The 115343-nt window shown below is 39.0% G+C and carries 113 protein-coding genes, 4 tRNA genes, 1 other RNA gene, 3 pseudogenes and 1 other annotated feature (1 of these 122 running past the window's edge); of the genes and pseudogenes, 23 read left to right on the forward strand and 98 right to left on the reverse strand.

Translation table 11 applies throughout. The features are described from left to right. Nucleotides 1–280: 280 nt before the first annotated feature. From HMPREF2780_RS08760 to HMPREF2780_RS08775, 4 genes are all read right to left on the reverse strand, one after another. A complete protein-coding gene (locus HMPREF2780_RS08760) occupies nt 281–571 on the reverse strand; it encodes a DUF5966 family protein (protein ID WP_199774062.1) in 291 nt (96 codons plus the stop codon). A gap of 13 nt (nt 572–584) precedes the next feature. After that, entirely contained in the window at nt 585–869 is a 285-nt protein-coding gene (locus tag HMPREF2780_RS08765) for a DUF5962 family protein (RefSeq protein WP_037606821.1), read from the reverse strand. Between the two features lie 74 nt (nt 870–943). Further along, on the reverse strand, nt 944–7162 hold the full coding sequence (locus HMPREF2780_RS08770) for a DEAD/DEAH box helicase family protein (RefSeq protein WP_233994393.1): 6219 nt from the start codon (nt 7160–7162) through the stop codon (nt 944–946). Nucleotides 7163–7209: 47 nt separating this feature from the next. Next, nucleotides 7210–7620: a thrombospondin type 3 repeat-containing protein gene (locus HMPREF2780_RS08775; RefSeq protein ID WP_000387510.1), complete on the reverse strand. Its 411-nt coding sequence runs from the start codon at nt 7618–7620 to the stop codon at nt 7210–7212. Nucleotides 7621–7762: 142 nt separating this feature from the next. Between HMPREF2780_RS08775 and HMPREF2780_RS11660 the strand changes: the two genes are divergently transcribed. Then, a complete protein-coding gene (locus tag HMPREF2780_RS11660; protein ID WP_199774063.1) occupies nt 7763–7951 on the forward strand; it encodes a hypothetical protein in 189 nt (62 codons plus the stop codon). A 30-nt stretch (nt 7952–7981) separates the two neighbouring features. Here HMPREF2780_RS11660 and HMPREF2780_RS08785 read toward each other — a convergent pair whose 3' ends face one another. The 38 genes and pseudogenes from HMPREF2780_RS08785 to HMPREF2780_RS08975 all read right to left on the reverse strand — a co-directional run bounded on the left by HMPREF2780_RS08785 (nt 7982) and on the right by HMPREF2780_RS08975 (nt 42616). Continuing rightward, nucleotides 7982–10795: a phage tail tip lysozyme gene (locus tag HMPREF2780_RS08785; protein WP_105026532.1), complete on the reverse strand. Its 2814-nt coding sequence runs from the start codon at nt 10793–10795 to the stop codon at nt 7982–7984. A gap of 11 nt (nt 10796–10806) precedes the next feature. Continuing rightward, complete coding sequence (locus HMPREF2780_RS08790) at nt 10807–13164, reverse strand: VirB4-like conjugal transfer ATPase, CD1110 family (RefSeq protein WP_105026533.1); 2358 nt, start codon at nt 13162–13164, stop codon at nt 10807–10809. Beyond that, a complete protein-coding gene (locus HMPREF2780_RS08795) occupies nt 13115–13474 on the reverse strand; it encodes a PrgI family protein (protein WP_105026534.1) in 360 nt (119 codons plus the stop codon). Before HMPREF2780_RS08795 ends, HMPREF2780_RS08790 begins: the two co-directional genes overlap by 50 nt. Nucleotides 13475–13527: 53 nt before the next feature. After that, the gene (locus HMPREF2780_RS08800; protein ID WP_001054259.1) at nt 13528–14382 is read right to left on the reverse strand and encodes a VirB6/TrbL-like conjugal transfer protein, CD1112 family; all 855 of its coding nucleotides are present in this window, start codon (nt 14380–14382) and stop codon (nt 13528–13530) included. 16 nt (nt 14383–14398) lie between these two features. Continuing rightward, entirely contained in the window at nt 14399–14641 is a 243-nt protein-coding gene (locus HMPREF2780_RS08805) for a hypothetical protein (RefSeq protein WP_000627865.1), read from the reverse strand. A gap of 20 nt (nt 14642–14661) precedes the next feature. Further along, entirely contained in the window at nt 14662–16539 is a 1878-nt protein-coding gene (locus HMPREF2780_RS08810; RefSeq protein ID WP_105026568.1) for a VirD4-like conjugal transfer protein, CD1115 family, read from the reverse strand. Further along, nucleotides 16539–17027: a hypothetical protein gene (locus HMPREF2780_RS08815; protein WP_105026535.1), complete on the reverse strand. Its 489-nt coding sequence runs from the start codon at nt 17025–17027 to the stop codon at nt 16539–16541. Before HMPREF2780_RS08815 ends, HMPREF2780_RS08810 begins: the two co-directional genes overlap by 1 nt. Then, on the reverse strand, nt 17017–17316 hold the full coding sequence (locus HMPREF2780_RS08820; protein ID WP_105026536.1) for a hypothetical protein: 300 nt from the start codon (nt 17314–17316) through the stop codon (nt 17017–17019). Before HMPREF2780_RS08820 ends, HMPREF2780_RS08815 begins: the two co-directional genes overlap by 11 nt. Nucleotides 17317–17598: 282 nt before the next feature. Then, complete coding sequence (locus HMPREF2780_RS08825; RefSeq protein WP_000492399.1) at nt 17599–18435, reverse strand: nucleotidyl transferase AbiEii/AbiGii toxin family protein; 837 nt, start codon at nt 18433–18435, stop codon at nt 17599–17601. Then, nucleotides 18435–19025 (reverse strand): type IV toxin-antitoxin system AbiEi family antitoxin domain-containing protein, encoded by a 591-nt coding sequence (locus tag HMPREF2780_RS08830; protein WP_105026537.1) that lies wholly within the window; start codon nt 19023–19025, stop codon nt 18435–18437. Before HMPREF2780_RS08830 ends, HMPREF2780_RS08825 begins: the two co-directional genes overlap by 1 nt. Nucleotides 19026–19154: 129 nt before the next feature. Next, complete coding sequence (locus tag HMPREF2780_RS08835) at nt 19155–19742, reverse strand: CPBP family intramembrane glutamic endopeptidase (protein ID WP_105026538.1); 588 nt, start codon at nt 19740–19742, stop codon at nt 19155–19157. Between the two features lie 2 nt (nt 19743–19744). Further along, nucleotides 19745–19978: a hypothetical protein gene (locus tag HMPREF2780_RS08840; protein ID WP_000840776.1), complete on the reverse strand. Its 234-nt coding sequence runs from the start codon at nt 19976–19978 to the stop codon at nt 19745–19747. A 12-nt stretch (nt 19979–19990) separates the two neighbouring features. Then, nucleotides 19991–20371 (reverse strand): thioredoxin domain-containing protein, encoded by a 381-nt coding sequence (locus HMPREF2780_RS08845; RefSeq protein ID WP_105026539.1) that lies wholly within the window; start codon nt 20369–20371, stop codon nt 19991–19993. Then, the gene (locus HMPREF2780_RS08850) at nt 20364–20813 is read right to left on the reverse strand and encodes a hypothetical protein (RefSeq protein ID WP_000645887.1); all 450 of its coding nucleotides are present in this window, start codon (nt 20811–20813) and stop codon (nt 20364–20366) included. The genes HMPREF2780_RS08845 and HMPREF2780_RS08850 overlap by 8 nt, the downstream gene beginning before the upstream one ends. Beyond that, entirely contained in the window at nt 20797–22155 is a 1359-nt protein-coding gene (gene dcm / locus HMPREF2780_RS08855; protein WP_105026540.1) for a DNA (cytosine-5-)-methyltransferase, read from the reverse strand. The genes HMPREF2780_RS08850 and dcm overlap by 17 nt, the downstream gene beginning before the upstream one ends. 98 nt (nt 22156–22253) lie before the next feature. Next, nucleotides 22254–23033 (reverse strand): replication initiator protein A, encoded by a 780-nt coding sequence (locus HMPREF2780_RS08860; RefSeq protein ID WP_105026541.1) that lies wholly within the window; start codon nt 23031–23033, stop codon nt 22254–22256. Continuing rightward, nucleotides 23030–23203, reverse strand: a complete 174-nt coding sequence (locus HMPREF2780_RS08865) for a hypothetical protein (protein WP_078934346.1) — start codon at nt 23201–23203, stop codon at nt 23030–23032. Before HMPREF2780_RS08865 ends, HMPREF2780_RS08860 begins: the two co-directional genes overlap by 4 nt. Before the next feature lie 201 nt (nt 23204–23404). Next, entirely contained in the window at nt 23405–23773 is a 369-nt protein-coding gene (gene rplL, locus HMPREF2780_RS08870) for a 50S ribosomal protein L7/L12 (protein WP_008808621.1), read from the reverse strand. A 73-nt stretch (nt 23774–23846) separates the two neighbouring features. Continuing rightward, nucleotides 23847–24347: a 50S ribosomal protein L10 gene (rplJ, locus tag HMPREF2780_RS08875; RefSeq protein ID WP_012000594.1), complete on the reverse strand. Its 501-nt coding sequence runs from the start codon at nt 24345–24347 to the stop codon at nt 23847–23849. Between the two features lie 38 nt (nt 24348–24385). Continuing rightward, nucleotides 24386–24521 (reverse strand) — a sequence feature (ribosomal protein L10 leader region). 77 nt (nt 24522–24598) lie between these two features. After that, entirely contained in the window at nt 24599–25933 is a 1335-nt protein-coding gene (trmFO, locus tag HMPREF2780_RS08885) for a methylenetetrahydrofolate--tRNA-(uracil(54)-C(5))-methyltransferase (FADH(2)-oxidizing) TrmFO (RefSeq protein ID WP_061598855.1), read from the reverse strand. A 152-nt stretch (nt 25934–26085) separates the two neighbouring features. Further along, nucleotides 26086–26577 carry a hypothetical protein gene (locus HMPREF2780_RS08890; protein WP_061598776.1) on the reverse strand — a complete coding sequence of 164 codons (492 nt, stop codon included), beginning with the start codon at nt 26575–26577 and terminating at the stop codon, nt 26086–26088. A 19-nt stretch (nt 26578–26596) separates the two neighbouring features. Next, nucleotides 26597–27304 carry a DUF3307 domain-containing protein gene (locus tag HMPREF2780_RS08895; protein ID WP_060971043.1) on the reverse strand — a complete coding sequence of 236 codons (708 nt, stop codon included), beginning with the start codon at nt 27302–27304 and terminating at the stop codon, nt 26597–26599. Beyond that, nucleotides 27288–27971 (reverse strand): SatD family protein, encoded by a 684-nt coding sequence (locus tag HMPREF2780_RS08900; RefSeq protein ID WP_060971042.1) that lies wholly within the window; start codon nt 27969–27971, stop codon nt 27288–27290. Before HMPREF2780_RS08900 ends, HMPREF2780_RS08895 begins: the two co-directional genes overlap by 17 nt. Nucleotides 27972–28081: 110 nt before the next feature. Then, on the reverse strand, nt 28082–30175 hold the full coding sequence (topA, locus tag HMPREF2780_RS08905) for a type I DNA topoisomerase (protein ID WP_105026542.1): 2094 nt from the start codon (nt 30173–30175) through the stop codon (nt 28082–28084). Nucleotides 30176–30258: 83 nt separating this feature from the next. Continuing rightward, nucleotides 30259–31101, reverse strand: coding sequence for a DNA-processing protein DprA (gene dprA / locus HMPREF2780_RS08910; protein ID WP_061595871.1), 843 nt, complete (start codon nt 31099–31101; stop codon nt 30259–30261). 127 nt (nt 31102–31228) lie between these two features. Continuing rightward, nucleotides 31229–31807 (reverse strand): sugar O-acetyltransferase, encoded by a 579-nt coding sequence (locus HMPREF2780_RS08915; RefSeq protein ID WP_008808613.1) that lies wholly within the window; start codon nt 31805–31807, stop codon nt 31229–31231. Next, a pseudogene (locus HMPREF2780_RS08920) lies at nt 31804–32622 on the reverse strand (PRD domain-containing protein). Before HMPREF2780_RS08920 ends, HMPREF2780_RS08915 begins: the two are co-directional and overlap by 4 nt. A 17-nt stretch (nt 32623–32639) precedes the next feature. Next, nucleotides 32640–33404, reverse strand: coding sequence for a ribonuclease HII (locus HMPREF2780_RS08925; protein ID WP_061598778.1), 765 nt, complete (start codon nt 33402–33404; stop codon nt 32640–32642). Beyond that, nucleotides 33391–34242 (reverse strand): ribosome biogenesis GTPase YlqF, encoded by an 852-nt coding sequence (gene ylqF, locus HMPREF2780_RS08930; protein WP_061595873.1) that lies wholly within the window; start codon nt 34240–34242, stop codon nt 33391–33393. Before ylqF ends, HMPREF2780_RS08925 begins: the two co-directional genes overlap by 14 nt. A 144-nt stretch (nt 34243–34386) precedes the next feature. Then, complete coding sequence (locus HMPREF2780_RS08935; protein ID WP_008808609.1) at nt 34387–34725, reverse strand: ATP cone domain-containing protein; 339 nt, start codon at nt 34723–34725, stop codon at nt 34387–34389. A gap of 240 nt (nt 34726–34965) precedes the next feature. Beyond that, nucleotides 34966–35901 (reverse strand): 4-hydroxy-tetrahydrodipicolinate synthase, encoded by a 936-nt coding sequence (gene dapA / locus HMPREF2780_RS08940; RefSeq protein ID WP_008808607.1) that lies wholly within the window; start codon nt 35899–35901, stop codon nt 34966–34968. A 211-nt stretch (nt 35902–36112) separates the two neighbouring features. Then, nucleotides 36113–37189, reverse strand: coding sequence for an aspartate-semialdehyde dehydrogenase (locus HMPREF2780_RS08945; protein WP_061595874.1), 1077 nt, complete (start codon nt 37187–37189; stop codon nt 36113–36115). A 657-nt stretch (nt 37190–37846) separates the two neighbouring features. Continuing rightward, nucleotides 37847–38371 carry a GNAT family N-acetyltransferase gene (locus HMPREF2780_RS08950; RefSeq protein WP_061595875.1) on the reverse strand — a complete coding sequence of 175 codons (525 nt, stop codon included), beginning with the start codon at nt 38369–38371 and terminating at the stop codon, nt 37847–37849. Further along, the gene (locus HMPREF2780_RS08955; protein ID WP_061595876.1) at nt 38368–39021 is read right to left on the reverse strand and encodes a DNA alkylation repair protein; all 654 of its coding nucleotides are present in this window, start codon (nt 39019–39021) and stop codon (nt 38368–38370) included. The genes HMPREF2780_RS08950 and HMPREF2780_RS08955 overlap by 4 nt, the downstream gene beginning before the upstream one ends. A 3-nt stretch (nt 39022–39024) precedes the next feature. Then, nucleotides 39025–39633: a DUF5052 family protein gene (locus tag HMPREF2780_RS08960; protein ID WP_008809155.1), complete on the reverse strand. Its 609-nt coding sequence runs from the start codon at nt 39631–39633 to the stop codon at nt 39025–39027. After that, complete coding sequence (locus HMPREF2780_RS08965; protein WP_061595877.1) at nt 39630–40166, reverse strand: GNAT family N-acetyltransferase; 537 nt, start codon at nt 40164–40166, stop codon at nt 39630–39632. The genes HMPREF2780_RS08960 and HMPREF2780_RS08965 overlap by 4 nt, the downstream gene beginning before the upstream one ends. A 72-nt stretch (nt 40167–40238) precedes the next feature. Next, nucleotides 40239–41909 carry a formate--tetrahydrofolate ligase gene (locus HMPREF2780_RS08970; RefSeq protein ID WP_061595878.1) on the reverse strand — a complete coding sequence of 557 codons (1671 nt, stop codon included), beginning with the start codon at nt 41907–41909 and terminating at the stop codon, nt 40239–40241. A gap of 182 nt (nt 41910–42091) precedes the next feature. Further along, nucleotides 42092–42616, reverse strand: coding sequence for a hypothetical protein (locus tag HMPREF2780_RS08975; protein ID WP_061595879.1), 525 nt, complete (start codon nt 42614–42616; stop codon nt 42092–42094). Nucleotides 42617–42767: 151 nt separating this feature from the next. Here HMPREF2780_RS08975 and HMPREF2780_RS08980 point away from each other — a divergent pair, with 151 nt between their 5' ends. The 5 genes from HMPREF2780_RS08980 to HMPREF2780_RS09000 all read left to right on the forward strand — a co-directional run bounded on the left by HMPREF2780_RS08980 (nt 42768) and on the right by HMPREF2780_RS09000 (nt 46969). Continuing rightward, nucleotides 42768–43460, forward strand: a complete 693-nt coding sequence (locus tag HMPREF2780_RS08980) for a phosphopantothenate--cysteine ligase (protein ID WP_061595880.1) — start codon at nt 42768–42770, stop codon at nt 43458–43460. Continuing rightward, a complete protein-coding gene (gene coaC, locus HMPREF2780_RS08985; protein WP_061595881.1) occupies nt 43457–44008 on the forward strand; it encodes a phosphopantothenoylcysteine decarboxylase in 552 nt (183 codons plus the stop codon). Before HMPREF2780_RS08980 ends, coaC begins: the two co-directional genes overlap by 4 nt. Then, entirely contained in the window at nt 43992–44555 is a 564-nt protein-coding gene (locus tag HMPREF2780_RS08990; protein WP_046165527.1) for an ECF transporter S component, read from the forward strand. Before coaC ends, HMPREF2780_RS08990 begins: the two co-directional genes overlap by 17 nt. 236 nt (nt 44556–44791) lie before the next feature. After that, complete coding sequence (locus HMPREF2780_RS08995) at nt 44792–46510, forward strand: phospho-sugar mutase (RefSeq protein WP_061595882.1); 1719 nt, start codon at nt 44792–44794, stop codon at nt 46508–46510. A 111-nt stretch (nt 46511–46621) separates the two neighbouring features. Next, nucleotides 46622–46969: a DUF6568 family protein gene (locus HMPREF2780_RS09000; protein ID WP_061595883.1), complete on the forward strand. Its 348-nt coding sequence runs from the start codon at nt 46622–46624 to the stop codon at nt 46967–46969. A 777-nt stretch (nt 46970–47746) separates the two neighbouring features. Here the strand turns inward: HMPREF2780_RS09000 and mutY are convergent. The 5 genes from mutY to HMPREF2780_RS09030 all read right to left on the reverse strand — a co-directional run bounded on the left by mutY (nt 47747) and on the right by HMPREF2780_RS09030 (nt 52310). Continuing rightward, complete coding sequence (mutY, locus tag HMPREF2780_RS09010) at nt 47747–48895, reverse strand: A/G-specific adenine glycosylase (protein WP_061595885.1); 1149 nt, start codon at nt 48893–48895, stop codon at nt 47747–47749. A 65-nt stretch (nt 48896–48960) separates the two neighbouring features. Then, on the reverse strand, nt 48961–49938 hold the full coding sequence (gene pta, locus HMPREF2780_RS09015) for a phosphate acetyltransferase (protein WP_008809166.1): 978 nt from the start codon (nt 49936–49938) through the stop codon (nt 48961–48963). Between the two features lie 21 nt (nt 49939–49959). Next, the gene (locus tag HMPREF2780_RS09020; protein WP_061595886.1) at nt 49960–50847 is read right to left on the reverse strand and encodes an RluA family pseudouridine synthase; all 888 of its coding nucleotides are present in this window, start codon (nt 50845–50847) and stop codon (nt 49960–49962) included. Next, on the reverse strand, nt 50837–51661 hold the full coding sequence (locus tag HMPREF2780_RS09025; protein ID WP_061595887.1) for an NAD kinase: 825 nt from the start codon (nt 51659–51661) through the stop codon (nt 50837–50839). The genes HMPREF2780_RS09020 and HMPREF2780_RS09025 overlap by 11 nt, the downstream gene beginning before the upstream one ends. Further along, nucleotides 51645–52310, reverse strand: coding sequence for a GTP pyrophosphokinase (locus tag HMPREF2780_RS09030; protein WP_061595888.1), 666 nt, complete (start codon nt 52308–52310; stop codon nt 51645–51647). Before HMPREF2780_RS09030 ends, HMPREF2780_RS09025 begins: the two co-directional genes overlap by 17 nt. A 98-nt stretch (nt 52311–52408) precedes the next feature. Here HMPREF2780_RS09030 and HMPREF2780_RS09035 point away from each other — a divergent pair, with 98 nt between their 5' ends. The 6 genes from HMPREF2780_RS09035 (at nt 52409) to HMPREF2780_RS09060 (ending at nt 56499) form a co-directional block, all read left to right on the forward strand. Further along, entirely contained in the window at nt 52409–52978 is a 570-nt protein-coding gene (locus tag HMPREF2780_RS09035) for a CYTH domain-containing protein (protein ID WP_096755211.1), read from the forward strand. Between the two features lie 71 nt (nt 52979–53049). Continuing rightward, entirely contained in the window at nt 53050–54006 is a 957-nt protein-coding gene (locus HMPREF2780_RS09040) for a ribose-phosphate diphosphokinase (RefSeq protein WP_096755428.1), read from the forward strand. 9 nt (nt 54007–54015) lie between these two features. Beyond that, the gene (locus HMPREF2780_RS09045) at nt 54016–55143 is read left to right on the forward strand and encodes a cysteine desulfurase family protein (RefSeq protein WP_105026543.1); all 1128 of its coding nucleotides are present in this window, start codon (nt 54016–54018) and stop codon (nt 55141–55143) included. Then, nucleotides 55133–55480 (forward strand): DUF1831 domain-containing protein, encoded by a 348-nt coding sequence (locus HMPREF2780_RS09050; RefSeq protein WP_048780101.1) that lies wholly within the window; start codon nt 55133–55135, stop codon nt 55478–55480. Before HMPREF2780_RS09045 ends, HMPREF2780_RS09050 begins: the two co-directional genes overlap by 11 nt. 34 nt (nt 55481–55514) lie before the next feature. After that, nucleotides 55515–55748: a DUF4649 family protein gene (locus tag HMPREF2780_RS09055; RefSeq protein ID WP_048780103.1), complete on the forward strand. Its 234-nt coding sequence runs from the start codon at nt 55515–55517 to the stop codon at nt 55746–55748. A gap of 85 nt (nt 55749–55833) precedes the next feature. Continuing rightward, nucleotides 55834–56499, forward strand: a complete 666-nt coding sequence (locus HMPREF2780_RS09060; protein ID WP_041789693.1) for a redox-sensing transcriptional repressor Rex — start codon at nt 55834–55836, stop codon at nt 56497–56499. Between the two features lie 19 nt (nt 56500–56518). On the opposite strand, the gene radC is transcribed toward HMPREF2780_RS09060, so the two are convergent. The 3 genes from radC to gyrA all read right to left on the reverse strand — a co-directional run bounded on the left by radC (nt 56519) and on the right by gyrA (nt 60495). Continuing rightward, nucleotides 56519–57199 (reverse strand): RadC family protein, encoded by a 681-nt coding sequence (radC, locus tag HMPREF2780_RS09065; protein WP_048780106.1) that lies wholly within the window; start codon nt 57197–57199, stop codon nt 56519–56521. A gap of 83 nt (nt 57200–57282) precedes the next feature. Then, nucleotides 57283–58038 carry a class A sortase gene (locus HMPREF2780_RS09070; RefSeq protein ID WP_045503211.1) on the reverse strand — a complete coding sequence of 252 codons (756 nt, stop codon included), beginning with the start codon at nt 58036–58038 and terminating at the stop codon, nt 57283–57285. A gap of 3 nt (nt 58039–58041) precedes the next feature. Beyond that, nucleotides 58042–60495, reverse strand: coding sequence for a DNA gyrase subunit A (gyrA, locus tag HMPREF2780_RS09075; protein WP_012000631.1), 2454 nt, complete (start codon nt 60493–60495; stop codon nt 58042–58044). 196 nt (nt 60496–60691) lie between these two features. Between gyrA and HMPREF2780_RS09080 the strand changes: the two genes are divergently transcribed. Next, nucleotides 60692–61678 (forward strand): L-lactate dehydrogenase, encoded by a 987-nt coding sequence (locus HMPREF2780_RS09080; protein ID WP_008809179.1) that lies wholly within the window; start codon nt 60692–60694, stop codon nt 61676–61678. Between the two features lie 45 nt (nt 61679–61723). Here HMPREF2780_RS09080 and HMPREF2780_RS09085 read toward each other — a convergent pair. The 12 genes and pseudogenes from HMPREF2780_RS09085 to parE all read right to left on the reverse strand — a co-directional run bounded on the left by HMPREF2780_RS09085 (nt 61724) and on the right by parE (nt 71481). Beyond that, nucleotides 61724–62141, reverse strand: a pseudogene (locus HMPREF2780_RS09085) (NUDIX hydrolase). Nucleotides 62142–62194: 53 nt separating this feature from the next. Further along, a tRNA-Arg gene (locus HMPREF2780_RS09090) sits at nt 62195–62266 on the reverse strand. A gap of 85 nt (nt 62267–62351) precedes the next feature. After that, on the reverse strand, nt 62352–63557 hold the full coding sequence (gene rpsA, locus HMPREF2780_RS09095) for a 30S ribosomal protein S1 (RefSeq protein ID WP_008809181.1): 1206 nt from the start codon (nt 63555–63557) through the stop codon (nt 62352–62354). Nucleotides 63558–63719: 162 nt separating this feature from the next. Further along, nucleotides 63720–63791: transfer RNA gene (locus HMPREF2780_RS09100), tRNA-Gln, on the reverse strand. Between the two features lie 49 nt (nt 63792–63840). After that, nucleotides 63841–63921: transfer RNA gene (locus tag HMPREF2780_RS09105), tRNA-Tyr, on the reverse strand. A gap of 53 nt (nt 63922–63974) precedes the next feature. Next, the gene (locus HMPREF2780_RS09110) at nt 63975–64205 is read right to left on the reverse strand and encodes a DUF2969 domain-containing protein (RefSeq protein ID WP_008809182.1); all 231 of its coding nucleotides are present in this window, start codon (nt 64203–64205) and stop codon (nt 63975–63977) included. Between the two features lie 98 nt (nt 64206–64303). Further along, nucleotides 64304–65326, reverse strand: a complete 1023-nt coding sequence (locus HMPREF2780_RS09115) for a branched-chain amino acid aminotransferase (RefSeq protein ID WP_048780111.1) — start codon at nt 65324–65326, stop codon at nt 64304–64306. Between the two features lie 152 nt (nt 65327–65478). After that, nucleotides 65479–67929, reverse strand: a complete 2451-nt coding sequence (gene parC / locus HMPREF2780_RS09120) for a DNA topoisomerase IV subunit A (RefSeq protein WP_105026544.1) — start codon at nt 67927–67929, stop codon at nt 65479–65481. 242 nt (nt 67930–68171) lie between these two features. Next, a complete protein-coding gene (locus HMPREF2780_RS09125; RefSeq protein ID WP_048780117.1) occupies nt 68172–68990 on the reverse strand; it encodes an aminoglycoside 6-adenylyltransferase in 819 nt (272 codons plus the stop codon). Between the two features lie 20 nt (nt 68991–69010). Then, nucleotides 69011–69097, reverse strand: a pseudogene (locus tag HMPREF2780_RS11885) (GNAT family N-acetyltransferase); the annotation flags it as partial. A 38-nt stretch (nt 69098–69135) separates the two neighbouring features. Beyond that, nucleotides 69136–69486 carry a hypothetical protein gene (locus HMPREF2780_RS09135; protein ID WP_048780120.1) on the reverse strand — a complete coding sequence of 117 codons (351 nt, stop codon included), beginning with the start codon at nt 69484–69486 and terminating at the stop codon, nt 69136–69138. A gap of 51 nt (nt 69487–69537) precedes the next feature. Continuing rightward, nucleotides 69538–71481: a DNA topoisomerase IV subunit B gene (gene parE, locus HMPREF2780_RS09140; protein ID WP_008809188.1), complete on the reverse strand. Its 1944-nt coding sequence runs from the start codon at nt 71479–71481 to the stop codon at nt 69538–69540. Nucleotides 71482–71643: 162 nt separating this feature from the next. On the opposite strand from parE, the gene plsY reads away from it, so the two are divergent. Further along, nucleotides 71644–72288, forward strand: coding sequence for a glycerol-3-phosphate 1-O-acyltransferase PlsY (gene plsY, locus HMPREF2780_RS09145; RefSeq protein ID WP_048780123.1), 645 nt, complete (start codon nt 71644–71646; stop codon nt 72286–72288). 17 nt (nt 72289–72305) lie between these two features. Here plsY and nt5e read toward each other — a convergent pair whose 3' ends face one another. From nt5e to HMPREF2780_RS09195, 10 genes are all read right to left on the reverse strand, one after another. Beyond that, nucleotides 72306–74486 carry a cell surface ecto-5'-nucleotidase Nt5e gene (gene nt5e, locus HMPREF2780_RS09150; protein WP_061595895.1) on the reverse strand — a complete coding sequence of 727 codons (2181 nt, stop codon included), beginning with the start codon at nt 74484–74486 and terminating at the stop codon, nt 72306–72308. A gap of 139 nt (nt 74487–74625) precedes the next feature. Beyond that, the gene (locus HMPREF2780_RS09155) at nt 74626–75894 is read right to left on the reverse strand and encodes a dihydroorotase (protein WP_061595896.1); all 1269 of its coding nucleotides are present in this window, start codon (nt 75892–75894) and stop codon (nt 74626–74628) included. A gap of 12 nt (nt 75895–75906) precedes the next feature. Continuing rightward, nucleotides 75907–76371: an NUDIX hydrolase gene (locus tag HMPREF2780_RS09160; protein WP_002904550.1), complete on the reverse strand. Its 465-nt coding sequence runs from the start codon at nt 76369–76371 to the stop codon at nt 75907–75909. An 8-nt stretch (nt 76372–76379) separates the two neighbouring features. Further along, a complete protein-coding gene (locus tag HMPREF2780_RS09165) occupies nt 76380–77033 on the reverse strand; it encodes a uracil-DNA glycosylase (RefSeq protein ID WP_061595897.1) in 654 nt (217 codons plus the stop codon). 34 nt (nt 77034–77067) lie between these two features. After that, the gene (locus tag HMPREF2780_RS09170) at nt 77068–77820 is read right to left on the reverse strand and encodes a DUF4336 domain-containing protein (RefSeq protein ID WP_061598805.1); all 753 of its coding nucleotides are present in this window, start codon (nt 77818–77820) and stop codon (nt 77068–77070) included. Nucleotides 77821–77822: 2 nt separating this feature from the next. Continuing rightward, complete coding sequence (locus tag HMPREF2780_RS09175) at nt 77823–79376, reverse strand: glycosyltransferase family protein (protein WP_061595956.1); 1554 nt, start codon at nt 79374–79376, stop codon at nt 77823–77825. A 134-nt stretch (nt 79377–79510) separates the two neighbouring features. Beyond that, nucleotides 79511–80140 (reverse strand): orotate phosphoribosyltransferase, encoded by a 630-nt coding sequence (gene pyrE / locus HMPREF2780_RS09180; RefSeq protein WP_061595899.1) that lies wholly within the window; start codon nt 80138–80140, stop codon nt 79511–79513. Between the two features lie 78 nt (nt 80141–80218). Beyond that, nucleotides 80219–80911: an orotidine-5'-phosphate decarboxylase gene (pyrF, locus tag HMPREF2780_RS09185; RefSeq protein ID WP_061595900.1), complete on the reverse strand. Its 693-nt coding sequence runs from the start codon at nt 80909–80911 to the stop codon at nt 80219–80221. A 249-nt stretch (nt 80912–81160) separates the two neighbouring features. Beyond that, nucleotides 81161–82099 (reverse strand): dihydroorotate dehydrogenase, encoded by a 939-nt coding sequence (locus tag HMPREF2780_RS09190; protein ID WP_061595901.1) that lies wholly within the window; start codon nt 82097–82099, stop codon nt 81161–81163. 12 nt (nt 82100–82111) lie between these two features. Next, the gene (locus tag HMPREF2780_RS09195; protein WP_061595902.1) at nt 82112–82918 is read right to left on the reverse strand and encodes a dihydroorotate dehydrogenase electron transfer subunit; all 807 of its coding nucleotides are present in this window, start codon (nt 82916–82918) and stop codon (nt 82112–82114) included. A 187-nt stretch (nt 82919–83105) separates the two neighbouring features. Here HMPREF2780_RS09195 and HMPREF2780_RS09200 point away from each other — a divergent pair, with 187 nt between their 5' ends. Next, nucleotides 83106–84014 (forward strand): LysR family transcriptional regulator, encoded by a 909-nt coding sequence (locus HMPREF2780_RS09200; RefSeq protein ID WP_061595903.1) that lies wholly within the window; start codon nt 83106–83108, stop codon nt 84012–84014. Between the two features lie 22 nt (nt 84015–84036). Next, nucleotides 84037–85017 carry a hypothetical protein gene (locus HMPREF2780_RS09205; RefSeq protein ID WP_061595904.1) on the forward strand — a complete coding sequence of 327 codons (981 nt, stop codon included), beginning with the start codon at nt 84037–84039 and terminating at the stop codon, nt 85015–85017. Between the two features lie 27 nt (nt 85018–85044). Here the strand turns inward: HMPREF2780_RS09205 and HMPREF2780_RS09210 are convergent, their stop codons facing one another. The 9 genes from HMPREF2780_RS09210 to rpiA all read right to left on the reverse strand — a co-directional run bounded on the left by HMPREF2780_RS09210 (nt 85045) and on the right by rpiA (nt 93443). After that, on the reverse strand, nt 85045–86010 hold the full coding sequence (locus tag HMPREF2780_RS09210) for a hypothetical protein (RefSeq protein WP_061595905.1): 966 nt from the start codon (nt 86008–86010) through the stop codon (nt 85045–85047). Between the two features lie 123 nt (nt 86011–86133). Then, nucleotides 86134–86865 carry an NAD-dependent protein deacylase gene (locus HMPREF2780_RS09215; protein ID WP_061595906.1) on the reverse strand — a complete coding sequence of 244 codons (732 nt, stop codon included), beginning with the start codon at nt 86863–86865 and terminating at the stop codon, nt 86134–86136. An 11-nt stretch (nt 86866–86876) separates the two neighbouring features. Continuing rightward, nucleotides 86877–87638: a hypothetical protein gene (locus HMPREF2780_RS09220; RefSeq protein ID WP_061595907.1), complete on the reverse strand. Its 762-nt coding sequence runs from the start codon at nt 87636–87638 to the stop codon at nt 86877–86879. Further along, nucleotides 87635–88348, reverse strand: a complete 714-nt coding sequence (gene deoD / locus HMPREF2780_RS09225; protein ID WP_061595908.1) for a purine-nucleoside phosphorylase — start codon at nt 88346–88348, stop codon at nt 87635–87637. The genes HMPREF2780_RS09220 and deoD overlap by 4 nt, the downstream gene beginning before the upstream one ends. Before the next feature lie 317 nt (nt 88349–88665). Beyond that, entirely contained in the window at nt 88666–89379 is a 714-nt protein-coding gene (locus tag HMPREF2780_RS09230; protein ID WP_060970364.1) for a type 1 glutamine amidotransferase, read from the reverse strand. Next, complete coding sequence (locus tag HMPREF2780_RS09235; RefSeq protein WP_223352113.1) at nt 89376–90611, reverse strand: chloride channel protein; 1236 nt, start codon at nt 90609–90611, stop codon at nt 89376–89378. The genes HMPREF2780_RS09230 and HMPREF2780_RS09235 overlap by 4 nt, the downstream gene beginning before the upstream one ends. Before the next feature lie 4 nt (nt 90612–90615). After that, nucleotides 90616–91425: a purine-nucleoside phosphorylase gene (locus tag HMPREF2780_RS09240; RefSeq protein ID WP_061593193.1), complete on the reverse strand. Its 810-nt coding sequence runs from the start codon at nt 91423–91425 to the stop codon at nt 90616–90618. Between the two features lie 116 nt (nt 91426–91541). Then, nucleotides 91542–92753: a phosphopentomutase gene (locus tag HMPREF2780_RS09245; protein ID WP_008809209.1), complete on the reverse strand. Its 1212-nt coding sequence runs from the start codon at nt 92751–92753 to the stop codon at nt 91542–91544. A 12-nt stretch (nt 92754–92765) separates the two neighbouring features. Next, nucleotides 92766–93443, reverse strand: coding sequence for a ribose-5-phosphate isomerase RpiA (rpiA, locus tag HMPREF2780_RS09250; protein WP_008809210.1), 678 nt, complete (start codon nt 93441–93443; stop codon nt 92766–92768). A gap of 232 nt (nt 93444–93675) precedes the next feature. Here rpiA and mnmE point away from each other — a divergent pair, with 232 nt between their 5' ends. Continuing rightward, the gene (gene mnmE / locus HMPREF2780_RS09255) at nt 93676–95049 is read left to right on the forward strand and encodes a tRNA uridine-5-carboxymethylaminomethyl(34) synthesis GTPase MnmE (protein WP_008809211.1); all 1374 of its coding nucleotides are present in this window, start codon (nt 93676–93678) and stop codon (nt 95047–95049) included. A 150-nt stretch (nt 95050–95199) separates the two neighbouring features. Here mnmE and HMPREF2780_RS09260 read toward each other — a convergent pair whose 3' ends face one another. The 8 genes from HMPREF2780_RS09260 to dnaG all read right to left on the reverse strand — a co-directional run bounded on the left by HMPREF2780_RS09260 (nt 95200) and on the right by dnaG (nt 101334). Further along, a complete protein-coding gene (locus HMPREF2780_RS09260) occupies nt 95200–95769 on the reverse strand; it encodes a TlpA family protein disulfide reductase (protein WP_008809212.1) in 570 nt (189 codons plus the stop codon). A 432-nt stretch (nt 95770–96201) separates the two neighbouring features. Beyond that, nucleotides 96202–96900: an LrgB family protein gene (locus HMPREF2780_RS09265; protein WP_008809213.1), complete on the reverse strand. Its 699-nt coding sequence runs from the start codon at nt 96898–96900 to the stop codon at nt 96202–96204. Further along, entirely contained in the window at nt 96893–97273 is a 381-nt protein-coding gene (locus HMPREF2780_RS09270) for a CidA/LrgA family protein (protein ID WP_008809214.1), read from the reverse strand. Before HMPREF2780_RS09270 ends, HMPREF2780_RS09265 begins: the two co-directional genes overlap by 8 nt. A 216-nt stretch (nt 97274–97489) precedes the next feature. Beyond that, a tRNA-Ser gene (locus HMPREF2780_RS09275) sits at nt 97490–97577 on the reverse strand. A gap of 8 nt (nt 97578–97585) precedes the next feature. Continuing rightward, nucleotides 97586–97933: a transfer-messenger RNA gene (gene ssrA / locus HMPREF2780_RS09280) on the reverse strand. Nucleotides 97934–98046: 113 nt separating this feature from the next. Next, nucleotides 98047–98385, reverse strand: a complete 339-nt coding sequence (locus HMPREF2780_RS09285; RefSeq protein ID WP_008809215.1) for a metal-sulfur cluster assembly factor — start codon at nt 98383–98385, stop codon at nt 98047–98049. Between the two features lie 52 nt (nt 98386–98437). Next, the gene (gene rpoD / locus HMPREF2780_RS09290; protein ID WP_008809216.1) at nt 98438–99550 is read right to left on the reverse strand and encodes an RNA polymerase sigma factor RpoD; all 1113 of its coding nucleotides are present in this window, start codon (nt 99548–99550) and stop codon (nt 98438–98440) included. A gap of 2 nt (nt 99551–99552) precedes the next feature. Beyond that, entirely contained in the window at nt 99553–101334 is a 1782-nt protein-coding gene (gene dnaG, locus HMPREF2780_RS09295) for a DNA primase (RefSeq protein ID WP_020992610.1), read from the reverse strand. Between the two features lie 205 nt (nt 101335–101539). Here dnaG and mscL point away from each other — a divergent pair, with 205 nt between their 5' ends. Continuing rightward, nucleotides 101540–101920 carry a large conductance mechanosensitive channel protein MscL gene (mscL, locus tag HMPREF2780_RS09300; RefSeq protein WP_008809218.1) on the forward strand — a complete coding sequence of 127 codons (381 nt, stop codon included), beginning with the start codon at nt 101540–101542 and terminating at the stop codon, nt 101918–101920. Nucleotides 101921–102028: 108 nt separating this feature from the next. On the opposite strand, the gene rpsU is transcribed toward mscL, so the two are convergent. The 6 genes from rpsU to HMPREF2780_RS09330 all read right to left on the reverse strand — a co-directional run bounded on the left by rpsU (nt 102029) and on the right by HMPREF2780_RS09330 (nt 106256). After that, entirely contained in the window at nt 102029–102205 is a 177-nt protein-coding gene (gene rpsU, locus HMPREF2780_RS09305; RefSeq protein WP_000048054.1) for a 30S ribosomal protein S21, read from the reverse strand. A gap of 126 nt (nt 102206–102331) precedes the next feature. Continuing rightward, a complete protein-coding gene (locus HMPREF2780_RS09310) occupies nt 102332–103015 on the reverse strand; it encodes a DUF4956 domain-containing protein (protein WP_008809220.1) in 684 nt (227 codons plus the stop codon). Nucleotides 103016–103025: 10 nt separating this feature from the next. Continuing rightward, the gene (locus tag HMPREF2780_RS09315) at nt 103026–103757 is read right to left on the reverse strand and encodes a polyphosphate polymerase domain-containing protein (RefSeq protein WP_008809221.1); all 732 of its coding nucleotides are present in this window, start codon (nt 103755–103757) and stop codon (nt 103026–103028) included. Between the two features lie 205 nt (nt 103758–103962). Continuing rightward, nucleotides 103963–105402: a M56 family metallopeptidase gene (locus tag HMPREF2780_RS09320; protein ID WP_008809222.1), complete on the reverse strand. Its 1440-nt coding sequence runs from the start codon at nt 105400–105402 to the stop codon at nt 103963–103965. 14 nt (nt 105403–105416) lie between these two features. Next, nucleotides 105417–105794 carry a BlaI/MecI/CopY family transcriptional regulator gene (locus HMPREF2780_RS09325; protein WP_008809223.1) on the reverse strand — a complete coding sequence of 126 codons (378 nt, stop codon included), beginning with the start codon at nt 105792–105794 and terminating at the stop codon, nt 105417–105419. Between the two features lie 108 nt (nt 105795–105902). Further along, on the reverse strand, nt 105903–106256 hold the full coding sequence (locus tag HMPREF2780_RS09330; protein WP_061598807.1) for a DUF1304 domain-containing protein: 354 nt from the start codon (nt 106254–106256) through the stop codon (nt 105903–105905). A 192-nt stretch (nt 106257–106448) separates the two neighbouring features. On the opposite strand from HMPREF2780_RS09330, the gene HMPREF2780_RS09335 reads away from it, so the two are divergent. The 3 genes from HMPREF2780_RS09335 (at nt 106449) to HMPREF2780_RS09345 (ending at nt 110754) form a co-directional block, all read left to right on the forward strand. Continuing rightward, entirely contained in the window at nt 106449–107765 is a 1317-nt protein-coding gene (locus HMPREF2780_RS09335) for an FAD-containing oxidoreductase (protein WP_061595909.1), read from the forward strand. 111 nt (nt 107766–107876) lie between these two features. Then, nucleotides 107877–108845 (forward strand): NAD(P)/FAD-dependent oxidoreductase, encoded by a 969-nt coding sequence (locus tag HMPREF2780_RS09340; RefSeq protein ID WP_061595910.1) that lies wholly within the window; start codon nt 107877–107879, stop codon nt 108843–108845. 382 nt (nt 108846–109227) lie between these two features. Next, nucleotides 109228–110754, forward strand: coding sequence for an ATP-binding cassette domain-containing protein (locus HMPREF2780_RS09345; protein WP_061595911.1), 1527 nt, complete (start codon nt 109228–109230; stop codon nt 110752–110754). Nucleotides 110755–111034: 280 nt separating this feature from the next. Here HMPREF2780_RS09345 and HMPREF2780_RS09350 read toward each other — a convergent pair whose 3' ends face one another. After that, on the reverse strand, nt 111035–111763 hold the full coding sequence (locus HMPREF2780_RS09350) for a TraX family protein (protein ID WP_061595912.1): 729 nt from the start codon (nt 111761–111763) through the stop codon (nt 111035–111037). A gap of 332 nt (nt 111764–112095) precedes the next feature. Beyond that, complete coding sequence (locus HMPREF2780_RS09355; protein ID WP_046165477.1) at nt 112096–112731, reverse strand: TetR/AcrR family transcriptional regulator; 636 nt, start codon at nt 112729–112731, stop codon at nt 112096–112098. Nucleotides 112732–112921: 190 nt separating this feature from the next. On the opposite strand from HMPREF2780_RS09355, the gene HMPREF2780_RS09360 reads away from it, so the two are divergent. Together HMPREF2780_RS09360 and HMPREF2780_RS09365 are read left to right on the forward strand one after the other, a co-directional pair. Next, on the forward strand, nt 112922–114325 hold the full coding sequence (locus HMPREF2780_RS09360) for an MFS transporter (RefSeq protein WP_061595913.1): 1404 nt from the start codon (nt 112922–112924) through the stop codon (nt 114323–114325). Next, on the forward strand, nt 114312–114899 hold the full coding sequence (locus HMPREF2780_RS09365; RefSeq protein WP_061595914.1) for a DUF4097 family beta strand repeat-containing protein: 588 nt from the start codon (nt 114312–114314) through the stop codon (nt 114897–114899). Before HMPREF2780_RS09360 ends, HMPREF2780_RS09365 begins: the two co-directional genes overlap by 14 nt. Before the next feature lie 119 nt (nt 114900–115018). On the opposite strand, the gene HMPREF2780_RS09370 is transcribed toward HMPREF2780_RS09365, so the two are convergent. Continuing rightward, nucleotides 115019–115343 carry the 3' end of an ABC transporter ATP-binding protein gene (locus HMPREF2780_RS09370; RefSeq protein ID WP_061595915.1) on the reverse strand. Its footprint extends 1412 nt past the window's final position, so the window shows 325 of its 1737 coding nt (coding positions 1413–1737); its start codon lies beyond the right edge, outside the window; it ends in the stop codon at nt 115019–115021.

A 115343-nucleotide genomic window follows, 5' to 3' on the forward strand; every position in this document is an offset into this window, starting at 1 on the left:
ATTTTTTCTGTCTAACTTTTGGGGTGCGGTTCACAGCTGGCGCCTCTTTTAACTATCGTTGCAAATGCCGGAAAAGATTTTTTAAAGCACGATGAAATTCTTGACTATTATTTACAGGCTCGTGATATCTGTAAAATATACGAGCACAAGCTCATGATGGCTAAGATTGATCATTTTTTAAAAGATAAGGATAGGTGACTTCAATCGTAATAAGTTATAATTACCAATTAGCTAGAAACGTAAAAGTGGAGAGGAACTAATATAGTTTTCTCCACTTTTGTTAATATCCCCTCTTCCATTTGTATCCCGCCAAACTTACTAATACAAGTAAAACTAAATTAAAGATGATAAAGAAAATCGTAAAACTAAATAATCCATTCTGTGCCAAATCTTCCGTGTAAAGTTCAGTCTCTGTAAAGAACAGATAAATTCCATATCCCTCCACGAAAATAAGAAAACTGACAAAACCAATAAGGAAAAGTCCACTGGCAATAAGAAAGAGTCTCCATAAAAGAATGAGAATTCCTCCTACTGATAAAAAAATTACTGGGACAAGGAGTAAATCATTCATGACTTTCTCCTTTCTAGTCAATCAATTGACAATAATGGGTGGCAAGAGAGGAATCAAATACCTCTAGCTTTTGAACTAAGTCCAAATACTCCTCTTTCTCATGTTCTTCAAAGTCCACACCTCGATGATTCTGAAGAGCGATTTCCAATTGACTAGTGAGCTCTCGTTTAGAAAAACTGTAATCCCCCGTCACTTCCTCAAAATGTTCCTTTAGTTCCTTGTAGGCATGGTATTCTTCAGGTGTTTGAAATCCCTGTACCAAAGCCTCTTCTAATTGATAATAGGTATCTTCCATCATAATTGTTACCTCTTTTCTTTCTATCTTTATTCTACCGCGCTTTCCTTTTCTTGTCCGCTATTTGTATCTATTTTTTACTCCAATTCAAAAGAAAGTTGTTCTTGCTTTTCTTTTCCTTTTTCATGGAATTGTCTTAAGGCCTGATCAATAATATCTAAATCCGTTTCCGTTTCAATCAATGGCGCGAGTACATCGTATTCGGCCTTTTTAGTTTGATAATCCTCTTCCTTTGGAAAGTTTTTCTCAATTTCTACCTTAGCAGTATTCCATTTATCCTTTAATTCATCCAATAAGTTCTGAGTTTTCACTTGGTCCTCTTTAATGTGATCAATCGTATGCTGAAGCCTTTGAATTGTCCCCAAAGGAGAGTACAAATCTAAACTGACAGAATATTGATTTTCTCCTACAATCTTAACAGAGAAGGTTTCAGGAAGAGGTTGATTTGTTGGAAGACTAAGCATTTTAATGTCAAATCCTCGATAACTTGCTAGGGTACGAAATTCTTTGCTGTCAGATTGATTATGACGGATAAGACGGTGTAGGGATTCACCTGCTTCAGCTCGTTGCTCAAAAGCTTGCTTACCTACTGTCATAGAAAATGATTGGTCTTTCGACATTTCAGACTGTTGAATGTCGCCTTCATACTTGCTTAATCGTTTCTCAAGAATGGGAATATTTTCTTCACAGTAAGAGATTGTATGACGATAGTGATCCTTGCTGCGTTGAAAGGCGCGTCTTTGATTTTCTAATAGAGTTAGATCATTCTCTAGTTCCATCTTATATTTGAGATATGGATTACCTGTTGCTAGTGCTTTAAAATCAGAAGCTGTCATGGTCTGTTCATCAATGTCTTCCGCAGCACGAATCGGCTCCTTAGAAGTCATAATCTGCTTAATATAACGAAGTTTGTTCTCCTGAGTTGCCCATAGATAATTATCAAATGAACCTTTGGTAATGTAGTGGTAAATATCCACTTCCTTGTTTTCATTTCCCTGTCGGATAATCCGTCCATTGCGTTGCTGAATGTCACTTGGTCTCCACGGTACATCCAGGTGATGAACTGCTTTCATCTTGCTCTGAACATTTAAACCTGTTCCTCCTTTTTCAGTTGAGGCAAGTAAGATCCGCACCTCTCCTGCATTGACCTTTCGAGACAAACTATTCTTCTTTTCATCACTATTGGCATCATGTACAAAGGCAATTTCCTTACTAGGGACTCCTCTATCAACTAATAAAGCCTTAATCTCAGAATAAACATCAAAGCCATTGTCCTTTTTCTTAGGTGTTCCAATATCTGAAAAAATCATCTGAGTAGCCTTATTTTCCATTCCTTCACGATAAATTCTTTCAACATTATCCACTACCTGAAGCAGTTTATGATTGTCTGCTAGACTATAACTAGAGTCTAATAAACGCATATCAATAGCTAGTTTCCGTGCCTCACCTGTTATCTTTAACATGTTATCCTGGCTTGGATCAACTGTTCCACATTTAACCGCATCTGACCTCATAACTAATTCTTCTAAATAGAGTTTCTGGTTTTCAGTTAACTCACTCTCAATAGGTATAATACGAGCTTCTGGAACAGGTAAATCCAACATATCTTGTGTTTGAATGTCGGCTGTTTCTTTATAGATTTTCATCAACTCAGGTAGATTGACAAACTTTTTAAATCGTTTCTTAGGTTGGTACTTATCCCCTGTAGGAGCTAATTCCATAGAGTTTTGAATTTCTCCAAAAGCACCTACCCAAGAGTCAAAATAATCAACTTGATAGCGTTTTAAGATATCCGGTTGAATGTAGTTCATCATAGTATACAACTCACTAATAGAATTGGAAACAGGTGTTCCTGTCGCAAAGACAATATTTTTAAAATCATGTTCTTCCTGAATCTGTCGAACCTTCATTTCCATATCCACGTTCTTCTTAGAGGTTGTATTGGTAATCCCTGCTACATTTCCAAGTCCAGTAATTGGACGAATATTTTTAAAGTGATGTGCTTCATCCACAAAGAGAAAATCAATTCCTAAGTTCTCAAAATCAATAAAACTATCACGATTGAAACGTTGGAGTTCTTCCAATTGTTTCTCTAGACCACTTATTGATTGTTCTGCTTCTTTAACGGTATACTTATTTTCAGAATGTGTTTTAATCTCTCGTAGTTCATTGAGTTTATCCTCGATATAATTCATCTGTCTTTCTTTACTGACAGGGATTTTTTCAAATTGAGAATCCCCAATGACAATGGCATCGTAATCTCCTGTAATAATACGTGACACAAATTGTTTTCTTCTCGCCTTCACAAAATCTTTCTTAGTGGTCACAAAGACTTTTTTAGTAGGGAAAAATTTCATGATTTCTTGGCCAAATTGAGCAGACAAACTAGAGGGCACCACATACAAGGGCTTATGAACCATCCCCAACTCTTTTAATTTAAACCCAGCACCAAGCATGGTCAAGGTCTTTCCTGAACCTACCTCATGAGCTAATAAAGCTCTTTTTTCTTCTACGATTCTTTGAATGGCATTCTCTTGATGAGGGCGAAGACTGATGTTTTGTGCCAAGCCATCAATGACTAGATGCCTACCATCATACTCTCGACTAACCGTTCGATTATAAAGACGATTGTAACTTTCTTCAATGACTTGTTGGACTTCTGGATACCGTGAGACAAATTCTTGAAAGAGCTCTTGTAAATGCTGCTCTTTTGCTCTTAGAACAGAGGTTTTTTCCAAATCTGTGATGGTCTTTTTCTTTTCCCCTTCCGTAACAGTCATAGTAATAGTCGGTTGGTTCGAATTAAGTAAATTCTCAAAAATCTTTCTTCCTGTATCATAACGTGAGCCACTGACTCCAAGACTACTATCTTTGGCACTTGGATAGCGATAAGCAAATGATGTCCTTAAATGAACCTGCCCATCGACAGGATTCACTTCAATGACTTGTTCAACATCAGGCGAAGACAATTCAAATTCACGGTTGGTAAAACATTCAAAGGCAAATTTACCATAAACGGATTGAGGAATCCAACGTGACCCTATTTTAAACTCAATATCTGCCAGATGAATCCTTGGAGGGCGAACAGATTCTAACAAATCTAAAGCATGAGACCAGTCACATTCTTGATTGTTTTCCTCTACTAATAGTTGAACTACTTCTATCTTGTTGAGAATATCTCCTGACAAAAACTGGTTCTTAGAAAGATATTTTCTTTCCCCTCTTAAATAGCTTTCTGGATCCATTAAGATCTGGTCACCCAACTCATCTAAAATAGCTGCTTGGCTATGTTCAGGGTAAATTGATACCATATAGTCTATATCAACCCCTCTACCATCTGATAAACTGGAGTTTAGGGCATCTAAAGCCGTTGAAACTCTTGTAATCACTCTCTCCGGCCTAACCAATGCTTTCTCAAAGGCTAAAGATTTTTTATATTTTACTTTCTGATCTTTAGAATCAATGTATTCATCTTCTAAACTTGCTAGTAAAGAATACTTATCGTCACTATCAAATAAGTTCCGATTGACTGAGACATTCAAGTATCCAAATTGGCTTACAAACCGATCATAGTCACGATTGAGTTTACTAAGTAATACCTGAAAATCTGTCCGACTATAATCTGGATGGCGTTGGATTTCAATTAAGGCTTGATATGTCTCTCTCAAATCAACCATACCCTTAATGCGACTAATATCCTTATCCGATAAGGGGTTTTCATAAAAGACCGTTTTTTTGAACAAGCCCTTATATTTCCCTCTTTTACTCGCTTCTTCTGACTTGTATACATCTAGTGCTTCCTCATCTGTCAAATGAAGTTGCACGAATCGATCTATTTTATGTTCAGACAAGGAACTGTCCCAAGCTTTAAAATCTCCCTTCTCATCTACATAATAACTAATCTCGTCTACTTTTGAACTTTTCCGAATGCCATGCGTATCTCGATAATAAATTTGATTTCCCTCATATCCAAAAGAATATAGAGCTAAGTTCTCACGTATATGACTTGGGATAGAATTATCCACTTCTTCTTGGATAAAAACAGGTGCTTTCAAAGAATTGTCAATTTGTTTAGGTGCTTCTACATTCTCTAATGCTTTCATTATTTCAGTAGCTAATGTTTCTGATTCCCCCTTAACATTGAGGGTTCCTCCATTAAAATTACGTACCTCATATTCACCCAAAACTTGTGTATTGTATTTCCCATCAAAATAAGGATTGATCCAGACACGCTTATCCTCCTCAAAGGGAATAGAGCCACTAAAGACAAGTTCCTCCTCATTAAGATTCTTTGCTTGATCCTTTTGAAAGAATAGGAGATCTGTGGTCACTCGAGTACCTGCAATCTTTTTAAAAGCCGTATCCGGCAAACGAACTCCCCCTAAAAAATGAGTGTTGGTTTTAATCTCTTGTAAGACATTATCTGTCCGCTTATCCATTGTCCCGATAGATGAGATAATCGAAACTTGTCCCCCGTCTCTTACTAAATCAAGTGAGTGTTTGACAAAGTAGTCATGAATCATATAAGGTTTATCATAGTTTTTATCGGCAATGCGAAAATTTCCAAAAGGAACATTCGTTAAGACTAAATCAAAACTATTATTTTGATAGGGAACTTCTTCAAATCCTCGCACTTCAATATGGGTATTGGGGTGGAGTTGTTCTGCGATTGCGCCTGTCACACTGTCTAATTCAACCCCATAGAGTTCTGACTTCTCTCGTATACTTCTAGGCATCGCCGCAAAGAAGTTCCCAGTCCCCATAGAAGGATCTAGTATCCTTCCTCCTTCAAAACCATCATCCAGTAATTTTTGCCAAATCTGGCGAATAATCATTGGGTCTGTATAATAGGCTGTAAGAGAACTTTGTTTCATGGTGGAGTATTCTGATTTACTTACTAAGCTCCTAAGAGTTAAACGTTCTGATTCGTACTTTGGATTGAGTTCATCGAAAAATTCATTGGCAAGACCGCCCCAGCCGACATACTTGGCGAGTAGCTCTTGTTCTTCTGGATTCGCTTGTCGTCCCTCTTTTTCTAATCTTTTAACAAGTTCAATTGCGGCGATATTCGTTTCAATCTTTTCTCGATTTGTCTTAGGATAAAAGTCCTCTAAGTCATCTGGAAAAACAAAATCTTGAACAGTAACATCCGTCTCTTCTATACCTGAAATTAAAGGTTTTGTTTCCTTGTCCTTTTCCTTTTCATTATCTTCTTCCAGGTAGGAAAACAAATCTATTTCCTGACTTTCACTTGATGGATCAATCTCAATCTCTGAATCTTCTTTTTCAAGTTCTACATGAGACAACACTTGTTCAATCTCTTCCAAACTGTTCAAGTATAAGATAGGATTCTCTTCAAATAACTGGTTGGAATCACTGAATAGTTCTAGGCGAACCAAGTCATTTAACTGAGCATTTTCAATCGAAACCAACTGAAATACTTGTCCTTTATAACTTACTTGTGAACCAATTGGATATTCCCTCAAAGCTTCTTCTACAATTTTATCGACATTAGAAAAAGAGTTCGTTTCTTCCGTTTCCTGTTCAATATCACTTGAAGGAGATAAAGATTCCTCTACTTGATTAGACTTTTCTCTTATAGCTTTCACTTCATCAAAATGAGTAATAATCTTCAGCTTTTGTGTCAGTGGGAGTTGTGTGTAGTTTTCTTCATGATGGACAAGATCCGTAACGGTATCTAAAGTAGCCATCAATTCTGAACCCAAATAGGCTAGAACATCTCCCTCTTTTTCTTCAAAATGAATCTCAAGAACCTCTTTTTTTAGTTCTTTGGAATCAACCATTAGAAGAAACTTCTCTATATCTCTACTAATGCGATCAGATAGATTATTCGCAACCCGATAGACATTGACTAAATTGACATCCTGATTCTGATAAAATACAAGCTCACTTAGTTGTTCTAGTTCTTCTTTTTCAGATTGAATGTGAAATCGAGTGGAAAGGTTATAGGTTGCGACTTCTAGAACCAAGTTTTTCTCCCAATTGCTTAATTGAGATAATTTACTTAGACCTGCTTGTCCAAAATTTCTTGTGTAACTTTCTAAATCTTGGTCATTATTTTCAGAACTGGCCTCTAGGAAAGAAACAATATCTTGATGAAAAGAATAGACATGAGGTATCTCTTTTATCTTTCCCTCTTCAGTCAAAAAACTCTCTACTAAGTCCTGCCATTTCTCATCAAAATGTTGTGCTTGATAACGAAGAAATAAGTCCATTTTCTCTCTATCTTTTGGAATTGTTCCACGAAACATAGCCAATAATTGCATTACTTCCATACTTGCTCCTTTCATCTATACGAAAATAGGAGAATCACATGATTCCCCTACAACTCTATCTCCATTTCAACCTCTTGAGGACTGGTTTCTAAATCACTAGACAAAAGAGAAACGGCATCTGTTCTCATGTAGTAAGTATATAAGTCTTCAAGGTCTTGTTCGTTTTCAATCCCTGTTTCAATACTAATCAGAGCCTGTATAAATTCCTTGTAGTGACTCTCCATCATATCTGAAATCTTTTGTTTCATTTCCATAAATACTGAAGACGGTTCAGTTATACTTGTTTGGTCTATGTCTTGTAAATCCTTTTCTAAGGGATTGGTTCCTTCTTCTACTTCCACTAAATCTGAACGTCCATCACCATCAGAATCTGCGCTAAGAGGATTGGTTCCTAGCGCCAATTCTTGAGCATCAGTCAGTCCATCTTGATCCGAATCACGTTGATAAATGGCTTCCATATACTTCCTTCTTTCCTAGTTAATCTTTTTTCACTCCAATCCTACCAAATATTCCTTGAAAGAAGTATCACAACAAAAAAAGAGAACGAGCCAAAACTGCGTTCTCCTTAAAATGATAGAATATTATTATCAAAGTAAAAAGATGACTTACAGAATCTGTAAGCCACCTAGTCAGTCGGTTTATTCTGGTGTCTGCCACCGCTTGGCCATTACGTCCAAGATTGCTATCGGATTTTGTTCTGGTGTCCGCCACCGCTTGGCCCTTATGTCCAAGATTACTATCAGATTGACCATGAGCCGACCACTCATCTACACTATTTATTCTACCTGAAAATGGTTAAAATTTCAAGTGTAAACTCTTCTATTTCGTAGTATAGGCAAAACTAATGGCACTATCTGCTTGAGAGATTTTTCTAAAGGTATAGTTAGGATTGCCACCATAGTTTGTTTCAGAAACTAGGAAAGAACCATCATCATATACTTTCTCTACAAAAGCCACATGACCGTAGATGGCTGGTGTGCCATGTGTACCTCCCACAAAAGAAACAATTGCACCTGCTCTTGGTGTAGAGCCAGTTTCCCCACCAAGACTTGAAGCTGTCGCAACCCAGTCCTGACCATTTCCCATGGTATTAATGATTGAAATCTTTTCTCCATTTCTACCTTTTAATTTTAAGCCTAACTGGTTCATACGAGCCGCAACACCCCATGTACATTGTCCATAAGCATAAGCCATACCATCTCCACCACCAGGAACAGAATGATCATACAAGTCTCCACGAACACCTTCAAGGGATTGCGGGTCACTTTTTGCCTGACCTCCATTTGTTTGGCTAAAACCTTTTTCAATTTGGTAATACCATTCCGTTGCTCTGGTTTGTCTTTCCAGTAGTTTGTCACCAGTATTTCCCTCCCAATAGGTGAGGAAGAGTTGGGCCAGATTGGCTGCACTGCCTGTATTTTTAAAGAAATCCTTTAACCAACTTTGATAGTAAGGACTATCCCCATGAAGCATAAAATCAAGTTGTAGGTCTAAATCATACCATTTCTTATTTTGGGTGCGTGCATAATTTAACAAAGCTGTATGCCGTGTTGACCCATCTGCGGTATCCGTCCATTGCCCTAAACCTAGACCTCTATGAAGAATATTAGGATAAGCACCTCCATAAATGGCTGGACCTCCAATCGCTAACCAGGTTTCATCATCCCATGAGGAATCGGTAGCGCCAACTGGAGGAGATAAATAATCTCCTTCAGCTCGTTTAGGATTGATAGAAGACTCTACAGACCAATTTCCTAAAATTGCCGCAATGGCTTGGGGACTTGCCCCTTGAGATTTCAAAAACTCATAAATATGTTTCGCTCGTTCAAACTCATCTCCGCCAAACTGACCAATGGCTGGCAAGATAGTGGTCTGAAGTTGAATGACTTTTGGAAAATAAAATTGCGGATTGACATACACCAATTTTTCTTTCTTGTTTTTATACTTTTGATAGGAAACTTTCAAACCTGTATCGTCTGGTGTTTCACCAATAATATCACCCGTTAGAACTCTTGTCCCCTCAATAGCACGGTCATTATGAATAGAATACAAGGTCAATCGACTCTCATTCTCTCCTTTTCCGTTAGTGAGAATAACATCATCTCCGTCTAGAGATACAACACCATCCATTGGTGCAACAATTGTTTGGTGCGCCTTCGCTTCTAGTAGAATATACTCCTGAAGAGTAGGTTTTCCGTCTAAATCATAGTATCCATAACGATAAGTCATGGTTAGACTATCTTCGTTGCTTTTCCCCTCAAATGGATTGTCCAATTCCTGCATGGAAGCATAGACACCCTCTTCTTTTAGTTCCTTTATTTCCTCTTGATCGTCTTTCGAGAGTTTATACTTAGGAGTTTCATAGAGGTCTTGCATGGATTTCAAATCATCCCCATCGTTTAAATCATGCCACAAAGTAGACAGATAATCCTTGTAAGTTTCTGAACTAAATAAGTGAACTGGTTTGTGTAACTCATAGTCATGGAATTTAAAGTTCATATACCCCATCACATCATCAACTTTTGTGTAATAAGTAATTCCTTTGTCATTTGTGCGAGTATGTTCTGCATCTTCCCAAGTTAGGTGGGTATAAGCTTTTGTTAATTCAAATTCATCTTGTTGAATTAAACTAGCAGATGAAAATCCTAAAAAGAAGCTCATCATAAGTAAAAGAAGAAAGACTATTCCTCCAACTATCCAGGTTACAGGATTTCCAGCCGCAAATGTAAAGAAGGAAAAGGCTGCTTTTAGTTTTTGATAGATATTTCGGACAGTTGTAAGACCTTGTTTCTTTAATTTTCGAAACCGATTTTTAAGGGAACTTGGGTTATCTTTCGCTAGTTTCCATCCTTTTCCATCCTTAAAATGATGGTATCGCTCTTTTGTGTTGGTCAGTCTTTTCTTGGTAAAACGACCTGATGCTTGTCCTGTTTTGACACTAGCTTTTCCAAGGTTATAAGAAAGGCGACTGTAGCGTTTTCCTTTTCTAATTGTCTCTTGAAGTGTGCGATAGCCTTCTAAATCTTCATTATCTGAAGCTAACTCTCCACCTTCACGTCCAAGGACATAAAGAAAAGTTTTGGCTTTCCTACTGACTTTTTTGGACTTATAGGCTTGTTTAGTAGATTTTAGATCCTCTTTTGCGGCCTTGACTTCTTTCTTAGCTTTTAATTCTTCTAAACTCTTGCCTTGAAAGAAAAAATTAGATTTATGTTTAGATTCCTGACCGTAGAAAAATTTTTGATTGGTTTTTCTTTCTTTACGACCCTCTTTTCTTTCTTCTTTTGCTTCTTCCTTTGCTTCCTTAAATTGCTTCTTGGCTATTTTCAATCGTTTCCTAGCATGAGGCAACAGTCTGTCTCTTAATTCTTTGCGATTTAAAAGAGAAGGAGGACTATTTTGAAGAATATGATTGTAGTCTTCATTTGCTTGTTTTACTCTAGGCTTTGATGCTTCTCTCATCTCCTCTAGCTTTTCCTTTATCTCTTTTTTCCATTCTTTTTCATCCAGTACAGCGGAATCTTTTTTCTGTTTCTTCACCTCCTTCTTTCCTTGTTTCAAGAATTTCTTCTCAACTTTTAGACTTCTTCTAAATGCCTTTCGGGCACGTATGATTTTTCTTTTATCCTTCATTTCACTTCCCCTTAATTAGAAGCCATTTTATCAGGATCCGTACTCATGATATCAAACAATTGAGTACCTTGAGGAATCTTATTTTTAAAGGGAACGACAACGGAACCAGCTTTTATTAGTCCAGCCCCTTTTTCTGGATTGACAAGGTATTTTTCAAGTTCTTTTGACAAACCTAAGAGTTGAACCAGTTCTTCTCGGTCATTTTTTGCTTGCTTGAGGAGAATCATAAATTCACTATTTGCAATAATCCGTCTACCATTTGGATCTAACAATAAGGTTTCGACGTTTTGAGTTATTCCAGTCGGACTGGCTCCATATTTTCTGACACGACTCCACAATTTAAAGAAGAAATCACTGGCATATTTATCTAATAAGAGAAGCTGCATTTCATCAAAATAAATCCAAGTCTTCTTCCCTAATATTTGGTTTCGAACAACACGATTCCATATCTGATCAAACACTACCATAAGAGCGATTTGTTTCAGCTCATCTCCTAACTTTTTAACATTATAGATTAAGAAGTTAGATCCTGTCTGAATATTGGTCTTATGAGAAAAAATATCAAGAGAACCTTCGACATACAGTTCCATATCAAGTGCCAAATTCTGCGCTTCTTCTTCTGGTTGTTGACTCAAGACAAAGACCCATTCTTCCAAAGAAGGCTCTTTAAATGACTGATAGGTGAGTCTCGTAACTCGGTCGATAATCGATTTTTCTCTTCCATCCATTTTCCTATCCAATAATTTGCCGATAAAGGATAAAAGAAATTCTGATTTTACCTTTACAGGATCCTCATCCATATTTTCTTCAGACAAGTCAAGGACATTGAGATAGGTTTGGGAATCAGGCGCAATATCAATCATTTCTCCACCAAAAGCCCGTCCAATGATACTGTACTCTGCTTCTGGATCCACAATGATAATTTCAGTATTTTCACCAGATTCCTTGATTTTGGTCGTGATAATTTCATGCTTGGTTGCCATCCCTTTCCCAGCTCCAGATGTCCCTAAAATCAGACCAGACGGTGTATTTAATAGGCTGCGATCAATGGTAATAATATTACTTGATATTTGATTGATACCATAATATTTCCCACTACGATCTTGTAAGTCTACTGAAGTCCAAGGTGAGTTCACTGCTATATTGGACGTTAATAAACTCCGTGATACTCCCTCTAAAAAATCACAACCAAATGGCAGCAAACTATTAAAGGCTGCTTCTTGCATATATGGAAGTTTATCAATCATTAGGTCATTTGAGCCGGCCACTTGTTGGATAGTGTCTAGGGCTTGTTTGAGTTCTTCTTCATCCTGACCAAAAACCCCAATCAAGAAGACCGTTTGAAATAGTTTATCTCCTGTCTCGGTCATGGTTTTTAAGAGTTCCTCAGCTTCATCGATATTGCTTTCTAATACATGACCTACTTTTTCCAAATAGATACCTGTACGAGCTAGTTTTTGTTGTTCCCCAATCTTTTGGGATTCCATTAAGGTTTTCTTTGTTCGTAGTTTCTTCATGGCATCTGCCTTGGTCGAACTTTGAGCATGAAGGCTTACAATCAATTCCAGATCTCCTTGCATGAGGTCTCGGATAAACTGATCCCCTAATTCCATACCGTAGTCTCTCACATAGACAATCTGTAATAAGCGGTCATTGATTTGTAGGTAATTCTTGTTTTTAAAATCCAAGAGATTAGGTGCTATGAAGTGACGAGTTGTCTGGCCAGATCTCGTTAAATCACGATATGAAAAAGGAAGATGGTGTTCTCCTCTAAGCATATCTGCCAACAAGTTCACCCGTTCTTCTCCAGTCAAGGATCCAAATCGAGCATCAATTTCTGAGAAACCACTCTTGAAATATTCGCCTATTTGAGACAAGGAACGATAAGCTTGTTTGGGATTAGAATCCTTTCTACCAAAACTAATCAGTTTCACAGCCGAAAAGTTATTTTCACCACTATCTAAATTTTGATTCATCATCCGATTCAATTCTTTACGATAGCTATCGTACCCATCTTCTTTTTCCTCATACAAAACACTGTGTCTGAATTTTTCTAAATTCAATCTTTTATTAAAAATGGTCAATTGGAAGTTGGTTTGGTCATCTAAAGAGTTAATCAAATCAGAATACTTCTCAATGATTGCTCCCTTATCTTCTAAACCAACAGTCTGGTAATTGACATCACCAAGTAAATAGCTTTGTGAAAAATAATCTTCTTTTACCTGCATCAGACCATTTTGATACAAGGCTTGATAGGAAAGAGTATTAGCCGTTGATGGTAACACTTCCTCTTTTTTATCTTTAACTTCTTCCTTTTTATTAGTCGTTGAAGTTTTTTGTTTCTTTAATGTATTTGATTTTCTTTTCATGTTCAAGTCCTTTCTTTCCTGAAATTGTGCGTAGGGGTATCGTTAGTTCAAAATGAAGACGGTATTTCAAATAATGTTCAAAATTTAAATCATTGGGTTTATAGACTCCAAAAAGCAAGAGGGGGATGGTAAAAGCAAACACAAAACCGTAAACAAACCAATCTCCAAATTGCCAGAAAAAGAGATTCAAGCCCAAAACAATAATTGTGACAATAAAGGCTGGTAAAACAAAGATGATTTGTCTTGTGGTGAAACCTAACCAAGCCCTGTGTTGGTATTTTGAGATGTCTTTAAAGACACGTGTATTCATGACTTTCCTTTCTAAAAAGGCTAAGAAGCAACCACTTCCTAGCCTTTATCTAATTACATACCTAAGATTGAGCGAGCAGTACGTTGAGAACCAACGAGGGCAATAATCAGTAAGATAGCTTGTACCAAACTACCAAACATAATCGCAAGTGATTGCAGGACTCCTGCACCATTTGAAACAGCTATTTTACCAGCAGATTCAAACAAAGGAACAAGAGAAACAATCAGAAAAATAAGAACCCCTTGTACCGCATAGACCATAATATTTTTTAAATAGCCTATACCAATAGACTTCCATTCATCACTTAAAAATGTTGGAATCGTAAGAGGGGCAAATGGGATCATAAGGTAGAGTTGAATAAATCGAATAGATACCAAAAGATTAACCATGGCTGCACTTACTATCCGAACTAGCCAAATGAGAAGGGCGAAAAAGCCCACAATCATCCGGCCAATAAATCCTGACCCTTTTAATCCAGAGAGTGTATCATACTTTGCCCCACCGTGAGCCACAATCGAGGCCACTTGTTCAATGGCATGACTCGCAATCCCGATGATGGCTTCTACAATGACGGTAGTGTTGGTAATTACAACTGCGACCATAATATAACTAATCAGCATTGGCGCTAAGGCTTCAAAGGTCATCGCTCCACCTGAGTTAGCAATTTTCTTTGCCATCTTCGAAAATTCTAGGATGAGAACAACCGATAAAATCGCAACTCCAAGGGGCTGCATGACACTTTTAGTAATACTAGACATATAAGTCCAAACAGTTGGATTGTAGCTTGATAGGGATTTAATCAGATCTACCGTAGATTGTAAATCCACATTAAATCCTTCAAATAAATTTTCAGCTGATATTTTTTCAGATGCAAGGTAAACAAAGGGTGAGACTAAACTAAGATTCATGTCATTGTTTATCCTCCTAAATTGAAATCTGGGTTACAAAGGCTCCAGCAGCCCCGACCATAACACCACCGACAATTTCAAGAATGGCATTCCGAACACCTGGTCCACCATCTTTAATGTTGGTTGCAAGGTTGACAATCCCTACAACAACGAGAAAGGCACCAACCGCAATCAATCCCTTCTGTAACAAAGACATAGCTTGTGCAAACATAGCACTTGCGTCTACTCCATAAACAAAACCTTTAAAATGCGTAATCATCTATTTCCTCTTTTCTATTTTTATTTTAAACTAGATTCAAAAGTTAGATCACGAATTCTAAGGCCGTCAAGATGATTTTCTTGTCTTTGATTCAAAGGATTGATCTGATAGTTCCACCACCGTTCATCGGTTTCTTGATTGGCTAGGTATTTCCAGTTTGGATGCTTAGTGGAATTGTACTTTTTGCTTTTAAAGACAGGCATATTGGCAATTCGAACCAGGCATTCATGTCGTTTCATATTTCCGACTTCATCAGGTGTCATTAAATCACGAGCAATCTTTTGATGAGAAAGGGATCCTGAACCTGTCTGGCCAAAGGAACGACTAGTATTTCGAACATCAATGGTTTGTTTACCGAGTAAGCCACTCATAAATTTAAAGGTATCTTCATCATTCCCACCTAAGTAGACTAAGCTATCACAGTTCCCAAGAATGGTTTTCCAAGCTTCTTTTTCTTTATAGAGTCCTTGAAGTTGGGCAATATTTTGAAGAATGGGAACGAGACTCATATTACGAGAACGAACTGTTGAGGTTTGTTCAGCAAAATCTGGAATTTCTCCGATATTTGCGAACTCATCTAAGTAAACTCTCACATGAAGAGGCAATTGACCCTTAAAATCAATATCTGCTTGTCTTGTTAGGGTTTGAAATACGGTTGAAAAAAAGAGGGCTGAAAGAAAGCGAAAGGTACTATCGTTATCTGGGATAACTAAGTAAACCATTGATTTTTCCTTGCCCCATGTCTTCATATCAAGGGTATCTCTTTTGGTCAAATCCATGACACTTTGAATATTGAAGAGGGCAAATTTAGCAGTGGTTACAGCTATAACAGAATCCAGAGTCTTATCCTTATAATTTTGAAAATCTGCCCAATTTCGCATGGTAAAATTTTCAGTCCCATACTTTTTAGCATAATTTTCAAATAGAATTTCTAAGACACTTTTTTCTTGGTTTTCACCCTTGGATAGGTGTTTAATGAGTTTTGAGATTTCAGCAAAACTTGGATAACGCCCTCGTTTTTTTCGCTCTTCCACTTCTTTTTTTTGACGTTTCAACAAGTTTTGGTATTCCTTTTGACTCAAACGACTCTCTTCAATGAGCTGTTCTCTTGTTTTAGGTGGGTTATAGAAATCGACCAAGTAGGAGGCTAAAGCTCGTACCAAAGTCATAGAAGCTTCATCCCAAAATGGATCACTACGGGAGCCAGAGCCTTTGGTGTTATTGAAATAAACCGTCAGCATGCGATTCAAATCGTTTTCTGTCTCTATATAGCGAAAAGGATTAAAGCCATCTGAGTTCTTCATATTGACTAAATCTAACACCTTTACTTGGTAGCCATGTTCTAAAAAGAGTTTGCCTGTTTTTTCGGCCAAGTGATCTTTAGGATCCACTACAATATTAGAACTATTCATCTGAATCAGATTGGGTTTCACAAAGCGAAAGGTCTTCCCACTTCCTGAACCTCCAATCACCGCAATATTCTTATTTCTATCATATTGGGGTGGTTTTTTATCTAATAATGTCAAACGAACATCTTGTGCTAAGATCGTATCATGAGAAAATTCTTTACCGTAAAAGAGCTTCTTTTCTTTTAGAGTTCCAAAACGGGCGCTCCCGTATTCTGCCCCTTCTCGGTATTGTTTTTTGCCAGTCTCTAAATAGAGATAAACCAGCAACATCATCACAAATCCTAGTAGAAAAAAAGCACTTGATTTTCCAGTAAAGGAAACATTCCATGGCGACTGAAGAACTTCATCTTGACCTTCCATCAGAAGATGAGTCCATTTATCTAAGCTATTTCCAGTATAGGAATCATACAAAAGCGTCAAACGATGAAAAAGATAGCCTAGTAAGATTCCTAACAGTGAGAATAGTAGGAATTTCTTTCCACTGTACATCATCTCACCATCTCTTTCTGTTTGACGGCCCCTTCTTGTCTAAAGGTAATTTGGGATTTAGCCTCATCAATTGCTTGGTCTAAAGACTTATCCATGGTAAAATCAGCTAATTTCTCTGGATCATTAACCATTTTTTCTAACAGATGGTCTAAATGATTGTCTAGAATCGAACGGTCTTTCGTGTAGAAATGCAGAGAATCCCCTTGCCAAGCGATGGCTAAAGGAATCTCTTCTTTTTCTAAAAAAGCTTTAAATTTCTCTATATCAATTGATTTGTCTAAAAAATCTTTTTTCAGATTAATTGTATCAATCGCATAGGGAGATTGTAGCAATTCTTCTAATTTCTGTACCCCTATTTTATAGGCGGAATCCTGTGCTAAAGCCTGACGTCTAGACCATTCTAGAATCTTTAAGAGACTTTTTACAGTAAATAAAAGACTACGCTCTGCATATTGAACCGCCATTCGTTCCTGTTGTTCAGAGGACATCTGATGCCTCCTCCTTAACAAATAGCAGCTTTCCTTCTTTAAAACGATAAGCTATCAATTTCTGACGTTGCTTAATCGACTTGACAACCTGCAGTAGATCTCTAGAATAAGGTTCTCGAAGAGTAACTTCTACTGCTTTCCCATCAACGATACCAACACGTTTAAATTCAATGTAGTCTTTTTTGAGATGTCCTAAGCCCATACCAAAAGGAAAGTGATGAATCAATTGGATGGTACAACCATCTTTATTTCCCATTTGTTTCAAATCATACAAGTTTACTACCTTCATGATTAACTCCTTTATCTAGTTTGTCGCATCGTTTAAGTCTGGTAACGATAAACTCCGTGTCTGTTAGAAAATTCTCACACACGTCTTGTGCCAGTTGCCCTTCACAGGGAAATACTCTCAGTCCCTACTTACACAGGCACGCTAATCAAGACGGAGTGGATTCAATTTTCAAAGAACAGGTAGCTTTATTATAGATAAGAGTAGTTGAAATTTTTATCACATTTTTGGGGTTGTTGGAATAAAAAAAGCAACTCACTGCTTTACGAATGAGTTGCTTTTGTACTAAAATATTTGTTGCATAATTTCCCTAATGACCTGAACAGAGTTATCAAATGAGATATCTTTAGCATACTTAAATTGGCGTTGATAACGAATCCATAGCTCTTTCTGATAATCAGAAATTTCAATTCCTCTCACTTGTTCTTCCCAATTATAAATAGTATCTTTACTTTTACGTTTTTCTGCCGTATTCTCAAGTGCATTTTTTAATACTTCTAGATTAATCTCTTCTTTTCTAAGTTTATACAAGGTGAAAAGATCATATCGATCACGTGGGCGTGTCGAAGCTAATCCCCTACTGATGATCGTTTCTAACTTTTCAGCAAGTACAGTCTCTAGATTATATGTCCATATCTTGATGCTTTCATTAGTAAAGATAGAAGTCATTGAATAAGTAATTTCTCTTGGTGTGATCTTATCACCAGTAGTAATATCAATAAAAACAACTTCCTTTAATGTATCAAAAGTTGCATTTAATTTTAATGAAAATCCTCCATATTCATCATCTTGGCGAATAGGTTCTAGCTTATCTACTGAAAATGAAAATCCATCAGTTTTAGAACAAAGAATCTCTTCAAAGATATGAATCAAATTTTCTCTGCTCATTTCGGTTCCCTTCAGAGTGACATCTAAATCCATTGTGGTTCGCTTATCTAGTCCAATCATTTGACCTATTAGATACCCTCCTTTTACAATGAAGGAATCTCTATAAGAACTAGTAGAAATCAGCTTTAATACTTGCTCAATTAAATAATGTTGTTGTACTTGTTGAGCTGGAATTCCCTTATCTTTTGAAATGTTTTTGATTTTTGCTTTAAAGCTATTCGCATTTGAAAACATTAAGATAGTACCTCCGTATAAGATTGTAACTTATCAGTTACTTTAAATAGCTGGGCATAATAAAATAATTTGTGTAATTGAATTTTATTTTGTTGAAAATATTTTTTAAACGCTGGTGCAATAATTTGAAGATCCACCTGATGAACTGGTCTTAGACATTCAACCAAAACTCGTTCAACTTCATAAACTTTAATAAATTGACCAGGAAGGCGCTCTATTTCAATAATTCCTTCACTATAGTGAGAGCGTAAAATAATAGGACATATATCTGCTTCCTTAATGTTTTTGGTATTCGTACCATAAGGAAAACTCATCGTCATATTAAAAGGGATAGTCAAAGATAAACCATGTAACCAAAGTGCTGTCTCCAAAGAAAAGATTCCCTTTGGAAATCGATACTGAAGGACAAACCACTCATCTAAATAAATATCAGGTAAGCGATATAACCCTTTTTCTTCAGCATCGATTTTTCCTTCTGCAACCATTTTTAATAAGGTTTTGTAGTGTAAATTTTCATCTATTACTTGTTTAAAAGTTAAAAAACCATACTGATTGAAAGAGTTCATCAGTTTCTCTCTTTTATCAACCATATCATTCTCCTTTCTTAGAAATAAAATGCTAACACCTACTATATATGTTAGCATTTTATTTCTTTAAAATCAATTCATTTAGTTTTTTTATTTCAAAATTAATCCATGCTTAAGACAGACCAGCTATTATTAAAGAAAAAATAAGACATAGACTGATAGGTTCCACACCAAATGTAGCCCCATACTGCCCCATAAGTCCGATTTGTATCGCACAAGCCCTAAAAACATCCCAAGTGAAACATACAAACACCAAGCTAAAATGGTTCCTGGATGATGAGCTAAGGCAAATAAAATACTTGTCAAAGCAACTCGAATATCTAATTTTCTAACCAGGTTCCATAAAATTTCTCGATACAGAAATTCTTCAACCATACTCGCATTGATTAATAACAATAAAAATGAAAACCAAGGGACTTGATGTTGAAGGCCAATTAAGTTTGCTTGATTCGTAGTTCCTTGAGCATGGATTAGGCTAAAACATAGATTTATAATCAGTAGGCTAACGAATCCAATACCAAGCCATTTCATCCTAGTTTTCATATTGACCTTGACAACTTGTTTTCGTTGACCATACATCCATAAAAAAGAAATGAGCGACGCACAATAGAGAATCTGTAGTATGGTTAACTCACTAATACAAAGCAATTTCAGTAAGTATAGGGATACCAATAAGACATTTACTTGTTGGAATATATAAACTGGAATTATTCTTTTCATAGTTACCTCCGAAATAAATCTTCATAATCTAAATCTAATACCTGCACAATCCTTTCTACCCATGGACTTTGAGGCATTCGTTGTTCCATCTTGTAGTGGCGTATCTTTTGATACAAACGATTCAATTCACTTGGATAGTGAAACTCTCCCGCAAACATTTTTCTGGTTAACTCAATCCAGCTGATATTCCTTTCAGCCAAAATAATGGACAAGTTCTCCCAAAATCGTTCTGCCATATTGATTCTCCTTTAGTTAGATAAATAATGTGTTTGTGCCATGTAAATCAATTGTTTCGTATCTCTTGGCAATAAAGCTCTAGCCTCCTCCAGATTCAAATTTGGATAAACTCGCTTATTTGAAACCGCAAGAGGAAGTCTGATGGTTAGTTCAGGATTTTTTAATATCATTTCGATGAAATCTGTTAATTTTAGGTTATCTCGATTCTTAAAACGTAATAAATTGGGAGATAAAAACTCGAAACAATCTGAAGAATAGCTCATCATCTCAATTAATTTATCCTTTGTCATTTCAGAAATAGAATGAGGAGTGACATCTATGCCATACTTTTGAAAGAAATCCAAAAGAAGTTGATTTCTATGACAATTTTTACTTAGATAGAGATCAATCATGGGAGACCTCCCAAAGATTCGGTTCCATTTGATATTCTGAGACGATTAAGGAATCTAATAAATTTGAGAAGTTAATCGGTTTCTTGTCTTCATCATAAGCTTTTACAGTTACTTGGGTTGTAAGTATTCCCTCTTTTCCCTCGGCTCGATAGCCTTGTCCATATAAAACAAAAACAAGATTTTGATGATCATCTACAAAGGCATCAACCCCATTCTTTATGTCTTGACTTTCAAGGAATTCCATCACGTTTTGAAGATAGGATTCGTAAAATAGTGGGTAGTTGTGTTTTTTATGGTAATCATCTAAAAATGTTACTTCAAACTCACATGGATAATTGGGTATCAAAAATAATTGTTCATCCAGCTGTTTGATTTCTGCATCATGTAATTCTGTTTCTAATTCATCACAATCTAGTATTGATTCTTTATTTAATGCTTTCATCTTTTTCCTCTATTTCTTTTAATTTCTTTGCGATTGCGGCAATCACAGGAACGGTTACACTATTACCAGCTTGTTTATAGAGCTGACTATTACTAGAGACTCTTCTAGCAGCTTCAAAAGCCCAATCAGGAAAGCCCTGCAAGCGAAAACACTCTTTAGGAGTGATTCGTCGTATCCTCAGACGGTAAAATTGTTCATCTATTAATATACCGGCTACATGATAAACTTGTTTATCTTCTCCTTCATAACTAGCAACTACTACTCCCATTTGTCCACTAGTTGTTAACGTATTAGCTATACCTTTTCCAACTCTACCACGACGATACTGAGAACTTGGTCTTTCCAAATTGATTGAATCTCCTATTTCTGCTTGAGCGTATCCTTTTTTCGTTGCTTCCCGGACTTTTAGAAATTGGATTGGTTCTGGAATCAGTATTTTGGGGATTTTATCTCCACCTTGCATCGTAGTCAGTGTTGGAGATAACCCCTCACTTCCATAGACACGACCGGTCTCCTTAAAGCTAGTCGGTAAATCTCCAACAACGACAATGCCCTGACGATCCTGAGTATTTAAAGTAAACATTGGCTCTTGGTTTTCCTTAAAGCGTCTACCATTTTGTCTCTTGTCTAATCTATCTGGTGTCATACAAGGAATCGCAATCTTAAATCCTTCTCCTTTCCCACGAACTAAGGTTGGCGCAAGACCTTCTGAATAATAAACTTTACCGCTCATTCCACTTTTTGATGGATTCAAATTTCCTAATGTTTTTAAAGTCTCAGAGTTAGTTGCTTGACCTTCTCGTCTGAAAGGAAATAAGAGTCTGATACCTTTCTTTCTAGAATGTCCGATAATAAACACCCTCTCTCTATTTTGGGGAACGCCAAAATCCTTACTGTTAAGCACCTGCCACTCAACATCAAACCCCAACTCATCAAGTGTGGTAAGGATTGTGGTGAACGTCCGTCCCTTATCGTGATTGAGTAGGCCTTTAACATTTTCAAGAAAAAGAAAACGTGGTTGGATTTGTTTGGCCGCCCGAGCAATTTCAAAGAACAAAGTTCCTCTAGTATCTTCAAATCCCAATCGTCTTCCTGCGATTGAAAATGCTTGACAAGGGAATCCCCCACAGATGATATCGACTTTCCCTCTAAGTTTTTTAAATTCGTCATCTGAAACATCTCGTATGTCATGAAATTCAATTTCTCCTTCCGTTTGAAAAATGGACTTATAAGATTCTCTAGCAAATTTATCAATCTCACAAAATCCAATACACTCGTGTCCGACACTTTCCATTCCTAGTCGAAAACCACCGATACCTGAAAATAAATCAATAAATTTCATTTCTTTATCACCCCTTTCTGATCGACTATCAATGTCCAAAGAGTCACACCACTTGAAATGAAAATGAGCATAACTAATATCCACTCGATTGGTGACATTTAACCACCTCCTTTTCTAACACGGTTATTCCAAACGGAATATAGGCCATTAAACACAAATTCAGCAAGTACTTCCGCACGTCTAACAAAGCGAACATTGTCAAGAGCATACTGATAGATTCTCTCAAAATCAGTCATAGCAATTTCACTGGCTGTTTCAGAAAACCCCTCTCGTCTAAATTGATCTTGCACCAATCCCCAAATATAATCTCGATCATATTTTGTGACGTTTTCTACTTTTCTTTTCAAGATAGGTTGAGTATTCCTATCCTCCTCATCCTCACTAAATAAAGAATCAGTCTCACTATAGTTAGTCTCACTAACTTCAGTCTCACTAGGGGCCGAATATGAGACGGGGGCCGTTTCATTTTCAACCTGCCCTAGTCTTTTTTTAACACTAGGCCTGTCAGAAATAGATACTGGGGTAGAAGATAATTCCCCTAAGTAAATCTTATTGGCTAGTCTTCCTTTCTCACTTGAAGACTGTTGAACTTCATCAATTAAGTCATATTCTTTAAGAGTCTTTTTGATGGACAGTAATTTGGACTTCGAACAACCTAACAGCCTCATCAGTTTAGAATTAGAAAATACTAAATAGACCGCGCCTTCTTCATCTATCCAACCACGATTGAGAGATAATTCTAAGCGATCTTTTAAAATAGAATAAGCCACCTTTACTTCTAGTTTCATATCCATATATTTCTCATCTTCAAAAAGAATCTTAGGTAATTTATAATACCGTTCTGAAGTTTGGTATTGATTTGCGGTAATTCGTTTCATAGCACTCCTCCAAGTTCTTTGAGTATTAAATCTCCACTTGATTCCAATCGAACCAAGCCACTTTTTTCTAATTCAGCCATAAGAGATATGGCTTCAACAATGTCAATTCCCATTTCACGTACTAAAAATGAAATGACAATATAGCGTGATGATTGTAATTCTTTTGTCATTTTCCCTCCAGAAAATAAAAAAAGGAGAACAATATTCAACTGTTCTCCAAAATAATTTTATTAAAAAGAAAAACCCTGCCAAATTAATTTTTGGTAGGGTTTTTGGCAGGAAACTAAATTAATTTATCAGTTTCTAAAATGTGTTCACGATTCTAAAAGGCTGATACTATAGTATTCCGAATTCTAATTGGTATATGCCTCTTATTTAAGAGTAACTGAAGCTCCTGCTTCTTCCAATTTAGCTTTGATTTCTTCAGCTTCTGCAGTTGCAACGCCTTCTTTGATAATACCAGGCGCACCATCAACAAGTTCTTTAGCTTCTTTAAGACCAAGACCAGTGATTTCACGTACAACTTTGATAACGCCAACTTTTTTGTCACCAGCAGCTGTCAATTCAACGTCAAATGAATCTTTAGCAGCACCAGCGTCAGCAGCACCAGCAGCAGCTACAGCTACAGGAGCAGCTGCAGTTACACCAAATTCTTCTTCGATAGCTTTTACAAGGTCGTTCAATTCAAGGATTGAAGCTTCTTTAATTTCAGCAATAATGTTTTCAATGTTCAATGCCATTGTTATTTCCTCCAAATAAGTTTTTTAATTTTAAATATTTTTTCGTAGCTAGGCTACGCTGCGTAGCTTAAAATTAAGCTGCGTCTTCTTTGTTGTCTGCGACTGCTTTGACAGCAAGTGCAACGTTGCGCACTGGCGCTTGAAGTACAGAAAGGAGCATAGAAAGAAGTCCTTCGCGGTTTGGAAGAGTTGCAAGTGCAAGAATCTCTTCTTTTGATGCGACAGCGCCTTCGATTGCACCACCTTTGATTTCAAGTGCATCAGCGTTTTTAGCAAAATCGTTCAAGATTTTCGCTGGTGCGATAACATCTTCGTTAGAAAATGCTACTGCAGATGGTCCAACAAAAACTGATGCAAGATCTTCAAGACCAGCTTTTTCAGCTGCACGACGTAAAATTGAGTTTTTGATAACTTTATACTCAACTTCGCTTCCACGAAGCTCACGACGAAGAACTGTATCTTGCTCAACTGTCAAACCACGAGCGTCAACAACGACGATTGATGCAGCAGCTTTCATTTTCTCAGCTACTACGTCAACTAGTTCCGCTTTTTTAGCAATAATTGCTTCACTCATTAGTGTGTTCACCTCCGTAATTATTTTGCTTGGGGAATTTTTCCAAAAGAAAAACGCGCCCAAACCTAGACACGAAAGTACAATACGCTTCTTTTTACATGATACGTTTTGTCCTCGGTAGGATCTTTATGAGTCTAGCTCCCCTACTGTCTTAGGCAGTTTTTTCAAACCATTGATAATCATATCATAGATAAAAAAAGATTGCAAGACTTTTGTGCAATCTTTTTAAAATATTTTTTCAATCAAACCTCTTATTTATCAAGATAAGGAGACAAGTCCTGCAGGGAGCGCTCAGCAATCTTCTCATAGCGCTCTTTCTTATCACGGATCCGAGGACCTTCAAGCTCTTTGATAATGCCAAAATTGACATTCATGGGTTGGAAATGCTTGCTGTCAGCATGGGTAACATAATGAGGCAGACTTCCAATAGCAGTCGTTTCTGGAAAAACAAGTGCTTCTTCTCCATTGAAGAGTCGAGCGGCATTGATACCAGCAACCAAACCAGAAGCTGCTGACTCAACATAGCCTTCGACACCCGTCATTTGTCCTGCAAAGAAAAGATTGGGCTGTTTCTTAGAGCGGAAAGTCTGTTCCAGCAGATTTGGAGAGTCCATATAGGAGTTACGGTGCATGACACCATAGCGGACAAATTCTGCATTTTCAAGGCCAGGAATCATTTGAAAGACTCGCTTTTGCTCGCCCCACTTTAGATGAGTTTGGAAGCCGACTATGTTGTAAAGGCTGCCTGCAGCATTATCCTGTCGAAGCTGCACCACAGCGTATGGTGTCTTAAAATCTCCGTCACGAGGTCCTTGGTAGTCATCTGGATATTCTAAACCAACTGGCTTCATCGGTCCATAAAGCATGGTTTTAATGCCCCGCTTAGCCATAACTTCAATTGGCATACATCCTTCAAAGTATTTTTCTTTTTCAAAGGAATTAAGCGGTGCTTCCTCAGCGTTAACCAAAGCATCATGGAAATCCATAAACTCTTGCTTGGTCATGGGAGCGTTGAGGTAGGCTGCTTCGCCCTTATCATAGCGGGATTTGAGATAGACCTTGGTCATATCGATGGTATTAACGTCGATGATCGGCGCTGCCGCGTCGTAGAAATAAAAACCATCGCCTCCATTGAGCGCGTGAATTTTTTCGGCCAAAGCATCGCTGGTCAAGGGTCCTGTCGCAATGACTGTGATGGCATCCTCCGGAATTTCAGTGATTTCTTCACGAATGACCTCGATCAGGGGATGATTGGTCACCAACTCCGTTACCATCTGAGAAAAACCTTCTCTATCAACCGCTAGAGCACCACCTGCTGGTACCCGAGTCGCCTCTGCTGACTTTAAAATGACCGAGTCCAACCGTCGCATTTCTTCTTTTAGTAGGCCAACTGCATTGGTCAGTGCATCTCCTCGCAGAGAGTTGGAGCAGACCAGTTCTGCAAAGTCGGTAGTTTTGTGTTGAGGCGTTGACTTAACACCCCGCATTTCATAGAGTTTGACTGGGATTCCACGCTTGGCAATCTGGTAAGCCGCTTCACTACCAGCCAGACCAGCACCGATAACATTGATATAAGATTGAGACACGACACTAATACCTCTTTGGGTGGAACCTAAGTCCATATCAAAACAATCCACTGAACTGTTTGCACCCACAAATCTTTCTAAATTAATACTTGGTCCATTATAACAAAAAGCCAGCAAAAAAGACAGACAGGAGAATTCCTGTCTGTTCATCATTATGTCATTCTTTCCAAATAAGCAATCTTAGCAAAATCCTTATGATTGTTATTATCATTTCGGTAAGAATCTTGGGAAGAAGCGCGGTAGATAGCTAAAAATTGCTCTGCAGTTGGAAGCAGAAACTTGACCCCTTCTACTTCTTTTCTAGTCAGCTTCTCTAGCGGCACACCTGAAAATGCCTCCAAGGTTTCCATGGCTCCAAATTCAATAGACAGATCTTCTTTTTGAAATTCATGCTCGTGTAGATCGACTAAACGATAGCCTAAGCTCTCCATCATGGGCTCAATCTTGTCCATATCATAAATCCGCTCTTCATCTGGCGCTTCCCAGCCGCGCTCATCACCATGAACATGGATATCAATATCCCGCGCCTGCCAGTCCTGACCAGTAACTTGCTCCAGCCCCAAAGAGCCCATTAGCAATGGAACAATTCCTATCTTGTTCAGTTGAGATGCAATCTTTAGAAATGCTGCAAATTTATTGTTCATACTATTTTCTTTCAAAACTTTACTTTATACCAATCCAGGCTGCAAGCAAGGCTGACAAAATACTGACCAAGGATCCAATCAAGTAATACTCTGCAAATGCTGGACTTTCTGATATTTTGTTATAGCGGGCAATGGATTTAGCTGTAAACACTAAACCAATCGAAGCAAACTGTCCATAAAGAAGACAAGCTCCGATAACCAAACGCTCTAAGAAACCAATCATGGCTCCTGCCCCATCTATCGTATCTAACTCCAGACTCGTTTCAGGTTGAAATTTACCAAATAAAATTCTAAAAGCAATATTGGTTGGCTTTCCTACCAATAAGACAAACAAAACGGCTTTTAAGAAAGTTAATGGAAGGAAACTTGGCAAAAACTCAGTATTCATATTAGAGAGTCCGTAGATAATAGCCAAATGAAGGAGTTGATCAAGCACGAAAATGATAGACTTTTTTAACTTGAGTATCCTTTGTAGGATTGGTTTGAAATAATCAATAAGAGCATGGCTTAAGAAAACAATGAAAGTCTTCCACCACAAACTTGGTATTATAATAGTTAAAACAAATAAAGGTAGCCCTACAAGTAAAATATGAAATGCAAGGACTCGAATGTTTTTGTCCTTTTTGTCAGCCATTTTTTGACTTTGAAAGTAATAATCTGATAACAAATGACAAATCAACAAAAGTACGAAAAGGTGATATGAATCCATACTAGAAAATCCGTTCATTCTGACCTCCTTCTGTAACATCAATGGCTTGGATAGCTGCAAGTGCAGCTGCTCTACTTCGAAGATAGACTCTGATGCTACTACTTTTTAGGCGTTTGGAAAGAGCACTGGGATTTAATGAAAGAGCCTGAGCCAGCTCTTGCTGACTAAAATCCTCACTATAGATGGATAGTTTGAGTAAGCCTCTTAAAAGTTCTTCCTGACTTTCTCGCCAGTCTGATTTGATTGCCTCTCCTGCAGCTAATAAAGCATTTATTTGAAAATCTTCTTCCTTTTTTCCACTAGAAAAATACAACTGAGTATTTCCATAATCATTCTTTTGATGAACTAAATTAATGGCTGCTCGCGCATTCCAATAGGCAGGACCATCAGCACCAATACTTTGTAAAGGGTCAATGTCAGTCACTATTTTCCCCAAACCAATCCCAAAGCGTAGCTGAGCAGGCTTCAACTCTTGACGTAGACAGTCAATAATTTGAAAAATTGGTGCATCTAAAGTAAACAGAGCCTGAAATTCATCTCCAAGAGTCAAAGTTAATCGCGAAGCTAAATAAGTTTCAAAGCGATTGTTCATATGAAAGAGAACTGCTTCCAACCTCTTTTGTAAGTCTGATCTCTCTTTAAATAGTTTTGAGTCAATGACGTCTGCAATTAAGGCTATATACACTTCACCACCTCCTTTTGTCTATTATAACAGACAAAACAAAAAATGTCCATTTTAACAGACATTTTTTGTTTTTGCCGTTAAAATGGACTAAATTGATTGCTAAAAAAGACTTATTTGACCTTTTCTTCTTCATAATCACCATTGCTACAAACTACCTGCTTACCGCCACCACGGACTTTCTTTTCAACCAGATAGTGGTCACATTTTGGACAGTTTCGACCGACCGGCTTATCCCAAGATGTAAAGTCACAGTCTGGATAACGATCACAGCCGTAGAAAATACGATTTCGCTTAGTTTTTCGTTCAATAACATGGCCTTTTTGGCACTGCGGGCAAGTCACGCCGATTTCCTTGACAATAGCTTGAGTATGACGACAATCTGGGAAATTGCTGCAGGCGTAGAACTTGCCAAATCTACCCAATTTGATGACCATCGGACTGCCACAAACCTCGCAGTCGAAACCAGCTGGCTCATCCTTGATTTGAATTTTTTCCATTTCAGACTCAGCTTTGGCTACTTCCTTTTCGAAAGGTCGGTAAAACTCATCAATAACCTTCTGCCATTGCTCTTTTCCGACTTCTACATCGTCCAGTTTTGCTTCCATCTCAGCGGTAAACTTCACATTTACAATACCTGGGAAAAATTCAACAATCAGCGAATTAACGATTTCACCAAGTTCTGTCGGCTCAAAACGCTTAGAAACTAGTTTAACATAATAACGTTTTTGAATGGTCTCAATGGTCGGTGCGTAAGTAGACGGCCGGCCAACTCCATTTTCTTCGAGAGTCTTGATAAGAGTGGCTTCAGAATAGCGAGCAGGCGGCTGAGTGAAGTGCTGCTCTGGATTGGTATTGACACGTTTGACAGTATCACCCTTTTCCATATCTGGAAGCATTTTATTTTTATCAGAGTCATTATAAATAGCTAGATAACCATCAAACTTGACCTGACTTCCATTGGCCGTAAATTGAACACCATTTTGCTCAATTTTAACATTCATAGTATCAAAGACTGCAGCTGTCATTTGGCTGGCAACAAAGCGGTTCCAGATCAGTGTATAGAGCTTAAGCTGATCTTTATCCAAGTATTTCGCAATGCTTTCTGGTGTATTAAAGACACTAGAAGGTCGGATAGCTTCGTGGGCATCTTGAGCTCCAGAGGCGTTTTTAATCTTGCTACCGTGTTTTGAATACTTAGCTCCAAAACGATCAGTAATGTAATTAGCAGCTTCATTTTGCGCAACTGGACTAATACGAGTTGAATCCGTACGCATATAAGTAATAAGACCTTGAACTCCAGAACCGATATTGATACCTTCATATAGTTGCTGAGCCACCATCATAGTCTTACGAGTCCGGAAATTGATCTTATTAGCAGCATCCTGTTGCATAGAAGAAGTCGTATACGGCAAGGGAGCATTACGCCGACGTTCTTTTCTTTCGACACTTTCAACCTTAAAGTCATCTCCCTTAAGATGTGAAAGAACTTCTTTCACTTCATCGTTATTGGTCAGTTTCATTTTTTTGCCATTTAAGCCATAAAAACTAGCTTGAAATTGTCGACTGCCCTTTTTAAAGGTAGAGTCAATAGTCCAATACTCTTCAGGCTTGAAAGCATTGATTTCATTTTCCCGATCAATAATTAACTTGAGAGCAACAGACTGAACCCGACCAGCTGACAGACCTTTCTTGACTTTTTTCCATAGAATAGGAGAAATAGAATAACCAACTAAACGGTCTAAAACACGACGAGCTTGTTGGGCATCGACCAAATCCATATTAATCTGACGAGGCTCTTTGAAAGCATTCTTGACTGCGTCTTTAGTAATTTCGTTAAAAACTACACGATTCTTTTCTTTTTCATCCAAGTTAAGAATGTGTGCCAAATGCCATGAAATAGCCTCTCCTTCTCGGTCCGGGTCACTTGCCAGAAAGACTTGTTTAGCTTTTTTTGCTTCTTTCCTTAAATCATTGATGAGCGGTCCCTTGCCTCGGATATTGATATATTGTGGTTCATAATTATTTTCAAAATCAATGGACATTGTTGACTTTTTCAAATCACGAATATGCCCAACACTGGCTAAAACTTTATAGTTCCTTCCCAGGTATTTTTCTATTGTTTTTGCCTTGGCAGGCGACTCCACGATAACCAGATTTTTCTTGGTTGTGGACTTTTTACTTGTTTTTGTTACCAATTTATACACCTTCTATCAGAATAAATCTCATAGAGTGTAAACTATTTTTCTAGGCTTGTCAACTGTTAAATTCTCCTATAGGAAAACTTGTTTTAAAAATCAAACTCAGACAGGACATCAGAGCCTGACATAATGCACTTAGCGCCTTCTTGAATCAAATGATGGCAGCCATCAGATTTTCCATCTAGAATTGATCCAGGGATAGCAAATACATCTCTTCCTTCTTCCATCGCTCGCTCACAAGTTATCAAGCTTCCAGATCTCATCTTAGCTTCAGCAACAATGACGCCCCTGCACAAACCTGCAATAATTCGATTTCGCTCAGGAAAATGAAACTTCAAAGGCTGTTCACCGGGACCGTATTCTGATAAAACCAGATGATTTTTGCCAATATAGGACTGAAGTTTTTTATTGGCTTTAGGATAAAAAACATCTAATCCAGTTCCAATAACAGCTATAGTCCTTCCGCCATTCTGTAAAGCTGCCATATGAGCAGCCGTATCAATCCCACGCGCTAACCCGCTCACAATGATTAATTCATTATTCAGTTCTTTAATAATTTTTTGAACGGACTGATTTCCAAGCTTACTACTATCACGACTTCCGACTACTGCTACTTTTGGCAATTCAAGCAGATCAATATTTCCCTGATAAAACAAAAGAGCAGGTGGGTTATATATCTCACTCAAATCCCATGGATAAATATCATCCAAGATAGAAAAAGAGGGAAATTCCTCAAAGGATTTTTTTAAGAAATCGTCGTCAATTTGCTTATAGCGTTCTATAAACAGGGCGGGATTACGGCACTCTGAAACCACCGCAATATCACGCAAAGAAAGCTCCTTTTCCTTGTTTTCAGCATATCTCAAGACATTAAGAACTTGTCCATTAGTCAGTCCAGCATGTTTCAATTTATAAATATCATAGTTTTTCATTTTTTCACCTCACTATTATATTCGTAAAATCTACAAAAAAAGACTGTAAAACAGTCTTTTTTTATATCCTGACTAATTTCTTTAAAAAAGCATCTCTTCTCATTGAAAGTAAATAGTCGAATATTAATCATACCAAGGCTTTATCTGTCATAGCATTAGGAATTTCTTTGATAATCCGAGCAGGATTTCCAGCTAAAACTACATTGTCTCCAAAAGACTTGGTCACAACTGATCCTGCTCCTACTACCACATTATCTCCCAGTGTCACACCAGGCAGAATAGTCACACCGCCTCCAGCCCAGAAATTATCACCAATGGTAATGGGAGCTCCATACTCAATACCAGAATTTCTTTCCACAGGATCCAATGGGTGTAATGGCGTTAGCAATTGACAATTGGGACCAAACATGGCATTATCTCCAATCCTAATCGGACAAACATCTAACATTGTCAAATTCCAGTTAGAGTAAAAGTTCTCTCCTATATGGATATTAACACCATAGTCACAAACAAAAATTGGATGAATTGAGAGATTCTCACCAGTAGAACCAAACCATTCTTTGACAATAGCTTTTCGTTTATGACCATCTTGTTCTTGATTAAAAGTATATTGATATTCCCTTGATTTAGCTGCTAATTGCCTTAATTCCTGATCTTGAGGGCGATAGGGTTCACCAGCAATCATTTTTTCGTATTCTGTTTTCATGGCAACTTCCTTTTCATACGAGATAAATGGATGATTAAATAGAGCTGTTCATCTTCTGATGTGATGTAATTGCGAGTTTTTTCAAGATGACCAACAATCTTTTGGGTTGTTTCAAAAGCATAAGGGTATTTTGACTTCATCATCATAAACATCTCATTATCTTCTAAATCTCTATATCCAGAACCTGTCAACACCCGCTCGCAAAAAAATTTCAAATGAGTCACAAAGCGTTGTACATATATATCTTCCTCATCTAGAGAAATTTCTAAACTGTACTTGACAATAGTCATGATTTCTTCCATCAACATGGTCAAATCTCTTGCAGCTGCACCGTTCTCTAATTCCGCATTCACAATTGTTAAGGCCATAAAACTAGCCTCATCATCTGGTAAGTCTTTACCAAAATATTGACTTAGAAGCTGATTTGCATATTTTCCAACTTCAAATTCCTCCGGAAAGAATCGCTTGATATCCCACATAAGAAAATTTTTCAAATAGATGTCATCCTTCTCTCGCAAGGCGACTCCATGCATGTGGTCAGCCATTGCTATAAAGGCATGATGATTTGACTTCTTAGAAATCTTTTTATGGGCAAATGCAATAACTTCGCCAGCTATTTCTATAATTTCAGGATCAATTTCGTTAATCAGTTGCTTCCTGTCTGCTGACAAAATAAAATTTTTTTCAATCAGATCAAGTGGAATCTCCTGACCTGCTTTTCTACCAAAAGCCAGCCCTCTTCACATGAGCACAATTTCTTCTTGGTTTTCTTCAGAAATAACGACATTATTGTTTAAAATTTTAATAATCTGCATTTCCAACCTCTTCGTAACTAGTCAAGCATAGACTTAACTGGTTCAAATGTCTTTCGGTGAATCGGACTCACTCCATAGCGTTCCAAGCCATCCAAGTGGCTCTTTGTTCCATAGCCAGCATTTTGCGCAAAATCATAACCAGGAAATTCTTTGTCGTAGTCCGCCATCAGTCTATCCCTAGTAACCTTAGCAACAATGCTAGCCGCTGCAATAGACAGAGAATTGGCATCTCCTTTAATAATAGACTCTTGTGGAATTTCGACATCCAGTCTCATTGCATCAATCAGCAAATAATCTGGCTTGAGAGGAAGTTTTGACAAAGCCTCTTTCATAGCAAGCTTGGTCGCTTCATAGATATTGACTTGGTCAATAATATCATTGTCAATCAGGCCAACACCTACTGCCAAGGCCTTATCCATAACTGCTTGATAGATTTCTTGATGCTTTTTCTTGGGAATCTTCTTACTGTCGTTGAGTCCCTTAATTTTACATTCTGGTGGTAAGATGACAGCTGCAGCGACAACTGGACCAGCTAGAGGACCGCGACCAACTTCATCAATTCCAGCAATAGCTTGGTAACCAGCTTGATAAAGTTCTTTTTCATACCGTAGCATCTGATCCAAACGCAAATCTTCATCTAACTCTGCTTGAATAACTTTTTTACGCTTTTCAACGGCCTTTTGAACTCCACTACGCTGATCCTTCGCCACCTCTTCTAAAAAAGAATCAGACAACTCAGTCACCAACTCCAAGCGCTGCTGAATCTCCTTAATCGTTGCCATCTAATTCTCCTACTGTATCCAGGCAGTAACGGCCCAGCTTACCATCACGAACATCTTTGACAAATAAGCTATAAAAACGATCGTAGTCATCACGGAAACCAAGTTTTTGTGTCATATCCATAATTATATCTGGTGCTTCTTGACTTAGATCTAACTGTTTATAGCGACCTACTAGCTCTTCAGGATAATGCTCCTTAAAATAATTAAGTCCAAAAATCGTCACTTCATCCATAGGTAACAGATTATCCTTGATTGCACCAGTCAGAGCTAACTTGAGAGCAACCGTCTCGTCTTCAAACTTAGGCCATAGGATACCTGGTGTATCCAAGATTTCTAAATCTTTATTTGACTTGAGCCATTGCTGACCTTTTGTTACACCGGGCGTATTCCCTACAACAGCAATTTTCTTTCCTGCCAAGCGATTCATCAGGGTTGATTTGCCTGCATTTGGGATACCGATTATCATGGTACGCAGGGTTTCGATTCGAATTCCTCTCTCCTTCTGACGAGCTAATTTGTCAGCCATCAGTTTCTTAGCAACGTCTGTCACCTTTTTAACCGCAGACTGTTCTTTAGAATTAAGAGCCAAAGTAAGAATTCCTTGACCTTCAAAATAAGTCTGCCACTCCTTGAGACGGACAGGATCAGCTAAATCCGCTTTATTTAAAATCAAAAGCTTGGGCTTTTCTCCTACAATTTTAGTTAGCATGGGATTTTGACTAGATAAAGGGAGACGGGCATCAACCAAGACAGTCACAAAATCAACAAACTTAATACTTTCTTGAACCTGTCTCCGGGCTTTGGACATATGCCCAGGAAACCATTGAATCGTTGCCATATTTTTTCCTTTCAGCGAATATCTTTCAGAATATTTTCATCTTTAACTATTTTAACATATTTCTAGAATTTAAGAGGGAGAATCCAAAACGGACAACTCAACATCTCCTAAAACAAAGAAAAAAGCCTCTATGGGCTTTAGCATTTATCTAACTTGTTCAAAGTGAAGGTGTACTGCAATATGATCTCCATAGCCACTGCGCTCTAGATCACGTTGCAAGCGATAAGAAATGTAATGTTCAGCAATAGTAATGTAGCCTGCTCCCAAGAGACGGCTTTCAACCATTGATTGAATCATACTAATAGTTGCTCTCTCTACTTTTGCTTCTTGCAAATCAAGAACAACCTTTTTTGTAACTTGTGCCAAATTTTGCCGTAAATCATCAGTCAAAACATAGACTGTCTGAGCAGCCTTTAAGACAGCTTGATAGATTTTATCCGGATCAAAATCTACAACTTCACCACTGCGCTTAATTACTTGCATAATAAACTCCTTTATTTATCTATTTCTAATATAATGTAAGTCACTAACATGACTTCTGCCAATCTAGTTCTTTACAGCCTGCTCAAAAAGAAAACTCAAAGCTAGACCATACCTTAACATTATATAATTTTTTCCAATATTTTTCAAAGGTAGCTTTCTTTTTTTAGACTTTAAAAAGCGAAAAAGAAAGGAAAGCACTTGGCAATCCTTTCTAGAAATAATTTGTTTTAATTTCATCAATCAATAATCCGGTCTCAGGACACCTTTAACAGTCTCTTTGGTTGCTTGGTAGTCTCCATCAACGACGACCTTAATAATTCGTTTGGCATCTTCTTCAGGTGCAGGCACAAGTGGTAAGCGAGTTGGGCCTGCCGCAAAGCCCAAGTAATTAAGAACAGCCTTGACTGGAGCTGGGCTCGGGTAAGAGAAAAGAGCATTGACTTTGGGAATGAATTTCCGTTGAATAGCTGCTGCTTTTTTGATGTCATTGTGCTCAATTGCGTCCAGCATTTCAAACATTTCATCACCGTTTGTGTGAGAAGCAACAGAGATAACTCCATCAGCCCCCAGATTCATAGCATGAAAGGCATCACCGTCCTCACCGGTATAAATCAGAAATTCCTCTGGACGATGCTCAATTAAATAAGCCATATTAGCAAGACTAGTACATTCTTTAACACCGATAATATTTGGATGTTCTGCTAGTCTCAACATGGTCTCGGGAGTCATCTCAACTACTACCCGTCCAGGTATATTGTAAATAATGATAGGCAAGTTTGAAGCATCTGCAATTGCTTTAAAGTGCTGGTACATGCCCTCCTGTGAAGGTTTATTGTAATAAGGAACAATGGCTAAACCGGCTGCAAAACCACCAAAGGCATCCACTTCTTTGACGAATTCGATAGAGTCGCGTGTTTCATTGGTACCGACACCGGCTATCAAAGGGACACGTCCTTTAACAACCTTTTGAACTGCCGCAAATAATTCCAACTCTTCATCGTGAGTCAGAGTGGGACTTTCTGCTGTTGTACCTGCTAATAGAATCCCATCTGTGTGGTGAGCCAAAAGATGCTCTATCAAGTCAGGAATAGCATCAAAATTAATTGATCCATCTTCATGGAAGGGTGTAATGAAAGCAGTAATTATTTTACAATTAAGCAAATCTTTATAAGCCATATGAAAACCTTTCTATATAAGGAAAGGAGGCCTAAAGAATTTCTTCTTAGCCTCTTTTTGTTATAGCAAAACTTGTTTGAGGTTTAATTGACTTAATGATACTAGTTATTTACCAGCTCACTCATCTAAAAACTGAACAAAAACCAGAAACATTAAAATTCAAACTAGCTTTATCCTATTTTGAAAACTATTAAGTCTTCTAATTAACCTTTTATTTTAGCACGTAAACAAGCTCTTCAGTCGGACGAACTAAGCCACGCTCATGCAAGGTCTCAGCAATCTGTACTGAGTTCCATGCAGCACCTTTAAGAAGATTATCAGATACAATCCACATGTGAACGCCATTTTCAATATCAAGGTCTTTTCGAATCCGACCAACAAAAGTTTCTTTTCTACCAACTGCGTTGACAGCTTGCGGATAAATTTGATGAGCAACATCATCTTCTAAGACTGTACCCGGAAAGGCTGCAATGGCAGCCTTTATTTCTTCGATAGAGGCAGTTTCTTTAGTTTCAATATAGACAGATTCAGAATGCGCTGATAAGACAGGAATACGGACACAAGTTGCAGAAACTTTAACAGATTCATCTTCTAAGATTTTCTTAGTCTCCTTGGTCATTTTCATTTCTTCATAAGTATAGTCATTGTCCGTGAAAACATCGATTTGTGGCAATGCATTAAACGCAATTGGATAATGCTTCTTGTCCCCACCAGAAGGCAAGATATTAGCAGTCAAATCCTTTGGATCAACACCATCATTTAATACCTGACGCAACTGATCCTGCGTTTCCAAAATTGCACCCATACCAGCACCAGATACAGCCTGATAGGTTGATACAATCACGCGCTCAATTCCCCATTTATCAGCGATTGCTTTCAACGGAAGCATCATTTGAATCGTAGAGCAGTTTGGACAAGAAATAATTCCGTTGTGATGGTCCAATGCATGGGCATTAACCTCTGGTACTACTAATGGAGTTTTGCTGTCTTGGCGGAAGTAAGAAGTATTATCAACAACTACTGCCCCAGACTTAACTGCATAAGGAGCATACTTTGCTGAAGTCGAGCCACCAGCAGAAAAAAGAGCAATGTCAACGCCATCAAAAGCAGTTTCAGTAGTTTCTTCAATTACAATGTCCTGCCCCTTAAACTGCAAAATCTTTCCAGCTGAACGTGCAGACGCTAAAAAGCGCACTTTATCAATAGGAAGACTTGATTCTTCCAACATTTTAATCATCTGAGCTCCAACGGCTCCAGTAGCACCCACTACAGCAACTGTATATCCCATACAATCTACCTCTGAATTTTCTAAAAATTTTGTATATTCTATAATTATACTATTTTTTAAAAAAATTGTAAATCCAATCTGAGACTATAAAGGGATAAAATTGATTTTTTTTGATCTTAAATATGTTATATATTTTACATAAAATGATTTATCTACATCAACATACACAACAACTCTTACCTTAAAAATAAATCTTTATATGGTTACTGCTTTTCCCTCACGAACAAAACTGCATCCATTGCTCTACGACTCAACCGCCTTCTTCGAAGTCATTTCATCAAGAGAAATAGCACTCTCAACGCCGACCGTATAAGCATCAATTTCTCTAAGTTCGGCTTCGACTAATCGTCTTGCCTCTCTAAGAGAGGGATCAAAGTTTACAGCTTTTGTTCTTACGAACCAAACTGCATCCATTGCTCTAAGGCTCAACTGCCTTCTTCGAAGACATTTCGTCAAGAGCAATAGAAAATCCCCAATCCGTAGACTGGGGATTCGAGGCATCTTTCGATGAGAACAGCTGGTTCACACAACTGCTCAAGGTTCGCTCCTGCGTTACAATTGAATGTAGACCTCCTCAGCGCAAAAGGCTCTTAAGAGCCAATCGACTCATCGCATGAAGTCTAGTTTACCCTATCTTTCACCACTTTGTCAAGGTATTTAATCTAAAATATAAACAAAGACTTGTCTATCCTTCCACTCTTGACCTTCTTTTTGGAATTTTTTTCGTACTCCTTCAAGATAGAAATCAGCTTGCTCTAGCAATTTTTGTGAAGGGATATTCTGGAGATCCACATGTGCTTCTAAACGATGAAAACCTAGTTTACGACAGACTTTCTTGAGTTCTTCTAGCATTGCTCTGGCGTAGCCCTGACGCCAAAATTGATTATGTATCGTATAACCTATTTCCGCCCATTGAAAATCGTCTCTAGCTAGCACAAATAAATTAACCATTCCTACATGTTTTCCGCTTTTTGCGTCATAAATTCCCCAAATATACTGCTGGTCTTTGTCTCGAAAATCGCGATGCTTAGCCACCAAATCCGCAAACCAACTTTCTGTACAAATTGTCATATCTAAAAGCCCGTCATCAAATGACGATTGGGAAGGCAGTCTATTGGAAAATCCTTCCAGCCAAACCGAGTAATCCTTCTCTTCCAGATATTTTAAATAAACATGTTTCATAAATACTTACTTCCCTCTCGAATACTAAGTGCAGCCATTTCTGCCTGATGCCGCTCGATAAAATCTCTGACCCAGTTTGGATTGGTTTTGGAATAATCTCTCAGCGCCCAGCCGATAGCCTTGTTAATAAAGAATTCTGTTTGGCCAAGGTTATTTATTAAAATCTTTTCCAACAGCTCTGTGTCCGTTTCTTCTTTTCGCAATAGCTGATGATCAATAGCCAAGCGACGCAACCAGATATCCTCATCACAACTCCAAGATAAAATAGTAGCTTTGGTTTCTGGAAATTGGGCAATAATGGATCCGACCAAACGGTCTAGAAAGTCAACTGTATCCCACCAAGATTTTGTTTGGGCAAGTATTTTTAAATCTGGCAAGTCAGATGGTGTCAATAATTTCTTGCGACTTTCCAGATAGTCTAGTGCAGCGTACTGCAATTCTCGATAGGGATTTTTCCATGCTTCATTTATAAAATTCCAGTCAATGACGGAGTCAGTCTGTTGTTTGAAAAAAGCCTTTGCGAGCTTCCGTCTGGCTGGAGTCTTGACTCCTAGAAACTCAAATTTATTTTTCATATAGGCTTTCATAGCCACCGCATCATCTGGGTTAGCTACAGCTTTTAACTCTTTTACCAATTCCTCTACATCCATAGCTTACTCCAACAATTCACGGTCATAAATAGTGTAGTCACAGCGATATATCACGAGACGTTTGCCGTCAATCAGCAGCTCAGATGTTTTAGGAGCATCAGATTTATCAAGAGAGACACGATCGCCAGCATAAGCAGCTAGCGGAGTGCCGTTTTGAGAGCGAATTAGAATGACTTTTTTCTTTCCAGTAAAGTCGTTTTTAAAGGCTGAAATCATACGATTTAAAACAGGGACAGAATGACTATTCTCCTCAACATCTGCAGTCTTTTGATATTGGGCAAAGACATCTTTCAAGCCTTTTTCTTCTGCAATCAAGGAAGAACCCACATGGTCAATCTCATACTTACCCAAAGTTATTTTTAGCACAGAAGAGTCTTCCTTGGAATTTCCTTCCGCATCAACTGAATCAAACTCCTCGTTACGCGAGATGGATAGGGACTTACCTGACATCTGGTCAATAAGCTGAGAATTTTCATCATAAGTGCGAACTGTCATCTCTAAACCAATCCATTCCTCTTTGGCATTTTTAATCCAGTTCTCAATCATCTGACAACCGGATAAGGTAATTAAACCAATGGATAACAACAAAATAATTAGATATTTCTTTTTCATACTTCCGACTCCCTTTCTTTTAAAAGCTTGATTGGTCTAACATCCTTTTCTAAAGACTTTTGTAGCCAAACAATATCGTGCCAACGGTTGAATTTATAGCCAATTTTAGGGAAATGCGCTACTTGCTGGTAGCCTCTTTTTCGGTGCAAAGCTAGACTAGCCTCGTTTGGCTGAGAAATACAGGCTAGAAAATGCACATATCCCATCTGATCTAACAGGTATTCTAGCGCATCATAAAGCTTAGTGCCAACTCCCTGTCCCCTAGAATCTAGACTGATATATACAGATAATTCCACTGCCCAATCATAGGCGGCACGCGCATAATAAGTCGAAGCATAAGCATAACCTAAGACCACACCATCTTCTTCTGCTACCAGATAGGGATATTTTTCCAATGTTTTCTCAATCCTAGTTGCAAAATCCTCAATGGTCGGAACTTCATATTCAAAAGTGATAGCTGTATTTTCTACATAAGGCGCATAGATGGCTAGCAAGGTTGCAGCGTCTGATGGCTTAGCTAATCTAATCTCCATAATGACTCCATGTTCTCCGTATTTTCATTATTATACCAAAAAAAGACTCGTAAAGAGCCTTTTAAACCAAGATCAAAATAGACCAATCGCTGTGCCGTCTGCCGCCACATCCATATTGAGTGCTGCAGGGCGTTTCGGCAATCCTGGCATGGTCATGACATCTCCTGTCAAAGCCACGATAAAGCCTGCTCCAAGTTTTGGTACCAACTCACGAATGGTAATTTCAAAGTTTTCTGGCGCCCCAAGAGCAGCAGGATTGTCAGAGAAGCTATACTGCGTTTTAGCCATACAGATTGGTAGCTTGTCCCAGCCGTTTTTGACAATTTCGCGAATCTGAGTTTGCGCTTTTTTCTCAAAGTTTACTTTTGAACCACGATAGATTTCTCTGACAATTTTCTCGATTTTTTCTTCAATAGATAAATCATTGTCATAGAGGCGAGTGTAATGAGCAGGCACTTCAGCAATGGTTTTGACTACAGTCTCAGCTAGAGAAACACCACCTTCGGCGCCATCAGCCCAGACACTAGCTAACTCAACTGGTACCTTGATTTCTGCACAAAGTTCCTTCAAGGCTGCAATTTCAGCTTCTGTATCAGAAACGAATTCGTTAATTGCAACAACTGCTGGAATACCGAACTTGCGGATGTTTTCAACGTGACGTTTGAGATTAGCAAAACCTGCACAAACTGCTTCTACGTTTTCTTCTGTCAGTGCTTCTTTAGCCACACCACCATTCATCTTGAGAGCGCGTAAAGTCGCAACAATTACGACCGCATCAGGAGAGGTTGGCAAGTTCGGAGTTTTAATATCCAAGAATTTCTCAGCACCAAGGTCCGCACCAAATCCTGCCTCCGTCACCGTATAATCGGCCAAGCACAGCGCAGTGCTAGTCGCCAAAACAGAGTTACAGCCGTGGGCGATATTAGCAAACGGTCCACCATGAACAAAGGCTGGTGTTCCGTAAATAGTCTGTACCAGATTTGGCTTAATCGCATCTTTCAAGACCAAAGCCAAGGCACCTTCGACTTCAAGATCACGGACATAGACTGGTGTACGGTCATAGCGATAGCCAATAACGATGTTTGCCAAGCGCTTTTTCAAGTCTTCAATATCCGTAGCTAGGCAAAGAATCGCCATAATTTCAGAAGCAACCGTGATATCAAAACCATCTTCGCGTGGAATACCATTCACCGGACTTCCTAGACCAACAGTCACATGACGAAGAGCTCTGTCATTCAGGTCCACAACACGTTTCCAGATAATACGACGTTGGTCAATTCCCAACTCATTCCCTTGGTGCAAGTGGTTATCGATCAAGGCTGACAGGGCATTGTTGGCAGTCGTAATGGCATGCATATCCCCAGTAAAGTGGAGGTTGATGTCTTCCATAGGCAAGACTTGCGCATAGCCACCACCAGCTGCTCCTCCTTTAATTCCCATTACTGGACCCAAAGACGGTTCGCGGATGGCAATCATAGTTTTCTTGCCAATCTTGTTCAAGGCATCCGCAAGACCAATGGTAATAGTTGATTTCCCTTCACCTGCTGGAGTCGGATTAATAGCCGTTACTAAAATCAGTTTACCAACTGGATTTTTTCTTACCTCAGAAATCTTATCAAAGCTAAGCTTAGCCTTGTACTTACCGAATAGTTCCAAGTCATCATAGTCGATGCCAATTTTTTTCACCACATCCACAATAGGCTGTAATTCAATACTTTGAGCAATTTCGATATCTGTTTTCATCAAATTCTCCTTCATCCATTTAGTATATAGATTATAACAAAAAAAGAGTAAAATCTACACAATTTAACTCTTTTTAAAAAATATTGTTCGTGTTTTGTTTTACGAAAATTAGAATTCATGAGATAAAATTATGAAATTCACATGAATCTCTATAGTAATCTAAAAATTAAGTTGTAATAGCTTTAATCAAAAAATCCGCTCAAAAGAATCTCAGGATGGTATTTATTTAAAACATCGTAGATATCATACTGATCTTCATCTAATTTATCAATTGAAATTTCGTAATCAGGACCAGCTTGGGTATAGGGGCAAATATAATGCTTTACACTTCTATGTCCTTCAGAACTATATTCGGAACGTTTCTTATAAGAAATTCTTTGAATATCTTTCCATGGAATGCTAATTAGTTCATCATCAATGCGAAAGACGAACTCATCTTTTGTCCCAGCTAGAATTGGTACCTTGCTTTCTTTTTCTTTAAATATATTTTTTATCAGATAGAGTATGATTCCACCAAAGATCGCTGCTAGGAATATAATCATTAAGGTAGAGTGCGACAAATCATGCTCTATGCCCTTATCAATATCCATATATATACTTATAAAAGCAACAATTCCAAATCCAAACATGACCAATATAAACATCAAATTTGTGAAATAAAAATTCGAACCAGCGTAATATTCAAACTGATATTTCTCTTTCTCCATACTCTCTCCTTTTTCAAAAAATTACAATCATTCCTATAGATTATTGATAAGAAACAAGTAACTTCAATCTGTTTTCAAAATTTTAATTCTCAGTAGCTTTCTGTAAATATAATTATTTTACTAAATTTACTTTTTCTTGTAAAATAAGGCTATGAATATATTGATTACTTCAGGTGGAACAAGTGAAAAAATCGATCGAGTCCGTTCTATTACCAATCATTCAACTGGACAGTTAGGAAAAATTATAGCTGAAACTTTCCTAAATAAGGGTGACCGAGTGACTTTAGTAACGACTTCCAAGGCTGTCCGTCCTCTACTACATCCCAATCTTACTACAGTAGAAATTGAAAATGTCGCAGAGCTTCATGAAAAGCTGGAGCAACTTGTACACACGCACGATGTACTAATTCATGCTATGGCAGTTTCTGACTACACTCCAGTTTATATGACAGGCTTTGATAAAGTTTTAGCTAGCTCTGACCTTACAGAATTACTGAATAAGACTAACTCAGAAAGCAAGATTTCTTCTCAGGATGATGTCCAGGTACTTTTCCTTAAAAAAACACCAAAAATCATTTCCTTAGTAAAACAATGGAATCCCGACATTCGCTTGATTGGATTCAAACTCTTGGTTGATGTTTCTAAGGAAAAGTTACTTGAGACTGCGCGAGCCAGTCTCCAAAAAAACAAAGCAGATATTATTGTTGCCAATGATTTAAATAAGATTACTGAGAAAGGGCATGAAGCTTATCTAGTTGAAAAAGATAGGGTGACGAAAGCACATTCCAAGGTTGAGATTGCTCAACTCCTCTACCAACATATCCACAGGGAGGAAAAAACATGACTCAAATTACCTTAGCAGTTAGCGGTAGCATATCGGCCTACAAGGCAGCTGATATCACTAGCCGTTTAAAGAAAGAAAACCTTGAAGTAGCCGTCCTCATGACTGAGGCTGCGACAGAATTTATCACACCTCTAACTCTGCAAGTTTTATCTCAAAGGTTGGTTGGTCTAGATATCATGCAAGAGCCTGATCCTAGCAAGGTCAACCACATTACCATTGCCAAGGAGACTGACCTCTTTCTACTAGCTCCTGCAACGGCAAATACGATTGCTAAATTAGCAAATGGTCTAGCAGATAATATGGTAACAGCTACTGCTCTGGCCTTACCGACTCATACTAAGAAAGTTTTGGCGCCAGCTATGAACACCAAGATGTATGAAAACCCGCTAACTCAGCACAATTTGGAGCGTCTGCAACGTTTTGGATGGAAGATTATCCAACCACGCGAAGCTGTTTTAGCCTGTGGTGATCAGGGGACAGGTGCTCTAGCTGAGATTGACACAATTATTGATACAGTAAAGGAACTTATTTATGAAAAAACAATCTAAGATTGCTCAAATTGCTATTTTCTTTGCCATTATGTTGGTACTGCATCTGCTTAGCTCAGTGATTTTCAACCTTCTGCCAGTACCAATTAAACCAACGATTATTCATATACCTATTATTATCGCTAGTATCCTTTACGGTCCTCAGGTTGGAATGGTCTTAGGTTTCCTTATGGGATGTATTAGTGTGATTACTAACACCATAGTGCTTATTCCTAGTAGCTATCTTTTTAGCCCTTTTGTACCAAACGGAAATCTACATTCGCTTATGATCGCTATGGTGCCCCGCATTTTAATCGGTCTCACTCCTTATCTTGTCTACAAAGTCCTACATAACAAACTTGGTTTAGCTATAGCTGGAGCAGTTGGTTCTGCTACTAATACCATCTTTGTCTTGGGCGGAATCTTCTTTCTATTTTCAAATGTCTATCAAGGAAGTATCCAAGCTATGCTTGCTGTTGTTTTATCCGCAAATTCAATTGCAGAGTTACTTATTTCGGTAGTCTTGACAACAACTATCGTCCCTGCACTTGAAAAAGCTAAGCAATAATCTTCTAATCAATAATCTTGTAAGGGCAGTTATCTATCTGTCCTTTTTTGAATTCCTCTATATGATTTATTTGAAATTCTTTAAAAAATTTTTTCAAAAATATTTCATCATTTTCTATATCTGACCTTTCAAAATAAGTGAAAATATGCTACAATGAAAGCGATTAGATATATTCAAGAGCGGGATGATTTATCATGATTTTCCTCTCTTCATTTTTTAAATAAAGGAGACATTCTATGACTTACCAAGAAAATTATCAAAAATGGGTCGATTTCGCTGATCTTCCAGACTACCTTCGTCAAGATTTAGAAAATATGGATGAAAAAACAAAGGAAGATGCCTTTTATACCAATCTTGAATTTGGTACTGCTGGTATGCGTGGATTGATTGGTGCTGGTACAAACCGCATCAATATCTATGTTGTCCGTCAAGCGACTGAAGGTTTGGCTCGTTTGATTGAGTCAAAAGGTGGAAATGAAAAAGAACGTGGTGTGGCAATTGCCTACGATAGTCGTCACTTCTCTCCAGAATTTGCCTTTGAATCTGCTGCTGTTCTTGCAAAACATGGTATCAAATCGTATGTATTTGAAAGCCTTCGTCCAACCCCAGAACTGTCATTTGCAGTTCGTCACCTCAACTGTTTCGCAGGTATCATGATTACTGCCAGCCACAACCCTGCTCCATTTAACGGTTACAAGGTATACGGCGAAGACGGTGGACAAATGCCTCCACACGATGCGGATGCTTTGACAACTTACATCCGTGCTATCGAAAATCCATTTGCTGTTGAAGTTGCAGATGTCGAAGCTGAAAAAGCTTCTGGCTTGATTGAAGTCATTGGCGAAGCTGTCGATGTGGAATACCTCAAAGAAGTCAAAGATGTCAATATCAACCCAGCTTTGATCGAAGAATTTGGTAAAGACATGAAGATTGTCTACACACCACTTCATGGTACGGGTGAAATGTTGGCTCGTCGTGCTCTTGCTCAAGCAGGATTTGACTCTGTTCAAGTTGTTGAAGCGCAGGCAACTCCAGACCCTGACTTCTCTACCGTTAAATCTCCAAATCCTGAAAGCCAAGCAGCCTTTGCCCTTGCTGAAGAACTTGGTCGTCAAGTCGGTGCAGATGTTCTGGTCGCAACTGACCCTGACGCTGATCGTGTTGGTGTGGAAGTGCTTCAAAAAGATGGTAGCTATCTTAACCTTTCAGGTAACCAAATCGGTGCTATCATGGCTAAGTACATCTTGGAAGCTCATAAGAGCGCTGGAACTCTGCCAGCAAACGCAGCACTCTGCAAATCGATCGTATCAACTGACTTGGTAACAAAGATTGCTGAAAGCTACGGCGCAACTATGTTCAACGTCTTGACTGGTTTCAAATTCATCGCTGAAAAAATCCAAGAATTCGAAGAAAAACACAATCACACTTACATGATGGGATTTGAAGAAAGCTTCGGTTACTTGATTAAGCCATTTGTACGTGATAAAGACGCCATCCAAGCCGTTCTAGTCGTTGCTGAACTTGCTGCCTACTACCGCTCACGTGGTTTGACACTTGCTGACGGTATCGAAGAAATCTACAAAGAGTACGGCTACTATGCTGAAAAGACCATCTCTGTTACCCTTTCAGGTGTAGACGGTGCTGAACAAATCAAAGCCATCATGGCTAAGTTCCGTAACAATGCTCCAAAAGAATGGAATGCAACAGCTATCACTGTTGTAGAAGACTTCAAAGCCCAAACTTCTACTGCTGCAGATGGCACTGTAACAACCTTGACAACACCTCCAAGTGATGTTTTGAAATACACACTTGCGGATGGTTCATGGATTGCTGTTCGCCCTTCTGGAACTGAACCAAAAATCAAGTTCTACATTGCCGTTGTGGGTGAAAACAACGAAGATTCACAAGCTAAGATTGCAAATATCGAAGCGGAAATCAATGCTTTTGTAAAATAAGCAATTATAAAAGATGAGACCAACCAATCTCATCTTTTTTTCGTATCAAATCTAAGCAATTTTAGAAACTTTATGGCATACTAGTTCTATCAAAAGAAATGAGGATGATTTATGGAACAATTTGCTCAAAATATTAAAGACTTGGAAATCACAACTGTTGACCGCGCTCGTCAAGCGATTGCTGACAAAGAAACTGCAACTTTCTTCGTTGGTCGCAAAACTTGCCCTTACTGCCGTAAGTTTGCTGGAACATTGGCTGGTGTTGTGGCTGAAACTAAAGCACATATCTACTTCATTAACAGTGAAGAAGCTAGCGAATTAGATAAACTACAAGCCTTCCGCTCTGAATATAGCATTCCGACGGTTCCTGGTTTTGTTCATGTTCAAGACGGCCAAGTATCTGTTCGTTGCGATTCTTCTATGACAGCAGATGATATTAAAGCTTTTGCTCATTTATAAAAATAATAGCTAGAGATTATTCTCTAGCTATTTTTCGTTTTCCGTAAAAGTTGCTCAGTTCTATTGTTATTTTTTTACAAACTATTCTAGTAGATCATTTTTCTTTTAAGAAAAATATTGGAAATTCATGCTCCTCTAGCCTATCATCAAGATTAAAGTGTTTTGTAAACCATTTTCTATATCTTTTAAAAAGTAATTCTAATATATAGATTAGCACAAATAACAAGATGAAGATGATACAAGAATAGATTTTATTTTCATTATTGAAGTCTGTTTTATTAAAATGTATTATAAAATAAAAATATATAAAGAGACAGATGGGCACCAAATTTAAATAAAGCAAATAACTGAGTAGGAACAGAAATTGGTGTTTCCTTGATCTTCTTCTGTAATGTCTTTTATATGTTTTCGTTATTTTATTGAATAAAGGAAACCTCCCTCTGCCAAATCTATAATATTTTGGTAAGGCATGATAGCCACACCAGTGAAGGATTTTAAAATTTAACTCACGAATCAAGAAAAATAAATTGTAACAAATAAAACAACAAATTAAGATAGAACTGATTTTTGCATGATTAGAATATAATTCACGAATAAAAGCAAAATATGCAAGATCCAAAAAATAATTGAAACAAGCTAATATAAAATAGAGAATACTAGCAAATATACTACGAGCTCCTATAAAATTTTTATCTGAATAATCTGGTCTATAATCCATATAAGTTACATAATCCTATTATTTCTTCATAAAACTATGCTCTAAATTGAAATGAGCGTTCATTTATTAAATGCTTCCCACATCTTCTGCTGGGGCTTGGCAAAGGGGTAATTGACAAAGTCTTCTGGATGAAGCCACAAGACCTCTCCATCAGCTACGTGCTGGCTATCTTTGACTCGACCATAAGCCAGCTGGATATGCCACTTGCGATGGCTGAAGACATGTTGCACCTTTGGAAAGGACTCCTGCTGCCAATTGACAATCAAATCATAATCCTGCTCAAAGCTTTCTTGAGGAGATAAATCCAGATTTAGCTGATTTTCTGCCACCTCAAAGAGGGACATCTGATTTTCAGTTTGAAATTCCTCAACTTCAATCAGGGGAAAATGCCAAAAACCAGATAACAAGCCAGCAGTCTCATTCTTTTCAAGTAAGAATTGTCCCTGCTCGTTTTCAATAATCAAGCCCTGAAGATAGACCGGAACTGGCTTCTTTTTAGGTGCTTTGATTGGATATTTATCCATGGTCCCGTGCAAATAAGCTGCACTGAACTCTTTTACAGGACTGTCTTCTGGATGAGGATTAACAGGAGCTTCGATATCTGACCCCAGATCCATCAGTGCTTGATTGAAATCACCGGGTCTGTCTGGATCAATAAGAATCTCCATCATAGCCTGAAAGACCTTACGATTGCTGGGTTGTCCAATATCTAAATCAACTTCAAACAATCGACTCAGCACCCGCATGACATTGCCGTCCACTGCAGGCTCAGCTAGACCAAAGGCAATACTAGCAATAGCACCAGCCGTATAAGGACCAATCCCTTTGAGACTAGCAATTCCTTCATATCTATCAGGAAATTTTCCAGCGAAATCTATCATTATCTGCTGGGCTGCTTTTTGCATATTTCTCACCCGCGAATAATAGCCCAAACCTTCCCATGCCTTGAGCAGTCTATCTTCTGGTGCCTGTGCTAAGTCAGCTACTGTCGGGAACCAGTCAAGAAAACGCTCATAGTAAGGAATCACCGTATCCACCCGAGTCTGTTGCAGCATAATCTCAGAAACCCAGATATGATAAGGATTATTGGACCTACGCCAAGGCAGGTCACGTTTGTTTTCATCATACCAAGTCAATAATTTCTCGCGAAAAGAGGCAATTTTATCTGCCTCCCACATCTCAATTCCGTATTCTTTCAAATCTAACATAAATCTAGTATAGCATAAGGATAAAAAAATTGGAGAGCTTACGCCCCCCAATTATCTCATATCGTTTAATAATGACCAACTGCCTGACTAGCTGTAATCAAGGTCAGCTTGTAAACATCATCCGCATTACATCCACGAGAAAGGTCATTAACTGGATGATTAAGCCCCTGTAGGATAGGGCCTACTGCAGAAAAGCCACCTAAACGTTCTGCCAGCTTGTAGCCGATATTACCAGCTTCAATGCTAGGGAAGACAAAGACAGTCGCTTGACCAGCCACAGGACTACCAGGTGCTTTCAGCTCTGCAGTTGCAGGCACAAAAGCTGCATCAAACTGCAATTCGCCATCGATAGCCAAATCTGGACGCATTTCCTGAGCCAGCTTAGTTGCCTCTACGACCTTATCAACCTTTTCTCCAAAACCAGAACCTTTGGTAGAATAGCTGAGCATGGCAACTTTCGGATCAATATCAAAAATTTGTGCTGTCAAAGCTGAGTTAATAGCAATCTCTGCTAAAACATTGGCGTCTGGATCAATATTGATGGCACAGTCACTAAAAATGTAGCGCTCATCATCACGAACCATTAGAAAGGCACCAGAAGTGCGCGAAACCCATGGCAAAGTCTTGATGATTTGAAGAGCAGGTCTAACAGTCGCTGCTGTAGAGTGAATAGCGCCTGAAACCATTCCTTGAACCTTACCAAGATAGACTAGCATAACACCGAAATAATTGACATCTTCCTTCAACAATTGACGCGCTTCGTCTGCAGTAATTTTTCCTTTACGACGCTCAACAAAAGCTTCCACCATTTCCTCAAAGCAAGAACAGTTTGTAGGATCAATGACCTGATACCCTTCTGTTATTCCTTCTATTTCTAAATAAATACGAATTTTTTCAGGATTACCCAAAAGAACTGGAGTAATACTAGTTTCTTTTACAAGGCGCTTAGTTGCTTGAAGAATACGAGGTTCTTCTCCTTCAGGCAAGACAATTTTCACTTCTTTATCCTGCAAGGCATCACGAATATCATCAAAAATTTTCATATTTTGTTAATCTCCTCTTAATTAATTTTTAAATGTCTGAATTACATGTTCAAAATCTGTTGGAAGAGGACTGGCACGTCCAATTTCCTCTCCACTGAATGGATTGTAAAATTTCAAAGTATGACAGTGAAGAGCTTGGCGACTGATACCTTCAGTTAAGCTTCCACCATATAAATCGTCTCCCAAAAGTGGAAAGCCGATATGTGAAAAATGAACTCGAATCTGATGCGTCCTTCCTGTATGAAGGTGAATATCCACTAGATAGATGTTGCCAAATTGCTCAATCACCTTGTAACTAGTATGAGCATATTTACCTCCTTTGGCAACTCTTCGTGTAATAATACTATCTTCATCACGCGCAATCGGAGCAATAATTTCCCCTTCTTTTTCTAAAAGACCATCTCCCTTAACCAGGGCTAAATAACGCTTCTCAATAGCTCTTTTTTGTAATTGTTTATCCAATCGTGCATGGGCATAGCCGTGTTTGGCAAATAGCATAAGACCACTAGTATCCTTGTCCAAACGTGTCACAATATGGACTTGATGATTCTCATAACCAGAATCTATATAATAAGCTTTGACATAATTAGCCATAGTATTAGAATGGTTCACGCTAGGAATGCTTGCGACGCCGGCTGGTTTATCAAGTATTAAAAAATGATCATCCTCAAAAACCACTTCTAGTTTTTTCGAAATCGCTTCTAAACTTTCAAAACCTTCTTCCTTGGGAATATCGATCGTAACTTTATCACCAATGTCTAACAAGTAAATTGCATTTTGCGGTTCGTCATTTACTAAAATACTTCCGCCTCTAAACTTAATTTTAGCAAGAAGCCCCTTTGAAACATCATGTTTTTTGAGAAAAGTTTTGACTTTGACATGCTCATCTGCAATAAACTCAAATCTCATCGTCTACTTCTCCAATAAAGGCATCCTTAACTCGGTTCCAAAAACTCGTATGGCTTGGACTGGCAACAAATTGTATTTTATGATTATCTATTTGAAATTCAACCTTGGTAATATGCTTGAAAGTATAAGTTCTATTATCCACCGAAATCGTATGCTGATCATTTCGAGTTGGAAAGATTTCGATCTTGTCTTTTTTAGGAACAATGATCGACGAACCTAAAGTACGATATACACGATTATTAAGGCTTGCCACTTCAGCAATTTGCAAAGCTTCTATTGTCGGATGAAGAACTGCTCCACCTAAGGACTTATTGTAAGCTGTACTGCCGGTCGGAGTAGAAACCGAAATCCCATCTCCACGGAAGCGTTCAAAAGCCACATGGTTAATCATGATATCAGCAACCATAGTCCGATCTGATCGCTTTATCGTAGCTTCATTCAAAGCTAGCTTACTCTTTACAGAACCATCCTCTAGGAAAATTCTAACATTTAAAATCGGATAGGAAACCTGAGCTCCGGTGTCCAATTTTAGATTTTCTATTAACTTGTCGATTTCGAAATCTCGGTAATCAGTATAAAATCCTAAGTGTCCAGTATGAACACCGACAAAACGAACTTTATCTAATTGGTTTTCATACTTGTGAAAAACAGACAGGAGCATACCATCTCCGCCTACAGAAATAACTATATCAGGATTTTTATCAGTTAAAATGAAACGATTCTGCCTTAGTTTCTTAATCAACAATTGGCAGACTTCTTTACTTTGAGGTTTATAATTGCTAAAAACAGCAATTTTTTTATCTGTATTCTTCATCTGTATCGTCACTATTTCCTACGCCATCATTTAACATCCGATAAGGTGGATCGAACAGAACCTGAGCCTCTTGAATATCGTGGCGAATTTCACCCATTGTTTTATCCAATTCATAGGCAATTCGAGCTGTTATTTCCAATCGTTCCTTAATTTCTTGAGGAAATTCTCCCTTATATTTATAATTAAGAGAATGCTCAATTGTTGCCCAAAAGTTCATGGCTAAGGTCCGAATTTGGATTTCAGCCAAGACAACCTTGTTACCGTTAATTGTATCAACAGGATATTCAACTATCACATGATAACTGCGGTAGCCACTTGGCTTTTTATAAGTGATATAATCTCGTTCTAGAACAATCTTCATATCTTTTCGCTGATGCAAAACTTTTAGAACCTCAGTGATATCATCCTCAAATTGAACCATAATCCGAAGGCCAGCAATATCGTTCATATCACGGGCTAAGTTTTCTAAACTTATTCCATGCATAACCATCTTTTCTTGGATGCTTTCAATAGACTTGACCCTACCGGTTACAAATTCTATCGGTGAGTGTCGTTGTTGCTTGCGGTATTGTTTTCGAATTCCTCGCAGTTTGACTTTTAACTCACCGACAGCTTGGACATAAGGGTCTAAAAATTGTTCCCACTCCATAAATGCACTCACCTTGTTATTTTTATTATTTTTATATAAAATAAATACGTCTATTATTATAACATAAATCGTTTTCAAGCGAAAGAAAAGGATCAACAATGAACCATTTAGAAATTGAATACAAATCCGGATTAAACAAGGAACAGTTTGAAAGTCTACTACCACTTTTTAAAGATATTACTCCAGTAAAACAAACAAATTATTATATAGATACCCCTGATTTTTTTATCAGAGACCACAAAATGGCTTTCCGCATACGTCGTTTTGATGATTCAGCTGAGCTGACTTTGAAGGTATCACAAGAGGTAGGAACAATGGAATACAACCAAGCTTTATCAGCAGATGAAGTTAATTCTATAATTGGGAGTATGACTCTACCAGAGGGAGAGATTCTTGAAAACTTGAAGAAAACGAAGATTCAGCTAAATCAATTAACCATCCTAGGCCACTTAACCACCATTCGTCGCGAAATGAAACATGAGTTTGGACTTCTAGCTCTGGATGAAAATTTTTATTTTGATGTTCACGATTATGAAATCGAACTTGAAGTTCAAGATGCTGAAGATGGAAAAGTTAATTTCTTTGACTTTCTACAAGAAAACAATCTCTCGTACACACCCCTAAAAAGCAAGATCGCTAGATTTACTAAAAACTTGCCAAATAGCTGAAAAATTCTTATATTTTTGATAAAATAGTAATCAGAAAATTAAAGGAGTTATCTTTAGGTATGTTTGGTTCAATCAATGACAAAAAGAACATGAAATTATTCTCGCTCAACTCAAATCATGCTATCGCTGAGAAGATTGCAAAAGCTGCTGGAATACCGCTTGGGAAACTTTCATCACGTCAGTTCTCTGATGGAGAAATCCAAGTCAACATCGAAGAAAGCGTACGTGGCTTTGATGTTTTCATCATTCAATCTACAAGTTTTCCGGTAAACAACCATTTGATGGAACTGCTCATCATGGTAGATGCTTGTAATCGTGCCAGTGCTAACTCAGTAAACGTTGTAATTCCATACTTTGGTTACGCTCGTCAAGACCGTACAGCAGCACCACGGGAACCAATCACAGCAAAACTAGTAGCAAATATGTTAGTAAAAGCAGGTGTGAATCGAGTACTGACTCTTGATCTACACGCTGTTCAAGTGCAGGGATTCTTCGACATTCCTGTTGACAATCTTTACACTGTTCCTCTTTTTGCAAAACACTATTGCGATAAAGGCTTAACAGGTGATGATGTTGTCGTTGTAAGTCCAAAGAACTCAGGTGTTAAGAGAGCTCGCAGTTTAGCAGAACATCTAGATGCTCCTATCGCTATTATTGACTATGCTCAAGACGATGCTCACCGCAATGAAGGGTATATTATTGGTGAGGTAGCTGGTAAGAAAGCGATCTTAATTGATGACATCTTGAATACTGGACGTACCTTTACTGAAGCTGCTAAAATTGTCGATCGAGAAGGAGCAACCGAAATCTATGCGGTTTCAAGCCACGGTCTCTTCGTTGATGGTGCCGCTGAAAAATTAGATGCTGTTCCGATCAAAGAAATTTTAGTAACCGATTCTGTAGACACCAAAGAAAAAACTCCAAAAAACATCCAGTACATTACAGCAAGTGAGTTGATTGCTGATGCTATTGTCCGCATCCAAGAGAGAAAACCTGTCAGTCCTCTCTTTGCATATAATAAAAAATAAGGACTGAAAATGATTTATTTTGACAATGCAGCCACAACCCCTCTTTCGTCTATAACTATCCAAAAGATGACTGATTTAATGGGACAGGTCTATGGAAATCCATCTAGCACCCATCAACATGGACGAGAGGCTAGCAAGATTCTTAGACAGGCCAGGCAGACTATTGCTCAGGTATTGCGAACTAATGCCAAAAATATTCTGTTCACTTCTGGTGCTACCGAAAGCAATAATACCCTACTAAAAGGCTATGCTCTCAAGCATCAAGATCTAGGAAAACACATTATTACGACAGCAATTGAGCATCATTCTGTTTTAGAACCCTTGCACCACTTAGCCAAGAAATACGGATTTGAGATTTCTTTTATCCAACCAGTCGACGGAAAGATACGAGTAAAAGATATAAAGGATGCACTTCGTCCTGACACCATTCTCGTCTCTACCATGTTTGCTAATAATGAGACCGGTTATCTACTACCTATTAAGGAAATTGGAGAAGTTTTAAAAGATCATCCAGCAAAATTTCATGTAGATGCGGTTCAAGCTATGGGGAAGATTCCTATCTATCCAGAAGAATTAGGAATTGATTTTTTAAGTGCTTCAGCTCATAAATTTCACGGGCCGAAGGGAACTGGCTTCTTATATGCTAAAGATTTCCACTTTGATAATCTACTTCACGGTGGAAGCCAGGAAGATAAAAAAAGAGCTGGTACAGAAAACATCATTTCCATTGCGGGAATGGCCACAGCACTGGAAAATAACATTGAACATATAGCCGAAAACTTCAGTCATATTCAAGAGCTTCGATATGAACTTTTGCAAGGACTTGGTACTACCGACTATTATCTAAATGAACAGGAGCCTCATTTACCTCATGTGGTTAACATGGGATTTCCCGGCCAGGCAAACGATATCCTGCTGATGAAGTTAGATATGGCAGGAATTTCTGTCTCCACAGGATCAGCATGTACTGCTGGAGCGATTGAGCCAAGCCACGTTTTGTCGGCTTTTTATGGTGAGACGTCCCCCCGATTAAAAGAATCCTTCAGAATCAGTTTTTCTGATCAAAATACTGTTCAAGAAGTACAAATTTTAACAAAAAAATTAAAAGAAATTTTAGGAGAAACACATGGCCTTTGAAAAGTCAGTAGCATTAAAAGATTGTTTATACAGTTATGAAATAAATCCAAATGTTAAAAAATTTACATTAAAAGATAATACCTTTGCCGAAACAAAAGTAGGAAACTTTGAGCTAACTCGCCTTTTAGAGGAAATTCCAAATAGTGGTCAAGGATTTTTATTAAAAATTATTTTCAATAAAGACTTGTCTGGTTTTAAAATTAATATCACAGATAAATCAGGTCTTCGTCTAGTTAATATTTTTAAATCAGAAGATCAAAAGATTCTCCAGCAGAAATTCTACTTTTTGATGGATAGCTTAGTTGAAAGAGAGATTTTTACAAAGACGGAACAATAATCCAACATTTATTCAAGAATTACAGAGAATATCCATGATTGAACTTAAATACTTAGATTCTTATAAGGTCGAACGAATCGTTCGTTATCTTGATTTTGATGAATTCATGTTAGCTTTTTCAGGCTGTGTCACTATCCCAGATGACTTAACGGTCCTCTCATTGACATATAAGGGGATAGAAGTTCCCTATGAAGGAAAAATAGGCAATCTTTATCGAACCATGTTACAGTTTGATTTATCGGCTTACGAAAGTAAAAAAGAAAACTAAGGATTTTAGTTTTCTTTTTTTATTTTTAGTTCCTTAGATTCTTTTAAAATAGTTGATTTTTTCACAAACTTTCTATAAAATAGAAATGAAAGGACGTGATTTTGTGAAAACCGAAAAAAATTCAACTATTCCGCGTGCAACTGCCAAGCGTTTATCCCTCTACTACCGTATTTTTAAACGCTTTAATGCAGAAAAAATAGAAAAAGCCAGTTCCAAACAAATTGCTGAAGCAATTGGTATTGACTCTGCTACTGTTCGAAGAGATTTTTCTTATTTTGGTGAACTTGGACGCAGAGGTTTTGGCTACGATGTTAAGAAATTAATGAATTTTTTTGCCGATTTGCTTAATGATAACTCAATCACCAATGTCATGCTTGTAGGAGTTGGTAATATGGGGCACGCTCTTCTCCACTACCGCTTCCATGAAAGAAATAAGATGAAAATTGTCATGGCTTTTGATGTTGATAGTCACAAAGAAGTTGGAACAAAAACCCCTGATGGTATTCCAATTTATGGCATTTCTCAAATCAAAGAAAAAATCAAGGATGCAGACATCAAGACAGCAATTTTAACTGTTCCAAGTGTAAAAGCCCAGGAAGTAGCCAATATTCTTGTCGATGCTGGAATAAAAGGGATTATGAGTTTTTCACCTGTGCATCTTCATCTACCAAAAGAAATTGTTGTTCAGTATGTCGATTTGACAAGCGAACTACAAACTCTTCTCTACTTTATGAAAAAAGAGCATGATTAAGCACTATAGCTAACCGTCCTTAAATGAGGTCTGTTTCCTCTCGATAACTATAATAGCTATCCCCTCCCACAATTAAATGATCCAATAAAATGAAGCCCATCATTTCGCAGGCTTCTTTTATTTTCTCTGTCACCTGATCATCATCCCTACTTGGCCTAGTCGCGCCTGAAGGATGATTATGGACCAAGATAATTGATGTCGCCATATGCTTAATCGCATAATGAAGAATCTCCCTAGGTTCTGCTAAACTCCGAGTCAGACTTCCAATGAAAATAGTTTGTTGATGAATAATCTGATTTTGTGTGTTCAAATAAAGTGCAACCAAATGCTCCTGTTTTTTATGACTTAATTCCTGTTGCATTTTCTTAGCAAGTTTTTGACTACTCAGTATACGTTCTCCTTCAAAATTCTCCGCTTTTGAAATACGACTACCCAACTCAATCATGGCCTGTAGCTCAATCGCCTTTACTTGCCCTATACCAGATATCCCCTGTAGTTCAGATAGAGTCATGTGACGCAGTTCAGTCAGACTTGATACTGATGCTAAAATTCTACTAGCTATTTGGAATACATTCTCTTTTTTATTTCCTGTACGAATGAGAATAGACAGCAATTCCTGATTGCTTAACTGCTCTGCTCCTAGTCTTACTAATCGTTCCCGTGGTAATAATGATTCCTCTTGAAATGATATACTGTACATAAAAACCTCCTTACAATCTATTTATTCGCAAAAGAAAAAAGGAAAGCATTAAACTTATGCTTCCTTCTTTTTTATTATAAGATTTATAGTTGCATTTGATTGTATGATTTATTGAAGTAGTTCAAAATCTTCTTCGGTGTTTCTTTGTATGGAGTTTCACTTTCTAAAACACCCTTAACAATTGTACGAGAAGTTGCCGCAGCATCTTCACAGGTTACCAAAGTAACCTCTGCTGTACCATCAGCGGCATCATCAACAACATCTACCCTTTCAGGCTCCACGTTTTCAACACTAGTAATTGAATATGTATAAACTTTTTCTTTATCAGTTAAATAGATTTTCATACCAGCTTTCGCTCGATCAAGAGGAGAAAAGAGCATTTCATTGGCTCCCGTAATCCCGAAAACATGGTGACTAGCTAAAGCATAGTTACCTTTTCCCATTTCCTGAGTCTCTTTCATAGTACCAGCACCATAATAAAGACCTGCATTCTCCAGTCCATTAAAAATTGGTAAATTAAGGGACAATTCAGGAATCGCAATCCCACCGATAACAGGAAGTTGTTGTGCTTTCCATTGGGCATTTAAGACAGCTTCAGTCGATAAAGGCTCAACCTTTTCAAAATTGAAACTACCTTTACTTGCTTTATTCTTTTCAATTTCTTTCTTAGATACTTTAGAAACTTGGTACTTGTTTGTATGCCAAACCATAATCATATTTCTAATTGAAGAATTAAAAATTAGGGCAAGTGCAACTAACAGTAAGATAACTGAAAGAATATTTAATATAATATTACGTTTACTGCGTTTCTTCTTGGCTCTTCGTGATCCTCTGGCCATATTTTACTCCTTCTCGTCTTGCAACTCTTCTTTATCATCTGCTTCTACAGTTGTAAAAGTAACAATCTGAGCATTCTGATCAAGACGCATCACCTTAACACCCATTGTAGAGCGACCAGTTTGTGAAATATTTGCAACACTGGTCCGTATGATTACACCAGTATTAGTTATGATCATCAGATCTTCTTGACCATTGACTGTCATCAAACCAGCTAAAGGACCATTTTTTTCTGTGATATTAGCTGTTTTAATCCCTTTACCACCACGGCCTTTTGTCGGATATTCACTAGCAAGAGTTCGCTTACCATAACCTTTTTCAGTAATAACAAGAACTTCATCATTGTCAGACACAACACCTGCACCAACGACCTGGTCACCGTCTCTTAGGTTAACACCACGTACGCCAGTTGCAATACGGCTCATGTTTCTAACAGCTGTCTCATTGAAGCGAACAGAATAACCAAATTTTGTTCCGATAATAACATCAGCAGCTCCATCAGTTAGGAAAACATTAATCAGCTCGTCTTCATCCTTCAAATTCAAAGCCTTGAGTCCATTCTGACGAATATTAGCAAAATCAGCTACGCTAGTACGCTTGACTACCCCTAGACGAGTCGTAAAGAAGAGATAAGAGTCTTGGCTATGATCCTGTTCCACATTGATAATAGTTTGAATTGTTTCTCCTTCATCCAATTTCAGGAGATTCACAATTGGTAAACCTTTTGCAGTCCGGCCATATTCAGGTATCTCATATCCTTTCAGACGATAAACTCGTCCCTTATTAGTGAAGAAGAGTAGACGATCATGAGTACTAGTCGAAACAAGTTCCTTGACGAAATCATCATCCTTGACGCCTGTCCCTTGAACACCACGACCTCCACGTTTCTGAGCTGTAAACTCATCTTGGTTTAAACGTTTGATATATCCTTTATTTGACAAGGTGATCAAAACATCCGCTTCTTCAATCAGATCTTCATCTTCTAGAGAGAGAACTTCTCCTACCATAAGCTCTGTTCGACGTTCATCAGCAAATTTCCGCTTCACTTCATCCAATTCTTCTCTAATAATTGTAAGAACTCTTTCAGGTTTAGCTAAGATATCTGCCAAATCAGCTATTAGAGCAATCAATTCATCATATTCTGACTGAATTTTATCGCGTTCCAAACCAGTCAAACGACGCAAGCGCATATCGAGAATAGCCTGACTTTGACGTTCAGACAATTCAAACTTAGCCATTAATTCAGCCTGTGCTTCAGCATCCGTCTCGCTGTTGCGAATAATGCGAATAACTTCATCGATGTGGTCAAGAGCAATCAGCAAACCTGCTAAAATATGAGCGCGAGCCTCGGCCTTATCTTTATCAAAGGCTGTTCGACGAGTCACAACTTCTTTTTGGTGCTCGATATAAGCTAAAAGAATCTCACGAAGAGAGAGTATTTTAGGAACACCATTTTGGATAGCTAACATATTGAAGCTGAAATTGGTCTGCATTTGTGTCAATTTAAAGAGATTATTTAGAATGACATGAGCAGACGCATCCCGACGAACCTCAATGACAAAACGGACACCCTCACGATTAGACTCGTCACGGACAGCTGTTATACCATCAATACGTTTTTCTTGTACTAAGCGAACAATGTGCTCATGAACCTTAGTCTTATTAACCATATAAGGAAACTCGGTTACAACAATCCGCTCGCGACCATTTTTCATTTCTTCAATTTCAGTACGAGAACGTAAAACAATCGAGCCTTTCCCCGTTTCATAGGCACGGTGAATACCTGATTTGCCCATAACTAGGGCTCCTGTTGGAAAATCAGGCCCAGGCAAAACTTCCATAATATCACGGGTTGTTGCTTCAGGATTATCCATGACCAGCTTAACCGCATCAATAGACTCTGCTAAATTATGCGGCGGAATATTAGTCGCCATACCAACAGCAATACCAGTTGCACCATTAACCAAAAGATTTGGAAAACGGGCAGGAAGGACTATTGGTTCTCGCTCATTAGCATCATAGTTATCGATAAAGTCAACAGTATTCTTGTTGATATCACGAAGCATCTCAAGAGCAATTTTGCTCATACGTGCTTCTGTATAACGCTGAGCAGCAGCTCCATCTCCGTCCATGGAACCAAAATTTCCATGGCCATCAACAAGCATGTAGCGATAGCTCCACCATTGTGCCATCCGAACCATAGCTTCATAAATCGATGAGTCACCATGCGGATGGTATTTACCCATAACATCACCTGTAATACGGGCTGATTTTTTATGTGGTTTATCAGGAGTAACTCCCAGCTCATTCATTCCATAAAGAATCCGACGATGAACCGGTTTTAATCCATCACGAACATCTGGAAGTGCACGAGAAACGATAACACTCATAGCATAGTCAATGAAACTTGTCTTCATTTCACTCGTTAGATTGACATTTACTAAATTCTTATCTTGCATTAAAAAAATGCCTCTTTTCACTTTATATAACTGTACTATTATATCATATTTTAAACATTTTTTCAGTAAATAGCCTTGATCCTAAAAACGTTTACATCTTTTAAAGATGACCATCTGCCGTGACAAAGCATGTTAAAAGTGATAGAATAGACTTGTTTGGGACAAACCCGTAAAAAAATAAAAGGAGATTTTAGAGATGACTCTTGAAAAACAACATAAAAAAGTAATCCTTATCGGTGATGGTGCCGTAGGTTCTTCATACGCATTTGCTCTTGTTAACCAAGGAATTGCACAAGAACTCGGTATTATTGAAATTCCACAATTATTTGAAAAAGCAGTTGGTGACGCAGAGGACCTTAGTCATGCGCTTGCATTTACTTCACCTAAGAAAATTTATGCAGCAAAATACGAAGACTGCGCGGATGCTGACCTTGTTGTTATCACAGCTGGTGCTCCCCAAAAACCTGGCGAAACTCGTCTTGATCTTGTTGGTAAAAACCTTGCTATCAACAAATCTATCGTTGAGCAAGTTGTTGCTTCTGGTTTCGATGGTATCTTCCTCGTAGCTGCTAACCCAGTTGATGTCTTAACTTACTCTACTTGGAAGTTCTCTGGCTTCCCTAAAGAACGTGTCATTGGTTCTGGTACATCACTTGACTCAGCTCGTTTCCGTCAAGCTTTGGCAGCTAAAATCGGTGTTGATGCTCGTTCAGTCCATGCCTACATCATGGGTGAACATGGTGACTCAGAGTTCGCTGTTTGGTCACACGCTAACGTAGCTGGTGTAAAACTAGAACAATGGTTACAAGCTAACCGTGACTTGAACGAAGCGGATCTTGTAGACCTCTTCATTTCAGTCCGTGACGCCGCTTACTCAATCATCAATAAAAAAGGTGCTACATACTACGGTATCGCAGTTGCCCTTGCTCGTATTACTAAAGCTATCCTTGATGATGAAAATGCCGTTCTACCACTTTCTGTCTTCCAAGAAGGCCAATATGGAGTTGAAAACGTCTTTATCGGTCAACCGGCAATCGTTGGTGCTCACGGTATCGTACGTCCAGTAAATATCCCATTGAACGATGCTGAAACTCAAAAAATGCAAGCTTCTGCTAAAGAGTTACAAGCAATCATTGATGAAGCATGGAAAAATCCAGAATTCCAAGCAGCTTCTAAAAACTAAGAAAAAAACATCTCCTTGTTAAAAGGGGATGTTTTTTTTTTTGCTTTATACAGATTTGTCAGCAAAAATATCTATCAAATAAGGTACGATGAGCTCGCTCTCTAGGTCTTTCAAAGAAGAAATCCAGACAAAGTCTGTGTGCTCTTCTGGATCTAATATAATATCACGCTCTTCCAAAAATTCTACCCGCATAAACTAAGCGTGTGAAAACAGTATCTTTGCTAGCATCAAACTGACTATCTTCATGGATAATCTTATCAATCCGAAGGTTTTGATTAACCTCCTCCATAGTCTCACGTAGAGCGGCCTCTCTAGGCAGTTCATTCTCTTCTACACTTCCGACTGGAATATCCCAATAAGATGGATAGACATTAGGGAGGCCTCGCTTTATTTTCGAGCGTTTGATAAGCAAATACTTCCCGTCTTTCTCGATCAAGCTATGGGCAATTAATTTTACTGTCATTGCATGTTCCTCCAAGAAAGAAAAAAGACTCCGAAGAGTCCAATTTTAAGTCATCCACCCTGAGAGAATCGAACTCCCATCTCAAGAACCGGAATCTTACGTGATATCCATTACACTAAGGGTGGCAACTCATTTATTATAACTAATTTTCACTAAAAATACAAGTCAAAAAAGAAAAAGAAGTTGAGAAAACTCAACTTCTAAATTATCTTATAATTCGATATCACCAAACAAGTCAGCCATTGAGAATCCAGTTTGAGTTTCTGGAAGTTCAAAGTCACGTTTTTCTTGACGTTTAGGACGACGTGGACGTGATTGGCGTTTTTCTTCTTTTTCTTGTCCTTCTTCTTGCGCAGGGCGTTCTTCAAGAGCTTTAATAGAAAGTGATACACGCTCATTAGCTGGGTTAACTTCAAGAACTTTAACAGTTACTTCTTGGCCAACTGACAAGACATCTTTTGGATTTTCAACACGTTTGTGAGAAATTTGTGAGATGTGAACCAAACCATCAATACCTGGCAATACTTCAACAAAAGCACCAAAGTCTGTCAAGCGTTTAACAGTACCTTCAATTACATCACCAGCAGCAAGTTTTTGTTCAACACCATCCCATGGTCCAGGTGTTGTAGCTTTAAGTGAAAGTGATACACGACCTTCTTCTTCGTTTAAGTCAAGGACTTTCACTTCAATTTCTTCACCAACTGTTACAACAGATTTAGGTGATACGTTACGCTCATGTGATAACTCAGTTAAGTGAACCAAACCATCAACACCACCAAGATCAATGAAAGCACCAAAGCTAGTGATACGAGCAACTTTACCAGTTACAACATCACCAACATTTAATTTACCAAATACTTCGGCACGAGCTGCAGCAGCTTCAGCTTCAACAACTTCACGACGTGAAAGGATGAAGCGGTTTTCTTTTGGATCAACTTCTTTAATCTTAGCATCAAATTCTTGACCTACAAAGCGTTCAGTATTACGTACAAAACGAGTGTCAAGCATTGAAGCTGGAATAAAACCACGAAGTCCTTCAAACTCAACAGAAAGTCCACCCTTAACTGCACGAGTTCCTTTAACAGTAACAACTTCTTCTTCACGACCAACTAATTTGTCCCATGCTTTACGAGCTTCTAAACGTTTTTTAGATACTAGGTAAGTAACTGTATCTGTATCTTTACCCACTACTTGACGAAGAACGAGCAATTCAAGTGTTTCGCCTGTTTTTACAAGGTCGTTAATGTCAGCATCACGATCATTAGTCAACTCACGAAGAGTTAACACTCCTTCAACACCAGTGCCAGAAATTGCAACATTAGCTTGGTTTGCATCAACTGTCAATACTTCAGCAGTAACAACATCACCTGGCTCGACTTGGCTAACACTGTTTAGCAAATCTTCAAATTCATTCATCTAAAAAATCCTCCAACAATCAAGTTTTCACTTGACATCCATTTTATTTTCCTAAGCGCCCGCAACGACATGTTAATTTATCTTTACCGTTTTTATACCTTTTATAAAGAAATAAAATACCCTAAGATATTTTAACCCCTCATCTGATATATCACCTAAGAACTGGGGTAGCTGGATTCGAACCAACGCATGAGGGAGTCAAAGTCCCTTGCCTTACCGCTTGGCTATACCCCAAAAAGAGCGCTGACAATAGTCACTTTATCATCGTCAAAATGAACGCTAATGGAGAGAGAGGGATTCGAACCCCCGAACCCGAAGGAGCGGATTTACAGTCCGCCGCGTTTAGCCTCTTCGCTATCTCTCCGTATACAATCAACGTCATCTATTATAACACGAAAAAAATGGAAAATCAACACCTTATTTGCCTAAATTATAGGTTTCTATTAAATTTTCTACAGCCTTTTCAAGTTTTTTATAGAAAGCATCCGCATTGCCGTTTTTAATTATAGCATACTGGCCGTCTAATTCTGCAATCTCGCCAATTACTTTTTTACCAATAACGAGTGAATAGCCATCAAATAAATCTGCTCCTACTTTGACCTTACTATCATTAATTTGAATTTCAATCTTCTTATCTTTTTTACTCATTTCTTACCTCTTTCAAAATACTATTTTACACAAAAAGCAAAAACCTGGCAAGTGATTTCCTGCAAATAAGAAGAAAAGAGCCTTTTAGGCTCTTCCTATCAATCAACTTTGTAGATCCAACCTTCTGGCGCTTCAACATCACCAAATTGGATACCTGTTAATTCGTCATAAAGCTTACGGGTGACTGGACCAACTTCCGTCTCGCTATAGAATACATGGAAATCATCACCATGCTGGATACCTCCGATTGGCGAAATAACTGCCGCTGTACCACAAGCTCCGGCTTCAACAAAGCGATCCAAATCATTAATCGGAACATCGCCTTCAATCGGAGTCAAGCCCAAGCGGTGCTCTGCCAAGTAAAGCAAGGAATATTTGGTAATGGACGGTAGAATAGATGGACTCAGCGGTGTTACAAATTCATTATTTGCTGTAATTCCAAAGAAGTTAGCTGATCCGACTTCTTCAATCTTAGTATGAGTTGATGGATCTAGGTAGATGACATCTGAAAAGTTACGAGACTTAGCTATCTTACCTGGTAGGAGACTGGCTGCATAGTTACCACCTACCTTAGCAGCACCTGTACCATGTGGAGCCGCTCGGTCATATTCGTCTTGGATCAAGAAGTTGGTTGGAACCAAACCACCCTTGAAGTAGTTTCCAACTGGCATAGCAAAGATCGTAAAAATATACTCATCTGCTGGTTTTACCCCGATGATATCTCCGATACCAATCAAAAGTGGACGAAGGTAGAGAGTTCCTCCTGTTCCATATGGAGGTACATATTCTTCATTTGCACGGACAACAGCCTTACAAGCTTCCACAAACATTTCTGTTGAAACTTGCGGCATCAAGAGGCGATCGCAAGTTCGTTGTAGGCGCTTAGCATTTTCATCTGGGCGGAAAAGCTGGACACTGCCATCCTTGGTTCGATAGGCCTTAAGTCCTTCAAAAGCCTGCTGACCATAGTGAAGGCTTGGTGAAGACTCAGAAATATGCAGGGTCGCATCTTCTGTCAGCTTGCCTTCCTCCCACTGACCATTGCGGTAATAAGCTAAAAAGCGATAAGGCAATTTCATATATGAGAATCCTAGATTTTCCCAGTCGAGATTTACAGTCATAATCTTACTCCTCTACTTCCAAACTTCATTTTTTAGATACTCCTTATTTTACACCTTTTTAAGAAATTTTCAAGCATTATTTTCAATTTTCAGAAAATTTTGTTATTAAATTATAGTTTGAAAAAACCAGCTCGTTTGAACTGGTTTGAAAATTACTTAATATAAGCTGAGAAGACTTCTTCGTCCGAAATGGTATCAGAGATAAAGCTTCCGTTACTTGTTCGCTCTGATAAGCCGAGCTCAGCTAGGTTTACATCATAGACAGTTCCTTTATTAGAAAGCACCTGCAAAATCTGCTCCTCGCTGGCTTCTGCTTCTGTTGTGAAGAGGTCAAAGTCCACTGCTTCGCCATAGACTGGTCCAGCTGCAAAGACACGATGTGGCTTGGTCTTAAGCTCTCTCAGAACTTGGAGACCACGATTTGCCCGACTGGTAACAGGAATATCTGCGACTGCCATACGCTTGAGCGAACCGCGCTGAGTCAGGATGTAAAGCGAGTCTGTGTTGGCGATAAAGGCTGCCGCTAGAACATCGTCCTTCTTAAGATTGATGGCTTTAACCCCAGCTGCCTTAGCACCAATAACAGGTACTTCCTCAATATTGAAACGAAGGGCATAGCCATTTTTGGTCACGAGCATAACATCATCCAGCTTAATCGGCGCCAGAGCAATAACCTGATCGTCTTCATTTTTCAGCTTAGCAAACTTGAGCGCCTTAGACTTGTAGGTCCGCCAAGGACTGAACTCCTTACGCTCCACTCGCTTGATTTGACCTAACTTAGTCGCTGCAAAGTAAGTGCCTTCCTCAAAGCTGTCCAGTAATTCTGTATAGATAACTTCTTCCTTGGTATCAAAGTTACTGATGGTCTGGCTGAGGTGTTCTCCTATTTCTTTCCAGCGTATGTCTGACAGCTCATGAACAGGCCGGTAAATGACATTTCCAAGACTTGTGAAAATTAGCAAATGCTGGGTCGTCTTGGCCGGGCTGACGAAAATCAGTCGGTCATCATCACGTTTGCCTATTTCTTCTAAGGTCGATGCTGAGAAGGAACGTGGACTGGTCCGTTTGATATAACCAGAACGTGTCACGCTGACATAGGTTTCTTCCTCAACAATGAGACTAGCTGTATTAATCTCGATAGCGTTTGCTGTATCCTGCAGCTCACTGAGACGCGGATTGCCAAACTTCTTCTTGACATCGCGGAGCTCACGCTTCATAAGATTATACATGGTGCGCTCATCGCCGATAATAGCAGCTAGCATGGCAATCTTCTCGCGCAGCTCTGCTTCTTCCTCTTCCAGAACCACTACGTCTGTATTGGTCAAACGGTAGAGTTGGAGAGTGACGATAGCCTCAGCTTGCTCCTCGGTGAAATCATAGCTGATCTTAAGATTTTCCTTGGCATCTGCTTTGTTTTCGGAAGCACGAATCAGGGCGATCACCTCGTCCAAGATGGAAATAACCCGAATCAATCCTTCCACGATATGGAGCCGTTTCTCAGCCTTGGCCTTGTCAAAGCGGCTGCGAGCCAGAATAATCTCCTTGCGGTGGGCAATATAACTGGTCAAGATTGGCACAATCCCCACCAAACGAGGCGTAAAGTTGTCGATCGCAACCATGTTGAAGTTATAATTGACCTGCAAATCAGTGTACTTAAAGAGATAGTTGAGAATCAGCTCGCTATTGGCATCTTTCTTGAGCTCGATGGCAATGCGAAGACCGTTACGGTCGGATTCGTCCCGCACTTCCGCAATACCAGCCACCTTATTATTGACCCGCACATCGTCAATCTTCTTGACCAAGACTGCCTTATTAATCTCGTAAGGAATCTCAGTAATGACGATTTGCTCTTTACCGCCCTTCAGCTTTTCAATCTCAGTTCTGGAACGCACTACGACGCGACCTTTCCCAGTCTCGTAGGCTTTCTTGATCTCATCACGACCTTGGACAATAGCTCCTGTCGGAAAGTCTGGACCAGGCAGAAACTCCATGAGTTTGTCCACCTTGGCAGACGGATGGTCAATCATATAGATGACCGCGTCAATGACTTCAGCTAGATTATGAGGTGGAATATCCGTCGCATAACCAGCAGAAATCCCAGTTGCTCCATTGACCAAAAGATTAGGAAAGGCTGCTGGCAGAACAGTCGGCTCCTTCTCGGTATCGTCAAAGTTCCAAGCAAAAGGAACGGTATCTTTCTCGATATCCTGCAAAAGATAACCAGCCATCTCAGACAAGCGTGCCTCAGTATAACGCATAGCCGCTGGTGGATCACCGTCCATGGAACCATTGTTCCCGTGCATCTCAACGAGAATCTCACGATTTTTCCAGTCCTGAGACATGCGAACCATGGCATCGTAGATGGAGCTGTCACCGTGGGGGTGGAAGTTCCCCATGATGTTCCCGACTGACTTGGCTGACTTGCGGTAGCCCTTGTCAAAGGTGTTGCCGTCCTTGTTCATGGAATAAAGAATACGGCGCTGCACAGGCTTCAAGCCATCTCGAATGTCCGGCAAGGCCCGCTCTTGAATGATGTATTTGGAGTAGCGACCAAAGCGCTCTCCCATGATGTCCTCAAGGGACATGTTTTGAATGTTACTCATAGGATACTAAGCCCGTAAAATACAAAGTGAAAATAAGAAATTCTTGCAGTGAGCGATGCTCACAAGAGAATTTATCTTTTTCGCACAGTATTTAGGGCGTGTTCAACTCCTTTCAAAGAATGTAGAGTAGTTTTTTATAAAATAAAGGATATATTACGGAAATTAGTCCAGTGTTCAGTTACTATAAGTAACCAAACTATCCTTTCTGTAGTTTAATGTTTTAAATTACGTTCTTCATTTAGTCAGTGATCGGTAAGTCTTGCCTCAGCATACTCAAGCATCTTCTCTGCAGTTGCTTTGTCATAAGGGAAACCAGTTTTGCGAGAGAAAGCTTGTGCTTCTTTGTGGAAAAAGTCCATGGTAGCTAAGAGAGACTTGGTGAGGTTTTTCTGGTCAGAAAAGTCAAGCAAGGCTGTAAATTCTTTCTCTTTCTCAGCAGGTAAATACTGAAAGAGGTACTTGTAGTTCTTGCCAACGTCAACCGTCCCCTTTTCTGCTGCCACTTGCCAAGCTAAAAGCCTGAGCAATTCTTGCTGGCAGATTCCATACAGATGATCCGTCGCATAGACAAGGTGGTTTCGATGAATGCCCTTGACTACATAAGCTGACACCCACCAGAATTCATTGCAGGATTTGTCAAAGTCAGTCGCACTGGCTGGTGCCGTCCAATAGCGCTTTGGTGTCGGTGCATAAGGAGCAAACAATCCCTGCGGGTCATCCAGCACCGTGAAATCCGCTTCGCTATCCACCCATTCTTTGATGTGCTCCTTGGGGCAAAGGGTCAAATCTATCCGATTGCCATCTTCAAAGAGCATGAGATAGAGGCGGCGATGGTCAAGTAGGTTATGCTGCTCGATGATGCGCTTGCCAAACCTTTCCAACCAAGCAAGGTCAGCTACCAGACCATCCAAATCCTCCACAATGTAGACCACATCATAGTCTTGGAACTCGTCCTTGGGGGCATTTGGGTTTGTCCGTGAGCCGGACATGGCGACAGCGTTGACTTGTAGCACTTTTGCAGTTTGCAAAATCACATCAAACATCTCGGTTTTAGTTTTCATGGGAATACCTATCTTTTCAGTGGAACTTCTTTATATAGAATCAAAGCTGGCAAATCTGATTCCTGCAAGTCTCGCAAGATTAGACGGTCAGTTTCAAGCATTGTCAACTAATCACTCCTCTGCTCACCTAAATCTAAAAATAACTCTACTTATCCTTTTTAAATTTAAAACTTTCTCCATTAGTTGCAGAAATGCCATCAGATGTAAAAGGTTGATATTCAATAGTATTTTCATCAACTTTTTTAATCTGATGACGATTACCATTAGTATCAACAATGGTGAATTGATCCCCTTTTTTATCTTTTACTTCCCCTTTTTCAGCAATTTTTTCCTTACCGTTTAAAATGTTCCATTTACCTTGCTTTTCTTCAAAAACATAGGTACCTTTTGTTTTTTCACTCTTCCATGTACCGTTTAGCCAAGCTTCCTGCGAAGAGCAAGCAGTTAGGATAAATACTGAAAATACAAGCAATGCCAGTGTATAGATTTTTTTCATAATAAAACTCCTAAATATTGTAATTATTTATAATGATTCGTTAAATAAATTTTAAAAAGCTGTTGCTTCCTCAAGCGTGAATTTAACATTATCCTCAATCCACTTACGGCGTGGTTCGACCTTGTCTCCCATGAGGACATTGACACGGCGTTCTGCACGAGCCAAGTCTTCGATGGTGACACGGATGAGAGTGCGAGTTTCAGGGTTCATTGTGGTCTCCCAGAGTTGATCGGCGTTCATTTCACCTAACCCCTTGTAGCGTTGAAGCATAGCTCCTTTGCCAAACTTGCGACGCAGGTCTTCCAGCTCACCATCAGTCCATGCATACTCAACAACTTCGTTCTTGCCTTTGCCCTTGGACATTTTGTAAAGAGGAGGAAGGGCGATATAGACACGACCAGCTTCAACCAGCGGACGCATATAGCGGTAGAAAAAGGTTAGCAATAAGGTTTGAATATGGGCACCGTCAGTATCCGCATCGGTCATGATAATGATCTTGTCATAGTTGGCATCTTCAAGTGTAAAGTCTGACCCAACACCAGCTCCGATTGTGTAGATCATGGTATTGATTTCTTCGTTCTTAAGAATGTCGGCCATCTTTGCCTTGGCGGTATTGATAACCTTACCTCGCAGGGGCAGGATGGCTTGGAACTTACGATCACGTCCTTGTTTGGCAGAGCCACCGGCAGAGTCTCCCTCGACCAGATAGAGTTCGTTCTTAGCTGGATTCTTAGATTGGGCCGGAGTTAGCTTACCAGAGAGTAAGCCCTTGTCTTTCTTATTTTTCTTGCCATTACGGCTTTCGTCACGCGCCTTGCGGGCCGCTTCTCTCGCATCTCTAGCCTTGATAGCCTTGCGGATGAGGTTTGATGCCAACTCACCGTTTTCCAAGAGGAAGAAAGTCAGCTTGTCAGAGACAATGGAGTCCACAGCAGGACGAGCCAAGGGACTACCTAACTTGTCCTTGGTCTGGCCTTCAAACTGTAAATGCTCCTCAGGAACTAAGATTGATAAGACGGCAGATAGACCCTCGCGGTAGTCTGAACCTTCCAGATTCTTATCCTTTTCCTTGAGCAGACCCGTCTTTCTGGCATAGTCGTTCATAGCCTTGGTAATAGCGGTCTTGAGCCCCGTCTCATGAGTACCACCGTCCTTGGTGCGGACATTATTAACAAAGGATAAGATATTATCTGAATAACCGTCATTATACTGGAGAGCCACTTGAACTTGGAAACCACTTTCCTCTCCTTCAAAATAGAGAACTGGAGTCAATGTTTCCTTATCTTCATTGAGGTAGCTGACAAAGTCTTCAACACCATTCTCATAATGGAACTCTACTTTTTCGCCAGTTCGCTCATCGGTCAAAGACAAGCGAACATTCTTAAGAAGGAAAGCAGATTCCTTAAGCCGCTCGGCAATAGTGTTGTACTTGAAGTCTGTCGTTGAAAAAATCGTATCGTTCGGCATAAAGGTCACTTTGGTTCCAGACTTGGACTTAGGTGCAGTACCGATTTTCTTGAGTGTGGTAACTGGTTTTCCGCCATTTTCAAAGCGCTGCTTGTAGACTGTACCGTCACGAGTAATTTCTACTTCTAACCAGCTAGATAGGGCATTAACGACCGAAGAACCAACCCCGTGGAGTCCTCCCGAAGTTTTATAACCACCTTGACCAAACTTACCACCAGCATGTAATACTGTAAAAATTACCTCAACAGTAGGAATTCCCATAGCGTGCATACCAACTGGCATCCCGCGTCCATGGTCAGATACTGTTAAGCTCCCATCTTTATTGATAGTGACATCAATCCGATCACCAAAGCCTGATAGAGCCTCATCAACCGCGTTATCCACGATTTCCCATACTAAATGATGGAGTCCTGTCCCGTCGGTGGATCCGATATACATACCCGGACGTTTACGTACCGCATCCAACCCTTCTAATACTTGAATGGCATCATCATTATAATTATTAATATTGATTTCCTTCTTTGCCACAAGGAACCTCCTGCATTATTCATCCTTACTATCTTACAAGTTTTTATAAAATTTTGCAAAAGTTTTTGTCACAAAAGCCTTGAAATAAACATTTTTATCGGATTAGACAAATAATTTACTAGATTGCTAAATACAAAGCAAAATTCGTGATATAATAAAATTATGATAAATACAATTTTGGGCCTAATTTTGGCATATTTACTGGGTTCAATTCCAACTGGTTTATGGATTGGACAGATTTTCTTTAAAAAGAATTTACGAGAATACGGTAGTGGCAATACCGGCACAACCAACACTTTCCGTATTTTAGGAAAGACAGCCGGAACTGTTACTTTTGTATTCGACTTCCTAAAAGGAACTCTTGCAACCCTGCTTCCTCTTTTATTGCATATCAACGGTATTTCCCCAATGATCTTTGGATTGCTTGCTGTCCTTGGTCATACCTTTCCTATTTTTGCTGAATTTAAGGGAGGCAAGGCCGTTGCTACAAGTGCAGGTGTTGTTCTTGGATTTTCTCCCCTCTTCTTTTCCTATCTGATTATTATTTTTATTGTAACGCTTTACTTGGGAAGTATGATTTCTTTGGCTAGCATTGTTGTAGCTGGCTTTGCGATTATTTCCGTTCTTATATTTCCTTTATTAGGAATTATCCTTCCTAGTTACGATCTTCTTTTTACTCTAATCATTATTCTTCTAGCATCTATTATTCTGATTCGACATAGGGATAATATGGAAAGAATTAAAAATAAATCAGAGAATCTTATTCCCTGGGGAATCAATGTCACTAAACAAGTACCAAAAAAATAAGCCCTAGGGCTTATTTTTTAGTCTTCTTGACTCTTCTTGAAACCAAGGATTCCCAAGAAAGCAGTAAACAAGGATACAATAAGTAAAGCTGGTGACTCTTTTGTTCCAGTTTCAGGAAGTCTAGCCTTAGATGATGTAAATGTTTTAGCAACATTAACTGTCAAAGGCTTACTGTTTGTAGCAACTTCCCCCTTCTTCTCTTCTTTTGCAGGGTCTACTGTGACTGCTGGTTTAGGAGACGGTTGAACTACATTGCCATTTGAAGAGTAATTTGGAAGAGGTTGATAGTTTTGGCCACTTGGATTCTGATTAGACTGTCCATTTGGAACATCTGTTCTGCCAGGATAAGATTTTGGATCAGATGGATCTGTTCCATTTTTGATTTCTTCAATATCAGAAACTCCATCTCCATCACTATCTTTTTTAGAAGAAATAGAAATCGTACGGGAATTTGGATTTATAACCGAATATGCACTTAAATCTGCTTTAGCTAAATAATCGGCAAAAGCAACGTCCATAGAAGGGCCTTCTTCTCGCGCACCACCCAACATGGTGTAGCCATCACCACCGGCTGCTAAGAAATCATTTGTTGTCAAATAGTATTCTTTAGCAGGATCTAAGTTTTCATACTTACCGGTTTCTGGGTTTTTAATTTCAATATGCAAAATACGTTTTTCAGCAGGCAAGGTTGTATCGTAATAAACCTTAGCACCTGAAACCTGTAGGAAGCCTCCGCTTGGCTCAAGAAGGGGTTGGCCATTTTCATCCAAAACAGGCTGACCATTTTTTTCTTGTAAAATAGATCCAAGAGATTTAGCAAACATATCAGCAATGTTTTGTCCCGTTACTTTGATTTGAGAAATAGTGTTTCCAAAAGGAAGGACAGCGATCACATCACCTTTTGTAATTGGCTTATCTTTGGCAATTGTTTCACGCAAACCACCACCGTTTGTCACAGCAAGATCTGTTTTATGGCTGAATCCAGTTTGCCCGTATTCGTAGAGGGCGTCCGCTACCACATTACCAAGGTTTGTCTCACGAACCCGCACATTCTCGCGCTGACCGTTCAATTCAACTGGGCTATTGTCACGAACAACTTTAGCATTTTCAGCATCATATCTTTCTTTAATTTCTTTGACCATAGCTGCTATTTTAGCATTTGGTACCACATCTTTAGTAGAAGCTGCAGAGATTTGTTGTGGATTTCCCAATAATTGATTAGCCTTATAAGTAATTTTACCAATGTTATTCAAATAACTTCCCGTTTGGTTATAAGTAACATTGTCTCCATAGGTTGTAGATTGAACTGTATGAGAGTGACCGTCAATAACCGTTACACGTTTGCCTTTGAGCTTTGGATTATTTGAAAGAGCTTCAGCTAAAGTAGATCCACGCCACTCTACTGGAGTAGTCGTATCAACACCTAAGTGAGCCAAAACCACATAGTTCTTGTATGATTTACCCTCTGCCGCAGCGCGAGCTTCTACTTCATCAATAACTGAATTAACTTCTGAGATTGGATCTTTAAATGTTACGCCTTGAACATTCTTAGGATGAGTTTTGGTCGCAGTTTCAGGTGTTGTCACACCGATTACTACAAACTCATCACCTACAACATTCTTATCCTTATCTACGATAGTTGATGCTTCAAACAAACGAGCACCATTTACATAGGTGTTAGAGCTTAAAAGAGGAAAATTAAGAATTTCTTTATATTTCTTAGCTTCATCTAGGCCAAAGTCAAACTCGTGGTTCCCTACGGCCATAGCATCGTAGCCCATCTCATTAAGTAGTTTAGCACGCTCTTCACCTTTGGAACTATTTGAAATTGGCAAACCTTGGAAGGCATCTCCCGCATCAACTACTAGAGTTGAAGGATTGTTTTTCCTTTCCTCTTCAATAACGGCTGCTAATTTAGCGTCTCCAATAACTCCTTTTTCTTCAACAATACGGCCGTGAACGTCATTTGTATGGATAATATTTGCTTCAGGCAAATCACTTTGTTGCCCAGAAGCGCTTTCTTCACCCTGCGCACTTGTATCAATAGCTCCATCTGGGACATTCCCCTCTTGAGCTGAAGCTGCTGCTGCAACTTCTTGACTAGGTTCGGAAGCTACTTGTTCATCTGCGTATACTTGATGAGCTAGAAATGCTGGAGCAAGTAATAAAAGCGGTAAAAGAATTTTTTTCTTTTGCATAAACCGTCCTCTTTTTCTTTTTATTAGTTTTATTATATCGAAAAAGGGAGTAAAAGTGAATTATTTTCTGTGTTTTACCTATTTATGTTCGTATCTAGACAAAAAATCTGAGATTTTATTTATCTCAGATTTCCATAGATTATCCTTCAAAGACAACTTCCCCATCACAGATGGTAAACTTCACTTGGCCTTTAAGCTTTTCACCAACGAAAGGCGAATTGGCAGCCTTGGAGGCGAAGTGATTAGTCACAAGTCTATCGGCTTCTGGGTCAAATATTGTCAAATCAGCAGGGCCATCCTGAGCGATGAAGCCAGCATCGAAACCATACAAACGTGCTGGATTGATTGTCATTTTCTCCAAAAGTTCCATCAAGCTCAGATGGCCAGCCTCAACCAAGTAGGTCAGTCCCAGAGAAAGCGAAGTCTCAAGACCAGTCATGCCAGAAGGCGCCTTAGTGATATCGGCTACATTTTTCTCATCAGCATGATGGGGAGCATGGTCCGTCGCAATGACAGAAATGACACCAGACTTGAGCCCCTCGATAACCGCCAGACGGTCCGATTCTAAGCGTAAAGGCGGATTCATCTTAGCATTGCTGCCCTTGGTCAATAGCAGAGCTTCTGTCTTAGAAAAGTGCTGAGGTGCTGCTTCAGCAGTGACTTGAGCACCTAGCTTCTGAGCGAATTCCACAACCTTTACACTCTCAGCCTTGGACAAATGCTGAATATGCACATGAGCCTTTGCATCATAAGCAATCATAACATCGCGAGCAATCATGCTGTATTCTGCCACACCTGTCGCGCCGCAGATATGAAAATGCTCTTTGGCAATATGCTCATTGAAACCAAGTATGCCGTTGAGATTGGGATCTTCCTCGTGCAAGCTGATAAAGGTGTTATTTTTACGCGCTTCTACAAGGGCTTGGCGGACAATGCCAGCATTGGTCAGCGGAATACCGTCATCAGAAAAACCTACTGCACCAGCTGCCAAGAGACCTTGGAAATCTGTCAAATGCTGACCATCAAAATTCTCAGTGATCGTTGCGACTGACTTAATATGGATATTTTCACGACTAGCCGACTCCAGAACTTCTTTCAGGGTTTCAACTGTAGAGATGGTTGGATTGGTATTGGCCATCATAACAACAGTCGTAAAGCCACCTGCTGCTGCTGCCAAAGCCCCCGTATGAATATCTTCCTTATGAGTCTGGCCAGGCTCCCGGAAATGCACATGTATATCCACCAAACCAGGAGCCACAACCAAACCACTGGCATCAATAACTTTTGCTCCTTCTGCCTGCAAATTTTGACCGATTTTGACAATTTTCTTCCCCTCAACCAAGAGGTCAGCAATTTGGTTAAAACCAGTCTTAGGATCCATAACTCGTCCGTTTTTGATTAATAGCATCGTCTTATCTCCTTATTCGTAAAAGTCCACCTGCGTATCCAACAGCTTATCCCCGTCATAAACAAACTTTGCTGAAAAGAAAGGCTTGTCTTCTAAAAGCCACTCAACAAAGGTGTGATCGCCTTCCCAGGTTGGTTTAGACAAAACCTGATCATAGGGCACCCATTCCAGAGTCCCTTCGTTGCAGTCAATCAGTTCCCCCTCAAACTCCGTTACCTTGAAAACATAGGTATACCAGTCTAAGTCGGGAGTAAATTCTGGAAAAGTGATAACGCCTTTAAGAACGGGCTTTGCCTTTAGACCTGTTTCCTCTAGAATCTCGCGCGCAGCACATTCCTGTGGGGTTTCTCCTCGCTCTAGTTTGCCACCGACACCGATCCATTTCCCAGCGTGAACGTCGTTGGGCTTTTTGTTGCGGTGAAGCATGAGAAACTCCCGACCATTATCAATATAACAAATCGTTGCTAACTGAACCATATTACCTCCTAAGCTAACCAATTGATAGGTTCCAAGCCCTTAGCCACTAAGAAATCATTGGTACGAGAAAAAGGTTTGCTACCAAAGAAACCACGATACGCAGACAGCGGACTTGGGTGAGCCGACTCGATTATCAAATGTTGAGGATTGCTTATCAAGGCTTTTTTCTTGCGAGCGTAAGACCCCCATAGGATAAAGACAACTGGATTAGACTTTTCATTGACTACTTTGATAATAGCGTCCGTAAAAGGCTCCCAGATTAAGCCAGCATGCGCATTGGCCTGACCAGCAGGCACAGTCAGACCAGCATTGAGCAAGAGAACACCTTGCTGAGCCCAGGAAGTCAAATCATGCGACTCTTTCACTCCAATATCATCAGCCAGTTCTTTGAGAATATTCTGCAAAGAAGGCGGAGCTGGAATGTCATCAGGTACCGAAAAACTTAAGCCTTGTGCCTGTCTCGGTCCGTGGTAAGGATCCTGCCCTAAAATAACCACTTTAACATCCGCTAAATCTGTCGTCTGAATCGCATTAAACACCTTTTCCCTAGGTGGGTAAATGGTTCCCGAAGCATACACTTCATCTAAAAAATGATTGATTTTTGCAAAATAACCTTCCGGCAGCTGCTCCTTAATCAAAGTGTGCCAAGCTGAATGTTGCATATATGTCTCCTCTCATTTTCTAGGATTGGATATTTTATCGAATCCACCTAAGTGCTCTTCTGAGTTTTGCTGTTCCATTTTCCAGAAAACAAGAACCGTGAGCTAGTATAATTTTTTCTGGTTGCCATGCCAACATCTGCTCCAAGCACTCCTTAGCTTCTTTTTGATGACCGATAAAGGTCATACGATAGTCAATAGGGGTCTGCCCATCAGGAGCCGCAACACGCACTAATTTATAAGCCTTGCTGCGAAGCGGACTTGCAAAATGCTCTGTTTCAAAATTCTCGATCAAATCTGTCAAGATTAAGGTTTGACTGTCCTTGTGAAAAAAGACAACTTCCTCAATATAAGCACTTCCCTTGAAAACCAACTGATTTATCTGGTCTTCCCAAGCTTGTGGAGCCTTATCTGTCAGCTTTTCATCAAAAGAGACCGGGATTTTCTGCTTGACTGCTCTCTCTTCCACTCCTGGGCTAGACCAAGTAATCGCCTTAGGATAACGCTTCTTCCAGTCAGCTATATAGGCATAGTGAATCTTATTAGGTGAAACAAGGTGTGCAACTGGTCCCAAAGCGTCCAACTGGTCAAACAAGGCTTGATTTGGTTGGATTGGTGAATGGCACCAGAGCTGGCCATTTGCTAACTTGATGACCGTCATGCGGGTAGAAAAAGGCAACTTTGTCAGCACCGCATCCATCTCAATCAAATCACCGTCGACAATCCAGATATTCTCAGCAATGGGCTTCAAGGTATAAAGCGGTTCATAGATAGGAACAGGTCTTTTCATCTTTAATCATTCCTTTTCAAAGACTTTCGTTGGGAAATTTTTAAGTAGCAGACGACTTTCTTCAAATCTTGAGAATACTGACTTAAACCAAGAGCAGAAACCAGTAAAATCTGTGGTAAAAATTGGATGAGGTAACGGGTTTTCCCACCTTCAAAAATCTGTAGGAAGAGTAAGCCTCCAAAAACAGCAAGATTCAAAAAATTGACGCGATCATCTGGTCGGTACTTCCACAAAGTCATAACGAGACCTAGACTCATAACAATCCAAACTAGCTGCTTTATAAGAGCGTAATAGACATACTCCTTCTTATCAATGCTTAAAAAAAATGTTCGAACAAACTGAGCAAGTGGATTGTTTTTGGTCATTTCGTATAAAGGATTAATAAATGGTGTCTTTTCATTTTCAACATCCCGATAGAGCCAACCCAGAGTCCCTTCTGCCACCGTTAGAGATTGCTTGTAATATAAGTGCCCCCAAAATGTCGCGGGTGTATATTCCTTCAAGCGACGCTTAATTTCCTTAATGACATTTTCCTTAGCAAACATGCCATTATTATAGTCATCTCTTTTGTTGGGTTCAATATATTGGAGCAACCCTTCTTTCATATCTGCTTGATTATGACCTATGTATGTAAGCCCCAAATTGATAAAGAGAAGCGGTCCCTTAGCTAATCCTTCTTTTTGAATAATTGTCACTTCATTCTGGTTCTTAATAGCCGTATGAAGTCCACTATAGGTTATCCCAAAAGCAAGGACAAATATTGATAAAACCAAAAGAAAATTTTTCCACTGCTTCTGCAAAAAGAATGTTACGAAGAAGGCAATCAAGAGAATCATGACTGTCGGGCGAACAAAATACAAGAAGCCTGTGAGCAAACCCAATGATATACTTAAGGCAGTCAATTTCTTAATACTGTCAGCTTTAAAGATTCCAAAAATTAAGAAAATCTGTAAAGAAATAAAGGGCAGTGGCGGAATATCCGTATACATAGAGAAGAAATAAGGAGAAAATCCAGCCAAAAGCACATAAAGACTAAAAACGACATCAGCCGATTTTTGATTAAAGAATTTTTGACTTCCCTTATACAAAATCAAAGCTGTTAGATTAGCATACACCATGTTTAGTCCCTGCATTATCCAAAGTGCAGACGACTCCCCAAACAGCTTGTAGAAAAAGCGTTCGTAGAGAAAGAGAGGTAAGTTATTTGGGTTACGTGTGATATAGCTTGAAATCGATGTTTCTTTAAGTAAGCGAAATGCCCCGTTCAGAACAACTGCTGCATCCCGACGCACAAGTAATTCAGCTGCCCAAATCATAATAAGCTGAAAAACTACTACAGCCACCATAATCGCGATCTTATGTCGCATCAAATAGCGGTATACTTTTAAAACTTCTTTACGATAATAATAAGCTCCAATCAGCAAGATAGCAAAAATTGGATAGGCCCAATAACTCATCTCACTGATATAAAAGATTGAAACAAAAAACCAATGTACTACAAGGACTAACATGATTTTTTGTAAAATGGAAAACGATAGACGATAAATCTTTGACATAGGCTTATTATAGCAAAAATCAAGGTTTTTAGCTAAGAAAATACAGCAATCAAGAGACTGCTGCTTTTCTTTTGGCAAAGATAAAGTATCTGTTTCGATATGAAATATCGTTTAAACTCAAGCAGAACAAACTCTTACAGATGCCAATTTTCTTGGTCTTCCTTAAAGCGTTTCAATAAGGCTAATCCTTCAGCATTGATATAGCCTTCTTGCTCAGCTAAGTGAATCAACTCTGTATAGTTAGAAAGGGTCACCAATTTGACACCCGCTTCATTGAAGTTTTTATCTGCTTTTGGCAGCTCATAGGTAAAGATGGCCGCTGCGCCAATCACGTCCGCACCTTCACGTTTAGCAGCAGCGATAGCATCCAAGACAGAACCGCCTGTCGAGATTAAGTCCTCAATGACAACCATCTTCTGCCCAGGCGCTACGCGACCTTCGATTTGATTGCCCGCTCCGTGATCTTTTGGTTTGCTGCGGATATAGGCAAATGGCAGGTTCATCTTATCTGCGATAATGGCTCCGTGAGGAATGCCCGCTGTCGCAGTTCCAGCAATGACTTCTACATCTGGAAATTCCGCCCGAATCTTTTCGACAAAACCATCCTCAATCAAGGTCCGAGTCTCTGGATAGGCCAAGGTCACACGGTTGTCTGTATAAATAGGTGACTTGATACCTGATGCCCATGTAAAAGGCTCTTCTGGCTTCAAATACACAGCCTTAATTTTCAATAAATCACGCGCAATCTCTTTTGCTAAAGTCATTTTTTGCTCCTTATAAATTTGAAATTTTATGATACTGTTAATTTTGTATAACGATTTAATTCGAATTACTTGTTTTGCTTAGCTATTCCACTGCTTCTTGATTTCATGATAAGCATCCCAAGGATTTTCAGCTTGGATAATCGGACGACCGACTACAATATAATCACTACCGATTTGATGGGCTTCCTGTGGTGTCATGACCCGTTTCTGGTCACCAATTTCTGCTCCTGCTGGTCGAATACCAGGCGTCACACAGAGAAAGTCTTCGGCAGTTGCTGCCTTAATTAGTTCAACCTCTTGAGCTGAGCAAACTACGCCATCCAAACCAGCCTCTTTAGCCTTCCGAGCATAATTTACAACAGACTCCTGAACCGTAGTTTGGATGTTTTGGCAATCACGCATATCTTCTTCACTTGTCGAAGTCAGCTGAGTCACCGCAACCAACTTAGCCTTATCCCCTAAGACCTTCTTGGCTTCGCTCATCATCTCTACACCACCAGCCGCATGGACCGTCACCATGTCGATGCCAAAAGTTCCTAAGACAGACATAGCTGAGCGTACCGTATTGGGAATGTCATGTAGCTTCAAATCCAAGAAAATACTGTGCCCAAGACCTTTCAAATAATGAACGATTTCTGGACCGATAGCATAGAAGAATTCCATACCGATTTTTACAAAAAGTTTTTCATCTTCTGGAAAATGCTCCAGAAAAGCTTTGACATCGTCAAAAGATGGAAAGTCGAGGGCGATAATAGGACGTTCTTCACTCATGTAGGGATAATCTCCTTTTTTGATTATTATCTTTAAAGAACTCCGCTAGATACTCCTGTTGTCAACTATATCTTCACACTAGACTCGAAAATATAGAAAAAACCTTGCCTGAGAGCAAGGTTACACGAAAATGTGGCAGAATTTGCCATTCAAACGTATGATCCTTAGTAGCCTCTCTGGACTTCTTTAAAGGTTATATTTAGTTCATTCTATAATTTCACAGCAAGATTGTCAAGCAAAAATGTAACTTTAAAGCAAATTCTCTCGAACTTCTTTTCGTAAGCTTTCAAGACTTTCGATGCCGTATTTATCCATCGCCTTAGGCAGATCTTCAATGATGGTTGGGCAGGCATATGGATCCGTGAAATTGGCAGTGCCCACCCCAATGGCTGAGGCGCCCGCTATAAACATTTCCAGAGCAGCATCCGCTGAATCAACTCCCCCCATACCAATGATAGGAAGTTTGCTTGCCTGCGCCACTTGACGGATCAGCTTGAGTGCTACCGGAAAGACAGCCGGACCCGACATACCACCTGTGCCATTAGCGATAATAGGCTTGCGTGACTTCAAGTCAAATCGCATACCTACCAAGGTGTTAATCATGGTAAATCCAGCAGCTCCAGCATCTTCAACGGCCTTGGCTACCTGAGTGATATCTGCCACACTCGGAGTCAATTTGACATAGACTGGTACATCAGAAGTATCTACTGCTGCCTTGGTTGCTTCGTAAGCCAACTCTGGAACTTGACCAATCAAAAGCCCAGCATTTCCATGGTCAACATTAGGACAGGAGATATTGAGCTCAATAGCCTTGACATTGGGGGCTTGAGATATTTTCCCAGCCACTGCGGCATACTCTTGATTGGAAAATCCCGCTACATTAGCGATGATTGGAAGGTCGGGATAATGTTTTTCCAACCAAGGCAGTTTTTCAGCTAGAACAGCCTCAACACCTGGATTTTGCAGGCCAATGGCATTGAGCATACCAGCCGGCGTTTCTGCCACACGCGGAGTGGGATTACCAAAGCGGGGATCCAAAGTCGTAGCCTTTATCATGATGGAGCCAAGCAAGTCTAGGTCATAGTACTTGGCATATTCTTGACCGAAGCCAAAACAGCCAGATGCTGGAATAATTGGATTTTTCAGGTCTAAGCCTGGCAAGGAAACCCTTAAACGTTGGTCACTCATTCTTTTTCCCTCCTAGACAATAATCGTGCCCGTTTCAAAGACCGGACCGTCTTCACAAACGCGCTTATTGACTGACTCGTCCTGACCTGCCACATGAACGACGCAGGCATAGCAAGCGCCCATACCACAAGCCATACGTGATTCCATGGAGAGATAAGCATGCGGATGGTCCTGAAACTTACGATCGACGTACTGAAGCATAGCTGGCGCTCCACAGGAATAGACAGCCTCATAGTCTTGGATCATCTCATCTACCACCGCTGATACATAGCCCTTGCGACCATAGGAACCATTATCCGTCGTGACAATGACATCAGCGTATTTTTTTATTTCCGCTTCCAAAATAACAGCAGATTTATCAGAAAATCCCAGAACAGCTGTCACTTGAGCACCCTTTGCATGCAATTCTTTAGCAACCTCAAGCAAGGGAGGGACACCAATCCCACCACCGATAATCAAAGCGTGGTCACCTGCCCTTACAGGACTCAAATCAAAGCCATTGCCTTGAGGACCCATAACATCAAGAAACGAGCCAACTGGAAGATGAGAAAAAATAGCCGTCCCGCCACCTTCTATCCGATAAATGATACGACAAGTCAGATTATCTCGGTCAATCTCAGCAATTGAGATCGGCCGGCGCAAAAGCTTGCTGTCATCTGGTACCCGAATATGTAAAAACTGCCCAGCCTGCATCTGGTTGACCATTTGGCCCTTTAGGAGCATGGAAAAAATATTAGGTGCAATTTCTACTTGCTCCAGCAGCTCCATCTGCTCCAGCATAATCTTGCCAAATCTCTTTTTGCAACTGTCACTAACCATGACAACCTCACTTTCTACAAGAAAAAACCTCGCCACAGCAAGGTTTCGCAAAAAACAAGGCAGTCAATTGCCTCTTATATCGTTTTTCCTACCTTGCAGCCTCACTGGACTTGATTAAAGGTTTAAATTTATCATATTCTACAACTAAATAGATGTTTTGTCAATCCTATTATGATAAAATAGACCTATGAGAATTCAACAACTACACTATATTATCAAAATCGTCGAAACTGGCAGCATGAATGAAGCTGCCAAGCAACTATTTATTACCCAACCTAGTCTCTCTAATGCAGTACGAGACCTTGAAAACGAGATGGGGATTGATATTTTCATACGAAATCCTAAGGGAATCACATTAACCAAAGATGGCATGGAGTTTCTATCTTATGCTCGTCAGGTGGTTGAGCAAACACAACTTCTAGAGGAACGGTACAAGAATCCTGTCGCCCATCGCGAACTCTTCAGCGTATCTGCCCAACACTATGCTTTTGTAGTCAATGCATTTGTCTCCCTCCTTAAGAAAAGTGATATGGAAAAATATGAGCTTTTCCTTCGGGAAACTCGGACTTGGGAAATCATTGATGACGTCAAAAACTTCCGTAGCGAAATTGGTGTACTTTTCTTAAACGGTTATAACCGAGATGTTTTATCTAAAATGTTGGACGACAATCATCTGATTGCAACTCATCTCTTCACAGCCCAGCCCCATATCTTTGTCAGCAAGTCCAACCCTCTGGCTAAGAAAAAATTGGTACAACTGGCAGATTTAGAAAATTTCCCTTATCTCAGCTACGACCAAGGGACCCATAATTCCTTCTACTTTTCTGAGGAAATCCTCTCCCAAGAACACCATAAAAAGTCTATCGTCGTCAGTGACCGAGCAACCCTCTTTAATCTCTTAATTGGCTTGGACGGATACACGATTGCTACTGGTATCCTAAACAGCAACCTCAATGGTGACAACATTGTCTCTATTCCACTTGATATCGATGATCCTATTGAGCTAGTCTACATCAAACATGAAAAAGCCAGCCTATCTAAGATGGGTGAACGTTTTATAGAATATTTGATTGAGGAAGTGAAGTTTGATAAATAGATAAACGCTATTAGGAGATTAAATGGAATCAAAACGCCTACTTAAAATATCTTGGATTTGTATTACCCTTTTTCTTGGAATAATCATTTACTTCAATATACACCCTATCCCTACTTTGATTAAACCTGGGCTAACCATCACTATAAAAAATAGTGACGGTGGTTTTTTTAACACTACGAATTCTGTTAAAAACCTAGAAGACGCTGAAAACAATTTTTATGTAAAATTCAATATAAAAAAAGTTGATTATGTTTCTAAATCAGATTTTAATATTTATGATAATAACGGAAAGCAAGTCCCTATAATTGACTTTAGTTCTACTTTTGCTGAATATTCAAGTAATGATATTCAAATTTGGTTCAAAGGAAAAGCAAATACTAAATATAGACTTGTATATAATGATGATAACAATACTAACTATAGCGTCAATTTTGATACCCCTTCAAAAAAATCATATCTAAAAAAAGATGATCAGATTGTTAAAGCTTATGTAAAAAAATATTTAGAAAATGGAATAAAAGACGAATTAACTGAAAATATTATTAAATATAATTCAGATAGTATATATGCTAATATCTCACCATACTATACTCCATCAGATAAGGAAAATAAAGCTATTGTTCAAGCATATTGGGATGCATTTATAAAAAATTGGAAAAACTACAGTATCGAAATGACAGAGGCTAGTGATGATAAATATTCATATACTATTAGGTATAGGTGGGGTGAGCCTGATATGGAAGAGTTAAATAAAAGGATAGATGAGAGAGAAAACCAATTAAAAAAAGAGCTAGGTAGTGATTATGAAAAACTCTTCAAGAAGATTATTACTGAGATACCAACTATGATTAAAAAGACCCCGCAGAAAGAACCAGAAGAAAAATCTATAAGTTTTACAATAAATAGAGAGGATATAGAAACACTTAATAGTCGAACCAGTTACAATAATATTTCAACGATTTCAAGTGAATTTAAATCGCCTCTCATGAAATTATATCCTTAAAATGAAAGAATCCAGATATTTTCTAAGCTACCTGGATTCTTTTTTATTTTGATTTAAAACTTCAGCAATGTATTCAGATTTATTTTCATCTGTATAGGTTTTTGAGCTTGACTTGATCTTATAGTCATGATCATTAATTTGCTCTACAATATAAGAATGCGTAATGGTCATTTTAAACTGACTCCCTGTCGTGCTAACACTTAGAGGTAAGTTAGTAAATTCGTCTGAATAGAAGATTCTGGGGTAAGAGTGATTTGAAGTATGAGTTAATCTATTGTTATAAAAATCATACTTTCTATCCCAGTAGTTACCCTTATGCTGCTTTTGATAATCTTCAAAAAAATCTAATTTATCATCCAAACTATTTTTCGAACTAGTAAAAAAAATAGGAGTCAAACTAAAATCAGGTTTATTCCCATATTCAAAATACGTTTGCTTCTCTCCTGTTTTAGGATTTTTTAATTGGTAAGAAATCTCACTGCTGACTTCTGGAACCTGATAAAGAGTATCGCCCTCATAAAGAAATAATAATATGTCTATAAGATTGCTAGTTCTCTTGTTATCGGGCAACTTAAAGTCCGGAAAACGAAAACTTAACTTTTGATAAATAGAATCATTTAACAAATTGGCACTAAATGATGGACCAATTTCAGAAGTCTCTTCTACGGGAATTTCTGACTTACTACCATCGGTAAAAGTAACATGTAAAATTTGTTTTTCATTATATTCATTCCAATTTGATAATATCTTCTCTGTCAACTCTTGATTTTGGGGTACTTTTTCATTCATTTGATGTACAAATTCAATGTTCAAATCCTTAACTACTTTTTTCTTAGGTTTGATCTCACTTACTTTGTAGTTGTATACTGTATAATATTGATTTTCCCAATCAAACCATTCTGGCTTAAGATAATAACGCAAGCTAATAAATGTAACCAACAAAAAAGATATTACAATTAAGATTACTTGGTGCTTTCTCTTTAATTTTTTCATCTAGACCTCCTAGGTTCTATATTTTATTATAACATAGTCACATGAGTTTATATAGTTACTTCCCAACAGTAGATAATATAAAACACCCGAAAAAGCTTTTTATGGCTATTTTCAGGTGTTATTTTAAGGTCTTAATTTAGAAAACACTTCTCCTATCTTTCCTTCAATAACAAGGTCCGCCTGACTGTCTTGAGGGATGCTGGTCTTGTTGATGACGACCAGATGCTTTCCTGAAAAGTACTGGATGAGGCTGGCTGCAGGATAGACGACTAAGGAAGTGCCACCAATTATCAGCAGGTCCGCTTGATGGATAGCTTGAGCAGCCTGCTGAAAAACCTCCATATCTAGAGGTTCTTCATAAAGAGTCACATCTGGTTTGACAATGCCTCCACAGTCAAGACAGTGAGGAATTGTATCGTCCAGAGCCAGAAAACCATCCAAATCATAGAATCGTTGACAATTCAGACAGTAATTTCTATCCGCACTGCCATGAAGTTTAAGAACTTTTTTCGAACCAGCCATTTCATGCAAGCTATCGATATTTTGAGTCACAACAGCCTTGAGCTTGCCTTCCTTCTCCAAATCCGCCAAGTAGACATGAGCTGCATTGGGCATAGCATCCGGATAGAGCAGATACTTCTTGTAAAAGTCAAAAAATTCCTGCGGATAGCGCTCAAACATAGTGTGAGAAACCAGCTGCTCTGCCGTAAAATGCCGTCCTAGCTTGACACTGTATATTCCATCCGAGCTGCGGAAGTCCGGAATATTGGATTCAGTCGAAACACCCGCACCACCGAAAAAGACTATATTTTGACTTTGGTCTATCAATTCTTGCAGCCTTGCAATTTTATCCATCCTACTACTCCTTATAAGAGACTTTCTACAATCGCATTTGCTCGGTCGAAGTAAAAAGGCTCCCTCTGATAAACTATACCTGTCTCCTGTGCCAAAGCAACCAGAAGCTCCATAAAGTGCTGAGACGAAAAACCTGTCGTCCTGTGCAATTCTTCCTCATCAAAAGGCTTGATAAGGTGGGCAAGCGGATTACGGACTGATCTTTCCAACTCTCTTAGTTGCCCTGCTGACTCTTTGACAGATTCAGGGAAACCTAACTGTAAAATTAATTCTGTCAAGCTAGAAGAGTTGACCGTGCTTTCCGTATGGAAATTTTGCAAAACAGGATTATCAGAACTCCTCATCTTCTCAAACTTCCAACGGTCGTAACTGGCCTCTCTAGAATTATGAATATAGCTGTCAATATCCGGCAACTGCATGCGAATCAACCGCATAAAAATCCTATAAATAGCCGGACTAACTGCTCGAACAAAGTCAATCAATTGTTCATTTCTCAATTTTGCATCTAGGTCATAAAGGTAATTAGCCAGCTGCTCGTCTGCTTCATTTTCATGGCAAAAAAGCTGAAAATCAGCTGGATTCATTCCAGTGATTTCCAACTTTAGATTCATGATAGATTGGATGTTGAGCTCTCTTCGCTCCGCTAGTGCCCCAAGAAGGCGAACCAAGTCAGACTGGGTAGACTTTCCTGCTCGCTCAGCCAGTTTAAGGGCATAAGCATAGTCATAGCGGGAAATCGCAAAGAGAATAGCTTCTTTAGCATCTACTTTCATGCTTCAGCAATCAAGGTTTCCAAACCAACCTTCATCATATCGGTGAAGGTAGTTTGACGTTCTTCTGCAGTAGTGTCTTCATCTGGATTGACCAAACTATCAGAGATAGTCATGATAGCTAGCGCATCAACATGGTGTTGGGCAGCAAGATAGTAAAGCGCTGCTGCTTCCATTTCCACAGCCTTAACACCCCATTTACCGAGCTCGATGTTCTTTTCAAAGTAGTTTGAATAAAAGACATCAGAAGACAAAACATTCCCAACATGGGTGGTCATACCGAGATCTTTGGCAATATGGTAGGCCTTGTCTAGTAAATCAAAGCTAGCAATTTGCGGAAAATCATACTGTGGCCAGTCATTACGGATAATGTTTGAGTTAGTTGCAGCTGCCTGTGCCAAAACCAATTCACGGACATGAACACCCTTATTCAAAGAACCTGCAGTTCCCACACGGATTAATTTCTTCACTCCGTAGTCAACAATCAACTCACGCGCATAGATAGAAATCGAAGGCATTCCCATCCCAGTTCCCATGACAGAAACACGGTGACCTTTATAAGTACCAGTGTAACCAAACATGTTACGTACTTCGTTAAAACAAACAGCATCTTCAAGGAAGTTCTCCGCAATAAACTTGGCACGAAGAGGATCCCCCGGAAGAAGAATTTTATCAGCAATTTCACCCTGCTGAGCAGCAATATGGATAGACATAATATAAGATACCAAACCCGTCAAAAAGCGAAGGGAAAATAGGAGTTGGGCGCAGTGAGCGATGCTCGCTAGACCAACTATCTTTTTCCCACTGCTTTTAGGGTGGGTTCAATTCCTTTCTTTCTTAATTTTGATGATAAATAGGAGAATAGCTCGGGTTCAATTCAAAACCAAACTACCCTACCTTTCAATGTTTTAGAAAAGTTTTCCGCTCGTGTTCAAATTAGAACACTTTGCTCTACCTTTCTTTTTTTAAGATTTCATAGAATGGCAAGCACGAGCTAGATTACAAACTCAGACGCTCTGCCTTTTTATATTTATTCGTTTACCAATGAATCTAAAAATTTATAGAGATTTGCATTCATTTCTTTATAATCGTAAGCTCGAATGACTTCAGGATTTTGGACAAAGGTCAATTTTTGACTTTGGTCTTCCAAGACCTCTTCACCATCTGCGGCAATTAATAGTTCAACAGCTTCTGGATTGAATTCCAAATGAGCCTGAAAGGCATAATGTTTCGGACTGAAGCGAATAATCTGACGTGGGCAACCTTGACTCGTCGCAAGAACAACAGCATCCTCTGTCAGCCCTGGCATATCACCGTGCCAGTGGCCAGAATCAAAGCTTGCTCCAAACAAACTAACATGAGGATCTACAAGCCCTTCAGGTGTCAATGTCACAGGATAAACTCCAATCTCACGCTCAGGACTATGTTCATACTTCGCACCATAAGCAACAGATAGAAGCTGCGCACCAAGACAAACACCAACAATATAGATATCTGCAGCAATCGCTTCTTTCATAAAAGAAAGCTCAGCCTTTGGATCATAATATGGGAAGTTTTCTCTATCCTCATCGGGAGATTGAGGACCACCCATGACAATCAGAAAGTCAATCCCGTCAATTGTTTCAGGAAGAGGTTCTTTTTCGTAAACCTTTGTTGTTGTAATATGATGACCTCGTTCCAGAGCCCATTTGAGATAAGCGCCTGGCACTTCAAATGTTTCATGCAGTACAAAATGTACCTTCATTGTTCCTTCTCCCATCTCTTTCTAATCACGTAAGACATTCCTGCCGCTAGTACAAGCGGTATTGTCAAAATCCAATCCTGGCCTGTAAATCCAAGACTTAGGGCAATAGCCGTCAGAGGAGCTTGTAAGGTCGTCCCTAAAAAGACTGTTGCTCCTAATAGCATTCCTAGAGCTGGATCCAGATGAATGCCAACTACTGTCAAAAGCAAGGTCACTAAGTAGCCAGATCCAATCCCCAAGGCAAATGATGGTGTCAAGGTTCCCCCATAGGCACCATTGCGTAAGAGGAGATAAACCAGAAGCCCCTTCATTGCAAGAGCCAGTGGAAGATAGGGAACCGGCTGGCGAGATAACAAGGCTTGCGCTAGTACCTGACCATTTCCCATAAAGATAGGGAAAAAGAATACAAGGCCCCCCAGCACTAGAAAGGCTAGAGGAAGAGCCCAAAGAATCGACTCATCCTTCCGTCGTTTACGACTAGCCCACTTAGCTAGAGAACTAAAGACCAGAGCCAACGGAGTTACTATTAAAGCAATCAAGATAGCCTGCAAGAAACTGCTGGCCGACCAAGAGACTGTTGACAAGTGATAGATGGCATCATGACCAACAATGGGCCGAGCAACCCAAGTTGCCAGATAAGTACTAGTCAAAACCAGCAAAAAGTTCTGCCAACTATAGGCAAGTCCTAAGGTCTCAAAGATAAATAAACTACTAGCAAATGGAACTTGATAAACAGCTGCGAGTCCAGCACCTGCACCACAAGCGATCAATACTTTCTGATCTTTAAGAGTTAAGGAACATTCCCTAGACAAGCAACTCCCAAGAAGAGCCCCAAACTCACGTGGGGCTCCTTCTTTTCCGACAGAAGCGCCTGCCCCTACAATTGCTATCTGCATAACTGCATGAAGAATCTGGACTAAGGGCGATGGACTCACATCTCCAACCAACTCAATTTGCTTTCGAATTGACAGAATTTTATAGCGTCTCTGTAGGACATACCAAAAACATGCCGCCAAACACCCTGCCGTACACAAAACTAGGAACCTACGGACCCCACCAGCTTGTTCAAATTGTTGTAGCAAGTCCAACCTATGTTCTCCAAATGCTACCCATTGTACGCCTTCTAATAGATAATGGCAGGCAATTCCAACCAGACCTGTTCCTATTCCCAATCCGACAGTTACTAGAAGCAGGCGCAATCCGTGTGGCAGTATTTGGAGACGCATTTTCATGGCATTACAATTCAGCAAGAATAGCTTTAAGCAATTCTTTGAAGTTGCCTTTGATGCGCTCAGTGACTTCTACAACTTCTTCGTGGTTAAGTTCTTCTTGGAAACCAGCAGCATAGTTAGTAATACATGAAATTCCAAGAACTTTCAAACCTGAGTGAGCTGCCACAATTACTTCTGGCACAGTAGACATGCCAACAGCATCTGCTCCCAAAGTCTTGTAAGCACGGATTTCAGCTGGTGTTTCATAAGTCGGACCAGTTACACCGATATAGACACCTTCATCAAGCTTGATACCGAGTTTTTTAGCCACTTCATGGGCAATAGCACGATATTCTGGTGTGTAGGCCTTAGACATATCTGGGAAACGTGGACCAAAGTCATCCAAGTTTTCACCCATCAATGGGTTTTGACCCGTCATATTGATATGGTCAGTAATAGCCATCAATGTACCAGGTCCGAATCCGATACCTCCAGCTGCATTGGTTACAAGAACCCCTTCACATCCCAAAACTTTCATCACACGTACTGGGAAAGTCACAACTTCCAATGGATTTCCTTCATAGAAGTGGAAACGACCTTGAAGAGCTAACACTTTGCGACCCGCCAAGTCTCCATAGACTAATTTACCAGCGTGGCCAACTACTGTTGAACGGCCCCAGTTTGGAATCTCAGTGTAGTCTACTACTACTGCGTTTTCGATTTCTTCGGCTAATTCTCCAAGACCTGATCCAAGGATCAAACCGAACTCAGGGGCTTCAACTCCTTTGCCTTTCAAATAAGCAGCTGTTTCATTGATTTTTTCTAATAATGACATTAATATTCCTCACCTATCTATTGTTTTATAAAGCAATAAACTAATTCTCAAAGGTATTTCTATTGCCTACTAGCCTATTATTATGATGCTATTTTGATTAGCTTAGTCCTGTCTTCTTACACCAATTTATCTAAGAAGCTTTCACCAATCATTGCCTTGTCCACTCCAAAGTTCTCAGCAACAGTAGCTGAGATATCCGCAAAGTGTCCGACAGGAATATGACCGTGACCGCTTAAAGATTTTCCAAAAATTAAGAGAGGGATATATTCACGAGTATGGTCAGTACCAGCGTAGGTAGGATCATTACCATGGTCAGCAGTAATCATGAGCAAGTCATCTTCACACATATTTTCAATGATTTCAGGAATACGAGCATCAAACTCTTCCAAGCAGTCGCGATAACCATGTGGATTACGACGGTGACCATAAAGAGCATCAAAGTCTACCAAGTTAGTAAATGAGAAACCTTCTTTAAAGTTTTCGTCCTTCAATGCTTCAACAAGATTATCTACCCCATGATTATTAGATTGATTGTGGCCCATATCATGGTTGATTCCAGCTCCGTTGAAGATGTCGTTGATCTTACCAACAGAGTAAGTAGCAATTCCCGCTTCGTTAAGCTTATCAAGTACAGTTGGCTCGAATGGTGATACCGCATAGTCATGGCGGTTAGCAGTACGAGTGAAGTTTCCTGGTTCACCCACATATGGACGGGCAATGATACGTCCCAAGAGAGCAGGTCTATCTAAAGTAATAGAACGAGCATATTCACAAATGCGATAGAGTTCTTCCAATGGAATCACTTCTTCATGAGCAGCAATCTGCAATACTGGATCAGCAGAGGTATAGATAATTAGCTCACCTGTTTCCATCTGACGAGGACCAAAATCATCAATAACCGCTGTTCCTGAATAAGGCTTATTAGCCTCACGAATAACTTTACGACCAGAAAATTCTTCAATCTGAGTCAAGATTTCTTCTGGGAAACCATTCCAGAAAGTATCAAATGGTTCAGTAATATTTAGTCCCATGATTTCCCAGTGGCCAGTCATCGTGTCTTTTCCGAGTGATACTTCCTCAAGTTTAGTATAATAGCCACTTGGATTTGCTTCCTGAGGAACTGTCTTCAAAGGAACAGGACGTTCGATATTTCCTAAACCGATCTTAGCCATATTAGGGACGGTAAGTCCAACTGTTTTGGAAATATGTCCCAGAGTATCTGAAGCACCGTCTGGCACTCCAGCATTAACAAAGTTGTTAGCATCGGGTGCGGCACCAATACCAACTGAGTCCATAACTACTAAGTGAATACGATTAAATTTTGCCATAAGATCCTCCTTTTATTTATTGGCTTCTAAAACTTGAACACCAGCTTTTCCTGCTACAATAACCTTATCTACCATTTGGTTAAAGAGACCGTGCTCAACTACACCAACAATGTGGTCTAATTCACGGGCAAATTCAATAGGATTTTCAATCACACCCAAATCTAGGTCAATGATAAAATTCTTCATATCTGTAACAAAGCGTTGACCATCTTTCTGACGAAAAGCTGGTTTGTAACCTGCACGTTCAAAGCGACGGAAAACTTGCTCTGCACCATACTGGACAACTTCGACCGGAAGCTTAAAAGCTCCTAGCTTCTCAACCAATTTACTCTCATCAACTACCCAAATGTAGCATTTTGTCGGTGTTGCAACGACCTTCTCCATAAGGAGAGCGCCCCCACCGCCTTTAATACCATTAAAGTTTGGATCAACCTCATCTGCCCCATCAACTGTCACATCAACTAAATCGACTTCATCAATGGATTTGAGTGGAATTCCCAAACCTTCTGCTTGCTGGCTGGTTACACTTGAAGTTGTTACTGCGATAATCTGCAGTCCTTCTTCTTTGATCCGACGGCCAATCTCTTCGACAAAATAATAAGCGGTCGAACCCGTTCCAAGTCCAACTACCATACCATCTGTCACGAACTCAGCAGCCTTAATCCCTGCCATCTTCTTTAGATTCTCCATTTTGACCTCCTTTGTATTTTTCAGACATTTAAACCGTAAAAAAAAGGTTCTTTGCCTAGCCAAAAGAATCAATCTATTTATAGTATAGCACTATTTCATAGAACATGAAAGCATTTTCCTAATTTCTAATAATTTTTTGAAAATTGCCATAGTTAAATCAAAATCTTGCTCCCCTTTCGTTTTTGCGTTACAATTAGGGTAATTGATTTTAAAACACAAGGAAAAATACTGTATGATTACCAGAGAATTTGATACAATCGCTGCGATTTCTACTCCTCTTGGCGAAGGGGCTATCGGTATTGTCAGACTAAGCGGGACTGACAGCTTTGCTATTGCCCAAAAAATCTTCAAAGGCAAGGATCTAAGCAAAGTGGAAAGTCACACACTCAACTACGGTCATATCGTCGACCCTCAAAATCAGGAAATTTTGGACGAGGTCATGGTTGGTGCTATGCGCTCTCCCAAGACATTCACGCGCGAGGACATCATTGAAATAAACACTCACGGGGGAATTGCGGTTACTAATGAAATCCTGCAACTAGTTATCCGAGAAGGAGCTAGAATGGCAGAGCCTGGTGAGTTTACCAAGCGGGCCTTTTTGAATGGTCGAGTGGACCTGACTCAGGCTGAGGCAGTTATGGATATCATCCGCGCCAAGACCGATAAAGCCATGAACAATGCTGTCAAGCAGCTGGATGGGTCTCTCTCCAATCTTATCAACAATACTCGTCAGGAAATTCTCAACACTTTGGCTCAGGTCGAGGTCAACATTGACTATCCGGAGTACGACGATGTGGAAGAGATGACGACCCAATTGATGCGAGAGAAAACAGCTGAGTTCGAGGCTCTGCTAAGCAATCTTCTCAATACTGCAAGACGAGGTAAGATTTTACGCGAAGGCATTTCCACTGCTATCATCGGCAGACCTAATGTTGGCAAGTCCAGTCTGCTCAACAATCTCCTGCGCGAGGACAAGGCCATTGTGACTGATATCGAGGGTACGACTCGGGATGTGATTGAGGAGTATGTCAATATCAAGGGAGTACCGCTCAAGCTTATTGATACAGCAGGAATTCGGGAAACCGATGACCTTGTAGAACAAATTGGAGTTGAGCGCTCTAAAAAAGCTCTGCAGGAAGCCGACTTGGTCCTCTTAGTTCTCAATGCCAGCGAGCCTTTGACAGATCAGGACAAACAATTGCTTGAAATCAGCCAAGATAGCAATCGTATCGTCTTACTTAACAAGACTGACCTCGAAGAAAAGATTGAGCTGGACCAGCTGCCAGCAGATGCTATCAAGATTTCTGTCCTTCACAACCAAAATATCGACAAAATTGAAGAACGCATCAATCAACTCTTCTTTGAAAATGCTGGTATCGTCGAACAAGACGCCACCTACCTGTCTAACGCACGCCATATCTCCTTGATTGAAAAAGCTCTGGAAAGCCTTCAAGCCGTCAACCAAGGATTGGAAATGGGTATGCCGGTAGACCTTCTCCAAGTTGATATGACCCGTACTTGGGAAATCCTCGGTGAAATCACTGGTGACGCCGCACCAGACGAACTCATAACCCAACTCTTCAGCCAATTCTGCTTGGGTAAATAAGATTTCTATATAGGCATTAAACTCTATTTTAACAACACCTATCTATAATAAAATAAAAGGTATGATTCTTGTGTCCTACAAAGATTCATACCTTTTATTATTTATCGAAAGCTACTTAGAGAGTCTATTATAAGCTCTCCATTTAGTTCTTTATTTTAAAATCTCTTCTAGCTCTTTTTCGAGCGCTGCTTCGTCATGAAAGTTTAATATCACTTTTCTTACTTTTTGATTCTTATCGACTAGGTAAATTCCAGGAATTGATTGAACATGGAGGATATCCGCTGCTTTCTCACCTGCATCATAGTAATACGGGAAGGTATAGCCTTTCTCACTGACATACTGATCCGCTTGTTCCTTTGTTTCCTTATGAAAATCAAGCATATCCAACATGACAAAATTTATTTTATTTTTATACTTTTCGTATACTTTTTGAATTTCTGGTAGCTGTCGCTGACAATAAGGACACCAGCTAGCCCACTCTACTACCAGCATAGGCTTATCATAAAACTCTGAACTCTTCTTTAAAGCCCCTAGCTGATCTTCCATTTCAAACTCTGGCAATTGCTGACCTGTCAATACATGTTCTACAGCTGCACTTCCACTTGTCTGTGTAGAAGCTTTATCGTTCTTTTTAGTTCCAGAAAAATAAAGCATAGCAAAAACTGCCGCAACAATGACTCCTACAGTCAGAAAGGGCAACCACCATTTATCTTTTAACATTTTCTCACCTCATAATAATCCATCTCAAAATATTTAATAAATATAAGAGATTGCAGTCTATAAACGCTCAAAAAATATTGTTCTAAACTATTGAAAATACTTTTGTCTAACGTGTCAGTTGTAAATTTATTATATCAGTTTCACTTTACTACATCAACAACTTTAACTTAAAAGATATACTAGAGCATTTTACAATCCATAACATCATTGTTTGAACTAATTCATCCATTAAAATGCTTGATTTATCAGAGTTTTCTCGCTTATAACTTGGCTAGTCTAAAGATATTGAGTACCATTCCCATTCTTCTCTATTTATATCTAAAACTGACTTCCATCTTCCTATCCAACTTCTTAAAAGTATTTCACTTTATAACAACTTAAAACGACATTTCAACAAGATAAGAATTTATCAAAAAAAAGAGGTTATCCCTCTTATTTTCCTAAAATAAGCCCAGCAATTAAAGGACTGACAAAAACATACATTAAACCTGTCACTCCAATGGCCAAACCAGCCATAGCTCCCTCAACTTGGCCATATTTAAAGGCCGCTCCTGTTCCTACTGCATGCCCTGTCCCCCCAAGTGCTAAGCCAATAGCAACCGGATCTTCAATTTTAAGAAGTTTTAAAATACTAGGACCCATTACACTCGTCAAAATCCCAGTAGCTACAACAACTACCAAAGTAATTGTTGTAATCCCCTGCATCTTATCCACAATACCAACTGCCATTGCAGTGGTTACTGACTTTGGAAACAAAGAAATAGCTAAGAAAAAGTCCATTCCAAAAAATTTTGCTACAAGTGCTGTAAAACTTGTATTTACCAAAACTGATAAAAAGATACCTAATAAGATACTTCTAGCGTGGTGTTTCATTAAATGGAAAGTCTTGTAAAGCGGAATCCCTAAAGCAACTGTCGAAGGTACAATCAGATTATTCAAGTATGATCCTCCGATATAATAATCCTTGTAAGAAATCCCAGTCCAAGATAAAAAGAGAATCACTAAAATTGTTGCCAAAAGTAGAGGCGTTGTCAAAGGATGTGGAAAACGTCTAAAAATCAACATTCCAATAAGATAGGCTAAGATAGACAAAGCCAAGCCAAACAGAGGATTAGTAACTACACTAGTCATGTCTTGCTCCCCTTTCTTCATAATCACCTTCATAACGTCTCTTAATAAACTGCACTGTATAGGCGATGACTACAACGTTCAGTACAATTGCCAAAACAACAATCAAAATGATAGGCAAGAGATAAGGTGCTATAATATGAAATTTATCCATAATACCAACTGCAGCCGGCAAAAAAAGAATAGTCATATTCGCCAGTAAAAAATTTCCAACCATATTTACATGACGTAGCCGTAGCCATTTGAATTCTAAAGCTAAAAATAACAAAATTAATCCGATGATGCTACCTGGAATCGGTAAGTGAAAAATAGTTGAAATCCCCTCTCCAAGTAACGAAATCGAAAAGATAATCATCAATTGTACGTATAATTTCATGAAGTCCCCTCACTTTTCTAAGTAACAGTCTACTACTTTTCAGAAAAATTTCAATATATTTTACAAAAATAAAAAGATGGAAACGAATCCATCTTTCTTATGCATATGAGAAAGTCTAAACAGGAGTCCAATTTTAGATTTAGCCACCAAATCAGCAAAAAATTCCAATCCTTTTAAGCCAACAAAAAAACGCCAATGGGCGCCTTATAAATATTACGGAAGACATGGGATTCGAACCCACGCACGCTTTTACACGCCTACTGCGTTTCCAACACAGCCTCTTAAGCCTCTTGAGTAATCTTCCATTTTTAAATATGGAGCCGGTGGGAGTCGAACCCACGTCCAAACATCTGCCAACACATTTGTCTACAACCATAGGCTATGTATTGTTTTAACTTGATTTTGACACATAACTCAAGCCCAAATCAAGCGAGTCTATCAATCTCTTGTAAAATCCCTAGACAAGATTCTACCGTAGCTTGCTAAAATAAGACCTGTCATCAGACACAAGCAATCCGAATCGGGTCACGCCCGCTGTTTTTTAGGCAGCTAAAGCGTAAGAAGTATTATTTTTTGCAGTTATATTTAACTGGCGTTTTACATCCGCAAGATGAGTCGCAAAATGTGCCACATAATGCCTGTCGAATCCGTAACGACCCCAAGACAATAGAATTATTATATCATATTTCAGCAAAATTGCAATTTTTCAGATCAGATATTTATGATTTACTTTAGTAAAAAATCTCGAACCCAGTTAGATTCGAGATTATTTATTATTTGATTCCAAGTGCAATTCTTGCGTAACGGCTCATTTTTTCAACAGTCCAAGCGGGATACCAAACTAGTTTAACTTCAACCTTAGTTACTTCTGGAATTTCTTCAAGGGCATCGTGGATTTGATCTGTCAGTAGATCAGCCAAAGGACATCCCATAGTTGTTAGAGTCATGTCGATTTCTGTCTCACCATTTTCTTCGTTGAAACGAATTTCATAGATCAATCCCAAATTGACAATATCAATCCCCAACTCAGGGTCGATTACTTGTTCCAAACTTTCAAGAATGCGGTTTTTAATGTCATCAATTTCTTCTGCTGTATATTTTTGCTCTGCCATCCTATCATCTCCTATTTAGTTCATATCTGTAGAATCAACATTTCATCATTTTTTAATCTTCAATGAAATCACGGAGTGGCTTGCTACGACTTGGGTGGCGTAGTTTACGTAGGGCTTTAGCTTCGATTTGGCGGATGCGTTCACGGGTCACATTGAAGACTTTACCAACATCTTCCAAGGTCCGCATTTTCCCATCATCCAAACCAAAACGCAGACGAAGAACATTTTCTTCACGATCTGTAAGGGTGTCTAAAACTTCATCCAGCTGCTCACGAAGAACAACACGAGTTGTATAATCAACTGGATTTTCAATTACTTCGTCTTCGATAAAGTCACCCAGATGGCTATCATCTTCCTCACCGATAGGTGTTTCCAGCGAAACTGGCTCCTGAGCAATCTTAAGAATCTCACGAACCTTATCTGGTGTCATATCCATACGCTCAGCAATCTGCTCAGGTGTTGGATCTTGACCTAATTCTTGCAAGAGATTACGTTGCTCACGAACTAGCTTGTTAATCGTTTCTACCATGTGAACTGGAATTCGGATTGTTCTAGCTTGGTCAGCGATCGCACGAGTAATGGCCTGACGGATCCACCAAGTTGCATATGTTGAAAACTTAAATCCTTTGGTATAGTCAAACTTGTCAACAGCCTTCATCAAGCCCATATTTCCTTCTTGGATCAAGTCAAGGAACTGCATGCCACGTCCAACATAACGCTTTGCAATAGAAACTACCAAGCGAAGGTTGGCTTCAGCCAAACGTTGCTTAGCCTCAGTATCCCCCTGCTCTACCAAGATTGCCAATTCTTGCTCTTCTTCGTTTGTCAAAAGTGGAACGACTCCAATTTCTTTCAAGTACATACGAACAGGATCGTTGACTTTAGCTGAATTGCTACCTAAAAGTTCTTCATCAGTCAGCTCTGCTTCTTCCTCTTCGTTGTGTAAAACACGTGCACTTGGATTCCCTTCTTTATCTGTGATAGAGATCCCTGCATCTTGGATACGTTGCAATAGATCTTCGATACCATCTGCATCTAAGGTAAAAGGAATAATCAATTTATCATTAATTTCATCATCAATTGCCGTACCAGTTTTTTTATGGTTTCGAATAAATTCTGCAACTTGTACGTCAAATGTTGTTACTTCTTTTTGTTTTGTAGCCATTCCTACTCCATTCTTCTTTTCTGAGCGATCAAGCGCTCCAGTTCTTCAATAGCCGTATCAACATCACCATTATGAGATGCTTCTCGGACTTTTTTCCCAATTATTTGATTTTCCTTACGGAGCAATTCTTTATCTCTGATAGACTCTACTTCTGCCAATTCATTATCCGCAATTTCGCTAGGTAAATCTTCTTCTAAAATACGATACCAGGCTTGCTGGACCCCATCTGATTGCTCGGACAAATCTTGTGATGTCACTTCACCATTTTCGCAAAGTATCTGGTATAGAATCTGTAATTCAGGTGTTGCAAACTGAAAATCCTCTCTCAAACGGTAATCATTCAAAACAATAGGATATTCAATCATTCGATTAAGAAGGTGATTCTCAGCTTTTACTAAACGAGACACTTGCTTAGAAAGCGGAAGATTTGTCTGAAAATGAGGCTGTTGATAAACCTGTTCTTGCTGACTCTTTCGATTACTCAAGCGACTATTGTTAACAGCCTGCTCAACTTGCTGGTAATCGAAGTCTGGTAGAAGTTCTGCCAGCATATAAATATAAGAATTTTGCGCCGTAATTGATGAGGTCTGAGCAATGATCGGAGCCATTTTCTCAACAAATTCAATCTGAGCTTGCAAATTCTCTGTATTTTCCGGTTTCAGATAGCGAATTAGAAACTCCACATCACTTATCCGAGTTTTGGTTAGCAAATGTTGTAGTTCTTCAGGAGAATTTTTTTGAACAAATTCATCTGGATCCATCTGATCTGGAATAGAGACAATCTCAACAGCCAAGTCTTTTAATTCATCCAAAGCTTTAACAGTTGCTGCCTGTCCAGCCTTATCACCATCGTAAGATAAGATGACCTTTTTACAATACTTGCTAAGATGCTGAACATGTTCATGTGTCAAGGCCGTCCCCATTGATGCAACTGCATTTTCTATTCCTGCCCGGTAAGCAGCAATGACATCCATGAAACCTTCCATCAGATAGACTTCATGACTTTTCTTTATGGTTGGTTTTGCCTTGTCCAAATGATAGAGTTCGTAACTCTTATTGAAAATAGCTGTGCTGCGACTATTTTTATACTTAGCTTGATGACCATCAGTCTGAGGAGATTCTTTCCAAATCCTTCCGGAAAATGCTACTACTTGGCCATTATCATTGGCCAAAGGAAACATGATACGATTTTGAAAAGCATCATAAACTAGATTACTTTCTGCTAGATTAAACAGACCCGAATTCATAATGGTTGCTTCATCAAATTTTCCAACCATACTCTGATAAAGATAGTTGCCCTCACTAGGGGCTAAACCAATCTGAAAATGCTTAATGATCTCATCAGTCAATCCACGTTTGTAAAGATAAGATCTGGCTTTTTCTCCCATCTTGGTCGTCATCAAGACAGCGTGATAAAATTTTGCAGCCTCAGTATGAATATCATAGAGAGCTTGATGCGGGTGTTGTCTTTTTGGTTGGGATAGATCATTTTTATCAACTGCAAGTTGAATACCCGATCGTTCAGCAATTATTTGGACAGCTTCCATAAATGAAACGCCACGATATTCTTCGATAAACTTAAAAACATCTCCCGACTTGCCGCAACCAAAACAGTGGTAAAACTGCTTATCTTCAACGACATTAAAGGAAGGTGTCTTTTCTCCATGAAATGGACATAGTCCAAGAAAGTTGCGTCCAGCCTTAGTCAGAGCAACAACTTCTCCTATGACTTCGACGATATTGACGCTGTTTTTAATATCAGAAATGATTTCTTTATCAATCACCCGACAATACCTCCAATTTACCATAGAATACTATGTTATATTTTATAATAAATTAACAAAAAAGTAAAATATCAGCTACAGATTTACAAATAAATATACTTTAAAAGATAGACATGAAAATTTAACAATCCTATAAAACCAACCACTTGCAAAAGGTTGTTATTTTCATTATAATAGAGACTGATTAAAAAAAGGAGATATTTCTATGTTAAAAGAGTTAAAAAGCTTTTTACTTCGTGGCAACGTAGTTGACCTAGCTGTTGCTGTTATCATTGGTGCTGCTTTTGGTGCAATTGTTACTTCAATAGTAAATGACATTATCACACCACTTATTTTAAACCCAGCCTTGAGCGCTGCTGGTGTAGATAAAATTGCTGAATTATCTTGGAACGGTATTGCCTATGGTAACTTCCTAAGTGCGGTTATTAACTTCCTTGTTATCGGAACAGTTCTTTTCTTCATTGTTAAGGCTGCTGAAAAAGCTCAAAGCTTCGGTAAAAAACAAGAAGAAGTTGTCGAAGAAGAACCAGCTCCAACTGAACTTGAAGTACTTCAAGAAATCAAAGCTTTGCTTGAAAAAAAATAATATAACGAAAAACCTGAAAGTATATGTTCAGGTTTTTTTATTGCATTCCTACAATAACGCAATAGCTCTTTAACAAAAAAACAGCCTAAGGGCTGTTTTTTATTTCAATTAGAATTTCTTGCGCTTACGAGCTGCTTCTGATTTACGTTTACGTTTTACAGAAGGCTTTTCATAGAATTCACGTTTGCGTGTTTCTTGAAGAGTACCAGCTTTAGTAACAGCGCGTTTGAAACGGCGAAGAGCGTCATCAAGAGATTCGTTCTTACGTACTACTGTTTTTGACATGTTTTTCACTCCCTTCAAGTTCAGAATCTAGTTAATGATATCATATTAGGGAATTCATGTCAAGTTTTTATTGAATACTATGTGTCTGTTCTTTTGAGATTTTAAAAAATTACTCTAAAATTCACTTTACAATGTTTTTTTCTTTTTAGCAGCTTTGGAAATAGTCATTGACAAAACCTTATCATAGACTAGAAACTGCTGCATGAGCTTACTATCACTTATCTCCGGTAATAAATCAATGACGTATTCCAACTTGATCAATTGCTTTTCAGCTGCTTCAATTGATGTCATTTCAACACTTTTACAGTTAGCTGAAAAAATAGCTTCAAAGAGCAATTCATAATCAAAATTAGCTGGAACCTTCATTTCCACATATCGTCTTGTCTGGCTAACAGAAGTAAAATTCATTTTTTCAAAAATCAACCAAACAAAGGAAATTGATAGGGTAAAAACGACAGCTAAAGCAACAAATCCCATCCCTGTTGTAATTCCGATGGCTGTTGCCATAAAGACTGCCAAGAGCTCTTTTGATCCTCCTGCAGCAGATCGAAAGCGAATCAAACTGAAAGTTCCTGCTACTGCAACACTGGTACCTAAATTCCCATTAACTAAGAAAATGATAATAGAAATAATAGCAGGTAACAGAGACAAAGTAATCACAAATTCTTTTGTATAAATCGTTTGACGTTTATATACCTTTGCTAAAACAATCCCTAAAATCAAGCTTGTGATCATTGAAAAAATCAGAGCTAAGGGATTAATTTTCACTTCAGCCGAGGAATAAATACTATTAAATAACTGATTGAGCATTGAGATCTCCTTAAGACTTGACTGTGTGGCTTAATCTTTCTCTTGTCTGTAGATATGCTTTGCCATATTTTGAGAAGGATTGATCTATAAGACCAAATTTATTGAGAATGTCAGCCATCCATTGAGGATATTGACCAGGGACCTTAATTTCCATAATGACTTTTCCATCTTCTAGCAAAGGCCAGCCATAGCGTCCAGAAGTCAACTCAACATCATAATCTCTATATCGAATATTTGAATCAACGGTCACACGCACCTTCTTATCCTCTAATCCTTTCATAGAATAACGATCATAGCTAATCACCATTTTGGGTTTTAAATCTAGATAGCGTTCTTGTAATGCTTCTACTTCTGCCTTCACTCGATCATCAGAAATAGTCGCATCAGCTAATCCATTTTCAATGAAATTTACAACAGAAACTGGATTAGAGACTAGGCGATACTTAAATCCTACTTCTTCAGACTTTTTCTTAATTTCTAAGAAAACTTGGCAATCATCTGTAGGTTGCTCTGCATAAGTTCTCATACGTAACTTTTCACGCCCACCTTTGCGAGCAATTGAATCTTGAATCATCTGAAAATCATCATTATCAAAATAGATATTTGTTATAGTGGATCTTGCATAGTCATCAGCAATAAAATAAGGCGCCATCTCAGCCTCTAAACGCTCTAATGTGGCCCGGTCTAAGATATACTTAGTCTCGATACGCTGAAAGTTTGTTTGAATCTTCTTTTGTTTCATGGGGATTCTCCTTTTGTTCTACAAATGTAGTTTAATGATTTAAAAGAAAGAGAGCGGCTGCTCAAATTTTAAAAATTTTATTTCTACATTTGTCGTTTATGGTTATATTCTACACTTGTAGATTTAGTTTGTCAAGAGATTTTTCAAAAAATATAAAACTCTACCCATCAAGGTTCTTATCAAACCCAAATAGGTAGAGTTAATTTTAATCGTCATCCTTATCATCATCGTCGTCTTTATCGTCATCATCTCGAGAAGATGACGTCTGACTCTTACTTGGAGATGGAACTGTTGTGACACTCGAACTACTACTAGGCGTCGTCACAGCTGGCTGATTAGTATCTGTTGAAGTATGATTAGAACTTGGGACTTCTTTCTCAACTGTCACAGTCTTTTCGACAACAGTATGTTGTTTAGATTTTAAAACTTTTCCATTCTTTGCATTGATTAGAACCTCATGGGCAGTTTGACCGTGAGAAAAATAGATTTGGTAATTGTCTTTATCTCGAACAATTTTTAAATCTTTAATATCTTTTTGGCCAAGACCTGAATCTTTCAAGGCAACAGCCAAAGCCTGATCTTGACTATATTCTTTGGATACTTTTTGACTGGTTACTTTCTGTGTTTGTTGAACATTAATTGCAGAAGTTTCAATAGCAAAGACCGAGCTAGTCAAAAGCAAGAGAACTGAAACGGCTACTACGAAAACAGTAGACCATAACTTCTTAGGTAGACGGCTATCCATAATGCTGATAATCCTTCTCTTTAGATTAAATTTTTCAGAGTAAAAGCAGGTCGTCAGAGCAATCGGCGTCTTTTTACTGCGATCAATCATGGTTAAAATGGTCTCTCCATAAAAAGTCCGGTAGTGCATATCCTGATCATTTAAGACGTCATAATCACAATACATTTCTCCTACTTCTTGGGTTTCACGACAGGCTAGACGGACTATTGGATTAAACCAATGAAGGCTTTTAACAAGGATTGCCAAAAGATTAACCAAGACATCATGGTGTTTGTAGTGCGTCAGTTCATGCCTGAAAACCAGTTGTAGCTCCTCTTCGGTGTAGTCTGATTCTGGTAATACAATCAATATATCTCTGAAACCAATCAACATAGGGCTTTGTGACATAGGATAGTGAAGCAAACGAACCTTGTTTTTTACTCCCATTTCTTCTTGAATCTTTTGTAATTGAGCCAAAGTCCCTTCATCCTCAACAGGGGTCCCCCAGCGTTTCAGCATCTTTCTAAAAAGAATGTAGGAATAAGCATATCGTGCAATGCTAAAGACAAACCCTAGCAACCATATAGCAATAAGAATCTCGAACCAAGGCAAATTTAGAAAAGCTTGCCATAGATTGGGCTGAATCGTTTTTTCAGAAACTTGAGAAGGCACTTGCGCAGTTCCAGAAGAAAGCTGTGTAGCCACTGTATTGATAGTCGATCCTGCATTCATCCGAATCAAACCTGAACCAAACTGAGGGCGGAATGGGAAGAGAAAACTAAGCAAAACCAAAAACCAAATGACATATTTTGCTCTGGCTGAGACTCTCGTCTTAAAAAGCGCAAAAAGTAAACTAAGCAAGATTACTAAAATCGAGGTAGAAACGCTAGTTAACAAAAAAGATAAAAGGAATTGCTTCATGGTGATAACTCCACTTATTTATTCTGATCAAGTAAACTCCTCAACTCGTCTAATTCATTGTCTGACAATGAATTAGATGAAAAGAGAGTTTTAACAAGGCCACCCATGGAATGACCACTATAACGCTTCAGAAAATCTGAAGTTTCTACTTCTAAGTATTCATCCTCTGAGATAATGGCCGTATACTGTCTTTCACGTCCCTTACGGACACTTTCTAAAAAGCCTTTTTCCGTTAAACGAGCCAAGACAGTTAACAGGGTCTGGGGTTTCCAATGGTTATCTTCGCCCAGTTTTTCCATAATTTGGGCAGATGTTGTTGGGTTTGGCAATTGCCAAATTACTTTTAAAATAGTAAATTCTCCGTCAGGCAAACGTTTAATGGATGTTTTCATAGTCTTCCCGTCTTTCTATATTCTATTCTTACCTTTATTCTACACTTGTCTAATTAAAAAGTCAATCATTATGAAAAAAAGAGTGAGAAATAAATATTCCCCACTTTTTTAGAAAAATATACTTAATAAGGTTAGTATAGCCAATCCTCCCTGCTTAAGCAAGATTTTAGGATCACTAGTCAATGCTCCATAGGCCGCCACTAAGATAATGTAAATCATAAAGATAGCCATCCAAAAAGAATCTTGGGTAAAAGCAGCTAGTAAAACTAAGACAGCAATCAAACCATTATAGACTCCTTGGTTTTTAAAAAGAGTATTAACTGATTCTCTCTCAAGCTCCTCCTGAGTCATGTTAAAGACTCGGGCTGTTGATTTTGAAGCTGTTGCAAAGGTCTCCAAATACATGATATAAAAAAATTCTAAAGAAACTAAAATTGCCAAAGCAACTGTAAAAATAGACATCTTGTCCTCCTTCTTTTAAAATCTAATTTAATCAGTATAACATAGAAATCAACATGAAAGGCAAATCTTGCTCAAAACGTATACATATCACTTTTAAAGGTCAAATAAAAAACATAAATAAAATAGGCGTAGCAAAAACCAGCATTTTCTGAATAGATGTGGTAAAATTTTTTTGGAAAATGGAGGTAAATTATGTTAACTTATGATTTGATTGTTATCGGCTTTGGTAAGGCTGGTAAAACTTTGGCAGCTAAAATGGCAACCCAAGGAAAAAAAGTTGCCTTGATTGAGCGAAGCAAGGCTATGTATGGGGGGACCTGTATCAATATCGCCTGCATCCCAACCAAAACTCTCTTAGTCGCAGCTGAAAAAGGCTTAACTTTTGACCAAGTCATGGCTGAAAAGAATGCTGTAACTAGTCGCCTTAATAGTAAAAACTATGCCGGAGTTAGCGGTGCTGGTGTCGACATCATCGATGGGGAAGCTCATTTCCTTTCCAATAAAGTCATCGAGATTGTAGCTGGAGATGAGAAAAAGGAACTGACAGCTGAAACCATTGTCATCAATACTGGTGCTGTTTCCAATGTCCTACCAATTCCTGGATTGACTGAAACTAAAAATGTTTATGATTCAACAGGTATCCAAAACCTGAAAGAACTTCCTAAACGCTTGGGAGTTCTAGGTGGTGGTAACATTGGCCTAGAATTTGCTGGACTATACAATAAATTAGGCAGTCAAGTAACTGTTCTGGATGCTGCCCCTGTCTTTCTCCCTCGAGTAGAGCCTTCTATCGCTGCTCTGGCTAAGCAATACATGAAAGAAGACGGAATCCAGCTCTTACAAAATGTTCGTACCACACAAGTTAAAAATGACGGCGATGAAGTTGTCGTTGTGACAGAAGATGGAGAATTTCACTTTGACGCCCTGCTCTATGCTACTGGTCGCAAGCCAAATGTTGAACCGCTTCATCTGGAAAATACTGACATTGAGCTGACAGAACGCGGAGCTATTAAGGTCGATAAGCATTTGGAGACATCTGTACCCGGCGTTTTTGCAGTGGGCGACGTCAATGGCGGTCTGCAGTTCACTTATATCTCACTGGATGATTTCCGTATCCTTTATAGCTATCTGGCTGGCGACGGCAGCTACACACTGGAAGACCGTAAAAATGTCCCTACCAGCATGTTTATCACACCGCCTTTGGCTCAAATCGGATTGACTGAAAAGGAAGCGCAAGAACAAGGACTTCCGATTGCAGTTAAGGAGATTCCAGTCGCAGCAATGCCCCGCGGACATGTCAATGCTGACTTGCGCGGTGCTTTCAAGGCTGTTGTCAACACTGAAACCAAGGAAATCGTTGGAGCGACTATCTTCTCAGCTGGAGCTCAGGAAATTATCAATATCCTGACTGTAGCCATGGATAATAAAATTCCTTACACTTACTTTAGCAAGCAAATCTTCACCCACCCAACGCTGGCTGAAAACCTCAATGATTTATTTGCTATCTAATTTGAAGCCCCAGCTGGGGCTTTTAATATTAGGTAAACATATTCACTTACATTTCTCCTCCTTTTTGTGGTACAATAATGCTAGTTTATTTTAAAAAGATTGAGGAAAATTATGTCTGAACTGTATGATATTACGATTGTCGGTGGCGGTCCAGTTGGCCTATTCGCAGCTTTTTACGCTCATCTGCGCCAAGCCAAGGTTAAAATCATTGATTCCCTGCCTCAGCTGGGTGGTCAGCCAGCCATTCTCTATCCAGAGAAGAAGATTCTGGATGTGCCAGGCTTTACCAATCTAACCGGAGAAGAGTTGACTCATCGTCTGATTGAGCAGCTGGAAACTTTCCAGACTGAAATCTGCCTCAATGAAACAGTGCTGGATATCGTCAAAGGTGAAGAAGGATTCACTATTACAACTTCTAAAAACCAACATCAGACCAAAACAATTATCATCGCCATGGGAGGTGGTGCTTTCAAACCGAGAGCTTTGGAGCTAGATGATGCTGAGAGCTACAGCAACCTCCACTATCATGTGTCAAATATCAGCCAGTACGCTGGCAAAAAGGTTGTTGTTCTAGGCGGTGGCGACTCAGCTGTTGACTGGGCGCTAGCTTTTGAAAAAATCGCAGAAACCAGCCTGGTTCACCGTCGGGATAACTTCCGAGCTTTGGAGCATAGTGTGGAAGAACTCAAGGCTTCTAGTGTTAAGATTAAGACACCATTTGTACCTAGTCGATTGGTCGGTGAAAATGGCAAGATTACCCACTTGGAAATCAGCCAAGTCAAGGGAGAGGAAAGTCAGCTTTTACCTCTAGATCATCTCTTTGTCAATTACGGTTTTAAATCCTCTGTCGGCAATCTCAAAGATTGGGGCCTAGAGCTCAACCGTCACAAGATTTTGGTCAATAGCAAGCAAGAAACCTCCGTACCAGGTATCTATGCAGCTGGGGACTGCTGCAGCTACGAAGGTAAGATCGACTTAATTGCGACTGGACTGGGTGAGGCACCTACTGCTATCAACAATGCTATTAACCATATCTATCCTGAGCAAAAAGTCCAACCCAAACATTCAACAAGCTTATAATATAAAAACGCAATCGAGGTTGGGATATACTGTCTCAGCCTTGTTTTCTATTGACTTTCTTAGTTCCTTCTGCTAAACTGTAGTCAAGTATATTTCGGAGGTACACGGAGACATGAAAAATTAAGTCTATTTTTTAAAGGAAACTTTATTTAGTAGATTTTGTCATGTTTCTGCATATCCGCGGGATGTTCATTTTTTGTGCTTTCTAGCTTCTATTTGCTTATCTTTAGATTAATCCTGTCGCTCCTATGACAGTATAAGCTGGAAGCCTATGAACGAATAATCCTACTTGGACACTCCTGTGTCTGCTTTGTGCAATTAAAAACAGCTCTGCTAAATAAAGCAGGGCTGTATTTTGTGTTAAAAAACGAAGGAGACATCTATGCTTCAAATAAGAAATCTAACCATCACCCACCTAAAAGACCTGAAGGAGTTAGTCAAAGATTTGTCACTGACTGTTAATCAAGGAGACAAGGTCGCTATTATCGGTGAGGAGGGCAATGGCAAGTCCACCCTGCTCAAGCTCTTGCTAGACGAGCGACTGGTCAGCTCCTATGTCAGCTACAGCGGACAAATTGATAAGTCCTATACTGCTGCTGTCTACCTGCCCCAGCAGTTGCCTTCAGAAGATGCCCAACTGACGCTCAATGATTATTTCTTTGCTGATTTTGAGACCGAGCTGGACTATGCCAAGCTCTACCGCTATGCTGGGGAGCTCAACTTTGACAGCCAGCGTTTTGCCAGTCAGCAGCAGCTCTCTAGCCTATCTGGAGGAGAAAAGCTTAAAGTCCAGCTCATCAAGAAACTAGCCAGTGATTGGGACATTCTCTTTCTTGACGAGCCCTCTAATGACCTTGATCTCGAAACTCTAACTTGGCTGGAAAACTTTATCAGCCACAGCCAGAGAACGGTCCTTTTCGTCTCTCACGACGAGCACTTTCTCGCTCAAGCCGCAACTAAGATTGTTCATCTGGAGCGAATCAAAAAGAAACAGGAGGCCAGAACCAGCGTCAAGAGTCTGGACTATGAAAATTACCGCCAGCAGCGTCAGGAGGCTTTTGAGAAACAAGGACAACTGGCACGGAAAGAGCGGGAAGAACACGCCAAGACCATGGAAAAACACCGACGGGTTAAGCAGAGTGTGGAGCATACTTTACGAAACACCCATGACGCTACTGCAGGTCGACTGGTGGCTAAGAAGATGAAAAATATTCTCTCGCAGGGCAAACGATTTGAAAAGGCAGGCGCTGAAATGACTGAAATCCCAACACAGGAAGATGCCATCAGTCTTCACTTCTCAGATATAGAAGCTCTGCCATTGACCAAAAGAATCCTGAAATTAGAAGGAATGAAACTGGAAACAAACGAACGACAACTGGCGGAGAACCTGACTCTGGAGGTCTGCGGTCAGGAAAAAATCGGACTGATTGGTGCTAATGGTGCAGGCAAATCTACTCTGCTTAAGGAAATATGGAAGATCCTGCGTGAGCGGACAGATATGCTAGTAGGCTACATGCCCCAGCATTATGGCGACTTGCTAACTGATGGAAGCAGTCCCTTGGACTTTCTGGCTCCCTCTGGCGACAAGGCTCAGGAGGAGAAAATCCTGACTCATCTAGCTAGTCTCCAGTTCACGCGCGACGAGGCTCGCCACCCGATTGGGCAGCTTTCTGGTGGCCAAAAAGCCAAGCTCCTTCTGCTCAAACTAGTCTTAGACCGTCCCAATGTCCTCCTTCTGGACGAGCCAACCCGCAACTTCTCTCCCACCTCTCAGCCTCAGGTTCGCCAGCTTTTGGCGACCTATCCTGGCGCCATTATCGCTGTCTCCCACGATCGTATCTTCCTCAAAGAAGTCTGCCAGAAGATTTATAGACTGACGGAGGAGGGATTGGAAGAAGTTGAACTATAAGCAAAAGAGGCTGGGACAAAAGTCCGACCTCAAATATAAAAAGCAAACAAAACTAGTTTTCTGGTAATCAGAATTCTGCTTTGTTCGCTTTTCGCATTTAATTATAGATTAGAAGGGCTTAATAATTAAGATTTTTAAAAATTGAAATTTTTTTGTCTCAAACTCTTTTTTGTAGCAAAGAGACTATTGTCCCAGACTCTTTTACTCTATTATTGAGACTTACCAAAAGAAAAATTAACTTAACAGGTATTTCTACTGCAACTTTTAACACATTCATTAACTACATTAGAAATAAGAGAAAGGCAATTCGAAACAGAGACAGGGCGAGCAAATGAAGGGGGTAAAACCAGTAAAATACTTTTCCAATATTGGCCCCTTTTTGACCGTTGTAGAAAGAGGTCACGAGGAGAAACAGAAGACAGGTGGCAGCCAGATCAGCCAGACCATCATAGGAGAAATTGAAGACCAAAATTAGGATTTGCACACTGTTCAGTACCAAGACACCGCCAATTTTTCGGAAGATTGGGTCTTTAATCTTTGCAAAGGCATAGATACCAAAAACTCCTCCCGTCAGTCCGCCGTCAGCGATAATGGACAGAGTAAAACAGAGTAGAATAATTAGAACTTTTCTCCAGGTTGCTGTTTGCTGATCACTGTAATAAAGAGCACAGAGCCCCAAAAAGAGAGTAACAACCGTATTTTGCATGATAAAGCCAAGACCAGTAACCCAGCCCATCAGAGAGAAAGGGATGATACTGATAAGAGCCAGCAGCCCCAATCGTCTCATATACTTGCTCACATCATGACTGTGCCGATATCCTTCCGCGATACAAAAGGCAAAGACTGGAAAAGCCAGGCGGCCTATTATGTGCATACTATTGGCCGGCCAGTTAGGAGAGAGAATATTCATATTGGTAGCCAGTGGAAAAGATACCCAGGCGATATGGTCAATCAGCATGGCAAGCATAGCAAGCAGTTTCAAACTGCTATTGTCAATTATTTTTTTCATAGGATCCTCCTTTTTCCTTTCCTATGATACAAGAAAGAGGTTCTTTTTTCCATTTCTTTAGCTTACATTTCTCTCATTTTTCTTACAATTTTGTAAGTTGGAATTTCACCTTTTTACCTCATCGATGAATACTTCTGATTTTTCTTGACAAATAAGACTGAACGAGGCTGGGACAAAAAGATTTTGATTTTAGGAATTCTTTATTATAAATTTTTAAAATCGATAGATTAGACAAAAAAGTGAACAAGACAGACTTCTGAGTGTCAGATAACTCCGTTTTGTTCGCTTTTTATATTTAAGGTTAGACTTTTGTCCCAGCCTCTTTTATCGTTTTAACTATAAAGTAAGTTTTCTAAGATTAGAGCTATGCAATCTAACGAGGTCTTCCTTAAAACAGTTATCTCTTCGTCTGAATGCGAGGAATACAAAATTTCATCTACAATAGAGGTGATAAAATTAAATAGGATATTAGAAATAGATTTTAGATTTGTTATTTCTTTATTACCTACATAATGTTTCAAACATTGATAAGTGAGTTCTTTCATTTTATCATTGTGCTGATCCTGTATTTCCTTAACCTCAGGAATGGAATAAGAAAGCATCTCAATTTGCGCGTGAAACTCTTTATCTTCTAAACTAATTAAATTATCAATTAATTCTTCAATCCAGCCTTTGTAATCACTACTGAATAGCTCCAAATTTTCACTAGTATTCAGTTGGTTAAAGATTACAATAAACGATTCATTGTAGTCTTTTAATATTAAAGATAAAATCTCTTCTTTATTTGAAAAATAAGAATATAGTGTCCCTATTGAAATCCCCGCTTCTTTTGCAATTTCATTTGTGGTAACATTAAAATAATTCTTTTTTGCAAATAATTCTTTCGAAACAGCTAAAATCGTGTTTAATTTATCTAAACTTCTTTTTTGAACAGGTTTTCGAACTAGTTTCTTCGACAATACTTTCATCCCTTCTAAGCAATCTTTCTCTTATGATATCACACTTCCAGTAAAAATTCTTTTAAATGCCATGAATAGCAATAATATGCTATTTTATTTTTTAAAAAATGAGTAAATGCTCATTTTTTCTTGACAGAAAAATAAAAAGGAGTACAATTAAACATGAGTTAAAACTCATGTTTAAGAAAGGAGAATTGCAATGAATAAAAAAACTATAATAACTATTGCAATGTGTTTAGCTATTTTCTTAGTCATGCTTGACACAACTATCATGAACATTACGTTGCCTGCTATACAGAAAGGACTAAATATTGGGCTTGACAGTTTATCTTGGGCTTTAAACATTTATACCATTATTTTTGCTACATGTACTATCCCATTGAGTAAATTAGCAGATATTTACGGGAAAGGAAAAATTCTTATTATTGGATTAGTACTCTTTGGTATCGGAAGTTTAATTTCTGGATTGGCAATGGAATTTTATCAGCTTATTTTAGGTAGAGTTATTGCTAGTCTAGGAGCATCAATCTTATTACCAGTAGGAAATATACTAGGAATTTCTTCTTGGAAAGTTGAAGATAGATTTAAAATCGTTGCCGCTTTAGGACTCACTCAAGGAGGAGCAGCTGCAATTGGTCCTACACTTGGAGGTATTATTACCGATAGCTTATCTTGGCATTGGATATTCTTTATAAATATTCCCATTGTTATAATTGCTCTTCTATTATTGATAAAATCTTTTGACTTTAAAAAAGATACTACAGTTTCAACCAGAATTGATTGGTATGGTAGTTTGATTTCTATGATATCGCTTTGCTTATTGACTCTCGGGTTAATTAAAGTAAGAGATTGGGGTTTCAATGACTGGAAGACCATCACCTGCTTTAGTATTTCTATCATCACAGGTTTTCTATTTATTATTATAGAAAAACAAAATTCCTCTCCAATGATTAATCTGAATTTATTCAGGATCAAAGAATTTTCATCTGCCTCATTAGTCGCATTTATTGCTCAATTTTTCTACATTGGAGTTATTGTTATTCTACCAACCTTCTTTACTACTGTTCAAGGGAAGAGCGAATTAGATGCTGCTCTAATACTACTCCCGATGTCATTAACTGTTTTCATTTTTGGAGGCTTGGGAAGCCTAGCAATTAATAAACTTGGTCCTCGCTTATTGGTATTTATTGGTCTGCTAGCAATTCTTATTTCTTACATATTATTGATAACATTAGATCCTAACAATACACTAACCATGAGTTTTTCAACATTAGTTTTGGGGATTGGCTTTGGTATTATTGCAGGGCCTATTAATGTTTTAGCAGCTTCTACATTAGATGGAGAATTGTTAACGGCTTCTCAAAGCGTCATTAGTGTTGTAAGGCAAATTGGATCAGTTATAGGAGTTTCCGTATTTATCTCTATACTTACAAATAATATCAAAATTCTAACGGTCCATACTCCTCAGAAAATATCCGAAGCTTACCTATCTATCTATAAAGTATGGATTCCTTATCTATTCGCCCTACTTCTCCTTTCCTTATTATTTGCAAAACGGGATATTTATTTACAAACAAAGGATATAAAACATGAAAAGAATTGAAATTGATGTAAGCCGAACTGACTTTGAAGTAAAAAAAGGAAAAGAATTCAAATTATCCTTTAAAAATTGCTCCCGAGAGGATTATAAAAATATAATCAATGATTCCGAATTTATCCTGAAAGAAATGAATGTATTTAAAACAATCTGTTTCTGGATGATTCCCAAAATCACTATTTCGATTCCTTTCAACAAGGTTGAGACTTACAACGTTAAAGTTGAAGATAGCACAGCAACATTTCAATGGCTCAAAGCTGATGATATTAATCTATATACAGCTAGAGGGAGTGTTTTTATTAACAATCTAGAATGTAATACTTGTAATTTAGCTTGTGGCATGGGGAATACATCGCTTCAAGGTACTATTCAACAGAACGCTAATTTCACATGTGATATGGGAAATATAATTTTTCCGGGATATCAGATATCCTCCTCTTACAAATTGAAAGTCAATAGTGGCCTTATCACTATAAATGGTCTTAGCTATACGAATACCTCTCTTAAGCAAAAAAATACTAATTGTGAGTCTCCTATCTTTGATCTAAACTGCAATATGGGAAATATAACTATTTCATAGACTGATTTTTAGCAGAAAACAAGTTAGGCAAACTTGGTCTATAAGCAAAAAGAGTTGGAAATTCCAACTCTTTAAGTCTTGTTTAGCATCAATCTGTGAACTTTAATAAAGCTTCCCTTCTACTCCTGCGCCGTCTGCATTTGGTAATAAACGCCTCTGGCTGCCATGAGCTCCTGATGATTACCATGTTCGACGATATTGCCGTCTACCATGACGAGGATGATGTCCGCATTTTGAATAGTGGACAGACGATGGGCGATGATAAAGCTAGTCCGTCCCACCATGAGCTTGCTGAAAGCCTCCTGAATCAAGACTTCTGTCCGAGTATCAATGGAGGAAGTCGCCTCATCCAAGATTAGGATTTTAGGAACGGAAAGGAAGACACGCGCAATGGTCAAGAGCTGCCGCTGACCTTGAGAAAGTGAGTCCCCAGCATCCGCCAGA

The organism is Streptococcus sp. HMSC062B01 (assembly GCF_001811085.1).
In the GTDB taxonomy this organism is placed as follows: Bacteria; Bacillota; Bacilli; order Lactobacillales; family Streptococcaceae; genus Streptococcus; species Streptococcus gordonii.

Excerpts from the sequence above, each read along its gene's own strand:
- HMPREF2780_RS09230 (WP_060970364.1), bottom strand. The coding sequence starts at position 89,379 with ATGAAGGTACATTTTGTACTGCATGAAACATTTGAAGTGCCAGGCGCT.
- HMPREF2780_RS09215 (WP_061595906.1), bottom strand. The coding sequence starts at position 86,865 with ATGGATAAAATTGCAAGGCTGCAAGAATTGATAGACCAAAGTCAAAAT.
- HMPREF2780_RS09170 (WP_061598805.1), bottom strand. The coding sequence starts at position 77,820 with ATGAAAAGACCTGTTCCTATCTATGAACCGCTTTATACCTTGAAGCCC.
- HMPREF2780_RS09340 (WP_061595910.1), top strand. The coding sequence starts at position 107,877 with ATGTCTGAACTGTATGATATTACGATTGTCGGTGGCGGTCCAGTTGGC.
- HMPREF2780_RS08790 (WP_105026533.1), bottom strand. The coding sequence starts at position 13,164 with ATGAAAAGAAAATCAAATACATTAAAGAAACAAAAAACTTCAACGACT.
- HMPREF2780_RS08980 (WP_061595880.1), top strand. The coding sequence starts at position 42,768 with ATGAATATATTGATTACTTCAGGTGGAACAAGTGAAAAAATCGATCGA.
- HMPREF2780_RS09190 (WP_061595901.1), bottom strand. The coding sequence starts at position 82,099 with ATGAGTGACCAACGTTTAAGGGTTTCCTTGCCAGGCTTAGACCTGAAA.
- HMPREF2780_RS08820 (WP_105026536.1), bottom strand. The coding sequence starts at position 17,316 with ATGAAGGTAGTAAACTTGTATGATTTGAAACAAATGGGAAATAAAGAT.
- HMPREF2780_RS09035 (WP_096755211.1), top strand. The coding sequence starts at position 52,409 with ATGAACCATTTAGAAATTGAATACAAATCCGGATTAAACAAGGAACAG.
- dprA (WP_061595871.1), bottom strand. The coding sequence starts at position 31,101 with ATGAAAAACTATGATATTTATAAATTGAAACATGCTGGACTGACTAAT.
- HMPREF2780_RS09110 (WP_008809182.1), bottom strand. The coding sequence starts at position 64,205 with ATGAGTAAAAAAGATAAGAAGATTGAAATTCAAATTAATGATAGTAAG.
- HMPREF2780_RS09360 (WP_061595913.1), top strand. The coding sequence starts at position 112,922 with ATGAATAAAAAAACTATAATAACTATTGCAATGTGTTTAGCTATTTTC.
- rpsU (WP_000048054.1), bottom strand. The coding sequence starts at position 102,205 with ATGTCAAAAACAGTAGTACGTAAGAACGAATCTCTTGATGACGCTCTT.
- HMPREF2780_RS08975 (WP_061595879.1), bottom strand. The coding sequence starts at position 42,616 with ATGGAGAAAGAGAAATATCAGTTTGAATATTACGCTGGTTCGAATTTT.
- HMPREF2780_RS09125 (WP_048780117.1), bottom strand. The coding sequence starts at position 68,990 with ATGAAAACTAAAACCGAGATGTTTGATGTGATTTTGCAAACTGCAAAA.
- HMPREF2780_RS09365 (WP_061595914.1), top strand. The coding sequence starts at position 114,312 with ATGAAAAGAATTGAAATTGATGTAAGCCGAACTGACTTTGAAGTAAAA.
- HMPREF2780_RS08845 (WP_105026539.1), bottom strand. The coding sequence starts at position 20,371 with ATGATTGATCTCTATCTAAGTAAAAATTGTCATAGAAATCAACTTCTT.
- HMPREF2780_RS09135 (WP_048780120.1), bottom strand. The coding sequence starts at position 69,486 with ATGAAAAAAATCTATACACTGGCATTGCTTGTATTTTCAGTATTTATC.
- HMPREF2780_RS09055 (WP_048780103.1), top strand. The coding sequence starts at position 55,515 with ATGATTGAACTTAAATACTTAGATTCTTATAAGGTCGAACGAATCGTT.
- HMPREF2780_RS09210 (WP_061595905.1), bottom strand. The coding sequence starts at position 86,010 with ATGAAAAAATTAAAGAGAAAGCACCAAGTAATCTTAATTGTAATATCT.
- HMPREF2780_RS08770 (WP_233994393.1), bottom strand. The coding sequence starts at position 7,162 with ATGGAAGTAATGCAATTATTGGCTATGTTTCGTGGAACAATTCCAAAA.
- HMPREF2780_RS09020 (WP_061595886.1), bottom strand. The coding sequence starts at position 50,847 with ATGAGATTTGAGTTTATTGCAGATGAGCATGTCAAAGTCAAAACTTTT.
- HMPREF2780_RS09335 (WP_061595909.1), top strand. The coding sequence starts at position 106,449 with ATGTTAACTTATGATTTGATTGTTATCGGCTTTGGTAAGGCTGGTAAA.
- HMPREF2780_RS09155 (WP_061595896.1), bottom strand. The coding sequence starts at position 75,894 with ATGCTATTAATCAAAAACGGACGAGTTATGGATCCTAAGACTGGTTTT.
- HMPREF2780_RS08795 (WP_105026534.1), bottom strand. The coding sequence starts at position 13,474 with ATGAATACACGTGTCTTTAAAGACATCTCAAAATACCAACACAGGGCT.
- HMPREF2780_RS08865 (WP_078934346.1), bottom strand. The coding sequence starts at position 23,203 with ATGACAAAAGAATTACAATCATCACGCTATATTGTCATTTCATTTTTA.
- HMPREF2780_RS09330 (WP_061598807.1), bottom strand. The coding sequence starts at position 106,256 with ATGTCTATTTTTACAGTTGCTTTGGCAATTTTAGTTTCTTTAGAATTT.
- HMPREF2780_RS08945 (WP_061595874.1), bottom strand. The coding sequence starts at position 37,189 with ATGGGATATACAGTTGCTGTAGTGGGTGCTACTGGAGCCGTTGGAGCT.
- HMPREF2780_RS08815 (WP_105026535.1), bottom strand. The coding sequence starts at position 17,027 with ATGTCCTCTGAACAACAGGAACGAATGGCGGTTCAATATGCAGAGCGT.
- mnmE (WP_008809211.1), top strand. The coding sequence starts at position 93,676 with ATGATTACCAGAGAATTTGATACAATCGCTGCGATTTCTACTCCTCTT.
- HMPREF2780_RS08990 (WP_046165527.1), top strand. The coding sequence starts at position 43,992 with ATGAAAAAACAATCTAAGATTGCTCAAATTGCTATTTTCTTTGCCATT.
- HMPREF2780_RS11660 (WP_199774063.1), top strand. The coding sequence starts at position 7,763 with ATGACTTACAGAATCTGTAAGCCACCTAGTCAGTCGGTTTATTCTGGT.
- HMPREF2780_RS09165 (WP_061595897.1), bottom strand. The coding sequence starts at position 77,033 with ATGCAACATTCAGCTTGGCACACTTTGATTAAGGAGCAGCTGCCGGAA.
- HMPREF2780_RS08970 (WP_061595878.1), bottom strand. The coding sequence starts at position 41,909 with ATGAAAACAGATATCGAAATTGCTCAAAGTATTGAATTACAGCCTATT.
- HMPREF2780_RS09080 (WP_008809179.1), top strand. The coding sequence starts at position 60,692 with ATGACTCTTGAAAAACAACATAAAAAAGTAATCCTTATCGGTGATGGT.
- HMPREF2780_RS09030 (WP_061595888.1), bottom strand. The coding sequence starts at position 52,310 with ATGGAGTGGGAACAATTTTTAGACCCTTATGTCCAAGCTGTCGGTGAG.
- HMPREF2780_RS08775 (WP_000387510.1), bottom strand. The coding sequence starts at position 7,620 with ATGGAAGCCATTTATCAACGTGATTCGGATCAAGATGGACTGACTGAT.
- HMPREF2780_RS09270 (WP_008809214.1), bottom strand. The coding sequence starts at position 97,273 with ATGAAATTATACGTACAATTGATGATTATCTTTTCGATTTCGTTACTT.
- HMPREF2780_RS09345 (WP_061595911.1), top strand. The coding sequence starts at position 109,228 with ATGCTTCAAATAAGAAATCTAACCATCACCCACCTAAAAGACCTGAAG.
- HMPREF2780_RS09000 (WP_061595883.1), top strand. The coding sequence starts at position 46,622 with ATGGAACAATTTGCTCAAAATATTAAAGACTTGGAAATCACAACTGTT.
- ylqF (WP_061595873.1), bottom strand. The coding sequence starts at position 34,242 with ATGGCAACGATTCAATGGTTTCCTGGGCATATGTCCAAAGCCCGGAGA.
- HMPREF2780_RS09265 (WP_008809213.1), bottom strand. The coding sequence starts at position 96,900 with ATGACTAGTGTAGTTACTAATCCTCTGTTTGGCTTGGCTTTGTCTATC.
- HMPREF2780_RS08960 (WP_008809155.1), bottom strand. The coding sequence starts at position 39,633 with ATGAAAAAGAAATATCTAATTATTTTGTTGTTATCCATTGGTTTAATT.
- dapA (WP_008808607.1), bottom strand. The coding sequence starts at position 35,901 with ATGGCTTATAAAGATTTGCTTAATTGTAAAATAATTACTGCTTTCATT.
- HMPREF2780_RS08800 (WP_001054259.1), bottom strand. The coding sequence starts at position 14,382 with ATGAATCTTAGTTTAGTCTCACCCTTTGTTTACCTTGCATCTGAAAAA.
- HMPREF2780_RS08955 (WP_061595876.1), bottom strand. The coding sequence starts at position 39,021 with ATGGATGTAGAGGAATTGGTAAAAGAGTTAAAAGCTGTAGCTAACCCA.
- HMPREF2780_RS09310 (WP_008809220.1), bottom strand. The coding sequence starts at position 103,015 with ATGCTCAATCAGTTATTTAATAGTATTTATTCCTCGGCTGAAGTGAAA.
- HMPREF2780_RS08835 (WP_105026538.1), bottom strand. The coding sequence starts at position 19,742 with ATGAAAAGAATAATTCCAGTTTATATATTCCAACAAGTAAATGTCTTA.
- mutY (WP_061595885.1), bottom strand. The coding sequence starts at position 48,895 with ATGTTAGATTTGAAAGAATACGGAATTGAGATGTGGGAGGCAGATAAA.
- coaC (WP_061595881.1), top strand. The coding sequence starts at position 43,457 with ATGACTCAAATTACCTTAGCAGTTAGCGGTAGCATATCGGCCTACAAG.
- HMPREF2780_RS08810 (WP_105026568.1), bottom strand. The coding sequence starts at position 16,539 with ATGTACAGTGGAAAGAAATTCCTACTATTCTCACTGTTAGGAATCTTA.
- rpsA (WP_008809181.1), bottom strand. The coding sequence starts at position 63,557 with ATGAATGAATTTGAAGATTTGCTAAACAGTGTTAGCCAAGTCGAGCCA.
- HMPREF2780_RS09195 (WP_061595902.1), bottom strand. The coding sequence starts at position 82,918 with ATGGTTAGTGACAGTTGCAAAAAGAGATTTGGCAAGATTATGCTGGAG.
- HMPREF2780_RS08890 (WP_061598776.1), bottom strand. The coding sequence starts at position 26,577 with ATGAACAATAAATTTGCAGCATTTCTAAAGATTGCATCTCAACTGAAC.
- rplJ (WP_012000594.1), bottom strand. The coding sequence starts at position 24,347 with ATGAGTGAAGCAATTATTGCTAAAAAAGCGGAACTAGTTGACGTAGTA.
- rplL (WP_008808621.1), bottom strand. The coding sequence starts at position 23,773 with ATGGCATTGAACATTGAAAACATTATTGCTGAAATTAAAGAAGCTTCA.
- gyrA (WP_012000631.1), bottom strand. The coding sequence starts at position 60,495 with ATGCAAGATAAGAATTTAGTAAATGTCAATCTAACGAGTGAAATGAAG.
- HMPREF2780_RS08935 (WP_008808609.1), bottom strand. The coding sequence starts at position 34,725 with ATGCAAGTAATTAAGCGCAGTGGTGAAGTTGTAGATTTTGATCCGGAT.
- HMPREF2780_RS09355 (WP_046165477.1), bottom strand. The coding sequence starts at position 112,731 with ATGAAAGTATTGTCGAAGAAACTAGTTCGAAAACCTGTTCAAAAAAGA.
- HMPREF2780_RS09220 (WP_061595907.1), bottom strand. The coding sequence starts at position 87,638 with ATGAAAGTAGATGCTAAAGAAGCTATTCTCTTTGCGATTTCCCGCTAT.
- HMPREF2780_RS08765 (WP_037606821.1), bottom strand. The coding sequence starts at position 869 with ATGATGGAAGATACCTATTATCAATTAGAAGAGGCTTTGGTACAGGGA.
- HMPREF2780_RS09285 (WP_008809215.1), bottom strand. The coding sequence starts at position 98,385 with ATGGCAGAGCAAAAATATACAGCAGAAGAAATTGATGACATTAAAAAC.
- HMPREF2780_RS08925 (WP_061598778.1), bottom strand. The coding sequence starts at position 33,404 with ATGGCAACGATTAAGGAGATTCAGCAGCGCTTGGAGTTGGTGACTGAG.
- deoD (WP_061595908.1), bottom strand. The coding sequence starts at position 88,348 with ATGTCTATCCATATTGCTGCTCAGCAGGGTGAAATTGCTGATAAAATT.
- parC (WP_105026544.1), bottom strand. The coding sequence starts at position 67,929 with ATGAGTAACATTCAAAACATGTCCCTTGAGGACATCATGGGAGAGCGC.
- nt5e (WP_061595895.1), bottom strand. The coding sequence starts at position 74,486 with ATGCAAAAGAAAAAAATTCTTTTACCGCTTTTATTACTTGCTCCAGCA.
- HMPREF2780_RS09205 (WP_061595904.1), top strand. The coding sequence starts at position 84,037 with ATGGAATCAAAACGCCTACTTAAAATATCTTGGATTTGTATTACCCTT.
- HMPREF2780_RS08965 (WP_061595877.1), bottom strand. The coding sequence starts at position 40,166 with ATGGAGATTAGATTAGCTAAGCCATCAGACGCTGCAACCTTGCTAGCC.
- rpoD (WP_008809216.1), bottom strand. The coding sequence starts at position 99,550 with ATGGCTACAAAACAAAAAGAAGTAACAACATTTGACGTACAAGTTGCA.
- HMPREF2780_RS08860 (WP_105026541.1), bottom strand. The coding sequence starts at position 23,033 with ATGAAACGAATTACCGCAAATCAATACCAAACTTCAGAACGGTATTAT.
- HMPREF2780_RS09060 (WP_041789693.1), top strand. The coding sequence starts at position 55,834 with ATGAAAGGACGTGATTTTGTGAAAACCGAAAAAAATTCAACTATTCCG.
- HMPREF2780_RS08915 (WP_008808613.1), bottom strand. The coding sequence starts at position 31,807 with ATGAAAACAGAATACGAAAAAATGATTGCTGGTGAACCCTATCGCCCT.
- HMPREF2780_RS09325 (WP_008809223.1), bottom strand. The coding sequence starts at position 105,794 with ATGAAAACATCCATTAAACGTTTGCCTGACGGAGAATTTACTATTTTA.
- HMPREF2780_RS08825 (WP_000492399.1), bottom strand. The coding sequence starts at position 18,435 with ATGTTTTCAAATGCGAATAGCTTTAAAGCAAAAATCAAAAACATTTCA.
- HMPREF2780_RS08760 (WP_199774062.1), bottom strand. The coding sequence starts at position 571 with ATGAATGATTTACTCCTTGTCCCAGTAATTTTTTTATCAGTAGGAGGA.
- HMPREF2780_RS08850 (WP_000645887.1), bottom strand. The coding sequence starts at position 20,813 with ATGAAAGCATTAAATAAAGAATCAATACTAGATTGTGATGAATTAGAA.
- plsY (WP_048780123.1), top strand. The coding sequence starts at position 71,644 with ATGATAAATACAATTTTGGGCCTAATTTTGGCATATTTACTGGGTTCA.
- HMPREF2780_RS08840 (WP_000840776.1), bottom strand. The coding sequence starts at position 19,978 with ATGGCAGAACGATTTTGGGAGAACTTGTCCATTATTTTGGCTGAAAGG.
- HMPREF2780_RS09240 (WP_061593193.1), bottom strand. The coding sequence starts at position 91,425 with ATGTCATTATTAGAAAAAATCAATGAAACAGCTGCTTATTTGAAAGGC.
- HMPREF2780_RS09175 (WP_061595956.1), bottom strand. The coding sequence starts at position 79,376 with ATGTCAAAGATTTATCGTCTATCGTTTTCCATTTTACAAAAAATCATG.
- HMPREF2780_RS09070 (WP_045503211.1), bottom strand. The coding sequence starts at position 58,038 with ATGGCCAGAGGATCACGAAGAGCCAAGAAGAAACGCAGTAAACGTAAT.
- pyrF (WP_061595900.1), bottom strand. The coding sequence starts at position 80,911 with ATGAGTGAAGAACGTCCTATTATCGCCCTCGACTTTCCATCTTTTGAC.
- pta (WP_008809166.1), bottom strand. The coding sequence starts at position 49,938 with ATGAAAATTTTTGATGATATTCGTGATGCCTTGCAGGATAAAGAAGTG.
- HMPREF2780_RS09050 (WP_048780101.1), top strand. The coding sequence starts at position 55,133 with ATGGCCTTTGAAAAGTCAGTAGCATTAAAAGATTGTTTATACAGTTAT.
- HMPREF2780_RS09350 (WP_061595912.1), bottom strand. The coding sequence starts at position 111,763 with ATGAAAAAAATAATTGACAATAGCAGTTTGAAACTGCTTGCTATGCTT.
- HMPREF2780_RS08785 (WP_105026532.1), bottom strand. The coding sequence starts at position 10,795 with ATGAAGGATAAAAGAAAAATCATACGTGCCCGAAAGGCATTTAGAAGA.
- HMPREF2780_RS09315 (WP_008809221.1), bottom strand. The coding sequence starts at position 103,757 with ATGAAACAAAAGAAGATTCAAACAAACTTTCAGCGTATCGAGACTAAG.
- HMPREF2780_RS08830 (WP_105026537.1), bottom strand. The coding sequence starts at position 19,025 with ATGGTTGATAAAAGAGAGAAACTGATGAACTCTTTCAATCAGTATGGT.
- rpiA (WP_008809210.1), bottom strand. The coding sequence starts at position 93,443 with ATGGAGAATCTAAAGAAGATGGCAGGGATTAAGGCTGCTGAGTTCGTG.
- HMPREF2780_RS09320 (WP_008809222.1), bottom strand. The coding sequence starts at position 105,402 with ATGAAGCAATTCCTTTTATCTTTTTTGTTAACTAGCGTTTCTACCTCG.
- HMPREF2780_RS09235 (WP_223352113.1), bottom strand. The coding sequence starts at position 90,611 with ATGAAAATGCGTCTCCAAATACTGCCACACGGATTGCGCCTGCTTCTA.
- HMPREF2780_RS09160 (WP_002904550.1), bottom strand. The coding sequence starts at position 76,371 with ATGGTTCAGTTAGCAACGATTTGTTATATTGATAATGGTCGGGAGTTT.
- HMPREF2780_RS09045 (WP_105026543.1), top strand. The coding sequence starts at position 54,016 with ATGATTTATTTTGACAATGCAGCCACAACCCCTCTTTCGTCTATAACT.
- HMPREF2780_RS08950 (WP_061595875.1), bottom strand. The coding sequence starts at position 38,371 with ATGAAACATGTTTATTTAAAATATCTGGAAGAGAAGGATTACTCGGTT.
- HMPREF2780_RS08805 (WP_000627865.1), bottom strand. The coding sequence starts at position 14,641 with ATGATTACGCATTTTAAAGGTTTTGTTTATGGAGTAGACGCAAGTGCT.
- HMPREF2780_RS09200 (WP_061595903.1), top strand. The coding sequence starts at position 83,106 with ATGAGAATTCAACAACTACACTATATTATCAAAATCGTCGAAACTGGC.
- mscL (WP_008809218.1), top strand. The coding sequence starts at position 101,540 with ATGTTAAAAGAGTTAAAAAGCTTTTTACTTCGTGGCAACGTAGTTGAC.
- radC (WP_048780106.1), bottom strand. The coding sequence starts at position 57,199 with ATGTACAGTATATCATTTCAAGAGGAATCATTATTACCACGGGAACGA.
- HMPREF2780_RS09025 (WP_061595887.1), bottom strand. The coding sequence starts at position 51,661 with ATGAAGAATACAGATAAAAAAATTGCTGTTTTTAGCAATTATAAACCT.
- HMPREF2780_RS08895 (WP_060971043.1), bottom strand. The coding sequence starts at position 27,304 with ATGAACGGATTTTCTAGTATGGATTCATATCACCTTTTCGTACTTTTG.
- pyrE (WP_061595899.1), bottom strand. The coding sequence starts at position 80,140 with ATGACTTTAGCAAAAGAGATTGCGCGTGATTTATTGAAAATTAAGGCT.
- HMPREF2780_RS09245 (WP_008809209.1), bottom strand. The coding sequence starts at position 92,753 with ATGGCAAAATTTAATCGTATTCACTTAGTAGTTATGGACTCAGTTGGT.
- HMPREF2780_RS09115 (WP_048780111.1), bottom strand. The coding sequence starts at position 65,326 with ATGACTGTAAATCTCGACTGGGAAAATCTAGGATTCTCATATATGAAA.
- HMPREF2780_RS09260 (WP_008809212.1), bottom strand. The coding sequence starts at position 95,769 with ATGTTAAAAGATAAATGGTGGTTGCCCTTTCTGACTGTAGGAGTCATT.
- HMPREF2780_RS08995 (WP_061595882.1), top strand. The coding sequence starts at position 44,792 with ATGACTTACCAAGAAAATTATCAAAAATGGGTCGATTTCGCTGATCTT.
- dcm (WP_105026540.1), bottom strand. The coding sequence starts at position 22,155 with ATGAAATTTATTGATTTATTTTCAGGTATCGGTGGTTTTCGACTAGGA.